The sequence below is a fragment of the Candidatus Marithrix sp. Canyon 246 genome (assembly GCF_001723685.1).
Classification (GTDB): Bacteria; Pseudomonadota; Gammaproteobacteria; order Beggiatoales; family Beggiatoaceae; genus Marithrix.
Genome location: NZ_MCBX01000005.1, coordinates 56,267 through 166,492 on the forward strand (window position 1 = coordinate 56,267; position 110,226 = coordinate 166,492).

96 protein-coding genes (1 of these 96 running past the window's edge) are annotated in these 110,226 nt (G+C 33.7%); 43 read left to right on the forward strand and 53 right to left on the reverse strand.

Annotated features, from left to right (window positions below; all coding sequences use genetic code 11):
- The 3 genes in view from rapZ to metK are tightly spaced (at most 42 nt apart) and all read right to left on the reverse strand, a layout consistent with a single transcriptional unit that may run on beyond the window.
- On the reverse strand, positions 1-659 hold the 5' portion of the coding sequence (gene rapZ, locus BHU68_RS04960; protein WP_069470152.1) for an RNase adapter RapZ. It extends 214 nt beyond the left edge of the window; the window shows 659 of its 873 coding nt (coding positions 1-659); its start codon is at positions 657-659; its stop codon lies off the left edge, out of view.
- A gap of 42 nt (positions 660-701) precedes the next feature.
- A complete protein-coding gene (ahcY, locus tag BHU68_RS04965) occupies positions 702-1,988 on the reverse strand; it encodes an adenosylhomocysteinase (RefSeq protein WP_069470151.1) in 1,287 nt (428 codons plus the stop codon).
- Between the two features lie 25 nt (positions 1,989-2,013).
- On the reverse strand, positions 2,014-3,174 hold the full coding sequence (metK, locus tag BHU68_RS04970) for a methionine adenosyltransferase (protein WP_069470150.1): 1,161 nt from the start codon (positions 3,172-3,174) through the stop codon (positions 2,014-2,016).
- A gap of 173 nt (positions 3,175-3,347) precedes the next feature.
- On the opposite strand from metK, the gene BHU68_RS04975 reads away from it, so the two are divergent.
- Genes BHU68_RS04975 through glf form a run of 3 tightly spaced genes read left to right on the forward strand, consistent with a single transcriptional unit; the run spans position 3,348 to position 6,753 of the window.
- Positions 3,348-4,421, forward strand: coding sequence for a DUF559 domain-containing protein (locus BHU68_RS04975; protein ID WP_069470149.1), 1,074 nt, complete (start codon positions 3,348-3,350; stop codon positions 4,419-4,421).
- A gap of 17 nt (positions 4,422-4,438) precedes the next feature.
- Entirely contained in the window at positions 4,439-5,596 is a 1,158-nt protein-coding gene (locus tag BHU68_RS04980) for an RNA-binding domain-containing protein (protein ID WP_069470148.1), read from the forward strand.
- A gap of 32 nt (positions 5,597-5,628) precedes the next feature.
- Positions 5,629-6,753 (forward strand): UDP-galactopyranose mutase, encoded by a 1,125-nt coding sequence (gene glf, locus BHU68_RS04985; RefSeq protein WP_069470147.1) that lies wholly within the window; start codon positions 5,629-5,631, stop codon positions 6,751-6,753.
- 26 nt (positions 6,754-6,779) lie between these two features.
- On the opposite strand, the gene BHU68_RS04990 is transcribed toward glf, so the two are convergent.
- Positions 6,780-12,257: a beta strand repeat-containing protein gene (locus BHU68_RS04990; RefSeq protein WP_069470146.1), complete on the reverse strand. Its 5,478-nt coding sequence runs from the start codon at positions 12,255-12,257 to the stop codon at positions 6,780-6,782.
- Positions 12,258-12,704: 447 nt separating this feature from the next.
- Between BHU68_RS04990 and BHU68_RS04995 the strand changes: the two genes are divergently transcribed.
- Together BHU68_RS04995 and BHU68_RS05000 are read left to right on the forward strand one after the other, a co-directional pair.
- Positions 12,705-13,931, forward strand: coding sequence for an RNA-guided endonuclease TnpB family protein (locus BHU68_RS04995; protein ID WP_069470145.1), 1,227 nt, complete (start codon positions 12,705-12,707; stop codon positions 13,929-13,931).
- A gap of 457 nt (positions 13,932-14,388) precedes the next feature.
- On the forward strand, positions 14,389-17,244 hold the full coding sequence (locus tag BHU68_RS05000) for a Calx-beta domain-containing protein (protein ID WP_069470144.1): 2,856 nt from the start codon (positions 14,389-14,391) through the stop codon (positions 17,242-17,244).
- Here the strand turns inward: BHU68_RS05000 and BHU68_RS05005 are convergent.
- From BHU68_RS05005 to tyrS, 9 genes are all read right to left on the reverse strand, one after another.
- Positions 17,228-17,653 carry a rhodanese-like domain-containing protein gene (locus BHU68_RS05005; RefSeq protein ID WP_069470143.1) on the reverse strand — a complete coding sequence of 142 codons (426 nt, stop codon included), beginning with the start codon at positions 17,651-17,653 and terminating at the stop codon, positions 17,228-17,230. The genes BHU68_RS05000 and BHU68_RS05005 overlap by 17 nt on opposite strands.
- Before the next feature lie 46 nt (positions 17,654-17,699).
- The gene (locus BHU68_RS05010) at positions 17,700-21,335 is read right to left on the reverse strand and encodes a glycosyltransferase (RefSeq protein ID WP_069470142.1); all 3,636 of its coding nucleotides are present in this window, start codon (positions 21,333-21,335) and stop codon (positions 17,700-17,702) included.
- Between the two features lie 23 nt (positions 21,336-21,358).
- Positions 21,359-23,014, reverse strand: a complete 1,656-nt coding sequence (locus BHU68_RS05015) for a hypothetical protein (RefSeq protein WP_069470141.1) — start codon at positions 23,012-23,014, stop codon at positions 21,359-21,361.
- A gap of 7 nt (positions 23,015-23,021) precedes the next feature.
- Positions 23,022-23,666: a hypothetical protein gene (locus BHU68_RS05020; protein ID WP_069470140.1), complete on the reverse strand. Its 645-nt coding sequence runs from the start codon at positions 23,664-23,666 to the stop codon at positions 23,022-23,024.
- Positions 23,660-25,141 (reverse strand): type IV pilus assembly protein FimV, encoded by a 1,482-nt coding sequence (locus BHU68_RS05025; protein WP_069470139.1) that lies wholly within the window; start codon positions 25,139-25,141, stop codon positions 23,660-23,662. The genes BHU68_RS05020 and BHU68_RS05025 overlap by 7 nt, the downstream gene beginning before the upstream one ends.
- A 45-nt stretch (positions 25,142-25,186) precedes the next feature.
- Entirely contained in the window at positions 25,187-26,197 is a 1,011-nt protein-coding gene (locus tag BHU68_RS05030; protein ID WP_069470138.1) for an aspartate-semialdehyde dehydrogenase, read from the reverse strand.
- The gene (gene leuB / locus BHU68_RS05035; protein ID WP_069470137.1) at positions 26,194-27,273 is read right to left on the reverse strand and encodes a 3-isopropylmalate dehydrogenase; all 1,080 of its coding nucleotides are present in this window, start codon (positions 27,271-27,273) and stop codon (positions 26,194-26,196) included. Before leuB ends, BHU68_RS05030 begins: the two co-directional genes overlap by 4 nt.
- On the reverse strand, positions 27,270-27,911 hold the full coding sequence (gene leuD, locus BHU68_RS05040) for a 3-isopropylmalate dehydratase small subunit (RefSeq protein ID WP_069470136.1): 642 nt from the start codon (positions 27,909-27,911) through the stop codon (positions 27,270-27,272). Before leuD ends, leuB begins: the two co-directional genes overlap by 4 nt.
- 160 nt (positions 27,912-28,071) lie before the next feature.
- A complete protein-coding gene (tyrS, locus tag BHU68_RS05045; protein ID WP_069470135.1) occupies positions 28,072-29,271 on the reverse strand; it encodes a tyrosine--tRNA ligase in 1,200 nt (399 codons plus the stop codon).
- A gap of 49 nt (positions 29,272-29,320) precedes the next feature.
- Here tyrS and BHU68_RS05050 point away from each other — a divergent pair, with 49 nt between their 5' ends.
- A complete protein-coding gene (locus tag BHU68_RS05050; RefSeq protein WP_069470134.1) occupies positions 29,321-29,605 on the forward strand; it encodes a hypothetical protein in 285 nt (94 codons plus the stop codon).
- 122 nt (positions 29,606-29,727) lie between these two features.
- On the opposite strand, the gene BHU68_RS05055 is transcribed toward BHU68_RS05050, so the two are convergent.
- Positions 29,728-29,961, reverse strand: a complete 234-nt coding sequence (locus BHU68_RS05055) for a hypothetical protein (RefSeq protein ID WP_069470133.1) — start codon at positions 29,959-29,961, stop codon at positions 29,728-29,730.
- 370 nt (positions 29,962-30,331) lie between these two features.
- Here BHU68_RS05055 and BHU68_RS05060 point away from each other — a divergent pair, with 370 nt between their 5' ends.
- From BHU68_RS05060 to BHU68_RS05070, 3 genes are read left to right on the forward strand one after another with little or no spacing between them, the layout of a single operon-like run.
- Entirely contained in the window at positions 30,332-30,547 is a 216-nt protein-coding gene (locus BHU68_RS05060) for a hypothetical protein (protein WP_069470132.1), read from the forward strand.
- A complete protein-coding gene (locus tag BHU68_RS05065; protein ID WP_069470131.1) occupies positions 30,534-30,803 on the forward strand; it encodes a type II toxin-antitoxin system RelE/ParE family toxin in 270 nt (89 codons plus the stop codon). The genes BHU68_RS05060 and BHU68_RS05065 overlap by 14 nt, the downstream gene beginning before the upstream one ends.
- Positions 30,787-31,080 carry a DUF2326 domain-containing protein gene (locus BHU68_RS05070; RefSeq protein ID WP_083234308.1) on the forward strand — a complete coding sequence of 98 codons (294 nt, stop codon included), beginning with the start codon at positions 30,787-30,789 and terminating at the stop codon, positions 31,078-31,080. The genes BHU68_RS05065 and BHU68_RS05070 overlap by 17 nt, the downstream gene beginning before the upstream one ends.
- A gap of 167 nt (positions 31,081-31,247) precedes the next feature.
- On the opposite strand, the gene BHU68_RS05075 is transcribed toward BHU68_RS05070, so the two are convergent.
- Both BHU68_RS05075 and BHU68_RS05080 read right to left on the reverse strand, forming a co-directional pair.
- Entirely contained in the window at positions 31,248-32,546 is a 1,299-nt protein-coding gene (locus BHU68_RS05075) for an NAD(P)/FAD-dependent oxidoreductase (RefSeq protein WP_069470129.1), read from the reverse strand.
- 10 nt (positions 32,547-32,556) lie between these two features.
- Positions 32,557-33,153: a c-type cytochrome gene (locus tag BHU68_RS05080; protein WP_216092661.1), complete on the reverse strand. Its 597-nt coding sequence runs from the start codon at positions 33,151-33,153 to the stop codon at positions 32,557-32,559.
- 391 nt (positions 33,154-33,544) lie between these two features.
- Between BHU68_RS05080 and BHU68_RS05085 the strand changes: the two genes are divergently transcribed.
- From BHU68_RS05085 to soxZ (BHU68_RS05100), 4 genes are read left to right on the forward strand one after another with little or no spacing between them, the layout of a single operon-like run.
- Positions 33,545-35,026 (forward strand): multiheme c-type cytochrome, encoded by a 1,482-nt coding sequence (locus BHU68_RS05085; RefSeq protein WP_069470128.1) that lies wholly within the window; start codon positions 33,545-33,547, stop codon positions 35,024-35,026.
- A 50-nt stretch (positions 35,027-35,076) separates the two neighbouring features.
- A complete protein-coding gene (locus BHU68_RS05090) occupies positions 35,077-35,502 on the forward strand; it encodes a tetratricopeptide repeat protein (RefSeq protein ID WP_069470127.1) in 426 nt (141 codons plus the stop codon).
- A gap of 12 nt (positions 35,503-35,514) precedes the next feature.
- Entirely contained in the window at positions 35,515-35,958 is a 444-nt protein-coding gene (gene soxY / locus BHU68_RS05095) for a thiosulfate oxidation carrier protein SoxY (RefSeq protein WP_069470126.1), read from the forward strand.
- A 9-nt stretch (positions 35,959-35,967) separates the two neighbouring features.
- Entirely contained in the window at positions 35,968-36,246 is a 279-nt protein-coding gene (gene soxZ / locus BHU68_RS05100) for a thiosulfate oxidation carrier complex protein SoxZ (RefSeq protein ID WP_069470125.1), read from the forward strand.
- A 294-nt stretch (positions 36,247-36,540) separates the two neighbouring features.
- On the opposite strand, the gene BHU68_RS05105 is transcribed toward soxZ (BHU68_RS05100), so the two are convergent.
- Positions 36,541-37,830, reverse strand: coding sequence for an NAD(P)/FAD-dependent oxidoreductase (locus tag BHU68_RS05105; protein ID WP_069470124.1), 1,290 nt, complete (start codon positions 37,828-37,830; stop codon positions 36,541-36,543).
- Positions 37,831-37,840: 10 nt separating this feature from the next.
- The gene (locus BHU68_RS05110) at positions 37,841-38,413 is read right to left on the reverse strand and encodes a c-type cytochrome (RefSeq protein WP_216092660.1); all 573 of its coding nucleotides are present in this window, start codon (positions 38,411-38,413) and stop codon (positions 37,841-37,843) included.
- A 28-nt stretch (positions 38,414-38,441) separates the two neighbouring features.
- On the opposite strand from BHU68_RS05110, the gene BHU68_RS05115 reads away from it, so the two are divergent.
- Together BHU68_RS05115 and soxZ (BHU68_RS05120) are read left to right on the forward strand one after the other, a co-directional pair.
- Positions 38,442-38,885, forward strand: a complete 444-nt coding sequence (locus tag BHU68_RS05115; protein ID WP_069470123.1) for a thiosulfate oxidation carrier protein SoxY — start codon at positions 38,442-38,444, stop codon at positions 38,883-38,885.
- Between the two features lie 12 nt (positions 38,886-38,897).
- Positions 38,898-39,176, forward strand: coding sequence for a thiosulfate oxidation carrier complex protein SoxZ (soxZ, locus tag BHU68_RS05120; RefSeq protein WP_069470122.1), 279 nt, complete (start codon positions 38,898-38,900; stop codon positions 39,174-39,176).
- A gap of 43 nt (positions 39,177-39,219) precedes the next feature.
- On the opposite strand, the gene BHU68_RS05125 is transcribed toward soxZ (BHU68_RS05120), so the two are convergent.
- From BHU68_RS05125 to BHU68_RS05155, 7 genes are read right to left on the reverse strand one after another with little or no spacing between them, the layout of a single operon-like run.
- Entirely contained in the window at positions 39,220-39,885 is a 666-nt protein-coding gene (locus tag BHU68_RS05125; RefSeq protein ID WP_069470121.1) for a hypothetical protein, read from the reverse strand.
- Positions 39,866-41,206: an ATP-binding protein gene (locus BHU68_RS05130; RefSeq protein WP_069470120.1), complete on the reverse strand. Its 1,341-nt coding sequence runs from the start codon at positions 41,204-41,206 to the stop codon at positions 39,866-39,868. Before BHU68_RS05130 ends, BHU68_RS05125 begins: the two co-directional genes overlap by 20 nt.
- Positions 41,207-41,235: 29 nt before the next feature.
- Positions 41,236-42,813: a sodium:solute symporter gene (locus BHU68_RS05135; protein WP_069470119.1), complete on the reverse strand. Its 1,578-nt coding sequence runs from the start codon at positions 42,811-42,813 to the stop codon at positions 41,236-41,238.
- A complete protein-coding gene (locus tag BHU68_RS05140) occupies positions 42,795-43,187 on the reverse strand; it encodes a VOC family protein (RefSeq protein WP_069470222.1) in 393 nt (130 codons plus the stop codon). Before BHU68_RS05140 ends, BHU68_RS05135 begins: the two co-directional genes overlap by 19 nt.
- An 8-nt stretch (positions 43,188-43,195) precedes the next feature.
- Entirely contained in the window at positions 43,196-44,311 is a 1,116-nt protein-coding gene (locus BHU68_RS05145) for an NAD(P)/FAD-dependent oxidoreductase (RefSeq protein WP_069470118.1), read from the reverse strand.
- The gene (locus BHU68_RS05150; RefSeq protein WP_069470117.1) at positions 44,304-45,674 is read right to left on the reverse strand and encodes an FAD-dependent oxidoreductase; all 1,371 of its coding nucleotides are present in this window, start codon (positions 45,672-45,674) and stop codon (positions 44,304-44,306) included. Before BHU68_RS05150 ends, BHU68_RS05145 begins: the two co-directional genes overlap by 8 nt.
- Positions 45,667-45,936 (reverse strand): (2Fe-2S)-binding protein, encoded by a 270-nt coding sequence (locus BHU68_RS05155; RefSeq protein WP_069470116.1) that lies wholly within the window; start codon positions 45,934-45,936, stop codon positions 45,667-45,669. The genes BHU68_RS05150 and BHU68_RS05155 overlap by 8 nt, the downstream gene beginning before the upstream one ends.
- Positions 45,937-46,073: 137 nt before the next feature.
- Here BHU68_RS05155 and BHU68_RS05160 point away from each other — a divergent pair, with 137 nt between their 5' ends.
- Entirely contained in the window at positions 46,074-47,129 is a 1,056-nt protein-coding gene (locus BHU68_RS05160; protein WP_069470115.1) for an ornithine cyclodeaminase family protein, read from the forward strand.
- 7 nt (positions 47,130-47,136) lie between these two features.
- Here the strand turns inward: BHU68_RS05160 and BHU68_RS18270 are convergent, their stop codons facing one another.
- The 7 genes from BHU68_RS18270 to BHU68_RS05190 all read right to left on the reverse strand — a co-directional run bounded on the left by BHU68_RS18270 (position 47,137) and on the right by BHU68_RS05190 (position 52,453).
- A complete protein-coding gene (locus tag BHU68_RS18270) occupies positions 47,137-47,259 on the reverse strand; it encodes a DUF4291 family protein (RefSeq protein ID WP_216092858.1) in 123 nt (40 codons plus the stop codon).
- Positions 47,260-47,329: 70 nt separating this feature from the next.
- Positions 47,330-47,722 carry a PIN domain-containing protein gene (locus BHU68_RS05165; protein WP_083234245.1) on the reverse strand — a complete coding sequence of 131 codons (393 nt, stop codon included), beginning with the start codon at positions 47,720-47,722 and terminating at the stop codon, positions 47,330-47,332.
- Between the two features lie 32 nt (positions 47,723-47,754).
- The gene (locus tag BHU68_RS05170) at positions 47,755-48,459 is read right to left on the reverse strand and encodes a DNA alkylation repair protein (RefSeq protein ID WP_083234244.1); all 705 of its coding nucleotides are present in this window, start codon (positions 48,457-48,459) and stop codon (positions 47,755-47,757) included.
- 12 nt (positions 48,460-48,471) lie between these two features.
- Positions 48,472-50,244 carry a succinate dehydrogenase flavoprotein subunit gene (gene sdhA / locus BHU68_RS05175; RefSeq protein WP_069470113.1) on the reverse strand — a complete coding sequence of 591 codons (1,773 nt, stop codon included), beginning with the start codon at positions 50,242-50,244 and terminating at the stop codon, positions 48,472-48,474.
- A 97-nt stretch (positions 50,245-50,341) separates the two neighbouring features.
- Complete coding sequence (locus BHU68_RS05180; RefSeq protein ID WP_320409034.1) at positions 50,342-50,656, reverse strand: RnfH family protein; 315 nt, start codon at positions 50,654-50,656, stop codon at positions 50,342-50,344.
- Positions 50,637-51,071 carry a type II toxin-antitoxin system RatA family toxin gene (locus BHU68_RS05185; RefSeq protein ID WP_083234243.1) on the reverse strand — a complete coding sequence of 145 codons (435 nt, stop codon included), beginning with the start codon at positions 51,069-51,071 and terminating at the stop codon, positions 50,637-50,639. The genes BHU68_RS05180 and BHU68_RS05185 overlap by 20 nt, the downstream gene beginning before the upstream one ends.
- The gene (locus BHU68_RS05190) at positions 51,071-52,453 is read right to left on the reverse strand and encodes a sodium-dependent transporter (RefSeq protein ID WP_069470111.1); all 1,383 of its coding nucleotides are present in this window, start codon (positions 52,451-52,453) and stop codon (positions 51,071-51,073) included. The genes BHU68_RS05185 and BHU68_RS05190 overlap by 1 nt, the downstream gene beginning before the upstream one ends.
- Positions 52,454-52,515: 62 nt before the next feature.
- On the opposite strand from BHU68_RS05190, the gene smpB reads away from it, so the two are divergent.
- A complete protein-coding gene (smpB, locus tag BHU68_RS05195) occupies positions 52,516-52,983 on the forward strand; it encodes an SsrA-binding protein SmpB (protein WP_069470110.1) in 468 nt (155 codons plus the stop codon).
- Here smpB and cysE read toward each other — a convergent pair.
- The gene (gene cysE, locus BHU68_RS05200) at positions 52,980-53,708 is read right to left on the reverse strand and encodes a serine O-acetyltransferase (RefSeq protein ID WP_069470109.1); all 729 of its coding nucleotides are present in this window, start codon (positions 53,706-53,708) and stop codon (positions 52,980-52,982) included. The genes smpB and cysE overlap by 4 nt on opposite strands.
- 148 nt (positions 53,709-53,856) lie before the next feature.
- Here cysE and BHU68_RS05205 point away from each other — a divergent pair, with 148 nt between their 5' ends.
- Positions 53,857-55,128 carry an NAD(P)/FAD-dependent oxidoreductase gene (locus tag BHU68_RS05205; RefSeq protein ID WP_069470108.1) on the forward strand — a complete coding sequence of 424 codons (1,272 nt, stop codon included), beginning with the start codon at positions 53,857-53,859 and terminating at the stop codon, positions 55,126-55,128.
- A 12-nt stretch (positions 55,129-55,140) separates the two neighbouring features.
- On the opposite strand, the gene BHU68_RS05210 is transcribed toward BHU68_RS05205, so the two are convergent.
- The 4 genes from BHU68_RS05210 to BHU68_RS16280 form a co-directional block, all read right to left on the reverse strand.
- On the reverse strand, positions 55,141-55,539 hold the full coding sequence (locus tag BHU68_RS05210) for a VanZ family protein (protein WP_069470107.1): 399 nt from the start codon (positions 55,537-55,539) through the stop codon (positions 55,141-55,143).
- A gap of 13 nt (positions 55,540-55,552) precedes the next feature.
- Positions 55,553-56,317, reverse strand: a complete 765-nt coding sequence (locus tag BHU68_RS05215; protein WP_069470106.1) for an undecaprenyl-diphosphate phosphatase — start codon at positions 56,315-56,317, stop codon at positions 55,553-55,555.
- 84 nt (positions 56,318-56,401) lie between these two features.
- Positions 56,402-56,626, reverse strand: coding sequence for a hypothetical protein (locus BHU68_RS05220; protein ID WP_069470105.1), 225 nt, complete (start codon positions 56,624-56,626; stop codon positions 56,402-56,404).
- A 180-nt stretch (positions 56,627-56,806) separates the two neighbouring features.
- On the reverse strand, positions 56,807-57,001 hold the full coding sequence (locus tag BHU68_RS16280) for an AAA family ATPase (protein WP_069473042.1): 195 nt from the start codon (positions 56,999-57,001) through the stop codon (positions 56,807-56,809).
- Positions 57,002-57,105: 104 nt separating this feature from the next.
- On the opposite strand from BHU68_RS16280, the gene BHU68_RS05225 reads away from it, so the two are divergent.
- Together BHU68_RS05225 and BHU68_RS05235 are read left to right on the forward strand one after the other, a co-directional pair.
- The gene (locus BHU68_RS05225; RefSeq protein ID WP_069470104.1) at positions 57,106-60,303 is read left to right on the forward strand and encodes a ligand-binding sensor domain-containing protein; all 3,198 of its coding nucleotides are present in this window, start codon (positions 57,106-57,108) and stop codon (positions 60,301-60,303) included.
- A 978-nt stretch (positions 60,304-61,281) separates the two neighbouring features.
- Positions 61,282-62,586, forward strand: coding sequence for an oligosaccharide flippase family protein (locus BHU68_RS05235; RefSeq protein ID WP_253180944.1), 1,305 nt, complete (start codon positions 61,282-61,284; stop codon positions 62,584-62,586).
- A 52-nt stretch (positions 62,587-62,638) separates the two neighbouring features.
- On the opposite strand, the gene ychF is transcribed toward BHU68_RS05235, so the two are convergent.
- Together ychF and BHU68_RS05245 are read right to left on the reverse strand one after the other, a co-directional pair.
- Positions 62,639-63,727, reverse strand: a complete 1,089-nt coding sequence (gene ychF, locus BHU68_RS05240; protein ID WP_069470101.1) for a redox-regulated ATPase YchF — start codon at positions 63,725-63,727, stop codon at positions 62,639-62,641.
- A 24-nt stretch (positions 63,728-63,751) separates the two neighbouring features.
- Positions 63,752-64,462 carry an SDR family oxidoreductase gene (locus BHU68_RS05245; RefSeq protein ID WP_069470100.1) on the reverse strand — a complete coding sequence of 237 codons (711 nt, stop codon included), beginning with the start codon at positions 64,460-64,462 and terminating at the stop codon, positions 63,752-63,754.
- A 125-nt stretch (positions 64,463-64,587) separates the two neighbouring features.
- Here BHU68_RS05245 and BHU68_RS05250 point away from each other — a divergent pair, with 125 nt between their 5' ends.
- Complete coding sequence (locus BHU68_RS05250; RefSeq protein ID WP_069470099.1) at positions 64,588-66,240, forward strand: tetrathionate reductase family octaheme c-type cytochrome; 1,653 nt, start codon at positions 64,588-64,590, stop codon at positions 66,238-66,240.
- Positions 66,240-66,899, forward strand: a complete 660-nt coding sequence (locus BHU68_RS05255) for a cytochrome b/b6 domain-containing protein (RefSeq protein ID WP_069470098.1) — start codon at positions 66,240-66,242, stop codon at positions 66,897-66,899. The genes BHU68_RS05250 and BHU68_RS05255 overlap by 1 nt, the downstream gene beginning before the upstream one ends.
- A 23-nt stretch (positions 66,900-66,922) precedes the next feature.
- On the opposite strand, the gene BHU68_RS05260 is transcribed toward BHU68_RS05255, so the two are convergent.
- Entirely contained in the window at positions 66,923-68,221 is a 1,299-nt protein-coding gene (locus tag BHU68_RS05260) for an FAD-binding oxidoreductase (protein ID WP_069470097.1), read from the reverse strand.
- A gap of 59 nt (positions 68,222-68,280) precedes the next feature.
- On the opposite strand from BHU68_RS05260, the gene rimO reads away from it, so the two are divergent.
- Positions 68,281-69,588 (forward strand): 30S ribosomal protein S12 methylthiotransferase RimO, encoded by a 1,308-nt coding sequence (gene rimO, locus BHU68_RS05265; protein ID WP_069470096.1) that lies wholly within the window; start codon positions 68,281-68,283, stop codon positions 69,586-69,588.
- A 79-nt stretch (positions 69,589-69,667) separates the two neighbouring features.
- The gene (locus BHU68_RS05270) at positions 69,668-69,925 is read left to right on the forward strand and encodes a hypothetical protein (RefSeq protein ID WP_069470095.1); all 258 of its coding nucleotides are present in this window, start codon (positions 69,668-69,670) and stop codon (positions 69,923-69,925) included.
- Between the two features lie 53 nt (positions 69,926-69,978).
- Here BHU68_RS05270 and BHU68_RS05275 read toward each other — a convergent pair whose 3' ends face one another.
- The gene (locus BHU68_RS05275; RefSeq protein WP_069470094.1) at positions 69,979-70,935 is read right to left on the reverse strand and encodes a lysylphosphatidylglycerol synthase transmembrane domain-containing protein; all 957 of its coding nucleotides are present in this window, start codon (positions 70,933-70,935) and stop codon (positions 69,979-69,981) included.
- 30 nt (positions 70,936-70,965) lie between these two features.
- Between BHU68_RS05275 and BHU68_RS05280 the strand changes: the two genes are divergently transcribed.
- Both BHU68_RS05280 and waaF read left to right on the forward strand, forming a co-directional pair.
- On the forward strand, positions 70,966-71,154 hold the full coding sequence (locus tag BHU68_RS05280) for a zinc-finger domain-containing protein (protein ID WP_069470093.1): 189 nt from the start codon (positions 70,966-70,968) through the stop codon (positions 71,152-71,154).
- 2 nt (positions 71,155-71,156) lie between these two features.
- Positions 71,157-72,122, forward strand: a complete 966-nt coding sequence (gene waaF / locus BHU68_RS05285) for a lipopolysaccharide heptosyltransferase II (RefSeq protein WP_069470092.1) — start codon at positions 71,157-71,159, stop codon at positions 72,120-72,122.
- A gap of 139 nt (positions 72,123-72,261) precedes the next feature.
- On the opposite strand, the gene BHU68_RS05290 is transcribed toward waaF, so the two are convergent.
- Positions 72,262-72,735 (reverse strand): FixH family protein, encoded by a 474-nt coding sequence (locus BHU68_RS05290; protein WP_069470091.1) that lies wholly within the window; start codon positions 72,733-72,735, stop codon positions 72,262-72,264.
- A gap of 68 nt (positions 72,736-72,803) precedes the next feature.
- On the opposite strand from BHU68_RS05290, the gene BHU68_RS05295 reads away from it, so the two are divergent.
- Positions 72,804-74,051: an HsdM family class I SAM-dependent methyltransferase gene (locus tag BHU68_RS05295; RefSeq protein ID WP_069470090.1), complete on the forward strand. Its 1,248-nt coding sequence runs from the start codon at positions 72,804-72,806 to the stop codon at positions 74,049-74,051.
- Here the strand turns inward: BHU68_RS05295 and BHU68_RS17135 are convergent.
- The 3 genes from BHU68_RS17135 to ppk1 form a co-directional block, all read right to left on the reverse strand.
- Positions 74,043-74,216, reverse strand: a complete 174-nt coding sequence (locus tag BHU68_RS17135) for a hypothetical protein (RefSeq protein WP_171899669.1) — start codon at positions 74,214-74,216, stop codon at positions 74,043-74,045. The genes BHU68_RS05295 and BHU68_RS17135 overlap by 9 nt on opposite strands.
- Positions 74,217-74,455: 239 nt before the next feature.
- Positions 74,456-79,981 (reverse strand): hybrid sensor histidine kinase/response regulator, encoded by a 5,526-nt coding sequence (locus BHU68_RS05300; RefSeq protein WP_083234926.1) that lies wholly within the window; start codon positions 79,979-79,981, stop codon positions 74,456-74,458.
- A gap of 58 nt (positions 79,982-80,039) precedes the next feature.
- Positions 80,040-82,106 carry a polyphosphate kinase 1 gene (gene ppk1, locus BHU68_RS05305; RefSeq protein ID WP_069470088.1) on the reverse strand — a complete coding sequence of 689 codons (2,067 nt, stop codon included), beginning with the start codon at positions 82,104-82,106 and terminating at the stop codon, positions 80,040-80,042.
- Between the two features lie 82 nt (positions 82,107-82,188).
- Here ppk1 and BHU68_RS05310 point away from each other — a divergent pair, with 82 nt between their 5' ends.
- The 6 genes from BHU68_RS05310 (at position 82,189) to BHU68_RS05335 (ending at position 89,934) form a co-directional block, all read left to right on the forward strand.
- Positions 82,189-83,361, forward strand: a complete 1,173-nt coding sequence (locus BHU68_RS05310) for an AAA family ATPase (protein ID WP_069470087.1) — start codon at positions 82,189-82,191, stop codon at positions 83,359-83,361.
- A complete protein-coding gene (locus BHU68_RS05315; RefSeq protein ID WP_069470086.1) occupies positions 83,361-83,888 on the forward strand; it encodes an RloB family protein in 528 nt (175 codons plus the stop codon). The genes BHU68_RS05310 and BHU68_RS05315 overlap by 1 nt, the downstream gene beginning before the upstream one ends.
- 12 nt (positions 83,889-83,900) lie before the next feature.
- Positions 83,901-85,115, forward strand: coding sequence for an AAA family ATPase (locus BHU68_RS05320; protein ID WP_069470085.1), 1,215 nt, complete (start codon positions 83,901-83,903; stop codon positions 85,113-85,115).
- Between the two features lie 67 nt (positions 85,116-85,182).
- Positions 85,183-88,131: a protein kinase domain-containing protein gene (locus BHU68_RS05325; protein ID WP_069470084.1), complete on the forward strand. Its 2,949-nt coding sequence runs from the start codon at positions 85,183-85,185 to the stop codon at positions 88,129-88,131.
- Between the two features lie 19 nt (positions 88,132-88,150).
- Positions 88,151-89,134, forward strand: a complete 984-nt coding sequence (locus BHU68_RS05330) for a DUF6976 family protein (RefSeq protein WP_069470083.1) — start codon at positions 88,151-88,153, stop codon at positions 89,132-89,134.
- On the forward strand, positions 89,131-89,934 hold the full coding sequence (locus BHU68_RS05335) for a sterol desaturase family protein (protein ID WP_069470082.1): 804 nt from the start codon (positions 89,131-89,133) through the stop codon (positions 89,932-89,934). Before BHU68_RS05330 ends, BHU68_RS05335 begins: the two co-directional genes overlap by 4 nt.
- A 1-nt stretch (position 89,935) precedes the next feature.
- Here BHU68_RS05335 and BHU68_RS05340 read toward each other — a convergent pair whose 3' ends face one another.
- Complete coding sequence (locus tag BHU68_RS05340; RefSeq protein ID WP_069470081.1) at positions 89,936-91,486, reverse strand: YeiH family protein; 1,551 nt, start codon at positions 91,484-91,486, stop codon at positions 89,936-89,938.
- Between the two features lie 75 nt (positions 91,487-91,561).
- Here BHU68_RS05340 and BHU68_RS05345 point away from each other — a divergent pair, with 75 nt between their 5' ends.
- Together BHU68_RS05345 and moaC are read left to right on the forward strand one after the other, a co-directional pair.
- Positions 91,562-92,623 carry a S1 family serine peptidase gene (locus BHU68_RS05345; RefSeq protein ID WP_069470080.1) on the forward strand — a complete coding sequence of 354 codons (1,062 nt, stop codon included), beginning with the start codon at positions 91,562-91,564 and terminating at the stop codon, positions 92,621-92,623.
- On the forward strand, positions 92,620-93,096 hold the full coding sequence (gene moaC, locus BHU68_RS05350; RefSeq protein ID WP_069470079.1) for a cyclic pyranopterin monophosphate synthase MoaC: 477 nt from the start codon (positions 92,620-92,622) through the stop codon (positions 93,094-93,096). The genes BHU68_RS05345 and moaC overlap by 4 nt, the downstream gene beginning before the upstream one ends.
- 34 nt (positions 93,097-93,130) lie before the next feature.
- Here the strand turns inward: moaC and BHU68_RS05355 are convergent, their stop codons facing one another.
- The 3 genes from BHU68_RS05355 to dapC all read right to left on the reverse strand — a co-directional run bounded on the left by BHU68_RS05355 (position 93,131) and on the right by dapC (position 96,523).
- Positions 93,131-94,405, reverse strand: coding sequence for a DEAD/DEAH box helicase (locus BHU68_RS05355; RefSeq protein WP_069470078.1), 1,275 nt, complete (start codon positions 94,403-94,405; stop codon positions 93,131-93,133).
- A gap of 134 nt (positions 94,406-94,539) precedes the next feature.
- Complete coding sequence (gene dapD, locus BHU68_RS05360; protein ID WP_069470077.1) at positions 94,540-95,346, reverse strand: 2,3,4,5-tetrahydropyridine-2,6-dicarboxylate N-succinyltransferase; 807 nt, start codon at positions 95,344-95,346, stop codon at positions 94,540-94,542.
- A gap of 1 nt (position 95,347) precedes the next feature.
- Positions 95,348-96,523: a succinyldiaminopimelate transaminase gene (gene dapC / locus BHU68_RS05365; protein ID WP_069470076.1), complete on the reverse strand. Its 1,176-nt coding sequence runs from the start codon at positions 96,521-96,523 to the stop codon at positions 95,348-95,350.
- A gap of 105 nt (positions 96,524-96,628) precedes the next feature.
- Here dapC and rimP point away from each other — a divergent pair, with 105 nt between their 5' ends.
- From rimP to pnp, 7 genes are all read left to right on the forward strand, one after another.
- On the forward strand, positions 96,629-97,081 hold the full coding sequence (gene rimP, locus BHU68_RS05370; RefSeq protein ID WP_069470075.1) for a ribosome maturation factor RimP: 453 nt from the start codon (positions 96,629-96,631) through the stop codon (positions 97,079-97,081).
- Positions 97,082-97,095: 14 nt separating this feature from the next.
- On the forward strand, positions 97,096-98,508 hold the full coding sequence (gene nusA, locus BHU68_RS05375; RefSeq protein WP_069470219.1) for a transcription termination factor NusA: 1,413 nt from the start codon (positions 97,096-97,098) through the stop codon (positions 98,506-98,508).
- 112 nt (positions 98,509-98,620) lie between these two features.
- Positions 98,621-101,332: a translation initiation factor IF-2 gene (gene infB, locus BHU68_RS05380; protein ID WP_069470074.1), complete on the forward strand. Its 2,712-nt coding sequence runs from the start codon at positions 98,621-98,623 to the stop codon at positions 101,330-101,332.
- The gene (gene rbfA / locus BHU68_RS05385) at positions 101,329-101,673 is read left to right on the forward strand and encodes a 30S ribosome-binding factor RbfA (protein WP_216092594.1); all 345 of its coding nucleotides are present in this window, start codon (positions 101,329-101,331) and stop codon (positions 101,671-101,673) included. Before infB ends, rbfA begins: the two co-directional genes overlap by 4 nt.
- 2 nt (positions 101,674-101,675) lie before the next feature.
- Complete coding sequence (gene truB, locus BHU68_RS05390; RefSeq protein ID WP_069470072.1) at positions 101,676-102,584, forward strand: tRNA pseudouridine(55) synthase TruB; 909 nt, start codon at positions 101,676-101,678, stop codon at positions 102,582-102,584.
- A gap of 21 nt (positions 102,585-102,605) precedes the next feature.
- Complete coding sequence (gene rpsO, locus BHU68_RS05395) at positions 102,606-102,875, forward strand: 30S ribosomal protein S15 (RefSeq protein ID WP_069470071.1); 270 nt, start codon at positions 102,606-102,608, stop codon at positions 102,873-102,875.
- Between the two features lie 16 nt (positions 102,876-102,891).
- Positions 102,892-104,964, forward strand: coding sequence for a polyribonucleotide nucleotidyltransferase (gene pnp, locus BHU68_RS05400; protein WP_069470070.1), 2,073 nt, complete (start codon positions 102,892-102,894; stop codon positions 104,962-104,964).
- Here pnp and BHU68_RS17140 read toward each other — a convergent pair.
- Together BHU68_RS17140 and BHU68_RS05405 are read right to left on the reverse strand one after the other, a co-directional pair.
- The gene (locus BHU68_RS17140; RefSeq protein WP_171899490.1) at positions 104,961-105,122 is read right to left on the reverse strand and encodes a hypothetical protein; all 162 of its coding nucleotides are present in this window, start codon (positions 105,120-105,122) and stop codon (positions 104,961-104,963) included. The two genes, pnp and BHU68_RS17140, sit on opposite strands and share 4 nt — an antisense overlap.
- Positions 105,123-105,252: 130 nt before the next feature.
- Positions 105,253-105,729: a hypothetical protein gene (locus BHU68_RS05405; protein ID WP_069470069.1), complete on the reverse strand. Its 477-nt coding sequence runs from the start codon at positions 105,727-105,729 to the stop codon at positions 105,253-105,255.
- 133 nt (positions 105,730-105,862) lie between these two features.
- Here BHU68_RS05405 and BHU68_RS05410 point away from each other — a divergent pair, with 133 nt between their 5' ends.
- Entirely contained in the window at positions 105,863-107,602 is a 1,740-nt protein-coding gene (locus BHU68_RS05410; RefSeq protein WP_069470068.1) for a SulP family inorganic anion transporter, read from the forward strand.
- Between the two features lie 84 nt (positions 107,603-107,686).
- Here BHU68_RS05410 and galU read toward each other — a convergent pair whose 3' ends face one another.
- Positions 107,687-108,589: a UTP--glucose-1-phosphate uridylyltransferase GalU gene (gene galU / locus BHU68_RS05415; RefSeq protein ID WP_253181236.1), complete on the reverse strand. Its 903-nt coding sequence runs from the start codon at positions 108,587-108,589 to the stop codon at positions 107,687-107,689.
- Positions 108,589-110,124 carry a bifunctional phosphoribosylaminoimidazolecarboxamide formyltransferase/IMP cyclohydrolase gene (gene purH, locus BHU68_RS05420; RefSeq protein ID WP_069470067.1) on the reverse strand — a complete coding sequence of 512 codons (1,536 nt, stop codon included), beginning with the start codon at positions 110,122-110,124 and terminating at the stop codon, positions 108,589-108,591. Before purH ends, galU begins: the two co-directional genes overlap by 1 nt.
- Positions 110,125-110,226: the final 102 nt, after the last annotated feature.

The window sequence follows — 110,226 nt, forward strand, 5'->3', positions numbered from 1 at the left end:
TTATCCACTTTTGGATATTGTTGTAAAAATTCAATTACATTATTGTCACGCCCAGTAAATTTCTTTAAATCTGCTTCCCAATGAGGGTTGGGTAAACAACGTACATCAAATACAAAATCGGTATCAAATGGTATTCCATGTTTAAAACCAAATGAGCGAAATAGTAAAGATAATCCTTGTTTGGGGCGCAATTCAATTGCTTTATGAACTAGATTGCGTAATTGATGGATATGAGTCTGACTAGTATTAATACGAAGATCAGCTATATCTGCTAAAGGTTGAATTAATTGACGTTCATATTTAACAGCTTCTTCTAAGGATAAATCTTTGCGAGTTAATGGATGTTTACGGCGTGTTTCACTAAAACGCTTTAACAATTCGCGATTATCAGCTTCAATAAATAATATTTGATAGGCAATGGTGGTGAGGCTGAGAGTTTTTAATAGTACTTTGACATCATATTCTTCTGTAATAGTACGTGCATCTACTCCTACAGCAAAACTGTTTGATTGGTTTTGTTGATTGTTAATATGTTCAATAAAAGCTGGTAATAAACCTACCGGTAAGTTGTCGACACAACTAATGCCCATGTCTTCCAGACTATTTAAAACTATTGTTTTGCCTGATCCTGACAAACCAGTTACAATTACAAATTTCATTTTAATATACTGCCTTAACTCCCCCAAACGGGGGAATTTTACTTAATAGCGATAATGCTCAGGTTTATAAGGTCCATCTATAGATATATTTAGATATTTTGCTTGTTCTGGAGTTAATGCAGTTAAATTTGCACTTAAACGTTCTAAGTGCATATGTGCTACTTTTTCATCCAGATGTTTAGGTAAAACATAAACCTTATTTTCATATTTATCAGCATTATTCCATAATTCAATTTGCGCAAGCACTTGATTAGTAAAAGAATTAGACATTACAAAACTAGGATGTCCAGTAGCGCATCCTAAGTTGACTAAACGCCCTTCTGCTAATAAAATTATGCGTTTGCCATCTGGGAAAATGATATGATCAACTTGTGGCTTAATGTTTTCCCATTCATATTGGCGTAAAGCTGCAACTTCAATTTCTGAATCAAAATGCCCAATATTACACACAATCGCTTGATCTCTCATTTGTTTCATGTGTTCATGGGTGATGACATTTACATTACCAGTTGTAGTAACAAAAATATCACCTAAAGCAGCCGCTTGTTCCATAGTTACAACGCGATAACCTTCCATAGCCGCTTGTAAAGCACAAATAGGATCAATTTCTGTAACCCATACAGTAGCACCTAAACCGCGAAATGCTTGAGCGCAACCTTTACCAACATCACCATAACCTAAAACTACGCCAGTTTTACCAGCAATCATGACATCTGTGGCGCGTTTAATACCATCCATTAAGGATTCACGACAACCATATAAATTATCAAATTTAGACTTAGTGACTGAATCATTGACATTAAATGCAGGTACTTTTAATGAACCATCCTTCATCATTTCATACAAACGATGTACACCAGTAGTAGTTTCTTCAGATAAGCCTTTAATATCTTTTAATAATTCAGGATATTTATCGTGCATGATTTGAGTTAAATCACCACCATCATCTAAAATCATATTTGGACGCCAATCATTTGTTCCAAAAATGGTTTGTTCTATGCACCACCAAAATTCTTCATCAGTTTCACCTTTCCAAGCAAATACTGGAATATCTTGATCTGCGATAGCTGCCGCTGCATGATCTTGAGTTGAAAAGATATTGCATGATGACCAACGTACTTCGGCTCCTAATGCTATTAAAGTTTCAATAAGTACTGCTGTTTGTACAGTCATATGTAAACAACCAGCAATGCGAGCATCTTTTAGTGGTTTTTCATCACCATATTCTGCTCTTAATTGCATTAAACCGGGCATTTCGGTTTCTGCAATTGCAATTTCTTGGTGCCCCCATTTAGCTAAATTAATATCAGCAATTTTATAATCAGTCATATATATATTCTCAGTAAATTAAAAATTAAGCTTTAGCAGCTTCGCGTAAAATGTCAGCTTTATCAGTACGTTCCCATGTAAATTGAGATTCTTCACGTCCAAAATGACCATAAGCGGCAGTATCAGTATAAATTGGATGTAATAAATCTAACATTGCGATTAAACCGCGTGGGCGTAAATCAAAATGCTCACGTACTAATTCAGTCATACGAATTTCATCAATGATACCAGTACCAAAAGTTTCAACCCGAATAGATGTAGGCTCAGCAACTCCAATCGCATAAGAAACTTGAACTTCACAACGTTCAGCTAAACCAGCGGCAACAATATTCTTTGCAACATAGCGAGATGCATAAGCGGCAGATCTATCAACTTTAGAAGGATCTTTACCAGAAAATGCACCACCACCATGTCGCGCCATACCACCATAAGTATCGACAATAATTTTACGCCCTGTTAGACCGCAATCGCCCACTGGTCCACCAATTACAAAACGTCCAGTTGGATTAATATAAATGCTTGTATCTTTATCAATCCATTGTTCTGGCAATACAGGTTTAATAATTTCATCCATCACTGCTTCACGCAGAACCTTATTATCAATTTCAGGATTATGTTGAGTAGATAACACTACTGCATCAATACCAACAGGTTTATTATCAATATAACGGAATGTCACCTGACTTTTAGCATCAGGGCGTAACCAAGGTAAAGTACCATTTTTACGTACCTCGGCTTGGCGTTTTACTAAACGGTGTGCATAAGTAATTGGAGCAGGCATTAAAACATCAGTTTCATTACTAGCATAACCAAACATTAAACCTTGATCACCGGCACCTTGTTCATGATCGTTAGTTTCATCTACACCGATAGCAATATCATCTGATTGCTTACCAAGAGCAGATAATACTGCGCAAGATGCGGCATCAAAACCAACATCTGAACTGTTATAACCGACTTTTTTCACAGTTTCACGAACAATTTCTTCTACTTCAATTTGAGCCTTAGTTCTAATTTCTCCGGCTACGACTACCATACCGGTTTTAACTAAAGTTTCGCAAGCAACGCGCGAATTAGGATCTTGTTTTAATAAAGCATCTAAGATAGCATCAGAAATTTGATCAGATAATTTATCTGGATGACCCTCTGACACTGATTCAGAGGTAAAAAGTAAGGTATTAGACATAATATTTCTTTTAATTTGGCGTAACTAATCAATTATAGCATAATTGTTTATGCGATTTTCATGCACAAAATATTTTGATTGGCTAATAATGTTATAATAAAGATTTTGACCTAAAGACCTGTCAGGTTTTTAAAACCTGACAGGTCTGAGACTTATTATGAGGAATATTATTTATGCAAGAAGCTATACATTATGGAAAAGTTGAATTAATACCGGGTATAATTTGTGATGGATATGTGTTAAATGATGGCACAGCAGTTATGAGTGAACGTGGTACTGCTGATTTGTTGGGAATGAACCAAATGGCATTAAACCGCATGAAGACTACTTGGCCTCCAAAAACGCTTCAGCCCTTTATTGATCAGGGTTTGGGCATGAAGACTACTTTAGTAAAAGTGGTATCCCAAAATAGCCCTTATGAAGGTAGGAAAATTGTTGTGTACAATACTAATTTTATAGAAGCAATCATTCGTGCTTATGTTATGGCATCTGCACATAGCGCACTTCAGAAAAATCAATTGCATATTGGAAAAAGATGTTCTATCTTAGTTTGTGCTTTGACTAGAACTGCATTAGAAGTTTCTATAAAACAAGCCGCTGGCTTATCTATTGATATTCAGAAAACTGCTCAGCAGCATTATCAAGATGCCGCTAAATTACTCAAAGACTTTGGTTTTAGTTGTTCAGTTAATGAAGATGTTGCCATAAAAAAAGACATTACAAAATTCCTTGATGTTCCTGAAAGTACCTTAAATAGTTTTCTTAGAAAACATCAAAATGAAATTCAACCGATTAAATTAGATTACTCAACCATCCGTTCAATGGGTTATAAAGCTCCACGCATGAACGGTTATCACTTAGAAGATGTTGGTAAAATAGCTGTTGGCATGGATACGGTAATTGGAATCGAATGGCGGAAAGTTTTGACTAAAGTTTTTGCTGGATTTGGTTTGCACTGTAATTATCCTATCGGTAACTACAAAGCTGATTTCTTTATTGAAAAGCTGATGCTAATTTTAGAATGTAACGGTTATGATAACCATCAATACTATGACAAAAAACTAGAAAAACAACGAGAACAGTTTATTAAACAACGCTATAGTATGGTGCGTTTCCATCATAAAATTCAGTTAGAAACTTTGTTTAATGGTATTTTGCAAGCTAAAATCGGAACAGTTATTAAGTTATATAATATCAAAGATATATATAATAATAATACTAGTAATTCCTTACATGATTATCTTTAATAATATCTATCACATTTATGGAAAATATAACAGCATCTGCCAATTTAGATAAATTAATCGCACAAGGTGAAAATAGTGGCTTAGAATTTAAATCAGTTAAAGTTAGTGTTGATAAAATTGCTAAAGAATTTGTTGCTTTTTCAAATAGTCAAGGTGGTATCTTATTGTTAGGTGTTGAAGATAATGGCGATATTACTGGAGTTGAAGAATCTAATAAAAATTATGAAGAATGGATTACTAATATTGCTAGAAATAATGTGAATCCTCCCATTGATATTGAGATAGAACAGATTCATTATCATAATAAGCTGATTTATAAAGTCGAAATAGCTAAAGGTAAAGATAAACCTTATCAAACTTATAAACATCAATTTTTAATTCGTATTGGTTCAACAAATCGTATAGCAACTCAAGCTGAATTAATGCGTTTATTTCAACAAAGTGGTGTTTTTCATTATGACCAAATAGCTGTTGATCGTACTTCAATTAAAGATTTGAATTTAAATAAAATTGATCAGTATTTTGACAATTATCAAATAGATTTTTTGCAAGAAGAAAATCATGAAAGTATATTAATTAATACTGATATATTAACTGAATCTGGTCAAGCAACTATAGCTGGATTATTAATTTTTGGAATTAATCCACAACGTTATTTACATAATGCTTCTATTTCTTTTGCCCACTTTGCAGGTTCAGATATTACAGAGGAACTGATTGATAAGCAAGTGGTTACTGGTAATCTTGATTTTCAAATTGATACTATGTTGGCTATTATTAAAAATAATATACTTAATCCTTCTATTATTAAAGGAGCTAAAACAGTAAATACTAATTTCATTTATCCAGATAAAGTTTTTCGCGAATTACTGGTAAATGCTTGTGTACATAGAAATTATGCAATCAGTGGTTCCAGAATTAGAATTTTTATGTATGATGATAGGATTGAATTTATTAGCCCCGGGCGTTTACCCAATAGCGTGTCTATTGAAAAAATTAAATTAGGTGTTTCTTACGCTCCTAATCCAATTATAGTAAAATTTATGGAAAATTTACGTTATATAGACAAATTGGGGCGAGGATTACCTATGGTATATAGAACCGCTAAACAGCAAAATAAAGAAGTTATATTTCAAGAAATAGGTGAAGAATTTTCTGTCACTCTACCATTTTAAATCAACACCTTATTAACATATTGGAGAAAAAAATGAAATTTGATTGGCTTATTGTTGGAGCTGGTTTTACTGGCAGTGTATTAGCTGAACGTATTGCTTCTCAATTAAACCAAAAAGTCTTAATTGTTGAACAACGTGATCATATTGCTGGTAATGCTTATGATTATTATGATGAACAAGGTATATTGGTACATAAATATGGACCACATATTTTTCATGCTAATGCACAGTATATTTGGGATTATTTAGCTCAATTTACTGAATGGCGCAGTTATTATCATCAGGTTTTAGGAGTTGTTGATGGTAAAGAAGTACCAATTCCTTTTAATTTAAATACTTTATCTGCTTTATTTCCAAGTCATTATGCTGAGAAATTATCACAGCAATTAATTGAGGAATATGGCTTTAATGTTAAAGTGCCGATTTTGAAAATTCGTGAAACTGCTAAAAATAATGATTTAAAATTTTTAGCTGATTATATTTATGATAATGTGTTTCATAAATATACCTTAAAACAATGGGAATTAAAACCAGAAGAGTTAGCACCATCAGTAACGGCGCGGGTGCCAATTTATATTAGTCGTGATAATCGCTATTTTCAGGATAGTTATCAGGGTTTACCTAAGCATGGTTATACGGCTTTGTTTAGAAGTATGTTAAATCATCCTAATATCAAAGTGTTATTGAATACTTCATATCAAGAAATAATGAATGATATTCAATATAAGCGTATGATTTTCACTGGACCAATTGATGAGTTTTTTGAACATACACATGGGGAATTGCCTTATCGTAGCTTAGATTTTAAGTTCCATTATACTGAACAAGATCAAATGCAAGCGGTTGGAACTGTGAATTATCCGAATGAGTATAATTATACTAGAATCACAGAGTTTAAACATTTAACTGGTCAACGTAGTTATGGCAGTAGCTATATAGAAGAATATCCACAAGCTTATAAACGTGGTGAAAATGTTCCTTATTATCCAATTCCAAAAGATGAATATAAAGAATTATATAAAAAGTATCAGCAAGAAGCGGAAAAACTGAAAGGTGAAGTGTTATTTGCGGGGCGTTTAGCTGAGTATCAATATTATAATATGGATCAAGCTGTTGCGCGAGCTTTGCATTTGTTTAAAAACCTGACAGGTTTTTAAAACCTGTCAGGTTTATATGCTAACTACTATTCAGTAGCTGCTTCTGCAGGTGGCAAAGCAAATAGTTTTTGCTTGTCACCTCGAGGATAAGTAATCAAAAAGTCTTTTAAGCCATCTCCATTGCTATCTTCAATGTCGGTAACTCCATAACTTTCTGTTGCTTCTCCTTTTTCTACAAAATAATCCAATTTGCCTGTATAAGCTTTTTCACCAAGTTTAAAGGATAAAATTCCTTTTTCGGTTAATGATGCTTCTTCAGCTTGTTGAATTAAGGCATTTGAGGCTGGTGCTGGATATAGCACTTGTTCACGTTTTTGCCCGTCTTTTTCAAAGACTAATACAACTAAATCGCCTTTAACTTTGAAGCCAACTTTCTCTTCAGCTTCAGCTGGTTCACTTGCTAATGCTGCTCTGCCACTAAACCAAACTGTGTTGTTGACAGGTACTTGAATATTACCTTCTTCAGTGATATTGATTTTTGATATTTCAATTGCAGCTAATAAAGCTTTTAGCGTTGCTAAGTCTTGCGGCGCTGGATGAGATTCAACTTCGATACCATAATCAGTTTTAAAGTACACTGTATTTCCAAATCCTAAGCGTAGTGATTGATCAGCAGCGGGGGTTTGAGAATCATCAACACGTTTTACTTTAATTGGAGTAACTGCAAAAGTTACATCGCCAACTTTAAGTTGTAGATTTCCACTCTTATCGTTTTGATCCATAATAAAGTTATTAGCTGCAAATACTTGTAGAGCATTAATAGTAATTAACAAACCTTTACCATCTACAACTAGATCAGCAGATAAATCTACTGCTAGAGAATCTATAAAGCCCGGTAGAGTTTGAGTTAAGTCAACATTGAAAGGTATATTATCTGCTTTGCTAAATTTAACGCCAGTACCTAATTTAGCATCAGCAAGAAAATCTACACCATCACCAATGATAATATCAGTGACTTCACTATTTGCTGCAATTGTTAAGAATTCTAACAATGCAGGAGCAGCACTATCACCTTTAATTATACCAGCTAATTTACCACCAATAACTTTAGCGTTAGCTTTTAATGTGGCATTTGTGATCACAGTTCCAGAACTAGAAGTTCTAATAGTACCTTCTAATATCACATCAAATATAGATGCACCTAAGAATACAACGTCTTTAAGAGTAACACCTTTACCAAAAGTAACATTTTTACCAAAAGTTACATAACTGACTTGGCTATTAGCGACAATTTCTAAATTATCTAATTTAGCAAATCCATCAGCTGATCCAGTAATAGTACCTTGTAGAATACCACCATCTATCACAGTATCTTTTGATAAAGCAATATCTTTCAAGATTCCAGTATTGTCAATACTACCGTTTACTTGCTCAAGATTACTAGTCTCTTCTTCATCAGTAGTTGTGCCTGAACCACCGTCTGTTTGTTGAACAGGGGGTGTTATAATAGGATCAGTTTCAGAACCCGGAACCTTAAATAGTTTTTGTTTAGTACCATCAGTATAGATAATTAAGTAGTGATCTGAATTATCAGCAACAGTGATTCCGGGTGCTCTTGTTGACGCTCCTTCTTCTACATAATAATCCCATGTACCTTCATAAGTTTTACCATTCAACTCAAACTTAATTTTACCATCTTCTGGATAAGAATCAGCCATTTCAGAATCTTTCTGAGTCAGAATAGTAACAGAATCATCAGTTATGTCATCAAGTGATGCTGGCGCAGGATATAGATCTTGTGCACGTCTTGTGGTTCCATCTTCTTCATCTACATCATCAAAGATAAATGTTGTTAGTACATCTTTTTCAAATAATTTATTATCTTTGAATCCAAGCGGTGTGTTTGGATCATCCACTTCATCACTTGTTATTGATGGTCTGGAGTTAATAGTCTTACCATCTTTTTCTACAGATATATTACCATTATCTTTGACAGTTAAATTTGAATATCCCATCTCTTTTAACTTAGCTGTTAAAGCTTCTAAGTTTTGTACTGATGGCTGATTTTTAATTTCTACACCATTAGCTGTAAGATATAATGCATTTCCAAATCCATATTCATTTCCAGTAGAAGCGCGAAGAGTTCTTCTTCTTTCACCACCTGAACCTGCACTAGATGGTCTAAATCCACACATAGCTGGTCTTTTATTGGGCTTTGCCTTAAGCTTAATTTTTAGTCTTCCTTTTTTTAAGCTGATTTTTGCCTCAGATCCAAAAACTGCAACTGTGCTTACCGGAGTTATCGCTAAGAATAAGGTTGGATCACCTACTACAATACTAGTAGTTAAACTTATTATTGGCGGTAAAGTCACGCCTACTATAACAGGAGGAACAAAGACTGGTAGAATTGAAGTTAAGTCAAAACCAATAGGTAGAATTGATAAGCTAGTAAATTGAACTCCTATACCTAAAATAATATTAAGAGGTAAAGTTGTTATATTAGCACCAAGAATGACATTACTTAATATGGCACCAGCAGAAATTGAAGTCACATTCAAAGTAGGAGGATTTAGCGCATTACCTATGATTGCACCACCTAATATGCCACCTGTTATAGTTGCACCAGCAGGAATACTCACATTATTTATAATAGTAGTACTTGTAATAATACTTGGAGGAGGATTCAATGTCTGTGTGATAACCTGCACTCCAGCACCTTGAATTACACCAGAACCAAGAGTTATACCTTGTAATACAATACTATTAGCGGCAATATTCAAATTTGTCAAAGTAATAACAATATTTGGTGTAAGAGGTTGGATTGTACCTGCTAGGCTAATACCAGTACCAGTTATTGTTACGCCAGTTCCAAATGTTACATTTGTAAGAGTAATTGTAGAAGTTGTTGTAAAAATACCTTGTAATGTAACATTAGTTACTGATATACCGACTATTGTAAAGCTTGTCACATTTAGCAGAGTTAAACCTGTCAATGAAGCAGAACCTGAGAAACCAGTTGCTGTTGCAATTGTACCAGATAAAGTACCACCACTGAATGATGTGAAATTAAGCCCAAATATTACATTTGTAAAAGTAACTGTAGAAGTAGCTATAAAACCGCCTTGGAATGTAGCATCAGATACAGATACACCAACTGCTTTAAAGTCTGTAACATCTTTCAGAGTTAAACTTGTCAATGATGCAGAACCTGAGAAACCGGGAGCTGTTGCAACTGTACCAGACAAAGTACCACCACTGAATGATGTGAAATTAAGCCCAAATATTACATTTGTAAAAGTAACTGTAGAAGTAGCTATAAAACCGCCTTGGAATGTAGCATCAGATACAGATACACCAACTGCTTTAAAGTCTGTAACATCTTTCAGAGTTAAACTTGTCAATGATGCAGAACCTGAGAAACCGGGAGCTGTTGCAACTGTACCAGACAAAGTACCACCACTGAATGCTGTGAAATTAAGTCCGAATATTACATTTGTAAACACAACCGTAGTAGAAGTAGTTGTAAAGCTTCCTTGGAATGTAGCATCAGATACAGATACACCAACTGCTTTAAACTCTGTAACATCTTTCAGAGTTAAGCTTGTCAATGATGCAGAACCTGAGAAACCTGTTTCTGATTTAATTATACCAGATAAGGTACCACCACTTAATGCTGTGAAATTAAGTCCAAATTGTACATTTGTAAACACAGTGACAGAAGTCTGAACTATTGTAATAGTTCCTTTTAATGTTACATCAGCTAAAGTTATATTTGCACCCTCAAATCTAACATCTATAAGAGTTACACCGGGTTCAAAAGTTACACCATCACCAATAATGACATTAGTTAATGTTGCATTAGCACCAATTGTTACATTTATCAACATAGCTGGATTGTTGACATCACCTGTGATTGTACCTTCTAGCCTACCACCAGTTATTGAAGCGTTAGCTGCTAATGTTAGATTATTTAGAGTTACATCTAAACTACTAAAATCAAAAGTACCATTTAATGTACCATTACTTATGGTTGTAGTTCCAGTAATTGTATCACTAGGAGTAATAGTATTACCTGCATTATCATAAGCGCCTGTAATATTATTACCATTAGATGCAAAAGTAGTAAATTCTATTGGAAATGTTCCAGCAGTTGCAATATTACCAGCGGCATCTTCTGCTACTACATAAATATCATAAGCAGTTCCTGCTGTTAAACTAGAAATAGTATCACTAGCTTCTGTATCTGCTTTTAATGTAAATTCTACTTTATTAGTATGTGTTTTAACAACTGTTGGAGCTGTTGTACCATCAGTTAAAAGTACATAATAAGCTTTACCAGCTTCATTAGTTTGAACTTTTAAGTTTGCTGTTGTTTGTGTAATTCCATCAACTTTAGGATAAGTTGCTGCAAAAGTTGGTGCAGTGGTATCTGCTAATGTTAATACATCCAATTTATAAGTAGTACTAACATTACCACTTGAATCTTCAGCCATGACAAATACATCATAGTTAGTTGTAGCAGTTAAACCTGTAATATTAGCAGTTCCATCAGTATTTGCTGTTAAGACTACATTACCTGTTTTACTAACAGCAGTGCCAATATTATCTTGTCCAGCTTTTACTTGTGCGGCAGAAGGATCAACTGCATTATCATCAAGAACAACATAATATGCCGTACTATCTTTATCAGTTTGTACTGTTAAATCGAAAGCGTCTTCTGTAATATTTGCAGCTTCTTTCTTATTAAAGATTGGAGCAGCAGCACTGGCTAATGTCAAGACATCAAGCTTACTTATAGTTGCGACATTACCTTCAGCATCTTCTGCTATAACGAAAATATCATAAGGAGTTGAAGCTGCTAAACCAGTGATAGAAGCAACAGCCCCGGTATTAGCAGTTAATGTTAATTCACCTATTTTAGTAGCATCTACATCAGTGTTAGCATCATCTTGTCCATTTTTAATTTGTGCCTTTGTTGGTTCTGTGGCACCATTGCCTAAAATGACATAATGAGCTTTACCAGTTTCATCAGTTTTCACTGTAAACTCAATTGTAGTTTCTCCAGCAGTAATAGGATTACCAAGATCATCAAACACTGGCGGAGTAGTATCAATCGGTGCTACCGCTGTAGTTACACTTCCTAGCATTGGAGTAGTATTTAGAGTAGCAGCAGAATCTTCAGCTACTACATAAATATCATAATCTGTATTTGCTGTTAAACCTATAATATAACTACTAGCTTCAGCATTAGCAGTTAAAGTTAAAACACCTTTTTTATCAGCGTTAACAGCACTACCAGAATTATCTTGCCCAGCTTTGACTTGAGCATCACTAGGTGCGGTTGCACCGCTTGCTAATACAACATAATAAGCTTTACCAGTTTCATTGGTTTGAACTTTTAGCTCTAAGGAACTATGTTTGGTATCAGCAGTATCTACTTGAGGATAACCAACTGTAAAGGTTGGTGCCGCTGCATAAGCTGGCACTTGTGACAGGAATATAAAAGCAAATAGCAACCACCTAAAAATCGGTGGTGCTGCTTTTTTAAATTGGTCAGGTTTCATATTAAAAATACTCTCAATATTAAAATGAATTAATCACAGTAAGATTACCGCAATTAGTAAGGAATCTGCATGTAATAACATTTTGCAACATTCCTAATACATAATACCATGATTATACATAAATTAACAATTAAATTTATGTATAATATATATATATATATATATATTATACACCGATATTATCTAAACTTTCTTGTCATTATCCAGCTATGATTGGAATATATCTGGATATGCTAATAGACTTTTAGAAATGGTGCTACAAAACAGCTACTTTAAATTTGGACATCATAACCCAATAATATATGAATTTACAAGGCTTTTCAACTTAAGTTAAATGAAAAAAGCTAAAAAAGTTACCAGAATTGCTTACAGCGAAGACCTCAATCAAGCTAAATATGACAAGTTAGTTAAAATAGCTAAACGCTGTGGTGCTGTTAGAACAGAGGTATGGCGCAGCTATGGCGGCGCTCAGTTGGCGGCTATTGTGCTAAGTTCCGTCCGGTGCGTGACAGGTGGATTGCTGATCAAAAAGTGTGCGACTTACCACAACGGATATGGCGAGTTACATTATCCGATGCCTTAAATGATATAAAAGCCAATAGAGAAGCAGCTAAAGAAAAAGTTATTCGTTATATTTTCAGGAATGTAGATGATAAGGACAAACCTAAAGAATTATTTAAAAAGCTAAAAAATGATTGGGTAAATGATTCGTATTTGCGCAGGTTAATGCGAAAATACTGGAAACATGGAAAAAACCACACTAAAGATCAAATAGTCTTAGAACCCGGCAGCTATAAATGTTTTTCGCATAACAATAAAAATTATCTTGAAGTTATAAGTTTAATAAGGCGTAAGCGCATTGCTATTCCTATAGGAACAAATTTTTCTATTACCGGACAAATAAGATTAATTCTACGTGATAAACGTGTGGAAATTCATTACACAATAGATAATACTGACGGTCATGTTTGTGGTGATAAGGAAATAGGTATTGATAAAGGCTATACTGAAGCTTTTGTTGATTCTGAAGGTGATTTTTATGGAAAGGGCTTAGGTGAAGTTTTATCAAAGGAACCTGATTATCTAAAGATAAAATATCAAAGGCGCAATAAGATCAAAGCAGTTTTGGGCAAGCTTGAGCAGAAAAATCCGAAAAAGGTTAAAAGAATTAGAAAAAATAATTTGGGTCGAAAAAAGCTTAACAGACGATCACAACTACATCAAGCCAAGGTAAAAACGATTGTTTTTACGGCAGTTAATGGTGTTGTTGATAAAGCTAAAATAATAGTTTGTGAGGACTTAACAAAAACTTTCAAATCAAAGAATTTAGGTAAAAATACCAATCGTCGTTTAAGCGGTTGGGTCAAAGGTTTAATGGCTAAAGCCATTAATATTGTGGCATCCCTAAGAGGTTCTAGGGTAGTTCAAGTCAATGCGGCATATACTTCTCAAACGTGTTCAAAGTGTGGTTGCCTAGGTAAACGCACTGGAGACACGTTTCATTGTGCCTCTGGGTGCGGGGCGGTTATGCAAGCGGACTTGAATGCAGCGATCAATGTGAAAGCAAGATCAGATGATAAGGAACTTCATCGTTGGCTTCCTTTTCAGAAGGTAAAGCAAATCTTGTTAGAACGTTGTCGCCAATCGGATGAGACAGCCCATCCAGTGGTCTAGTTGCAGCTTATGCTATCAACAGACTGTGATACGAAGTCAGCGAAGCTAATTATCAAGGATACTTTTACCTATCTCTGATAGGTGTCAAGGAATGTCCAAAAAAAAAGAAGCTGAATATTACTATGTCAGTACGTATAAATCTTTTAATTTAAATAATTTGTTTATCCACGTAATTCGTTGTACTTATTTTTGTTAATAAACTTTTGTGTACCTACTTATATAGTTTTTCAGATAAAGATTTTGGTCTAAAAACCTGTCAGGTCTGAGAGTTTTTCTTTTTCTTAAAAGCTATAGATAGTGATTTAGCATCATTTTTTCATATTAATAGTGATAAACTTGATACTGGTTATAAAAATGTAATTCCATTGTGGTTGTTTGGATTTTTGTATTAAGTTATTATTTAGAATGGTAAATAAATTGCTTAATAATATATATTTGATAATGAAGGATTTAAGTCATGAATATAAGAAAATTTTTACTTATTAGTAGTTTAATATTGATACCCAGTATATTACAAGCCAGCTTTATATCCTTTTCACAAACTAAATCTACTGTTAATGAAAATGCCAGTTCTATTAGAATAGCAGTGAATCGTTCTAATGGCAAGGAAGCAGCTTCAGTAAATTATACAACTAGTGATGGTAGCGCAAAAGCTGGTAATGATTACACTAAAAAATCTGGCACTTTGAAATGGAAAGATGGTGAAAGTGGTAATAAATTTATTTCAATTCCAATTCTTAATGATAATGAACTAGAAGCGAAGGAAGATTTCACTATTAATTTAAGTAAAATTTCTGGTGATGCAAGTTTTGGTATCCTTACCAGTATGACTATTATTGTTAATGATGATGATGATCCTTGTGAGAAGAAGTATCTTAATAATATTATACGTTCACAAAATAGCGGTTTATGGAATCAAGCAAAAACTTGGAATCAAGCTAGAATTCCTCGTGCAGGAGATATTGTGATTATAGAACATAATGTTATTGCTCCAGCAGAACCAATTAAATTAGATAAAGGTGAATTTTGTATTCAAAAGCAAGGGCAACTCATAAGTCAAGCTAGTTTAGAAATTCATGCCGCTGTAATTCATAATTATGGCACGATACGCGGTGCGGATGGTAAAAATGGTTTTGCTAAACCAATTGAAAAATGTAATTTTTTTCAACATGCTACTGCTGGAAGTCGCATCGAAATTCGGACTGATAAACTTATCAATAAAGATACTGGAAAAATTATCGCTGGTAAAGGTGGTGATGATTTGACTTATCAATATCTTAGTAATTCTATAGGTAAATGTCAAGGTACACCAACACAAGGTGGTTTAGGCGGTAGTGTCGAAATATATTCCACTAATATGGAAAATCGCGGAGTTATTAAAGCAGGTGATGGTGGTAAAGCAGAAGGAGAAGGTACTAGAAATGATGATAAAACTTATGTAGTTGATGGTCCAACCAATGGTGGTAATGGTGGTTTTATACATATTTGGACTAATTTGAAGCAACAAGCTATTTCTGCAAATTATGGAACTATTGAAAGCGGTATAGGTGGTGACGCGCTGATTTCTAAAGAATTTTTATCTGGAAATATCGCAGGGCAAGTGAATAATGATTTTTCTAAATCTGGTAAAGGTGGTAATATCAAGCTATTCTTGGATTTGCAAGATGGTATTGTTAAAGCACATCAGGGTAGTTTAATTTATTGGGGTAATCATCCAAATAAGCTTATTGCAGGTAAAAATGCCAGTTTTAGTGCAGAAAAAATTATCTTTGCTGGTGATAGTAGCGAATTTGATTTAAGCCAATTACAAAAAAATAGCGTTGTTGCTGATGAGATGACTATAGCAGTTTGGAAAACAGGTATTGTTAATTTTATAATTAATAAGCTGACTAAAGATAATCATTGTCAACACACTATTAATGATGCCTTTAATATTACTAGAAAATTTGAAATTTTTGCTGATCAGATAAATAAATGTAAAGGCAATACTGTAGCTGATATAGATGAAAGTCAAACAGTTAATTTGGCTCAATTGTCTGTGACTAATACTAGATCTTTTCCATTGACAGAAGTTGCCGGAACTAAGGTGCCAATTGAATTAAGGTTGTTTAATAATGGTACAAACACTGATAATTATATTTTAACAACTACTAGTGAAGCAGATGATTGGCAATTTTCAGCTTTAACTACTCCAATTGAAATTGAAGCTAAAGAACCTAAAAATTTTACTTTAAATGTCACTTTAGCTAATACTCAAGGCGTAGAAAATACCATTACTGTTAAGGCGACTTCAAAAACTGATCCTAATGCAGTGGCAAAAATAAAAATTAAGATGAAAGTAGCTCCAGCAAATACTGAACAGCCTATAGCTAAATTTCACTTTTCTGCAAAAACATTCGATGCACCCACATCGATAAAATTAGATGCAACAGCTTCATCTGATTCTGATGGAGAAATTGTTGATTATAAATGGTTTTCATCCAATGGATTAGAAGCATCAGGTAAAATAGCAAATATGCAATTTAATCATCCGGGTATATATAAAATAACTTTGAAAGTTAGAGATAATGATGGAGCTATAGCGAATTTTTGGCAACAAATTACTGCACAACCTTATGATCCTGAACCAGCGGCACCAAAACCAGCCAGTTCTTGCCAACTTTTCTATGTCAAACAGAATACACAACAGCAATCTCAGTTTTTTACTATTAGTGTACCTGAATTTAAATTAACAAAATTAAGCAAACTAAATAAAGATTTTGATATTCAGGATATAGCAATTGATCCTAAAACTCATTTTATATATGCCTCATCAGGTAAAAAAGGCAATCTCTATAAAGCAGATAGTTTAACTGGCAAACTGTTTTTGGTTGGAGACATTGGTTTTAAACAAGTTGATAGTTTAGCCTTTCATGCTAATGGCACTTTGTATGGATGGGCACAAGGGCATGGAATGATTACTATTGACCTTAAAAAAGGTAATGGTACTGTAGTTATACCTACGCCGCTATTTGTAGAAACTCTAACTTTAACAGATAAATCTATATTTTATGGTAGTATAGAGAACGATTTATGGAAATATGATCAAGATAACGCAATTTTCGATAAAATTTGCCCTAATTTAATAGGCGGCAAAAAACATTCAATTGAACTAATTCAGGATTGGATATTATTTAGCACCAATGAAAATGAAACTCTAAAATGGCGTTTAATAGAGATTAAAACTTGTAAAGAAATTTTTACTCTTGACAATCCTCGCCGTAAATCTGATAAAATCATTGGTGCAGCATTTCCTATTAATTTATGCCCATAGAACTGACAGGATAACCTTGTTTAATCCATCCCATAATACCATTTTGGACATTATAAACATTTTTATATCCCAATTTGCTAGTGATGAAGTCACTAGCAACACCACTACGCCCACCACTGCGACACATTACAATTAGATGATCATCCACTTTAACTAGCTGTTGTAATTGCGGCACAAAATCTGGATTGATCTTACCATTAGCTAAAAAGAAACTAAGAGTCTTACTACCAGCAATAACACCGGTGTGTTTCCATTCTTGAGCAGTGCGCACATCTACTAAAACCGCACCATTTGCCATCAATTTCTTTAAATCAGCATAATCAATATTAGTATAAGAAGAAGTCTGATTGTTACATGCGCTTAGGATTAATATAATTAATATTAATTGCAAAGATTTAAATATATTCATGATTGATTGAAATTAAAAATTTTATTATAACTGATGTTTGGAATCATTATCGTAAGATATCCTCATCCTCTTCACAATAGTAAATTGAATCTTGACTTATAGAATAGTCTGATTTAACTTGAGTTAGATGTTTGTTATAATAAGGATCAGCATCTATGAATTTTTTCCAACGTGTTTGTAAAATTTCAACTTCTTTAGCAAAACGTTGTTGTTTTAATGGAGTATCTTCTATTCCTCTACTTTTTGACTCATGATGATACATCAATACATCTGGTATAACTACATGTCTATAACCGCGATCTAATAATTTTAAGCAAAAATCTACATCATTAAAAGCTACTGCGATTTTTTCGTCAAATCCATTCACTTCTTCCCATAAACTGCGTTTAATCATCATACAAGCCGCAGTTGTAGCAGAATAATTTGCGACTATAGTTAAACGACCAACATAGCCAAAACTTTCTACTGGAAAATTAACATGACTGTGCCCAGCAACACCGCCTAACCCACTGACTACTCCTGCATGTTGTATTGTTTCATCATCATATAAAAGTTTACAACCCACACAAGCAATAGCTTCACGTTGTGCATAACCAAGCATTTTTTCTAACCAAGCAGAACTAATGACTTCAGTATCATTGTTCAACAACAAAATAATACTACCTTGTGCAGCTTTAACTCCTTGATTTACCAAATAAGAAAAATTAAATGGACCGGGTTCATGGCATATTTTAAAAATCTCAGTGCCTAGCTGTTTTTGATAATTTTTAAATAAACGGAAAGTTTGTTCTTCTTCACTACCATTATCTACTATAATGATTTCCCAATTGGAATAAGTAGTATTACTCAGAATAGAATCAATACAAGCTTTTAATAATTCACTCTTATCTTTAGTTGGAATAATAATAGATACTAAAGGTTTTGCTTTAACAGGATAATCTACTGAAATAAAATTATTACCTTTATTTAAAACAGCTTTTCCGCCTTCAGCTTCTCGAACTAGTGCGTCTTTAACGGCTCTTAAACCAGCTGTAGCTGCATATGTTTTATTATCAGAATTAACAGCAGTAGAATTACTGTGTTTACGCCAATGATATAAAATTTTTGGAATATGTCTGATTCCTTTAGCTTTTTCTGTGAATCTTAAGACTAAGTCCCAATCTTGACTACCTTCTAAGCCTTCCCTAAAACCGCCAATTTCATTTACCAAACTTCTACAATATACACCAAGATGACCAATATACATTTGCCCTTTAAGAATTTCTGGTGCCCAATCTGGTTTAAAGAAAGGTTCATCAAAACACTCTAATGTATCATCCCATTTATCTTCATCTGAATAAATAAGATCAATCTGCTCATCTTCTTGATTTAATAACTTAACCACTTCAAATAAAGCATCTTCTGTCAACAGATCATCATGATCTAACAATGCTATAAATTCACCTGTTGCTAATTCCAGCGCGGCATTGCTGGTTGCAGAAATATGCCGATTAGTTTCACAGTAAGTGATTTTAATTTTCTCAGGAAAACGTTGTTGATAAGAATCCAAGACTTTATGTACTTGAGGTTCTGTAGAAGCATCATCTGCTATGCAAAGTTCCCAATTAGGATAAATTTGATTTACAACAGAATCCAAACATTCTATTAAAAACCTCTCTGGAGTATTATAAGTTGGCATCACTATACTTATAATCGGCAAATAATCAAATTTATCTAAGCTATTAGTCAGAACTGCACGATTTGGTGATACATAGTTATAATTTTTTACTATAGCACCACCTTTCGCTTTATGATTTGTGGTTAGCCACACAGCTAATACATTATTAAGATTATCTGCATTAGGAGAACTTAACTGACAGATATAAGAACCCGTTTTTAAAGGTTGATCTAATGAAAAAGCTGCATAAACACTATCTTTAGCAAATTCGCCATTTAATTGAGCTGTTATAGGTTCATCAATTTGTTCATTAACAGGCGTAATAGATAAACACAAATGACAGCGATTAACTCGACAATAAGTACCAATTTTAAGCATCAAGGTATTGACTAATAAAGGACCCTGCCAAGTAAATGACCATTGTAGAGTTTTTCCTTGAAGTACGGGTATGGGAAAATCTAAACCTTCATAAGGTGGAACAATTTTTGGTATTTCACTAGATTCAGCAATTAAACCTCGCAATTCTATGGTTAAACCAAAAGCAGATAAATCTAACAGTTCCGCATTAGTATCAAATACAACAGGCATCAGAGTACGTCTCATTACCTCACGCATTCTATCTACCCAACGTTGATTATCTCTATTTATCTTATGAGTAAGTTGGTTGACTTGAATTTGTAGATTTTGAGTTTGTTGTTGACATTGTTGGAATGCTCCTACTTGTTCTGCACACCACTGTTTTTCTTGCAGTGTGGCGTTTAGTTGTGCTTGCGATTCAGCTAGTTGTGTTTGTATTTCAGTAAGTTGCGCCTTTGTTGTATTAAGTTTTTCAGTCAGTTGCGCATTTGTTGTATTCAGTTTTTCAGTAAGTTGCGCCTTTGTTGTATTAAATTCAGAGTCTAACTGTAATATGTTATCATGTTGTTTTTGATTAGCTTCTATTAAGGATTTATTATGTTGATTAGTGGCTTCAATTTCTTTTACTTTCTGCTCAAAAGCAGCTTGGATATGCCGCAGTTCTATATCCAACTGTAGCATTCTGTCATGCTGTTTCTGATTCGATTGAACGAGAGATTGATTAGCTTCTGCTAAGGATTTATTATGCTCATTAGCGGCTTCTATTTCTTCGGATTTGCGCTCAAAGGCTGTTTGCACATGAGCTAGTTTATTGGCATGTTCTGCTTCAGCTTGACTGATTAAGTTATGATAATGAGAGTGTACATCATCCCTTTTACGATTCATAATCTCAAAAAAATTGAGACTAGTGCGTTGCAGAATATCTGGCGAAAATGAAGATAAATGTTTTTCAAAAAACTTACGACGATAATGTACTTCTAATTCACTATTTTTACCTGTTATATGAGAATCACCCCAAATACAATAATTGGCTATTAATTCAGCTACATAATGTACTAATCCTTGCTGAGATAAGCGGTAAAAAAACTCCCAATCTTCAAGAAATTCAAATTTTTCATCAAATTCACCAACAGCAATTGCTAACTCACGTTTACAAATATAGGCACAAATAGGAATCGTATTATTCAGTAATAAGCTATCCATATCATGAGGATCGCCAAATATTCCTCCTTTACAAATTTTTTCTGGTTCAGCCGCCATGTGCAATACTTGCACCTGTCCATAAATAATATCTTTATCCCAATCAATAAACTTAGCTAAACGTGCCAAACCCTCAGGTTCTAAGGAATCATCATCGTCAAGAAATGAAACCCAAACACCACGCGCTGCTTGCAAACCACTATTAGCAGCCGCTGAACGTCCACGTATTTGTTCATGCTCAATTAATTGTACACCTTGGCTAATCAAGGATTTAAAACGTGACACTACATCTGCAACATCACTACCTCCATCATTAACCACAACCGTTTCAACCAATGGATAAGTCTGAGCGGCAATGCTTTGCAAAGCTTTAGCTAACAAATGAGGTCGATTTTGAGTACGAACAATTACAGAAATCAACGGACGATTTGACTGTTTTGATTTTTTTTGGTTTGTTGATTTTGACATAAATAGTTTATAGTAATATTTTATTAATTTTTATCAATTTTGATTGCATTCCAAAACGACCAGTCACTGTTGCCATTAGCACCGGGGTTAGTACGTAAGACCAATTCAGCATTATTTTTGGTTTCAAAGGAAACAATCATAAAATTCTGTAATCCCCTATCCTGCGCTACCAATCGTGGATTCAAAAACCTTTTAAATAAGATTGATTCTTGACCATTTTGATCCGTAATTATAGCACTAAATTCTACACCATCAGTAGGAAATTTAGTTTCTGCACTATATGCTCCCTTAAGAATACCAAATTGACCACTGAGTTTATGTTTACCAACAGAAAGTTTAAAACGCATTTCACCGGGAGCATGTACCATCAATACTAAGTGAGTATTTTCTATTGCTTCTTGATTAGGTGAACTTACTTTATAGGGTGTTGAATGAAGCATTGGGTATACATTTTTATTCTGACAATTATTGAAACATAATGACCAATTTGGATTAATTGGAACTTTTACTGCGTCTCCTTGTTCAATATGTTTATAGTATTTTTCCCAATGATAATTTGTTAAAGGAGTAGCTTGAAAGTGAGTAAATGTAGAAAGTAAGAATATCAATAATAATAAGGCAGAGATATATTTAATAATTCCATTTGAATTAAGTAACAAAATGAGAGACCAGATTGTAAAAAGATGTAAAATATAAAAGTAGCGTGTTCCATAATCAAATTGTATTAGAGGATCTAAATCATATCTGAACTTATAAAGAGTACTAACTATGACTATAATGCCACTAATCAGAAAAATTAAAATTGGTAATTGTCGATTATTAAGATTTAATATTCCTAATATCAATAATCCAAATAATATTATTATGCTTATGAATAATAATAGATTATAGTTCATAGCAAGCGAAATATCTTCTCCAAAAAAAAGTGTTCCTGAAAAACGCATTGCTAATATTTGTCCTAAAATTTCTAGACTATAACTTGAATTTGCTCCGCTATTTATATTTCCTGTTTGGAAGATAAAATATCCTTGAATAAAACAAAGTAGTAAAGCAATACAAAAAATATATATACTATAATAACTTCGACAAATATAAATAAAACGAAAAACAAATAAGGGAAGAAATAGAAGAATAAAAGGACCTGTTAAACCAATGATTGTTATTATTATGGTATCCAATAATAATTGTCGATTAGTATTTGCTTTTTCTTGAATAATAAATAAAATTATTATAATAGCTAGTAACCATTGTATATGGCTAATACTCATAAGTATTTCCCCATTATATGGAACAAGTACTATAGCAATAGTTAGTAATGGTTTAAAAGACAGATCTATTCTTGAACTTAATAAATAATTTATTACAAAAAGTGTTAGGATAACAAAACTTAAATTATATAGTGCTGGAATAAATAAAGTAGGAAAAAGACCACTTATATAAGCTATCAATCTAGGTACAAGATGTAAATAGCCTGCATAAGGTTGCCAAATAGCTTCCAAACCTAAAGTCAGATTTTGTTTAAAAAATATAGTTCCATCTTCAGCCCAAAACTGAGGATTAAAAAAAGCATCTGGTTCACGAGAAAATAAAATAATAAGACACAAAAAAAGGATAAATAAGTTATAGTGCTTATTAATACCACTATTATATAAAATGTTTATTTTTAATGATTTTAACATTGTTGTACTAAACTCCCATCCTCTGATTAATCTCATCAAATCGCTGTTCAACAATTTCACGCGCAGATTTCACCCAACGTGTTTCTATTTCCTTATATTTTGGCATTGTTTTTTCGTTTAATACCGAATTCGCGGCTAAGGTAATTAGTATTGCTTGTGCTTTTTGAGTTTGCAAGTATTTTTTTGGTAATGCCGCCCAATCAATTACTTCTTTTGATTTGTTGATTAGAGATATTAATATATATTGATCACTTTCAAGTGCTGTAAAGCTATATTCTTCATTTAGTAGTTTTTTGAGAAACTTATTGGTTTGTTTTATTCCTTTGTATTTAATACCGGTATTACCGCTTACTGGTGGTACTTCTTTGAATGTTTTGCCATATACTATTTGGTAAGTTTTATCCAAGCTGATTTCTGCTTGAACTTCAATTAAAGCTTTATTAATAGTTATAATAGGAATGTTTAATAGATAGGGAAGGGCGGCAATTCCCTCCAATAAGCCGCTAGCAATTTGTAGTTTGGTTGGTACAAAGTTTTCTAGTTTATCTATCGAACTTGTTTGTTTGACAGTATTAGTCGGTTTTACTGATTCTGTACAGGCAGAAATTAAACCTATAGATAATAATATTATTATTGATGTTTGTTTTAACATGCCAATTCCTTAGTATAAATTTCATCCAAGCTTAAAGATGTAGATTCATCAGCAAGCGATAATTCATCTAACATATCATCACCCACCTTTTTTAAAAATAATTCTTCATCTTCTATCAGCTTTCCTTCTAATACTAATAGCTTATCTAATGATATTTCATTCTTTTCTGGTGCTAATTCTACTGGGTAATTATTATCAAAATCTAAAAAATAGCATTCTTCACTTAAAGATAAGAGTTCTTCTTCATCATCTTCATCTTCATCTTTTTCTTCTTCAACAGATAAAGCATCTGATAATTCTTGTTCTAAAGATAAAGCTGATTCTCCCTTTAAATATTTTTCTAATTCATCTGTAATTCCTGTTGATAAATCATCGTCATAATCATTAAATTCTTCATTTTTTGCATCATTTGCCACTAATTTAGCCACATAATTAGGTTCATTATCACTAGAACGAAAAATTTTAATTATAAAAAATATTAGCAATAATAACAGTATCATAGCACCAATACTTAACCAAGCTAAGGGTGAATTCAACCATTCTTTTGTCGTATCCTTTTGTTGTGGTTGCAGTCTCTTATTTGTCTCTACTTGTTGATTTAACTGAGTTTGCAATTCTGATAATTGTTTATTTTGCAGCACAATCATCTTATTCATGTCATCCAACTGTTTTTTCATAGCCGCTAATAATTCATTATTTTTTGACAATTCTTGTTTCAAATAACCATTTTCAGATTCAATACTAGTATTTTTTTCTATCAGTTTATTAATTTGATTAATTAGTTTTTCATCATATTTAGGTGCAATTATATGTAATCGTGGTGATGAATCTACCGGCATTATTACTGGTTTTTGTTTAACTTCAGCTGTTTCTGGTGCAATCGGTATATTTTCAGTTAAACTAGCAATTTTTAATCTCGCACCCACCTTCAGCAAACTCATATCTTCTCTAGCAAAAGCCTGTTTATTAGTATTAAATATATTCAACATTTGTTGTCTTACAGTTTTTCCCTTGCGACGAGTTTTATCTGCTATTTTCCATAAACTATCATCCTTAGTCACAGTATAAAAATTATCCTTTTTTTTCTTATACAATGGAAGATCTAATAATAGTGCATATTCACGTAAAATTCGCCCACCTCTCCAATTTAATTGAATTAAAAAATTTAATACCCGTTCCTTAACAATTTCCTTACTAGTAATATTAATATTAGCTGAAGTCTCACTAGTATTTTCAATAGCAAATTCTAGTGTTTCTAAAAATGCAACTGGCTTAATACCAGCTCGATTAAAATTACTAGTTGATGCCAGTTGAGCTTTAAGATTAGAAATACTGTTTTTCGGAATAGATGAAACTTTTATTTGAGCTTTTAAAGGTTCATTAAATTTAGAATTTAATGTAATATGACTTAATTCTAAGGCATAACTATTTGTAATAAAAAAGCTGGTTATTATTACATAGACTATATGTCTCATCAATTTAGTTCCTTCTAAAACCTACGATATCGTAGGTTTATTTAATTAAGCTAGATAGTCTTTTACTAAAATTTCTGCAATTTGCACACTATTCAGTGCTGCACCTTTGCGAATATTATCAGAAACTACCCATAAATTTAATCCACGTGGATGAGAAATATCCTCACGAATACGCCCCACAAACACTGGATCTGTACCAGCTCCATCGGTAACTGCGGTAGGATATTCATCCATCAAAACGACACCGGGAGCATTTTTTAACACTTCACGCGCTTGTTCGACGCTGATTTTATCACGAGTTTCAATATGCACCGCTTCAGAATGCCCATAAAATACTGGAATACGAGCCGCTGTAGGATTTACTAAAATTTTATCATCCTCAAAAATCTTTTGCGTTTCCCACACCATTTTCATTTCTTCCTTGGTATAACCATTTTCCATGAAAACATCAATATGTGGTAAAACATTAAACGCTATTTGTTTTGGATAAACTTTAGCTGTAATCGGTTTAGCATTTAGCAAATCAGCAGTTTGTTTAGCCAGTTCTTCAAGCGCATTTTTACCAGTGCCTGACACTGATTGATAAGTTGCAACATTAATTCGTTCAATTCCTACCGCATCATAAATTGGCTTTAATGCTACCAACATTTGAATAGTAGAACAATTAGGATTGGCAATAATATTGCGGGGTTTATAATTAGCAATAGCATGAGGATTAACCTCTGGCACTACTAAAGGAATATCAGGATCACGGCGAAATTGTGAAGTATTATCTATAACTACACAACCAGCCTCACCAGCACGCGGTGCATGAATTGCTGAAACTGAAGCACCCGGTGAAAACAAAGCAATTTGCGCCTTAGAAAAATCAAATTTCTCTAAATTACCAACAACTACAGATTTACCTTTAAACTGAATACGCTTACCAGCAGAACGCTCACTAGCTAAAGGATATAAATTATCCACTGGAAAATCGCGCTCTTCCAAAATGGACATCATAGTTTCACCAACTGCACCAGTAGCACCTACTACTGCAACATTAAACTTTTTACTCATTTATTTTCCTTAATCGCTGCAACTACAGCGTCACCCATTTCACTAGTAGTTACTAATTTAGTATTTTCACTTGCAATATCTTGAGTGCGTAAACCAGCTTGTAAAACCTTACTGACAGCAGTTTCAATTCGTTCAGCAAATGTCTCTTGATTAAAACTATAACGTAATAACATAGCAACTGATAAAATTGTTGCCAAAGGATTAGCCAGATTTTTTCCAGCAATATCAGGAGCTGAACCATGTATTGGCTCATACATACCCTTATTATTAGCATCCAAAGATGCAGAAGGTAACATCCCAATCGAGCCAGTTAATTGAGAAGCCAGATCAGATAAAATATCACCAAACATATTAGTTGTGACTATCACATCAAACTGTTTAGGCTCACGCACCAACTGCATAGCGGCATTATCAACATACATATGACTAAGTTCCACATCTGGATAATCCTTACTCACAGTTGTTACTACTTCGCGCCATAACTCAGTAGATTCTAATACATTAGCTTTATCTACTGAACAAAGACGTTTATTACGTTTTTGGGCACTATCAAACGCCACTCGCGCAATTCGCTCAATCTCAGTTTCAGTATAAACTAAAGTATTAAAACCTTGTCTTTCACCACTATCGAAAGTACGAACACCGCGTGGTTCCCCAAAATAAATACCACCAGTTAATTCCCGTACTATTAGTAAATCTAAATTCTCTACCACCTCAGCCTTTAAAGTTGACGCTGAAGCTAATTCAGGAAATAACAAAGCTGGTCTTAAATTAGCGAATAGTTCAAGTTCTGAACGTAAACCTAATAAACCCTTTTCAGGGCGAATAGCAATATCTAACTGCTCCCATTTATATCCACCAACTGCCCCTAATAAAACTGCATCAGCTTGTTTTGCTAATGCCAAAGTTTCAGCAGGCAAAGGATGCCCAGTAGCATCAATAGCAGCACCACCAACTAAGGCTTGCTCTAACTGTACATCTAAACCATCTTGCTGTAAAACTTCTAATACCTTAATAGCCTCAGCAATGATTTCTGGACCAATGCCATCACCGGGTAATATCGCAATCGTTTTCATTTATTAAATATCCAAGGTTCTGTTTGCTTACGTCGCTGTTCATAAGCTACAATTTCATCCGTATATTGTAAAGTTATTTCTATATCATCTAAACCATTGATCAAACAATGTTTTCTAAAATCATCAACTGAAAAAGTAAAAACATCCTCAGTTGGAGTGGTTATAGTTTGGGCTTCTAAATCAATAGTAAGTTTATAATCAGGCGTAAATTCAACAGCCTTAAATAAACTATCAAGCTGATTTTCATCTAAAATAATTGGCAAAATACCATTTTTAAAACAATTATTATAAAAAATATCAGCAAAACTAGGAGCAATAATAGCCCGAAAACCATAATCTAACAAAGCCCAAGGTGCATGTTCACGACTTGAACCACAACCAAAATTACGACGCGCTAATAAAATTTCAGCACCTTGATAACGAGGCAGATTAAGTATAAAATCTGTATTTAAAGGGCGATTAAAACAATCCTGCCCCGGTTCACCATGATCTAAATACCGCCACTCATCAAATAAATTTGGACCAAAACCACTACGATGAATGGACTTTAAAAACTGTTTAGGAATAATAGCATCAGTATCGACATTTGATCGATCCAAAGGTGCTACTAAACCTGTTAAAATTGTAAATTTTTGCATTATTTTTACGAACGTTGATCGTTATTACTGATGTAGATGTAGTAGATGTAGGGTGGGTAGAGCGGTAGCGAAACCCACCAAAATAGCCGAAATGGTGGGTTTTGCTTCGCTCTACCCACCCTACAATATCTGTTAAAATTGTAAATTTTTGCATTATTTATTATTTTTCATTCACCGAAACTCGTGCAAAACGGCGTTTTCCAACCTGATAAACATGTTCTGAATTACTAGGAATTTTCAAACTACGATCACTAACGCGCTCACCATCAATTCTAACCGCACCTTGTTTAATCATACGCATTGCATCTGAAGTGCTAGGAGTTAAGCCAGCGTCTTTGAGTAAATTAGCAATCGGTATTTGTTGTGCCACTAAAGTAATTTCTGGCATATCTGATGGCATTTGCCCTTTTTTAAACCTAGCTACAAATTGTTCATAAGCATCTTTTGCCGCTGCACGACTATGAAAACGTTCCACAATTTCCTGAGCAAATTCTACCTTAATATCACGTGGATTTGCACCATCATCTACCGATTGTTTCCAATTTTTAATTTCTGCCGGCGTTTTAAAACTCAATAAATCGATATAACGCCACATTAATGTATCAGAAATTGACATTAATTTACCAAACATCTCATTTGCTGGCTCATCAATACCAATATAATTATTTAAAGATTTAGACATTTTTTGTACACCATCTAAGCCTTCTAAAATCGGCATCATTAAAACTACTTGTGGAGTTTGCCCTTCACTTTTTTGTAATTCACGCCCAACTAATAAATTAAATTTCTGATCAGTGCCGCCTAATTCAACATCAGCTTTTAACATCACTGAATCATAGCCTTGAATTAATGGATATAAAAACTCATGAATAGCAATAGGCTGCCCACTAGTATAACGCTTATGAAAATCATCGCGCTCTAACATCCGTGCCACCGTATGTTTAGCAGCTAACTTAATCAAATCACTAGCTGACATTTTATCCATCCACGATGAATTAAAACAAATCTCAGTTGTATCTGGATCAAGAATCTTATAAATTTGCTCTTGATAGCTGCGAGCATTTTCTATGACTTGTTCAGGCGACAAAGGTTTACGAGTGACATTTTTGCCAGTTGGATCACCAATCATGCCAGTAAAATCACCAATTAAAAATAAAATTTTATGACCTAACTGTTGAAAAGTACGTAATTTATTTAATAATACTGTATGTCCTAAATGTAGATCAGGAGCAGTAGGATCAAAACCTGCCTTAATACGCAAAGGCTTACCAGTTGCTAATTTTATACGTAATTCGTCTTCAAGTAAGATTTCAGAACAACCTAATTTGATTTGTTCTAAATTTTCTGTTATATTTAACATAATCAATTATTAATATATTTTAAGTACTTATTTTAACATAATTAAAATTATGAAAACTTTCAGATGTTCTGGCATTGAGCTGGATCCACTGACTGGTTTAAAAAAAAAACCCCTCAAGTGTATCTTTAGCTCAGAGCCTAAAAATGGAAAACGATTTAACATAGTAAGTGATGAGAATCGTTTTTTTGACTATACCGTTATTATACTATTTTATCGTCGTTTATTATTTAAGATAAAAGTAAATCCAAATTACTATCGTTACAAATTTATAATACAAGCTAAGAAATTAAAAATACAAACTATAATGGAAGATATAAAAGATTGGTGGGATTAGGATGAGGTATTTTACCAGATGAGTATCTGGTGGAAGCAGCTTATTCCCCCTTTTTACAAGGGGAATCAACTATTAATTAAACATCTCATAAGTAATATTATTAAACCAACTATGAGCATAAGCTACTTCATGCTTTCGAGTTGCTGTTGAACTATAACAAGTATTGTTGCTTGAGTATTAGCAGCATAAGCTGATTTAGGCATCGGACCAGCTATACAGGCATCACCAATAACATAAATATCTTTATGCAAACTTGATTCAAATGTCTTCTGATTATCACCAGCAATAACTGCATTTGCCTTAACATTGACTTCAACGACTTCACCTTCTTCATGAGAAGGAATCCATTCGATCATACTATTATCAACCTAAAGGGATAGCAACAGATCAGGAAGGCTCAAAATATGGATGATTGCATTGTTTTGAGTGCTTGCCCTAAAGAAACTTTTCGTTTATCATATAACCAATTATTAAATCACAATCAATAACAATATAAAAATGCAAGCAATTGAATTTAAGTATAACTATTGTAGTAGACGTTCTGATATTTCTAGGCGTGCTGAAGAACTTTTGTTCCAGAAGATAGAGAATAAAAAATGACAGTTATTACTGATACTGGAGCGTTGATTGGCTTGTAAATTATCTCAAGTAGTTGCAGATGTTAAATCAGCCAAAGCTGGTGATAAAATTGAAACCACTACTTAACCAATATTAAAAGGATAAATTATGCAAACTTTAAAAGTAGAAATTCAAGACAGTTTGGTAGAAAAAATATTGTTTTTGTTAAATCGTTTTGATGGAGTAAAAGTTGAAACTATTGATAAAAGAGAGGAATTTTTAGAAGAACTTAAAAATTCTGAAGATGATATCTTAAATGGTAGAGTTCATAAAATAGATGATGTTGATAAATATATTGAAGAGTTAAAAAATGCAATTGATTAAAACTTCTCAATATGAGAAAAATGAAAAGAAGTTTTTTAAGCAACACAAAGATTTGTTTGTGAAATATGCAAAAGTTTTAAAACAACTTCAAATTGACCCTTTTCACTCTTCACTCAGAACTCATAAATTAAAAGGGGATTTAAGTAAATATCATTCTTGTTCTTTGACTTATGAATATAGAATAGTTTTAACTCTTAAAATAGTTGATGAAGAGATAATTTTAGTCAATATAGGTTCGCATGATGAGGTTTATTGATAAGATCAATTTTTATGATGGAGAATCAAAAGGTCAAAATAGAGGTAGAACATTAGTTTATGATATTGCTATTTTATTACACACTATCAAAAACCAGATCAATTGCCCAAGATTTTTGATTCATGATGGACTATTTGATGGCATGGATAGAGCGCATTTTATTGAATTATATAATTTAATTGAAAATACCTTATCACAAGGAATCAAGTTTCAATATATAATGACCCTAAATGAAGAAGGTACTTTAAATCAAAACTTTGGTGATTTTGAAAAGTAAAAATGATTTTTCTGGTTAGCTGGCACTGACTAGAAAAAATGAAATGCACAGATTAGCAGTGTATGACACTACCGCGCGTGAGGAGTGCGTGCCATAAGGCACTCCTCACTAGATCCAACTTCACTGACTTTAGCTTTTTTCTAGTCAGCACAAGCTAACTAGAAACCCTAATTAAACATCTCATAAGTAATATTACTAAACCAACTATGAGCATAAGCTACTTCATATTTTCGAGTTTGTGCTGAAGCATCTATAGGTGAAATACCACCAGAATCTGGAACTGATATTATCTTACCATTGTCTAAACGATAAATAGCCGCTACTGAAATACCAAAATCATCTCCTACAACACTATAACAAGTATTGACATAAGATGGTGTTGCCATTTCTCGCCCTTGCAATTCAGATAAAATTGCTTCAGCACAGACTTTTGCTTGAGTATTCGCTGAATAAGCTGATTTAGGCATCGGACCAGCTATACAAGCATCACCAATAACATAAATATCTTTATGCAAGCTTGATTCAAATGTTTTCTGATTAACTGGGCACCAACCACTATCATCTGTTAAACCACTATCAAGAACAATTTTAGCGGCTGTTTGTGGAGGAATTATATTGAGAACATCTGCTGGATATTCATCTTCAAATTCACCAGCAATAACTGCATTTGCCTTAACATTGACTCCAACGACTTCACCTTCTTCATGAGAAGGAATCCATTCGATCATACTATTATCAGTGCCATATCCATACATCTTTTCCCATCCCTGAGTAAACAAACCTTGTTTAGAAAATGCTTGATTGGCATCAAACAGCAATACCTTTGACTTAGGCTTATGATGTTTAAAATAATTAGCTATCTGACTAGCACGTTCATAGGGTCCGGGAGGGCAACGAAATGGCTTAGGTGGTGCAGAAATAATTACAGTACCACCATCTTTCATCTCTTCTAACTGTTTTCTTAAAGTAACAGTTTGTGATCCTGCTTTCCAAGCATGAGGTATTTTTTCTGCAACCTCAGCATTATAACCATCAATCGCATCCCACTTAAATTCAACACCCGGTGACACTATTAATTTATCAAAAGCAACTTCTTCTCCACCAGCAAGACGAATTGTTTTAGCAACAGGATCAATATTCATAGCCCGGCTATAAATAAAATTTATAGCATATTTATTTAAGCCTTTATAACTAAACTTAATGGAATCTATTGTCCGTTCACCGCTTAAAACTTCATTACTCATAAAACAAGTGTGGTAATACTTATTTTGTTCAATCAGCGTCACATCAATAGTCGGATCTGCCATACGAATATATTTAGCGGCAATAGCACCACCTGAACCACCACCAATTACAACCACTTTTTGATTAGCACCTCGTGCTATAAATGGAAAACTGACCATACCAGCCGCTGCTACACTACCTGCCGCTATCGTTACAAATTGTCTTCTACTTAGATTTGACATATTTTATTCCTTATTGTTCTTTTTGACTAGCGTAAAAGTGAACCAATTCATCAATACTATCTTTGCCATAACTGTCAACGATGAATTCTAAACGTTTATTCATCTTAGTAGGAGCAGGGCGACCAGATAAAAATTCTAACAAGCTAATTTTCAGGTAAGGCATCCATTGCCCAGCAAGAATACCTGAATTATGCTCATCTTTTCGACCATTATCTCTATGACAACTTTCACAATAATATTTATGAAGTCTTGCACCTTTCTTAGCTTTTTCGGCATTTACTCGTTGTGGATAAACTACAGGTTTCTGTTTAGAAAAGAAATCTGCCATAGTTTCAATTTCTGTATCCGTATAACCGCGTGCTAAACGTCCCATAATAGTAGTTGGACGTTCATTAGTTTTTGCTTCTTGCATTGCTTGAATAAAAGCAAATTTAGACATTCCTGCAATAGATGGTGTTGCTGGACCAAGACTAGAACCATCAGGACCATGACAACCTACACAAGTATTAACTAACATCAATGTATTTATATCTACCGCCATAACAGGAAGACTGAAAATCAGCCAAGTTATAGCAAATAATATATACCTTAGTATTTTAGTAAACATATTGTTACCTTCTTTATTATATATAAATAGAACTTTATTAAGATAAATCTACCAGCTTGCTAGTTTAATCAAAATTTTCAAAAACTGCAATAAAAATTATAATCATATTTTTATCTCTATATATTAGAATATATTAATATTAACAAACCATGATAATAAGGTATTAAGCTGTATTTTCAGCATTATATATTAGAATTTAATAACATTAACAATAATAATAATTATCATTAACTAAGCAATTACTAATACACTAACTTAACATATGTAAAAAATATTAATCTATGATAAATAAATATTTTTTAAGTAAAAAAATAAAAAATTGCTAAAATATATTTTTATTGGTATTATAGGAGACTAATCCATATTTCATATTCATATAGGAGGACGATTTGTGATCATCCGAAAAAACATTATAAATTTAGGTGTAATATTAGTAGGTTTACTAATATTATTTTCAGGAATGGCAAATGCAGCTCGCCCAGCTGGTCAAATTGGAGTAGATTGGGGTAAGAAGGAAGGACAGTTTTGTACAAATTGTCACATGACAGAAACACCGGGTATTTATCACCAATGGAATAATAGTCAACATGGTCAAAGTGGTGTAAATTGTCTGGATTGCCATCAAGCAGAAAAGGCTGAGAAAGATGCTTTTTTACATGAAGGTCAATATATTGCTGTGATTGTCAGTCCAAAAGATTGTTCTAAATGTCATCAAGCTGAATCGAAGGAATTTCAACGTTCTCATCATTCCAGTGCTGCTGAAATTTTATCATCTTTAGATAACCTATTAGGCGAAGTTCTTGGTGGACCAGAAGCTGTAACAGTAGGCTGTAAGCAATGTCATGGTAATAAAATTGAGATTGATGAAAAAGGTAAACCCACACTTGAGACATGGCCAAATACTGGTATTGGTCGCATAAATACAGATGGTTCACGCGGAGCTTGTACAGCATGTCATGGTCGTCATAAGTTTTCTCGCGCTCAAGCCCGTACTCCTGATACTTGTGGTAAATGTCACTTAGGTCCAGATCATCCACAAAAAGAAATTTATGAAGAATCTAAGCATGGTATTATTTATAAAGCCAGTATTGCTGAAATGAATCTTGGTTCTGATAAATGGGTTGCTGGTATTGATTATAGTGCCGCTCCTACTTGTGCTACTTGCCATATGAGTGCAGCACCTTTATTACCAAAAACTCATGATGTTGGTGAACGTATATCTTGGAATTTACGTACTCCTATTTCTAATAAAATTAATTTGGTACGTTTAGATAATGATCATCAATATGATGTACCTGAAGGCAAACCTTTACCTAAAGTAGGTGATAAACCTGATCATCCTAAAGCCAAAGGTGGTACAGTTATAGAAATTATGACTTGGAAAGATCGACGTGAAAATATGGAAATGGTATGTAATGCTTGTCATACCAGCGGCGTAATCAAAGGGCATTATAAACAATTTGATGACTTAGTTAATTTATATAATAATAAATTTGCTAAACCAATTGCAGCGATTATGGCTGAACTGAAAAAGACTGGTAAAATCACTCCATCACCTTTTGATGAAACAATTGAATGGGTTTGGTGGGAAATTTGGCATCATGAAGGTCGTCGCGCTCGTCACGGTGCTGCTATGATGGGTCCAGATTACGCTTGGTGGCATGGTATGTATGAAGTAGCAAAACATACTTACTTTGAATTTATTCCTGAGCTAAAAGAATTAGTCGGTGACAAAGAAGCAGAGCATTTACTTGAAAAATACTTTAAACCAATTAAAGGTCATGCTTGGTTCTTTGATGGCTTAAATAAAGATGCAATTGATCAGGTTCGTAAAGGCTATGAAGCTCGTTACGGTAAAGGTTCAATGAAATAAAAATGACTTAATATTCAGGGTTTATTTAAACCTTGAATATTGGAAATATTATGCGAAAAATTATTATTTTAATTTTTATTGCTATACCAATATTTGCACAAGCAACTAATATAGATACACTTATTTTAGATGGTAATAAATATTGGAAAGCTGGTAAAATGAAACAGGCAGAACAAAGTTATCTGCAAGCACTTAAATTAAATGAAAAATCCTTAGCTATTAATTTAAAACTAGGTGCATTGTATTTAAATCAACATCGCTTAAAAGAAAGTATTTCCTATTTTCAACGCGCTTTGAGTTTAGATACTAATAATGCTAAACTATTTACTATTCTTGGTATAGCTTATTGGCATAATGGAGCTTATTCTTTAGCACAAGCTACTTTCCAACAAGCACTAAAGATAGATGCAAACCAACAAGAAGCTAAGAAATTACTAGAAAGAATTAATAAAAAGCTTAATCACCACAGTAAATAAGGAGATTAATAGATGAGTTTATCACGTAGAACGATTTTAAAAAGCGTTAGTGGAGTACTAGCCTTAGCATTACCATCAGCAGTACTGGCAAAATGGCCACAAACAGCCTTTGAATCTAAAAATGTTGAGGCTGTTTTAAAAAACTTATATTCTGAGTCAGAAGCAATAGAAAGTTCTGATATAACCATTAAAGTTCCAGCTATTGCTGAAAATGGTAGATTTGTTCCCGTTGAAATTGAAACAACTTTAGCTAAAGTAGAATCAATTAGCATTATATCAGAAATTAATCCAGTGCCATTACTAGGTGAATTTAAATTTGCTGATAATGTTCTACCTTGGATTAAAACTCGTGTAAAAATTAGTAAAACTGGTAATGTAATTGTAATGGTCAAAACAAATAATCAATTATATACTGCACGTAAACAAATAACAGTAAATCTTAGTGGTTGTGTATAGGGGCATAAGATGGCAAGAATTAGAACACGTATTTTATCTAGGATAAAAGGTGATGTTACTACAGTGAAAGCATTAGTGAAACATCCAATGACAGGAACACATTTTATTAAAGAAATAACTTTTGAACATCAGGGCAAAGTTATAATGTCAGCTAATTGGGGTATGGGTATATCATCTAACCCTTATTTTTCTTTCAAATTTAAAGGTGGCAATAAAGGCGAACCGGTAAAATTGAGTTGGAAAGATAATAAGGATCATACGGGTGAAATTGTGAAGAATATTAAATGAATAAAGACCTGTCAGGTTTTAAAAACCTGACAGGTCTGATAGCCTTCCCTACAGATACTTGCGGGAGAATCATATTTTATGTTGGACTATGTATTAATTACTGATGTTACGCACAGTTCTTCTATCTGTTTATAATATATTTTGTAGGTTGGGTTAGATTATCAAGCGTAGCGCGATAACGTAACCCAACATTTGATGGCACATTCTTGTTGGGTTACGTTTTTTTACTACGTAAAAAAATCTAACCCAACCTACAGGATATATCAATGTTAGAAGAGTTCTGCGTAACATCAGTTAATTAAACATATCATAAGTAATATTATTAAACCAACTATGAGCATAAGCTACTTCATACTTTCGAGTTGCTGCTGAAGCATTTAAAGCTGAAAGACCACCTGAACCTTTAATTGATACTATCTTACCGTTTTCTAAACGATAAATAGCCGCTACTGAAATAGCAAAATCATCTCCGACAACACTATAACAAGTATTAAGGTAAGATGGTGTTGCCATTTCTCGTTCTTGTAATTCAGATACAATTGCTTCAGCACAGACTTTTGCTTGAGTATTCGCAGCATAAGCCGATTTAGGCATCGGGCTAGCTATACAAGCATCACCAATTACATGAATATCTTTATGCAAGCTTGATTCAAATGTTTTCTGATTAACTGGGCACCAACCACTATCATTTGTTAAACCGCTATCAATAGCTATTTTACCTGCTGTTTGTGGAGGAATGATATTTAGCACATCTGCTGGATATTCATCTTCAAATTCACCTGCAATAACTGCATTTGCCTTAACATTAACTCCAGTAACTTTTCCTTCGGAATTAGAAGGAATCCATTCAATAATACTGTTATCAGTACCATATCCATACATCTGTTCCCATCCTTGAGTAAACAAAGCTTGTTTAGAAAAGGCTTGATTGGCATCAAACAGTAATACCTTTGACTTAGGCTTATGATATTTAAAATAATTGGCTATCTGACTAGCGCGTTCATATGGTCCGGGAGGACAACGAAATGGCTTAGCTGGTATAGAAATAATTACACTGCCACCATCTTTCATCTGTTCTAACTGTTTTCTTAAAGTAACAGTTTGTGAGCCAGCTTTCCAAGCATGAGGTATTTTTTCCGCAATTTCAGCATTATAACCCTCAATAGCATCCCAGTTAAACTCTATACCCGGTGACACAATTAATTTATCAAAAGCAACTTCTTCTCCACCAGCAAGACGAACTTTTTTAGCAACAGGATCAATATTTATTGCCCGACTATGAATGATATTGATACCATATTTGTTTAAGCCATCATAACTAAACTTAATAGAATCTATTGTGCGTTTACCACTTAATACTTCATTACTCATAAAACAAGTATGGTAATACTTATTTTGTTCAATCAGCGTCACATCAATATTCTGATCCGCCATACGAATATATTTAGCGGCAATAGCACCACCTGAGCCACCACCAATTACAAGCACTTTTTTACTAACACCTCGTACTATAAATGGAATACTGACTATACTAGCAGCAGCAGCGGCTATAGTTATAAATTGTCTTCTGGTAAAATTTGACATTTTCTATTCCTTATTTTTGACTAGCATAATAATGAACCAGTTCATCAATACCATCTTCACCATACTTATCAAACATTAATTGTAACTTTTTCATCATCTTAGTAGGAGCAGAACGAGTTTTATTTAAAAATTCTAATAAACTAATTTTCAGATAAGGCATCCTTTGCCCTGCAAGAATACCAGAACGACTATTATTTCTATGACATCTTGCACAATAATATTTATGAAGTCTTACACCTTTCTTAGCTTTTTCGGCATCGAATTGTTGTGGATAAATTACAAGTTTTTGTTTAGAAAAGAAATCCGCCATAATTTCAATTTCTGCATCTGTATAAGCAGGTGCTATACGTCCCATAATAGTAGTTGGACGTTCATTATTTTTTGCTTTCTGCATTGCTTGAGTAAAAGCAAATTTAGACATTCCAGCAATAGAAGGCGTTGCTGGACCAAGACTAGAGCCATTAGGACCATGACAATTAACACAAGTATTAACTAACATCAATGTGTCTATTGCCATAACTGGAATGCTGAAAATCAGCGAAATTATAGAAAATAATATATACTTTACTAATTGAGTTGACATATTTTTTACCTTTAGAGATGATTAAGATATGAGTTTATCACGTAGAACGCTTTTAAAAAGCCTTAGCGGAATACTAGCTTTAGCATTACCATCAGCAGTAATGGCAAAATGGCCACAAATAGCCTTTGAGTCTAAAAATATTAATGCTGTTTTAAAAAAACTATACCCTGATGCAGAAGCGATAGAAAGTTCTGACATCATCATTAAAATTCCAAATAATGTAGAAAATGGTAGATTTGTTCCGGTTGAAATTCAAACAAATTTAGCTAATGTAGAATCAATTAGCATTATATCAGAAACGAATCCAGCACCATTACTTGGTGAATTTAAATTTGCTGATAATGTTCTACCTTGGATTAAAACTCGCGTAAAAATAAGTAAAACTGGTAATGTAATTGTAATGGTAAAAACCAAGAATCAATTATATACTGCACGTAAACAAGTAACAGTAAACCTTAGTGGTTGTATATAGGAGTATAATAAGATGGCAAGAATTAGAACACGTATTCTATCAAGGGTAAAAGGTGATGTTACGACAGTGAAAGCACTAGTGAAACATCCAATGACAAGAACACATTTTATTACAGAAGTAACTTTTGAACATCAGGGCAAAGTTATAATGTCAGCTAACTGGGGAATGGGTATATCATCTAACCCTTATTTTTCCTTTAAATTTAAAGGTGGCAATAAAGGTGAACCGGTAAAATTGACTTGGAAAGATAGTCAAGGTGATGCTGGTGAAGTTGAGAAAAATATTAAATGAATAAAGACCTGTCAGGTTTTCAAAACCTGACAGGTCTGAAAGACTATAGTAGGTTTTGTTTCAACATTTCAAATGCTGTGAAAAATTGATAAACTGGTTCTATTTCTTTACCTAATAACAGGCTCTTTTTTTTAGGTTCCAAGTATGCTCTTCGATTATCTTTGATAGTACCTTGGTTTAAACCTAATACTAAAATCATATTTTCAATTCTTTCAACTATATTTTCATCTTTAATATCAGGATGGGCATGAAATAGATGCCTTTTTTCATTATAGTCTAATAGTTTGTAAGGATTATATTTAGGAAAATCAGGTTTCAGAATTTCATCTACTGGTTGAGCACCTTTTTCAATGTTTATTTTATCGGAAATGGCAAAAAAATTTTCCCAACGCCAACCATATTTTTCTTTGAGGCTGCTATCAAAATGATCTAATTGAGCCGAAAAACTGGATTCTTGTTTTGTCTTTTCGATATATCTTCCAGCTTGATCAAAGTTATTTGGACTACATCTTTCTGTTTCAGCAATCATAATTTCTGTATAGGCACATAAACCTTGCTGACAAAAAAGTAAGCTAACTAACACATCTTTATAGTATTTATGTGATGAATAATATTTAGAATGTATTTGATTGTTCTTTTCTAATTGTCTGATCCACGATTTATATGCTGTCGCTAGAATTTGAGTTTTATCAATCTTCCTCATATTCATCTAATCTCCAAGCGAGTTTCGTCGCTAGTTTTTTATAATCCGCCCATATTTTTTGACCTTCTTCAGTATCTATCTTGTTTTCAGCCTTGAGTTTTGAAAGAATAGTTTCTAATCTAGCCGCTTGGGTAAGTGCTTTATTCCTGAATTTTTCGTTACCTTCAACGGCTAAATCAAAAACACGCATTAATATAACATCCCACCGCAAATAACGCGGATCTATAAAATAATTATCAACATGTCTTTCACCTTCATAATATTTTTCTTGATAAACCGTACCTTGGTTATTAAATTTCAATTCTACAATTTCCCAAGGTTCAAATGCCGAGGCGATAATTGGTGAGTGTGTGGCAAAGAGTAATTGTGCTTTAGGTGCTAATCCTGTGTAATAGTTGATAATTTCATATTGAATATCAGGGTATAATGATCTTTCTGGTTCATCAAGCAAAATAATGCTATCCTCAGTATTCAATTTAAACAATGGTGTCATGGTTAATATTATTTGTTTAGTACCAGTACTCCAGCCACTATAGGGAATATCCTTACCATCAATAGATTGTATTTCAATGAATTTTAAATCATCCGCCGATTTAAAATCAAATGAAGTTTTGACAGCTAAAGAAAATTTATTCAAGATGAGATTCAATTGTTGGGCTAATTCTTCAAGCGGATTAGGATTTTCCTTTTTCCACCGCTTATAATTTTCAAAAGCACGCCCACCTTCGTCAGCACTTATGCCAAGGGCTTTGGTAATCTGCTGACTGTATTTTAACTCTTTTATTTTATAAGCATTGATGTCGGTTAAAATATCATTCCAGATTGCTAATACATTATCATTTTCAAAATCAAAGATTTGTTTATCTTTATACTGCTCTTGTTCAAATTTTTCTATTTTAAAATGGGATTCGAAAGATAGCGGTTTTTCTTGTAAAATTTGATTAATATTGGTGATTATTTCGGCTGGAAACGATATTAATTTATTTTTACCTAGATAAAATTTTTCAAGAAAATTTTGAGGTGGAAGCGTTTTCCAATCCCATAAAATATCATCCTCATTGCTGATTTTGATAATACTTTTGAATTCTTTAAAATAAGCGGTTATCAGTATGCCTTGCAAATCGTAATTATGTTCTATAGTCAGATTTCCTGTCAAAGTTGCCCTGATAACATTCAGCAAACTTGTCTTTCCCGTACCACTTTGCCCAAGAAAACAAATCTTATCCAAAGGCTTACCTTCTTTTTTATGTCCTTTAGGATAAGTTAAGTCAAGTGTAAGGTTTTTAAATTGGTTATAATCTTTAATGTCTATTTGACTTATTTTCATGATTTTATTAACTTTATGGTTTTCTTATTTCACCAATATGAAACCACCACCCAAGCAGTCAAACCCAAAAGCAATACTGACAACACCCGATAATTTTGATACCAAGCTAAATTTTGTAAGTCGCGTGTTTCAGCATCATAAAACTCTTTTGTCCAAATTAGATCTGTCTCTATAGTCGGTGTTTTGCTCATTAAACTGACAATTATAGCAGTTATTAAGCTTATAATAAACAAAATTGGTGCAACATACAGAAAATGAATTGTTGTCCATTCAAATACTACATTTATCAGAAAAAATATTAATCCAATAATACCACCACTTACAAGTGCTATAAATGCTCCATTAGCATTAGCTCTTCGCCAAAAAAGCCCTAAAATAAAAATCGCAACTACAGGTGATACTGCATAAGCTAAAATTTGTTGTAAGTAATTAAATAGTGAATTAAAGTTTGCTATTTGTGGTGCCCAGATTACTGCAAGTAACATAAATATAAATGTCACTAATTTCCCTATCGACATCAGTTGCTTATTATTCATTTCTGGGCGCAGTTTATGAACAAAATCCATAGTTACTAAGCTTGATGCTGAATTTAGAGTAGAATCAATAGTTGACATTATAGCTGCTATTAAGCCAGCTAATACTAAACCTAAAACACCAATTGGTAACAAGTTAAAGACTAGAGTGGGATAAGCTAAATCTTGATTTGGCAAATCTGGGTATAATATACGGGCTATTAAACCGGGAAAAACCATGATAAATAATATAGATAATTTTAAAAAACCGGCAAATAAAACTCCCCATCTGCCATGATTAAGATTTTTAGCACTTAAAACGCGCTGAGTAATAGCTTGATTGGTTGCCCAATAGTAGAAACCTAATAAAAAAACACCTGTAACTAAACCTAACCAAGGCATATTAGGATCATCTAAGGGGCGAATTAAGCTGAGATGTTCAGCTGGTGTAACAGCTAATACTGCATCCCATCCACCTACTTGTGATAAAGCTAATATAGTTAAAATTACTGATCCTATTAATAATAATACTGCTTGAGCAGCATCAGTATAAATAACAGCGGCTAAACCTCCAGCAATAGTATAAATACCAGCTATAAGTGCTAATAAACCAATACTTATCCACAGCGGTATCTCAGGAAATATTAGCGTCATGATTAAACCACCAGCATATAAACTACCAGCGGTATCTACAAGAATATTAAGAAATAAAGTCAGAATAGAAAAATAATAACGCGATCTAACATCAAAGCGTTTTTCTAAAAACTCAGGAACAGTATAAATTTTAGCACGCAAATAAAATGGTAATAGAAAAATGGCAAAAACCACCAATACTACTGCTGCCATCCATTCATAATTATAAACAGCAATGCCGCTAGAATAAGCATTACCAGCCAATCCGACTAAAGTCGTACTAGAAATATTAGAAGCAAATAGAGAAATTCCGATAAAAAACCATGTCATGGAACGTCCAGCTAAAAAATAATCAGCGGCGTTTTGATGCTTCTTAGAAAGTTTTAATCCTAATCCTATTATAAATAGGATATAAATTGCGATGATGCTTAAATCAATTAGTGTTATGTTATAGGTTGACATATATTTGCCACTTCAATAAGGTTTTGATCTGGATCTCTGAAATAAAATGAAATAATTGAACCAGTTGCACCAGTTCTTGCTACTGGACCCTCGATTATTTCTACGCCTGTACTCTTAACATGTTCCATAGCTTCTTCCAATTTGGTATCAGTAATAAAGCATAAATCTTCTGAACCGGGAGTTGGTTGATTTGCTTTTGGTTCAAATTCTTTACCTTGTTCATGAAGATTTATCTTTTGATTAGCAAATTTTAGTGCAATTCTACCTTCAGCAAAAGTTTCGGCTACCATACCAAGAACTGATTCATAAAACTTAATTGTTACATTAATATCCTTAACCGTTAGAACTATGTGATCAATATTGGTTATGTTCATGTTTTTCTTTAGACAAATCTATTAATTCTAAATTCATCAACATTATTAATACTAAGCTTTTGATCTAACAACATTTGAGACACAATTTTACCTGAGCCAAATGCTGGTTGGAAACCATGCGCACTATATCCAAAGTTGTGTATCACAGTTTCATATTTGCTACTTTTAGAGATGATAGGAATTTTATCTTCACATATCGCTTCAATTCCACCCCAGCTTCTAACAATTTTAGCATTTTTTAGTTTTGGAAAAAGTTCAGTAGCATTGCTAACATTGCGTGCTATTTGAGTAAAATCTACTATTGTTTCATTGGTTTCTAAATTTAATGATCCTTTAAATGCCCCGCCTATCATTAGCGAGCCGTTGGAAAATTGCTTTAATGACAGAGCCCGCCTTTGAAAACCAATAACTGGTTTTAAAAATAGGTCTATTTTGGATGTGATGCTAAGTAAAAGGCAGACTGCTTCAAAAGGGACATCTTCACCAAACATTTTGGCGATCTTATCACCCCAAGCTCCAGCACAATTGATTATATACTTGGCATTAAATACATCTTTATCTGTTGTAACTTTCCAAGAAGTTTTATCATCTCCTTTTATATCTAAAACTTTCTCGCCTTCTCTTATAGATACACCATATTTAATCGCTTTGTGTTTTATAGCGACAGTAGTTTTAAAGGGATTTGCATGACCATCGTCTTCTACTAAAATCGCACCCAGTGCTTTATCTGATACATCAGGAACGAAGTTTTTTAGAGTACTAGTATCTATTAATTGTTCATGTTCAAAGCCCATAGCTTTTACTTGTTCGACTCTATTTTTAGAAAACTCTAAAGCCTCTTCATCCATTGCAATTTTAATTTGTGGTACTTTTTCATATTCGCAATCTTCATCTAAAAAGCTATCTAACTTATGCCAATACTCTTTCATAGAAAAATCAGACAATTCAAGTTCTCGAAGATCTCTACCTAATCGTCTAACTCCACCAGCATTAACTCCAGAAGCATGGCGACCACAATAATCTTTTTCTAAAACAAGAACTTTTAAACCATTGTCTGCAAGATTGTAAGCAACACTACAGCCTTGAATGCCCCCACCAATTACTATTGCATCATAACTATTCATATTCTACTAAGCTTCCCATCTCTTCTATTCCAATTGGTTTAATTGGTGATCTAATTTTCAAATATTTTAATTCTTCTATAGGTGTATTTGTATGTTTTGAGATAACTTCCAGTAAAGTTAATCCACAGAATCTTGATTGGCAACTTCCCATACCACATCTAGTAAAGCTTTTTATGCTATTGGTTTCTTTACAGTTCCGTTCTAAACCATTCTTTATCTGTTTTAATGTTACTTCTTCACATCTACAAATAATTACATCATCATCACTTGGAGATAAAAAATTTTTATGAGGTAAATATAAGGTGTTTAAAAAATCTCTGATTTGCATATGAGATTTTAATTGTTTTTGATATGTAGTAACTTTTTGAATTTTATTAAAATCATTTAATATTTTATTCGCCGCAATTTTTGCTTCTACTATAGCAACATCAACACCCCTAATACTCTTGCCATCTCCTACAACAAATATATTATCAACTGAACTTTGCATAAATTCATCAGTTTTGATATTTACAGTTCTTGTTGCTTTAGAATATTCATAATCACATCCAACTTGCAGTTGTAAGTTGATATTTGGAGCTAATCCATTATGTATAAAAGCTATATCAGTATCAATTTTGACTTGCTTTGAACCTTTTTTAAATACTACAGTTTTTAGTTCATCATCACCTTCAAACATAAGTTCATCTACAAAATGATAGACTTTTAACTTATGTTTTCTAAATTTGGCAAAGAATCCTAGTGCCTTGATAAAAAACCCAAATTTCAATAATGCTTTTGGCAGATGCTTAGCGGCTTTAAAATAATTATTTAAAGGAGTTGTATCTATAACTGCTTTAATCTTGGCTCCAGAATCTAAATATTGAGAAATAACATAGTAAAATAGTGCGCCACTACCTATAAAAACTGCATCATCTTTTACAATCAAAGATTCTTTTAAAAGAATTTGTGCAGCAGTTGTTCCAATAACTCCCGGAAGTGTCCAACCTTTTACAGGAAATGGTCTCTCTAAGGAGCCAGTTGCTATCAGTATTTTTTTAGCTTTTATTTTATAAGATGTGCCTTGTTGTGAATAGTAAATCTCTAGTTTTGGATTAATGTTCCAAACATAAGAATTATTTATGTAGCTAATTTTATTTAAATTTATCTGTTTGATTAAGTCGAATCCTTTTAGATAATCCTGTTCAAAAAAATCGGTTTTTGTACTATTTTTTTGAACTTCTTTATATATATGTCCACCTAGAGTTGAACTGTCATCTAAAAGGGCAATCTTTAAGCCATAACCTTGTAAATTAATAGTAGCTTGAATTCCAGCGGGTCCAGAACCAACAATAACAACATCATATATCTCTGTATCAGGCATCTTCTTCAATCTCCATTCCTTCACGAAGTTTAGTTCTACAGCCTTGAATTGCTCTAACTCCATCTATTTTGACTAAGCACTCAAAACATACCCCCATAAAACAAAAACTTCCTCTTGGGGTATTTTTGCCAAATGTTTTTCTATTGGTTCTAATGCCATTAGCAAATAGTGCTGCTGCAATACTATCTCCTTCTTTGGCTTTGTATTTTTTATTGTTAAAGCTAAAAGATATATCTTTACCTTTATCAATTAATCTGGTCATTAATTTTCCTTTTTGCCTATTAAAGACAATACAATATACCCATTAAATAATATAGTCAAGCATCAACAATGTTCAACACTGTGGCATAAAAACTGCTAGGCTCGTATTTTGATCCATCAATTTTAAGGAATGCAAATATGACAAACAAAATACAAAGCCTTTATCTTTCACAAGAAGATCTTCTTAAAGCAGGATGTTTTGATATGCGTCTGGCTATATCTACAGCAGAAGCTGCAATACTTGCTTTTCAAGAAAAAAAGATCCTTTTTCCTGATAAAATTGTCCAAATATTTTACAAAAATAGTCAAGATAGGATTAACTGCTTACCTGCCACCCTTTTGTCAGAAAAAATATGTGGTGTTAAATGGGTATCAGTTTTCCCCGGCAACCCTCAAAAATACGGAGTTCAAAACCTTTCTGCTGTAATGATTCTTTCCGAGATTGAGAAAGGCTTCCCACTCGCATTTATGGACGGAACACTATGTTCAAATATGCGCGTTGGTGCCATGGGCGCAATTGCAGCCAAGCATTTTGCACGGCAGGATTCTAAGAGTATCGGTTTTATTGGAGCAGGGGAGCAAGCCAAAATGCAGTTTATAGCCATGAAGACAGCAGTGCCTTCGATTGAAGAATGCCGAGTATCAGCCAAATATGACTACGAAGAACAGCAGTTCATTAAAGAAATGAGTGCTATTTTTCCAAATATACATTTCATCGCAGCAAACACAAAGGCACAGGTTGCCATAGAAGATGCTGACATCATTGTTACTGCCACAAGTACACAGGCGCCTCTACTTAAAGCAGCATGGATGAAGCCCGGAGCTTTCTACAGCCATGTAGGCGGTTGGGAAGATGAATATAATGTTGCAAAACAATGTGACAAGATAGTTTGTGATGATTGGGAAAATGTTAAGCACAGAACACAAACTCTCAGCCTCATGTATAAAGATGGAGAACTAGCGGACAGTGACATTCATGCAAACTTAGTTGATGTTTTGACTGGAGAAAAAAGCGGGCGTGAGACAGATGAAGAACGAATCTACTTCAATGCTGTTGGCCTTGCTTATGTCGATGTTGCTATTGCTCATGCGATGTATAAGCGTGCCAAAGAAGCAGAAGCAGGACAGAATCTCAACATTCAAGAATCTATGATATTCCAACATGAAGAGCTAAAAGATTGGATACGGGTGTAGCAATAATTTAGCTATAATTCAAATTTGGGGACACTTCATGAGGAGGCACATATACTGTTTCCTGTCCTTGCTTGGTTCCCCATTCGGAACGATACATCATCCAAAGAAAGTTAGTTTTTATCCACGTCATTCTGTCAAAACTAAACTGCCCTCCAAAATATCCATTCTCTCCTTCGGCGGAATTACTTCTACATCATCAGTCAAAGTAAACATATGAACAGGGCGATAATCAATCTTAACTTTGCCTTCAGCATTTTTCCATTTAAACTTAAACGTGCGCGTTCTTGAGCGTGCCATTCTGCTGCTTCTTGAATGTACAAAATCGGCATTTGAGTTACAGTTTCATATAAATATTGTTCAAGTATCTTACGTTTACGTGAAACTGGTAAGCGTTGGCAACCAAATAGCAATTCATGCCAAACTAAGGTAGCTGTTGCAAGTTCATCTTGATGTTGTTCAAGTTTGTTTAATATTTGTTGATTTGGTTTAGGACGTATTGGTTCTGAAAGAACATTAGTATCAAGTAGATACTTTACATAAAAATACCTCACGCCCTGTACTGCGATTACGTACATTATAAAAAATGTATTCATCTAATTCAAAGTTTGTTATATAATAGTATTGATTATATCAAACCTTTGAGATATTTTTGCCGTTCTTCTTTGTTAAATTTTTCAATAGCATATCTTAACATAGTTCTTGGCATTGTTTTATAATACAATTTCAAGAATTCAGTTTCTTTCAATAAATTTCTCTTGCCAATTTCTCTTAACATCCATCCTACCGCTTTATGAATTAAATCTTCTTGATCATTTAGTAACAGCTCTGAAATTTGTAATGTTTCTTCAAAATCATGATTTCTAATGAAAGTAAATGTGGACATAATTGCTATTCGTCGTTTCCATAGACAACTTGACTTAGATAGTTCATGCAATATGGATTTATCCTTATTATCTAGGTACTTTCCAACAATATGTGGAGCAGTTGTATCAACTAAATCCCAGTTATTTATATACTGTGTGTTAGCCAAATAGATTTTATAAATTTGATTCTGCTGATCAGCATTAGCTTTAGAAAATTGCTCAACTAAAACAAGTAATGCAAATAGACGAATTTCATGATAGTTGGATTGTAAAAGTTTTTGTGTAACTTCTAATGAAGTATTTTTATACTTCTTGACAGTTTGACGAATCATTGGAACTCGAATACCCAGAAATTTATCACCATATCCATATTCTCCCTTTGCAGTTTTAAAAAAATGCTGAGAATGCTTGGCTATTTCTGGATTGGATAAACTGTGTAGGTGATCAAGTATGGTTTGATATATCATAAAATGGATAAACTAATAAACCCTCTCTTTAGGCGGAATTACTTCAACATCATCAGTCAAAGTAAACATATGAACTGGGCGATAATCAAGTTGAACTTTGCCTTCAACATTTAGCCATGCTAAACTGTGTTTTAGCCAGTTTTCATCATCGCGTTTTGGATAGTCTTCACGGGCATGGCTGCCTCTACTTTCGGTGCGATTTAGAGCTGAATTCATGGCTACTACTGCTTGCCCGCGTAGGTTGTCTAGTTCCAAAGTTTCAATTAAGTCAGAATTCCAAATTAGTGATCTATCTGTAACTTTTACATCACTAAAGCTATTATAAACTTGTTCAATTTTATCTACGCCTTGTTCCAGACTTTCTTGAGTTCTAAATACTGAGGCATGGTGTTGCATTACAGTTTGCATATTCTGGCGAATTGCTGCGGTATTTTGATTGCCATTGGCATAGCGTAATTTATCTAAGCGTTCTAAAGCTTCTTCACCAGCATTTTTAGCTAATGGTTTGTGTGGAGCTTTGCGTGCCATAATTTGGGCACAACGTATTGCTGCCGCTCTTCCAAATACTATGATGTCGAGTAAAGAATTAGAACCTAAACGATTGGCTCCATGAACTGAGACACATGCGCATTCTCCAATTGCCATTAATCCGGGTATTACTCGATCTTTCAGTGTCACTACTTCGCCATAGTGATTAGTAGGAATGCCGCCCATATTATAATGAACTGTCGGTAAAACTGGAATTGGCTGTTTAGTAACATCAACCCCTGCGAAAATTTTGGCTAATTCAGCAATTCCGGGTAATCGTTCACTAATTATTTCTGAACTTAGATGTTCTAGGTGTAAATGAATATAATCTTTATGTTCTCCAAAGCCACGCCCTGCACGTAATTCCATAGTAATAGCGCGACTTACAACATCACGTGAAGCCAAATCTTTAGCATGAGGAGCATAGCGTTCCATAAATCGCTCACCCTCAGAATTCATTAAAAATCCACCTTCTCCGCGCACACCTTCACTAATTAAACATCCAGAACCATAAATACCTGTTGGATGAAATTGTATAAATTCCATATCTTGTAATGGCAAACCAGCACGGAGTGCCATTCCATTGCCATCACCAGTACAAGTATGAGCAGAAGTACAAGATAAATAAGTACGCCCATAACCACCAGTTGCCAACACCACCATATGGGCACTAAAACGATGAATAGTTCCATCAGCCATATTTAAAGCCATGACTCCGCGACAACTACCATCATCATCCATAATTAAATCAAGTACAAAATACTCAATAAAAAATTCGGCGTGATGTTTCAGTGATTGCTGATAAAGAGTATGTAAAATAGCATGACCAGTTCTATCAGCGGCAGCGCAAGTGCGTTGAGCAGTGCCTTCGCCATAATTAGTAGTCATACCACCAAATGGACGCTGATAAATTTTACCATCCTCAGTACGTGAAAATGGAACACCATAATGTTCCAATTCAATAACTGCTGGCACTGCCTCACGACACATATATTCAATAGCATCCTGATCACCCAACCAATCAGAACCCTTAACAGTGTCATACATATGCCAACGCCAATCATCCTCACCCATATTACCCAATGAAGCACTAATACCGCCTTGAGCGGCAACAGTATGACTACGAGTAGGAAAAACTTTGGTAATACAAGCAGTTATCAAGCCCTTTTCTGCCATACCCAAAGTAGCACGTAAGCCGGCACCACCAGCACCGACAATAATTACATCATAACGATGATCTATAATTTTATAAGACATTAGGAATTATTAAATGTATTCTCCGCAAATAACTCTAACGGAGTTAAACCTGACAGGTTTTTAAAACCTGTCAGGTTTGTTTAAAAAGTTGACAGGGTTATTTATTACCACCTTTTTTCATGACTTTCCCTTGTGCAGCGCGTTGTTTACGCAATTCTTTTGGATCTGCAATCAATGGGCGGTAAATTTCTACACGATCTGATTCTCGTAGTTGCGTTTTTAGGCTACAAGGTTTACTAAAAATACCTATCTTCTTTAGTTCAATTTCTGGAAATTTGCTTAAAATATCCGACTTTTCAATTGCTTCTTCTGCTGTGCAGCCACTTGCAACTTTTAAAGATATAATCATTTGTTCTTCAGGTTTTGCATAAGCTACTTCTATATCAATGGTGTTATTTTCCATGTATTTCATTAGCTCGGTTTATAAAACCATCAAGTAAACTGCTACAAATTTTAGTAAAAACTGGTCCCAAGCTCATATTTAACAGTCGATTTTTAATTTCAAAGTCCAGATTTAAAGATATTTTACAGCCTTCATTACCTAGTTGATCAAATTTCCAAGCACCAGATAAATGATCAAATGGTCCATTTACTAGCGACATTTGAATTGTTTTATTGGGTGTAAGGATATTTTTGGTGGTAAAACTTTGCTGTAAACCAGCCCCCCCCATTTGAATGCTTGCAACTATTTCTGAATCTGTTTGAGATATTAATGTAACTGATTTGCACCAAGGTAAAAATTTTGGATAATCCTTAACATTATTAACTAAATCAAACATTTCAGAACAGTTGTACGGCACTAAAGCCGTTTTATTAATATGCTTCACTAAAAGATTCCGATTGCATTTAAAAATACTAAAGTTACTGCCAATGGAATGATATAACGTAATAGGAAGTTCCAGATTTGATAGCCGAAATTTTGCGCTGATACTTTTAATTCGCTGGTAACATCTTCGGATTTCATCAACCAAGCAACAAATATAGCCATTAATATTCCGCCTAATGGCAACATGATATTACTGGTAACATAATCTATGAGTTCAAACATATTCATTGAGAATAGTTTGAATTCGCTCCATTCATTAAATGAAAATATAGTTACAAATCCAAGCAACCAAGTCGCTATACCAATTACAATTGTAGCACTTACACGAGCGCATTTACCAGTTTCAACTAGCCATGCAATTGCGGGTTCAATTAATGATATTGCTGAACTTAATGCCGCTAATGTTAATAACAGAAAAAACAAACTGCCAAATATATTGCCAAATGGCATTTGTCCAAATGCTATTGGTAAAGTTTGAAATACTAATCCAACTCCAGCATTGGGTTCTAAACCATTACTAAATACGATTGGGAATATAATCAAGCCTGCTAAAATTGCAACTAAAGTATCAGCGAAAGCAACTATTGCGGTTGTTTTAGCAATCGAGGCGTCTTTTGGTAAATATGCACCATAAACCATAATGGCACCCATACCCAAACTCAAGCTAAAAAAGGCTTGCCCCATTGCCACTAATATGCCTTTGCCACTGAAATTTTCACCATCTGGATAAAAAAACTTGTTGAAATTTATATCAAACATAAAATGCACACCATCCATAAATTTTGGTGTGCTGATAGCATATGCTAATAACATTATTAATACAACAAATAAAGCAGGAATCATGAATTTAACAGCGCGTTCTAAACCGCCTTGTACTCCACGGGCTAATATTATGATGGTAACAAGCATGAATATGCTATGTAGAATTAAGAGATAGGTGGGATTACTGGTTAAATCAGTAAATATTGATTTTATAGCTGCGGGGGTATTATTTGTGGCAAATGTACCTGATGCTGAATTCCAAACATAATCTAAAGTCCAACCTGCGATGACACTATAATATGATAAAACTAGAAAACCAGCTATCACACCTAACCAACCTAATAATTGCCATAATCGAGATTGCCCAGCTTCTTTAGCAAGATTGCGCATACTAGCAACTGGGCTACCAGCACCACGTTTTCCTAATAGAACTTCTGCCATCATAATGGGTAAACCCATTAAAACTACACATATTAAATAAATAATAACAAAGGCACCGCCTCCATATTCTCCTGTTAAATAAGGAAATTTCCAAATATTACCTAAACCAACCGCTGAACCAATCGCGGCAAGTATAAAGCCCATTTGAGATGACCATTGATTCTGTATATTCGTTGTCATATTATTTGCTCTATTAAAATTAATGATATAATCATAGTAAGTTTAGCAAAAATACAACCATTATGAAAAAAAAATCTAAAATACCCAGCAGTACAATTGGTCTAAATAAAAAATCGCGCTTTGATTATTTCTTAGGTGATCGCTTTGAAGCTGGTATCGCTTTACAAGGTTGGGAAGTAAAAAGTTTACGTGCTGGGAAATTGCAATTGAATGATACCTATGTGCTTATGAAAGATAATGAAGCATGGTTACTAGGTGCAATAATTACCCCTTTACCTACTGCTTCTACGCATATTCATCCTGAATCACAACGTACTCGTAAATTACTTTTACATCGTTCTGAATTAACTAAACTGTTTGAGATTGTAGAACGTAAAGGTAATTCATTAGTACCAACTGCGATGTATTGGAAAAAGGGATATATCAAATTAGAATTTGCTGCCGCTACAGGTAAAAAAGACTATGATAAACGTGACACTGAAAAGAAACGCGATTGGGATCGTGAGAAAGAACGTTTATTTAAGCATTAATTGTCAGGTTTAATTTGACGAATTTGGCAAGATTCTAAGTCTAGCGGTAATTTATCTCCAGAAGTTTCTTTTAAGATTTGACAGATTTTTTGCATTTTATCATCAATATTATGAATATCATCCAGCATATTATTAATAGCATATTGCATTGGGTCAATATCTGAAGTATCTTGAGGCATTCCATAAGCGTCAAAAATTTTATGATTTTTATCAACTTTAACAATACGCCCGGGAATACCAACAACTGTTGCGCCTTTGTCACATACAGATTTTACTACTACTGCATTTGAACCAATACGTGTGTCATCGGCAATATTAATGGGTCCTAATACTTTTGCGCCTGCGCCCACAACTACATTATTACCTAATGTAGGATGACGCTTACCTTGTTGCCATGAAGTACCGCCTAAAGTTACACCATGATAAAGTGTGCAATCATCACCAACTGTTGCAGTTTCACCAATCACAATACCCATACCATGATCAATAAAAAAGCGTCGTCCAATAGTGGCACCGGGGTGAATTTCTATTCCTGTCAACCACCGACTAAAGGTAGAAAATATGCGTGCTAACCACAGAAAGCCAGCATTCCATAAGCGATGATTAAAACGGTGCATTAAAATCGCATGTACTCCCGGATAAGTTGTAAGGATTTCAAATTTATTGCGAGCAGCAGGATCGCGATCAAATACACAATTTATATCTTCTTTTAAATTTTTTAACATATTGATTATAATACTTTACTATTTTAGTATATTATGAAATAATTATACTACTTTCAATTTATTATAAAATTATATAGACTAAGAGTCTAGGTTATTTTAACCTAGATCACACAGAATTAGTAATTTTATATATAAGGAAGGAGTTGGTATGGCTCATGTTGTCGTATTAGGTGCAGGTACAGGCGGAATGCCCGCAGCTTATGAAGCAAAAGCGGAATTAGGTAGAAAACATGAAGTAACTGTTATTAATGCCGCTGAATATTTTCAGTTTGTGCCTTCTAATCCATGGGTTGGAGTAGGTTGGCGTAAACGTAAGGATATTACTTTTAATATTGAACCAGCTTTAAAAAAGAAAAAAATCAATTTCATTGCTCAAATGGTGACTCAGATTGAGCCAGATAAAAACCGTTTGACTTTAGAAAATGGTGAAAGTGTTGATTATGATTATTTAATCGTAGCAACTGGACCTAAATTAGCGTTTCATGAAATAGAAGGTACTGGACCAATTGATGGTCATACTCATTCTATTTGTACTATAGATCATGCTGAAAAAGCCCATACTGGATTTAAGGAATTATTAGATAATCCCGGTCATACCATCATAGGTGCAGCTCAAGGTGCAAGTTGTTTTGGTCCAGCTTATGAATATGCTTTGACTATAGATACTGCTTTACGTAAGAAGAAACGTCGTGATAAAGTTCCTATGACTTTTGTTACATCTGAACCTTATATTGGTCATTTAGGCTTAGGTGGTGTAGGTGATTCAAAAGGCATGTTAGAAGCTGAGATGCGTCAGCGTCATATAAGTTGGATTACTAATGCTAAAGTTCTAAAAGTTGAAGCTGGCAAGATGTTTGTTGATGAACATGATAGACATGGTAATGTAATTCAAAATCATGAATTACCTTTTAATTATTCAATGATGTTGCCTGCATTTAAGGGCGTGGATGCAGTTGCTGCAATGGAAAATCTGTGTAATCCACGTGGTTTTATCAAAGTTGATCAATATCAACGTAATCCTACTTATAAAAATATTTATGCAGTAGGTGTATGTATTGCGATTCCTCCAGTTGAAGTAACACCTGTAGCAACAGGTACACCAAAAACCGGTTATATGATTGAGTCTATGGTGACTGCTGCGGTGCATAATATTGAGCATGATCTCAAAGGTGAAGAAGCTGAAAAATTAGGTACTTGGAGTACTATCTGTCTAGCTGACTTTGGTGATACTGGTGCTGCATTTGTGGCGATTCCACAAATTCCACCACGTAATGTTACTTGGGCTAAGAAAGGTAAATGGGTACATTTAGCTAAAATAGCATTTGAGAAATATTTCATACGTAAGATGAAGAAAGGTAGTTCAGAGCCTATATATGAAAAATATGTTCTCAAAATGATGGGTATTAAACGTTTAAAATAAGAATTAGACCTGTCAGGTTTTCAAAACCTGACAGGTCTGATTTTCAATATATAGTAAAATATAAGCCAATTTAGTTTTAGTTAATACAAAAGCTGATACAACTCCAGCACTATTGGCAAGCATATCAACCCAATCTCCATGTCTTACTCCACCTAATCCTTGTAGTATTTCTAATAACAATCCTAATATTAAAAATGCTATCAGATACAACCAACGCTGTTTATTGGTATGATAAATCTGTGCAAACCAGCCCATTAATGCAAAGTAGGCAATAAAATGTCCAAATTTATCATTAGGTAGGGCATCCATAATATCTGTTGGTGGTGCCATTAAAGAAAGTGCTATGACTGTAATGATTAGGCTCATGCCTATGCTAAGCCATAAGGTTTTATAACGTAAAGTTTGTTTCATGATTATTTAAAACTTATATAATTATCAATAGAAAAATTCCAAACAATATTCTGTAGATACCGAATGCAACAAATGTAAATCGTTGTAAAAACACTATAAATAGTTTGATGGTCAAATATGCCACTACAAAAGCTACGATAAAACCGATTATAAATGCAGTTAAATCAGCACCGAGAAACTCATCATAGTGCTTTAACAAATCATAGCCACTAACTGCCATCATTACAGGAATTGCCAATAAAAAAGAGAACTCTGTTGATGCTTTACGGTTGACTCCTGAAAGCATTCCGGTGATAATTGTGGCACCAGCTCTACTGGTTCCGGGAACTAGTGACAGAACTTGTCCAAATCCAATCAATAATGATTGACGCCATGTTACATCATCAATATCTTTAGCTTTAGAATTTTCTTCTTTATGAAAATATTCAACAATCAAGAATATTATACCGCCAATAATAAACATCCATGCTACAGTTGAGATAATAAAGATTTCTTTGATCCAATCTTTCAATAAAAATCCAATAATGGCAAGAGGTAAAAATGCGACGATTATTTTTGTCCAAAGATTAATTTCTTTGATATTTATCTTATCTCTATACAATAACATTACAGCTAATATAGCGGCAAATTGTATGATAACCTCATATGCTTTGAATACAGCAGTCTGTTCTATGCCTAAAAACTGACTTGCAACAATCATATGACCAGTTGAAGAAATAGGCAGAAACTCTGTAAAACCTTCAATAATACCTATTATTATGGCTTGTAAAATATCCATTCATTTATATCCAATGTTAAGTTAATTAAATCCAAATTTAGTTGTAGCAAAAGCCAAGCCACATCTTTATTATATATAAATATATCATTTTTGTTTTACAATTTCCCACACTACTCGTTCAAAGCTAACTGCTACCACACTAATTAGTTGTAATCGCAAGCCTTTATATTTTGATTTTAGGCGCGTTTGATAATCTAGTAGTTGTTGTTCAGATTCGGCAAGTTTCTCCTTTACGGTTTTTAATTGCTTTAATTCTTCTATACTTCGTTGTTTTACTTGTTCGCGTTCTGATGTTTGAGGTAAAACCATCTCAAAAATTCGCTCTACATAAAGTTTCTAACATTTCATCAACACTAAGGTAGGATTATAAATCAATTCCTGAACTCTTTCTAAACCTCGCCCACTAGCAGCTGACTTTACTGTTTTGAAAAATGTTTTGGCGTGGGATTTTTGCCAATGGCTAAATTTCCAAATAATGTTTCAAAGTCATCAGCTTTGGCGACATCGTAGTAATTTTCTAGCATTGATAAGAGCAAAACTTTTACCAAAGCGGCGGGGGCGCAGGAATAGTATTTGATGCCCTGCTTGTTCAATTAATCGAATATGTGAACTGCGATCTACAAAAAAATAGTTTTCAGTTCTGATTAGATGAAAGTCGCTAAATCCGTAGGGAAATTTTAACATGGATTCTCTCTTGTGATTTTTTTTAGACCAGACAGGTCTTTCAAATATATATGGAATAGCATTTGCTTCAATACAACAATTAAACTTCCTTTAAGGTATATCCTATGAAAAGTGTAATCTTATTATTCTGTATTTTTACTGTTTCGGTTGTTTCAGCGGCTGATTTAGTCTTCACTCCTGCCAATCCTAAAGTTGAAATTAATCAGAAAATTAATTTATCTGTTTCTGGCACTAGTAGTGAAATTAAATGGACTCCAATTAATGGCAAAATTCAGGGTTCTGGTTCTCAAGTAACTTATATCGCGCCTTCTGATGTAGGTATTGATGTAGTTACTGTATTAGATGCTGCCGCTAATGTTGGTACTGTAAAAATTACTATTATTCCTACAGTGTCTTTAGAAAATCCTAAATGGCAAGTTTTTACTAATCGAAATGAAGTTCAAGATATAGTTTTATCTAAGGATAACACAACTTTATGGATAGCTACTGAAGGTGGGCTTGAGCAACGCGATGCTAAGACTGGAACATTAAACAAATTCTTTACTAATTTAGATGGTCTGCCAAGTAATCAAATTACCGCGCTTGTCATTGCTGATGATGGTAATTTATGGTTGGCTAGTGGTACAGAATTAGTTCGTCTAAACAACAATAAGTTTGAATCAGTTAATAAATTTAAAGCTAAAATTGCTGCTTTGATTAGCGATGGAAATGGCGGATTATGGATAGCAACTTTTGGTGCTGGGCTGGTTCATAAAAATACTAGCTTGACAACTTATAATAATTTACCTAGTCAGAACATTACATCCTTATTAAAAAATCAAGATGGTTTATGGGTAGGCACTGATAAAGGTTTAGCCCATTTGAATAATGAGAATTATTTGCCAAATAATAAGATTAATGCTCTATTGTATAACAAGGATGGTTTATGGGTAGGAACTGATGACGGTTTAGTTCATTTTAAGTCTAAAAAGCGGTTTATGCCAAATAAGAAAATTATTAGTTTGGCTAGTGATGATAATGATGAATTATGGTTAGGAACTTTAAATCAAGGCTTAATTCATATGAAAAGCACTAGTCAATTTTTAACCCTCAATCAAGACAATTCCAAATTACCAAATAATATTATTAACGCTTTGATTAGTATTGATAATAAATTATGGATTGGTACTTGGGGTGCTGGTTTAGTTCAACTGTTTGATGATAAATGGTTAATTTTAAAAAATAAATTAGGATTGCCATATACTCAAATATCAGCATTAGCTAGCGATAATAACGGTGGAGTCTGGGCTGGCAATATTAATAGTCAGAATATTACTCATATTGATAATCAGGGAAAATTAAAGGTAATTACTCATGATAATTCTAAACTATCAGTTAATGCTAAAGTTTTTGCTCTTTTAAATCAACAAGCTGATAATGGTGTTTGGTTAGCTACCAGTGAAGGTTTAGCTTTTATTACAGCTAATGATCAATGGTTTTTAACCAAAACTAATAATATTTTTAGTCTTGATGATGATGGGCGTGATGGATTATGGCTTGGTAGCTTAGGATTAACTCATGTAAGTGGTCATACTTCTTTGTTTACGCCTATTAATATGAAACAGTTTGCTAATAAAAACATTAGCACTATTGCCAGAGATGATAGCGGCAAATTATGGCTAGGAACAGTAAATAGTGGCATAGCTGAATACAATACTAATGATGAAACATGGCGATTTTTCAATACAGATAATTCTAATTTACCATCCAACGCAATTACAGACTTAGTCACTGTTCCCAATGGTGGCTTATGGGTAGCAACTGAAGCTCATGGTTTAGCTTATCTAAATAGCCAAGCGAAATGGCAAATTTTTAATAGCAACAATTCCGATTTACCAAATGATAATGTTACCAGTTTGCTTAGTGATGGTAGTAATGGTTTATGGATAGGAACTTTAAATGGCTTGGCTCATCTCAATGCGAATTTTAAATTCACGATTTTTGATCAACAAGTTTTGGCTTTAGCCAGTGATGGCAATAATGGTTTATGGATAGGGGGCATGGGCTTAGCTCATCTGAGTTTTTCTCAAACAACTAAAGTTAATAATACAGCTATTATAATAGCTGGTAATGATAAAACCAGTCAAACTATAAGTAATAAAATTTATCAAGTTCTACAACAAGCAGGTTTTTCTAATGAAACTATTGATTATTTATCTCCCAATTTATGGACAGATATAAATGCAGACGGCTTAAATGATCATATTGTTGATGCCCCAGTTAATCTGAATAATCTACGTAATGTTTTATCTAAACAGCCGCTTTATTTATTTATAATTGGGCAACAAAATTTAAAAGCATCTGAATTGAAACCATTATTAGATGATAAAGTAGTAATAGTGGTTGATGGTGCAAATTTGAATTCTATTGCAAGCATTAGCAGTACATCAGATAATGAATTAGCCTATTTTGATCGACAACATCAACAAGGCTTTAGTAGCTTTTTTGCTAATGCACTATTAAAAGGTAAAAATTTTGCTGAAGCTTTTGAAGAAGCTAAACAAGCACAACAACAAATGCTAGGACATTTATCACAAAATCCACAAATATTTAATGAGGAATCACTAAGCAAGATTTCTCTAAAAAATAATACAGCAGTCAGCGACTTAAAAATTGAAGCAATTGACAAATTAACTGCTAAAGTCAGCCTTAGTAAGGGGCGTATTAATCGTGTTTGGGCAGTATTAATACCTCCAAAAGTAAAAGCAATCATAGATAACAAAGGCAATACTATTTTACCAATTCCACATTTAAACCTGACTCCTAGCAACACAAATGAATGGCAAACTAATTGGAATCAAGCAATTTACAATGGCGACTATCATATTACATTCTATGCTGAAGACAATGCAGGCAATTTAGCTATCAGTAAATCAATAATAATGAACATAAGCAATGGTATAGAAGCACCAGAACAAGCTGAAATAAAACTAATTTTAGACAAACAGAAAGATCAATTAAAAGCTGAAATCGTTGAACAATTAGGCTGGGGTTATGACTTATATGCCGCTGTAATATTACCAGACGGACAATTTATAACATTTAAAAACAGCAATGATCTAATGCCAGCAAATAAAGTGCAACACTGGCAAGGCGATAGAACACCAAATAAGCGACAAATCTTATTATATTTACAATTACCTAAAGATTTAGCCGCTGGTGAATATTGCTTATATGGAATATTATCTCCAGAAAAAGCAGCAGTTTTAGAAAATATCAAATTATGGGTGCAGGATAAATTGTGTATAAATCTTGGTAAATAAAGTAGGGAATTCTTTTTAATGGAATTAAGACTTTAGGCCCATACTCTCACAAACAGGCCATTTCAAATATTCTTTTAAATGTTTTTCAATACTAACATCAATAAAAATTATGACTAAATTTAAGTTAATAAATACTATGCTTTTATTTGCTGTATTAAGCTGATAACAAAGGAATCTTTGATGCTCAATTGCAAGAAAAAACTAAACTTAAAAACCAACTTTAACATCACTTGGTTGCATTATATGATGGAACAAATGAAAAAATTTTTATCAATGGTATAATTGATGATCTTAGAATCTACAACCGTGCCTTATCAGAATATGAAATTAAGCAACTCTATAAAATGGAACAACAGTAGCTCATAGGGTGTATCCCGCAATAGGTTTGGAGTGCCTTATTGCACTCCAATATCAAGCAATTTACCACCTAAGTAGAAAATTTTACACACATATTTTCTATCTGTTATATATTCTGTAGCTTGGGCTTAGTGTCGGGTTTTAGACCTGTCAGGTTTTTAAAACCTGACAGGTCTGATATGATATAGTATAAAAAATTCCTATTTCACCTCAAGGAAAAAAAATGCAATATCCCTTAGCAGAAAAAATCGGCAATCCTGATTTACTGGTAGGTCGTGAATCAGAATTTAAAGTAATTATATATTGGTGGGATAGGTTCATACCTCTTAAATTAAGTATCCTTTCTGTTAAGAAACTTTTGCGTACCTACTTATCAAGTACAATCTTTATGGATTCGATAATGCTCATTAGTCCATTTTACATGAACCTATCCCACTATTGAATTTCGGGGCTTACAAGATGGTACACTCAAGTATTTAATTTCTGAATTTAAAGCGCAAATTGAAAACTTGAAGACTGAGAATAATAAATTGCGCGGCTTGCTAAATAATATCAATAATAGGTATAATTTTTGCCAAGACTATCAAGATAAATATTTTATAAGGAAAAGTTATCTTGAATGTGCAGTCTGATCTGAAAAAATTAGCGTTTAGTAGTTCTATCTGGGTGATGATTGATACTGTGATTGGACAAGGTTTACGCTTTGTTAGTAATGTTATTCTAACACGATTATTAGCCCCTGAAGTATTTGGTTTAATGGGGATTATTAGTGCTGTGCTAACAGGTTTAACCATGTTTTCTGATGTTGGATTAAAACCAAGTGTCATTCAAAACCCCCGTGGTGAAGAACCAGCGTTTTTACGCACTGCATGGACTATTCAAGTTATTCGTGGGGTTTTACTGAGTTTAGCAGCCGCACTATTAGCATGGCCAATAGCATTATATTATAATGAACCTAGTTTAGTTTTATTAATTGCAGTCGCTGGAGTTACCGCCATAGTAGCAGGCTTTGAGTCAACATGGTTGTTAGTGTTATCGCGTCGTATGAATATTGGTAAAATGACAGTTTTAGAGTTATCTGCTTATATTGTCAGTCTAGTTGTGATGGTTAGCTGTGCTTGGTATTTTAATTCAATTTGGGCATTGATTGTCGGTGAATTTACTAGTGCCATTTTAATATTAATTTTTAGTCATACTCTCTTAGCTGGATTAACTATGAGCTTTCAATGGGAAAGTACAGCAGTTAAAGAGTTAATCCATTTTGGTCGTTGGATATTTATAAGTACAGCTTTGACTTTTTTAGTTTCTAGTCTTGATATATTTATTTTAGGAAGTTTTGGTGGTTTGGCGGTATTAGGAATTTATATTTTAGCTAAAAATCTATCGCGTGTAGCAATTACTGCTTTACTAGAATTATCTTCAACAGTATTATTCCCGGTATATTCTCGTCTTGCTGAACAAGGATTTGACACTTTGCGTGATCAAACATTTAAAACACGAGCTTTATTATTATTAGTATTTTTACCTCCACTGTGGTTAATGGTTTTTCTAGGAGATGATTTTATTCACTGGGTTTATGATGATCGTTATGCAGATGCTGGTTGGATGTTACAAATTTTAGTAGCTGGTAGTATAGCAAGCGCGATAATAGCGACGATTAGCCCAGTATTATTAGCGGTTGGTAATTCATTTAAAAATCTGATTTTTACTGCCAGCCAATTAGGTTTTCAAATTATAGGAATGGCTGTAGGAGCTTATTTAGCAGGAATTGAAGGCTTTATAATTGGTATTGCAATAGCGGAAATATTCTGTTATCCAGTATTGGTGTATCTGATACTTCCTTATAAGGTATGGCTACCCATGCTGGATATGATAGCTTTTGCTAGCTCATTTATTGTTGTTGGATTGGCTTTTTATAAATTTTGAAGATTAAACCAAACCTGACAGGTTTTTAAAACCTGTCAGGTTTTATCAATAGCTAAACATTAAACCTAAAGTGCATTACATCTCCATCTTGCACTATATATTCTTTGCCTTCTAGTCGCCATTTGCCTGCTTCTTTGGCTCCTTGTTCGCCTTTATTCGCTACAAAATCATCATAGGCAATTACTTCTGCTCTGATAAAGCCTTTTTCAAAGTCAGTATGAATCGCGCTGGCGGCTTTTGGGGCTGTTGCTCCGTTGAAAGTTGTCCATGCACGCACTTCTTGTACTCCGGCTGTGAAAAAAGTTTGTAGCCCTAATAAATTATAACCAGCTTCAATTACACGATTTAATCCCGGCTCGGTTAAGCCCATATCTTTTAAAAATTCTTGTCTTTCTTCGGCATCTAACGAAATTAATTCTGCTTCGGTTGCAGCGCATACTGCTACTAGTTGAGCATTTTCTTTAGCCGCTAGTTCGCGCACTTTATCTAAATGTGGATTATTTTCAAAACCGTCTTCGGCTACATTGGCAATATATAACGTCGGTTTTGCGGTTAATAAATGTAAATCATATAATAAACTTTGTTCTTCTTCATCTAATGATCTAATTGGTAAAGCTTGATTTAGCAGTTTATTAGCTTTTTCATATAGCTCTTTTAAAGCTACAACTTCTTTTTTATTACCACTTTTTAGGGTTTTATTTACTTTTTGCATTGCGCGATCAACGGTATCTAAATCTGCTAACGCTAATTCAGTATTAATCACCTCAATGTCATCCAAAGGATTAATTTTACCTGCTACATGAATTATATCGTCATCTTCAAAGCAACGTACTACATGCGCAATTGCTTGAGTTTCACGGATATTAGCTAAAAATTTATTACCTAAACCTTCACCTTTAGATGCTCCTGCAACTAAACCAGCAATATCAACAAATTCCATGGTGGTAGGAATAGTTTTTTTAGGTTTCACAATCTCAGTCAATAGATCTAAGCGTTTATCAGGTTTCTGTACAATACCAATATTAGGATCAATGGTACAAAAAGGGTAATTTTCGGCTTGTATATCCGCATTTGTTAAAGCATTAAATAATGTAGATTTTCCTACATTAGGTAAGCCTACAATACCACATTTAAATCCCATTATATTTTTATGCCTTTCATTAAATTATAAATTCATTTTCTTAAATTGAAACTCTGGAATAGTCTTAATAATCAACATTATCCATTTCCATATCCATTTGGTATAAAGCACATTTTTTCCATTTTGTTGGGCTTTATAAATATCTGTTGCTACATCTTCAGGCTTAGCAGTCAACTTCTTAGGTAAATCCATGCCTTCGGTCATTTTGGTTGCTACAAAACCCGGTTTAACTGTAAGTACATGCACATTGGCAGCATAAAGTCTATTTCTAAGCCCAGATAGATAAGTAGTTAATGCCGCTTTGGCTGAACCATATATATAATTACTTTTTCTGCCTCTATCACCAGCCACTGAACTTATAGCTACTATAAATCCACTTTTGCGCTGTTCAAAATCATTAGCTATGATGTTAATAAAATGCACCACGCCAGTATAATTAGTATCAATGATCTTCTGGGTTTCAGACAATTCACCAAGATAACCAACCGCTGAAATTATGCCTAATGGTTTCTCTTCCAAACCATCATAAATAGATTTATGAGATATATAATCTAATATATCCAATTCAATACATTTAACCTTTCTATCAAATCGTATTGTTATATCATTAGCAAATGTTTCTAATTCACTTACATTTCTAGCCGCTAAATAAAGATCATATCCATGCTTAGCATATTCTCTAGCAGTAGCTTTTGCTATGTCGCTTTTGGCACCGATTATCAGTACATAACTCATGTTATATCACCATTTTATAATATATTTACATATTATTTTATAATATATAAATAAATATATCAGAATACCAAATTTTTGTACATTTGTTATAATATAATTTTATTATTAATAGGAATAAAAATTATATGAAAACACTCATGTTTGTTAGTGTATTTATTGCTTTATTGCTGACAGGTGGTAAGGTAATCGCTGAAGATGAGCCAAAAGTAGAAATGGGAATTTCTGAATATAGTCATACAGATCAAGATCATATTCAGAAAACTCCAAAGGAAAGTAAATCTACAACTGATCATTCCAAGCTCAAAGAATTACAAGGTCCATTTTCAAGCGGACCAGAAGTCACCAAAGCCTGTCTTAAATGTCATAATAAGGCTGGGCACCAGTTTATGAAAAATAAACACTGGACTTGGAAACATACACATCCTAAAACAGGTCAAAAGTTAGGAAAAGGTGTGCTGATTAATAATTTCTGTACTAACGCTAAAGGCAATGAGGGCATGTGTGCCCAGTGTCATGCTGGTTACAATATGACAGATTCAAACTTTGACTTTAGCAATCAGGAAAATATGGACTGTCTGGTTTGTCATGAATCAACTGGAACTTATTATAAGACCCCAACAACAAAAGGGAATAAATCCTGTTCTGTCATGTTTGAAGGTAAGCCACCTATTGAATGGGCGAAGGTAGCGCAAAGTGTCGCAATGCCTAGTCGCAATAATTGTGGTAAATGTCATTTTTATGGTGGCGGTGGCGATAATGTCAAACATGGTGATTTATCCTCTGTATTGTTGAATCCACCCAAAGATGTTGATGTTCATATGAGTGCCGATGGTGAAGATTTTACCTGTGTTACATGTCATGTTGGTGAAGGACATGAATGGGCTGGTAGTCGTTATGAAATGTTAGTTAATGATAAAGTAGGTACTGGTAAACCGGGTATGCCGCGTGAAGTGGCTTCCTGTGAAAGTTGTCACAGTGCTTCACCACATTCCACCAATACAATAGCAGGGATTAAACTTAATAATCATACCAAAGTGGTAGCTTGTGAAACTTGCCATATTCCAGAAATAGCCAGAGGTGGAGTTGCCACTCAAATTGATTGGGATTGGCGTACTATGGGCAAGCTTAAAAATGGCGAAGGTTTTAAGCTTAAAGAATATACACAAGGTGATGGTCATCATCGTGCTACCTATAAATCAATTAAAGGAACATTCACTTATGCGGAAAATCTCGAACCCATGTATGCTTGGTTCGATGGCACTATGCGCTATATAACCATTGATACTAAATTTGATCCCTCTAAAGGTCCAATAGATATCAATAGTTTTTCTGGTTCTCATGATGATCCAAATTCACGTATCTATCCTTTCAAACGTATGCACACAACCATGCCCTATGACAAAGGTAATAATACCTTGGTTTATATGAACTTATGGGGCAATGATGGCAATGCTTTGTGGGGAACTTATGATTTTAGTAAAGCGATTGAAACTGGAATGAAAAAAAATGGTATCCCTTATAGTGGAGAATGGGGTTTTATTAAAACTTATTCTTATTGGCCTATCAATCACATGGTTGCACCTAAAAAAGATGCCTTGGAATGTGCAGAATGTCATTCAAAAGCAGGACGACTTAGCCATCTTAAAGGCTTTTATATGCCCGGAACTGGCAACAAATTACTTGATATAATTGCTTTATTAGCTATTTTGGGAACACTCGGTGGTGTTTTGGGTCACGCAACTTTACGCAAAATAACCAGCAGCAGGAGAAAAAAATAATGTCTCATACAGTAAAACTACGAGTTTTTAAACGCTTTGAAAGATTATGGCACTGGAGTCAGATGGCACTTATTTTTACTCTGATATTCACGGGTTTTGGCGTTTATGGCGTTCATGATTTAATTAGTTTTAGCGATGCTGTCACTATACACACAGGATCTGCACTTATCCTGTTAGTAATTTGGGCTTTTGCAACCTTCTGGTTATTTACAACCGGAGAATGGCGGCATTATATCCCGACTAGGAAACATTTTATAAAAGTTGCGCGTTATTATGCCTTTGGAATTTTCAAAGGTGAACACCACCCTTATATAAAAACCTACCGCCGCAAGCATAATCCACTGCAAGCATTAACTTATCTAATGGTTAAGACTGTGATCTTTCCTGCGATCTGGATATCAGGTATAGCCTATCTGCTGATAAGCTTTGGCTTAGGCGATTTCTTAAGTGGTATTGGGATAGGATGGATAGCACTGATTCATACCCTATCAGCTATTGCGATTGTGATGTTTGTCATTGCCCATGTCTATCTACTCACGACTGGGCATTCTTTTGTAGAACACGTCAAACCAATGATTACTGGTTATGATGACGTGGATTTAACGGATGAAGAACTAGCTTATTTACGGGCTAATGAGCCAAATACAATCAAAGAATAGCTATGATTTATAAGAGTGGGGATTTAAATCCCCACTCTTTTTGATTGTAATGAATGAAATTTTTGATCCATTTTATACTGTTTTCTGAGCTGTCTAAATTTATCTATATCCTTATAACCAGCTTCAAATGTCTGTTTACTAACTCGTACATCTTTACTTAAATAAAATCGCCCTTCATATTTCAAGACTATTTTATCCAATTCATTCAATAGCTCAAATAAGCCCGGTTCGATTTTGAAATCCAAAGCTAGAGTATAACCTTGAATCGGGAAAGAGAGCCAATTGGCATTAGCCTTACCAAACAGTTTCAGAACCGCCAAAAATGAACCTTTACCTGATGCCGCTATTTTACTAAGGATTTGTTCTAAACCTTCATAACTTTTTTCTAATGGCAATACAAATTGATACTGAGTAAAGCCATTTTTGCCATATATGCGATTCCAATTACCAATAGCATCAAGAGGATAGAAAAAACTATCAATTCCTATTTTCTGTTGAGATACCGCTTGTCTAACTTTAGCATAATAGAGACTATTAAAGGATTTAACCGTCAGATTGTTTAGTACAAAGGAAGGAAATTGAAACGGAATCGAAATTTTATTAGTATTGACATAATCAAGATTACCATCATCAGCATGTTCACCTACCATCAGCAAACACCTGCCTAAACTATCTCCTTTAGCCATACAATCAATCCATGCAACTGAATAAGTATAATCTTTATACTGTTCAAATGCTTCAAAAGTATCTTGAAGATTTTTTGTCTTGATAGTAAGCTGATCAATCATGGATGAATTAATAGGCAGAAACTTAATTTTAGCATCAATAATAATACCCGTCAAACCCATACCACCACAAGTAGCTTGAAAAATATCAGGGTTTATAGAATGGGAACAAATAATGATTTCCCCATTTTCCAACATCATAGTAAATTCAACAATAGAATCACTAAAAGAACCTTTTACATGATGATTTTTTCCATGCACATCACTAGCAATAGCACCACCAACAGTAATCAACTTAGTTCCGGGAGTAACAGAGACAAACCATCCTTTGGGAATAAAAGTTTCCAATATTTCCGAAAGCAACACACCTGCTTGACAATGCAAAATACCAGTATTTTGATCAAAATCTAAAAAATAATTATATGATTTAACATCAATCTGATGTTTATTTAACGCGCTATCACCATAACTTCTACCATTTCCACTAGCAATAATATTATTATGTTGATTTATAATATTTTTTAATGCTTGCCTATTCTCAAACTTATAAGCAATTACATCTATATTTGGATAATTTCCCCAACTTAGTAAAGCCATCTTGTATTCAGCTCCTTATAGACTATAATAACCAAATTTGCTAATTTAACATTTTTTTTATGAACATTGGTTTTATATCTCTAGGTTGCCCCAAAGCAACCGTAGATTCTGAACGTATTCTTACACAATTACGCGCTGAAGGTTATGCCATTAGCCCTAATTATAATGATGCTGAACTTGTAGTTGTTAATACTTGTGGTTTTATTAATGAGGCAGTTGAAGAATCCTTAGAAGTTATTGGTGAAGCCTTAGCAGAAAATGGTAAAGTCATAGTTACCGGTTGTTTAGGTGCGCGTGGTGATTTGGTTAAGAAAACTTTTCCAGAATTATTAGCTGTAACTGGTCCAAATTCTGTAGATGAAGTCATGACAGCAATTCATACAGAATTACCTCCAGAGCATGATCCTTACATTGATTTAGTTCCTCCCGGGGGAATTAAACTTACTCCGCGTCATTATGCCTACCTTAAAATTGCAGAAGGTTGTAATCAAAAATGTAGTTTCTGTATTATCCCTAGCTTACGTGGGCGTTTAGTCAGTCGTCCAATTGGCGATATTTTAGACGAAGCAGAAAAGCTAGTTAGCGCAGGAGTGCGGGAATTATTAATAGTATCTCAAGATACAGCGGCTTATGGAGTAGATACTAAATATCGCCTAGACTTTTGGCAAGGTAAACCATTAAAAACTCGTATTACCGAATTAGTACGTAATTTAGCTACTCTAGGAGCATGGTTACGTTTACATTATATTTACCCTTATCCTCATGTAGATCAATTAGTTGAACTAATGGCAGACGGTTTAGTTTTACCATATTTAGATGTGCCATTACAACATGGAAGCCCTAAAATTCTAAAGGCAATGCGTCGCCCAGCTAATAGTGAAAATATGCTAGCTCGAATAGCCAATTGGCGTGAAATTTGTCCAGATATTACACTTCGTAGTACGTTTATTGTAGGTTTTCCCGGCGAAACCGAACAAGAATTTGAAACTTTATTGGATTTTATCCAACAAGCACGTTTAGATCGTGTCGGTGCCTTCGCCTACTCAGCAGTAGAAGGAGCCACAGCCAATCAATTAGCCGGTGCAATACCAGAAGAACTAAAACAAGAACGCCTAAATCGCTTCATGGAAATGCAAAGTCAAATTAGCGCGGAAAAGCTACAACAAAAAATTGGACAAAAAATCACAGTAATAGTAGATGAAATTACCGACACTGAAATTTATGCACGTAGTGCCGCCGAAGCCCCTGAAATAGACGGATTAATAATCATAGAAAAAACAAAGGATTTATTACCGGGCGCATTAGTAGATGTAAGAATTACAGACGCTGATGAACATGACTTATATTCTAAAATTGAAAATTCATGAAATAGATAATATAATAACTGAACGATTCAAATTAGTTAAATTAACCAATTTACTAATTTCATTATAAAAGGGGCTTCTAATGAGTTTATCAGAAAGGTTACATATAAAATATCCAGCAAGTATTGGCAAACGTTTGGGTAAAAAAGCAAATAATGGCAAGAAAATTATTATCAATATTGCTTTATATTTAATGATATTTTCTATAGGTATATTAATCGGTTCACAGTATTCAACAACTGGATCACAAACTGCAATAATTCAAATACCTGACTTTACATTAACTAAAGACAAAGAAGATGAAAAAGATAAAGATAGTACAATGGTAGCTAATAAGTAATTATTAATTTTAAACCTGACAGGTTTTAAAAACCTGTCAGGTTTGTCTAAAAATTAATCTTTCTGCGATAAATTAAACCCACAATAAGCAGTAACCAGCATTCCTTGTATTCCCATAATTGTAAATGTAATGAGTTGTAATACAATTGAATAAGCGACAGCTAAGGTTTGATCAATACCATATAAACCTAACGCTAAGACACAAGCCATCTGATAAACCCCTATAAAACCCGGAGCTGATGGTATAGAAATACTTAAAAGTAAAAATACTCCAACAGTTAAACCAGCTTCAAACGGTAAATCCCAACCAAAAGCCCCCATAATTTTCCACATCCAAAAATAATCAAATAAAAATACACTAAGAGTTAATATTAATACGATTAATATATTCTTACTTTGACGGAAAATCTGAATACCTTCTAAGCCATGCATAAATAATTCATGTAATTTCTGTTGCCATTTAGCTTTAAATTGCCAAATTTCAACGCGCTTTTTTATAGCGTCAACAAAAATAACTGATAAACTCAATACCAGCGTCGCTAAAATAAAAACCGCAATTACAGTTTTACCAATATTAGGATCAATGCGATTACCATGTATCCAAATAACTATCAAGGTAAATATACCAACAACAATCATATCTAACATACGATCAATGATAGCACTACTAACAGCGCGTCCAAATACTAAAGGTGCAAATTTATTAATTGCAATTACCTTTAACACCTCACCAGTGCGAGCAGGATAAATAATATTAGCTAAATAACCAATATTAGCCGCTTGCCAAAAAGACTTAAATTTATCCAATCCTAACTTAGCAACTAAATTCCAACGTAATGAACGTATAGCGATATTAATTATAATTATCATTCCTCCCAAGAAAACTTCTGGTAAACTAATGGTTTTGATAGCTTGAAAAAAAGCTTGCCAATCCAGACCATTTAATATATAAATTAATAAGATAAGACTTAATAAGCTGCCAAATATGATAAAAAAAATTTTCTTTGTCATTATAAAATATGTTAAAAAGTGAGATATAAAATGAATAAAAACACAGCTAATGATAAAACACACTATGAAATCACTGCAAAAGATTTACCCCTGCATTGCCCTATGCCTAATATGACATTATGGGATTCTCACCCAAAAGTGTTTTTACCAATTGAAGACGCTACAGATCATCATATTATATGCCCTTATTGTAGTGCAGAATATCAATTAAAACAGTAACAGTGTCTTCTATTTTAATAGTTGGTCCATCATGGGTGGGTGATATGATGATGGCGCAGAGCTTGTTTAAAGTCTTAAAGATCAAGCAAGCAGATGTTAATATTGATGTGTTAGCACCTACATGGAGTGAAGGTTTATTACAACGAATGGATGAAGTGCGTCATATCATCCCTCATACCATAGCACATGGCACATTAGGATGGCGAGAACGTCGTCAAATTGGTCAACAATTACGTTCTCGCGCCTATCAGCAAGCTATTGTGTTACCAAATTCATGGAAATCAGCATTAATTCCATTTTGGGCTAAAATTCCACAACGCACTGGTTTTAAAGGAGAAATGCGTTATGGATTATTAAATGATATTCGATCTAAAAAAGCTTTAACCAGAACAGTTGATCAATTTGCTGCTTTAGGTTTATCTAAGCTTACACCTAATCCTAGTTTAAACCCCAAACCTTTAAAAGTTGAAACTCAATCGATATTAGCCTTATGCCCCGGCGCAGAATATGGACCAGCCAAATGTTGGCCTTTGGAATACTATGCAACAGTTGCTAAACAAAAACGCGACCAAGGTTGGCAAATATGGATATTTGGTTCTAATAAAGATTATGCTGCTGGTGCTAAAATTCAAAGCTTAGTTGGAGAAGGTGTCAAAAATTTATGTGGACAAACTTCGCTATCAGAAGCAGTTGATTTATTAGCATTAACTAATATGGTTATTACTAACGATTCAGGATTAATGCACATAGCGGCAGCATTAGACAAACCAATGATTGCCATATATGGATCATCAAGCCCCAAGATGACACCACCACTAAGTGATAAAGCTCATATCATATTATTAGGTTTAGATTGCAGCCCTTGCTATCAGCGTATTTGCCCTAAAAAACACCTGAAATGTTTACGTGATATAACACCAGATCAGGTACTTAACTTAGTAAACGACTATGACCTAAATTTGATATAAAATCATATTTGTAGGGTGGGTAGAGCGGAAGCGATACGAAGTCAGCGAAGCTAAACCCACCAAAGTAGCTAAAATGGTGGGTTTCGCTCCCGCTCTACCCACCCTACATTAATACATTATAGATTGTAACATCAATTAGTTAAAAATCTAATGTAGTCATAGGCACATCTGCTGACTTTAATAATCTCCAATTATCCGCCGCTAGTTGTACAGTAAAAGTACCTGCAATTAACTTGGGTAATACAGATTCATAAATTCCAGTATCAATCTTTTCTAATAACACTTTTTGATCAAAACCAGAACGGGTGTGATGACTAAATGAAAGGTTTATGGTATTAGGTAGTTGATAATCTGAATTTGCTTTTAGATATAACCTAATCAATTTTGCATCTGCATTAAATTGCAGATTTGCATCTAAACCGTAATTAACCGCTGCTGTATCACGTTCTAAAGTACGATTAATTTCTAATCCTTGTTTATAATAATCATCCACAACTAAGCCATCATCTGATTCTATGGCTAGATAAAGTGTAAACATACCAGCAATGATTGCAGTAGTTGGAAATAAAATGACTAACCAAACATAAGGTTCTAAATACCAAGCTCTATTCATAATTATTTTAAAATATCCAAAATCAGATATTATAAAGTAAACCAATTTAAAAATTAGTAAAAAATACTATGGATGAGATTACACAACAATTATTTGCACCAGCCAAAGAGTTAGCTCAAGATGGAATTAATTGTTCTGCTTATATAACAGAATTAACTTGGTTACTATTTCTAAAAATAGCTCCAGATTTAGATGAAATTAATTATTTATTTGAAGAATTTAATTGGGAAAATTTACTTCAAAAAGATGGTATTGAGCAATATGATTATTATAAACAAATTTTAACCGCCTTAGCTAAAGTCATTGATCCTCATGTAGCTGGAATATACACACATGCTAACACTGTATTACAAAATCCTGAACAATTACAAATTATTATAACTGCCTTAAACAAGTTGGATGATAGTTCCATTGATGAATTAGGGGAATTGTATGAAGATTTATTAGCTTTATGTGATTATGAAAAAGATGGTCATTTATATATTGCTCCTCGTGCTTTGATTGATATGATGGTTAGATTAACCCAGCCTGAAGTAGGTGAATTTATTCAAGACCCTTATGCAGGTGTTGGAAATTTTATCGTTGCCGCTGATCAATATATTCAAGTTATAGCTGATGAAGAAATTGTTAAAACCACAGATTTTATTGCCATAGAACCTGATTTAATACGTCAACGCTTAGGCTTGATGAATTGTTTATTACATAAAATTGAACATCCTCAACATGTTCCAATACGTTGGGGTGATAGTTTATTATCAAATCGACAAATTTGGCCACCTGCTGACATAATTTTAAGTACATTAATATCTAACAATGACACGGCTTTAGCCTTATTGAAACACATATACCAAACTTTAAAACCCAATGGACGAGCCGCTATAATAGTGCCTGATACTATTTTAGCAACCGATGGACCAGCGCAAGAAGTTCGTAAAAATTTACTTGAAAATACGGTTTTACATACAGTATTACGTTTACCACATGGTATTCTGTATCCAGATGAAATAGATACTCATGTACTATTTTTTTATAAAAGCACTGAAGCCGTCACAGAAAATGTTTGGTTTTATGATGCTCGTAATGATTTACGAGAACATTTGATAAATTTTGAAACGGTGTATGGTGATGATCCTTATGGTTTAGCAGCGCGTCAAGATCAAGGTGAAAATGGGCGTTTGCGTTGCTTTAGTCGTGAATATTTGGCTCAACATGATGATAGATTAAATATTGAAATTAAAAGGAATCAAGATCTAGTGGATGATGCTATTTTAAAAGAAACACTGCAAGATTTACAATCTTTAAAGGATTTATTGTAAATATGCTGGCAAAAATTCCACATTTGACTTTTGTAAATATACAGATTGATTTATGACTTGTTTATTTGCAATTGTTAATTGCAAAGTATATTTTTTTTCAAATTCCATTATTGCACGTGGAATTTTAGGCAGTTCAATAGAATCTAATTTTAGTAGTTGAATCAAAACTTGCTAAAATTTCCTTGGTTAATTCTCTGGGTAACATTTTTACTCTGGAATTTATAAAGTCTATATTATAAATAACTCTGGAAATTTTAACATAAGTTTTTTGCATAGACCTGACAGGTTTAGTTAGATTATTATTACCATTGTCTTTGTATCTGAGGTTGTGGTATATATTTATATATAATATTAATTCCTGATTATTTATAAGTGAGTTGCTATTCTATAATAAAAATTTTGTGTCAATTAATATACCCCTCAACCAAACTCAAAATAAGCTCATCTTCAAACCCACCAGCCAATTCAATAATTTTCTTCGCAAAAGCAGCATATTCATCATCCAATTGATTAGCAAAATCCTTAATTTCTCGCATATCGCCCATCATTGTTAATTCATATAATTTTTCTAATTCTTCAGCAGGTGGCGGTATCAAAGTTTCATCTTCAACTTCGATGATTTGTTGTTCCTCATAAACCCAATCTAAATCTAAATGTTCACTTAGGCTATTAAATAATTGTTGTTCTTCGATTGGTTTTGCTAGAAAAGCATTACAGCCAACTTGCAAACTTTTTTGTTTGTCGGTTTCAAAGACGCTGGCTGATATTGCAATAATTGGAAGTTCCTTAAAGTCTTTTCTTATAATTTGAGTTGCTTCTGCACCAGTCATTACTGGCATAATCAAATCCATAAATATTATGTTTGATTTATTTGCTAGTTTTACACCCTGTTTACCATTAACAGCTTCAATCACTTCAAAGCCAATATTTTCTAGCATTTGTCTGAGTATTAAGCGATTTTCTGGATAATCATCTACAATTAATGCGGTTTGTGCTTCACCTTTATAAGCAGTAATACGCCGCTGTTCTGTTTTCTCTTCAACTTCTACTACTTTTAATGCTAAATCAAACCAAAAAGTACTACCTTTACCAAGTTCACTTTTTAGCTTAATTTCACTACTCATCAATTCTACCAATTGACGACTAATTGCTAAACCTAAGCCTGTACCTTCTGCGCGTCGTTGAGTATCACCAACTTGTTCAAATGGTTTAAAGATTTTTTGCAATTCTTCATCAGTCATACCAACGCCAGTATCTGCTACTTCAAATCTGAAAACGCCATTTTGTATGGCTGATATTCGCAATGTTACTTGCCCTTTATCAGTGAATTTAATCGCATTACCTAATAAATTTAACAAAACTTGGCGCAAACGCTTTTCATCTATTTCAATTCCTAATGGTAAATCTCCAACAGCTTCATAAACAAAACAAACATCTTTTTGTTCAGCACGCATACGCATAATGCCAGTAATACTATCTATAAAACTCTGGCATGTAATGTTTTCAGGATAAATTTCTAATTTACCCGCTTCGATTTTCGATAAATCTAAAATGTCATTTATCAAAGTTAATAAATGATTACCGCTATTATAAATAGTATTTAAACCAGAAACTTGAGTCTCTTCCAAATTTTTAGCCCGCTTCAAAATTTGAGCATAGCCTAAAATACCATTTAGCGGTGTGCGCAATTCATGGCTCATATTAGAAAGAAATTCGCTTTTCGCTTGATTGGCTTTTTCAAGTTTAACGGTTCTATCGGCAACTTTTTGTTCTAAATTTTCATATAGCAATGAATTTTCAATAGAAATCGCCAACTGAGACGATAACATTTTTAAAACCTCTAATCGTTCAGCAGTAAAAGCACCTTTAATAAGATTATTTTCTAAGTATAAAATGCCAGTTAATTTATTTTGATTTAATAGCGGCAAACATAAAATAGATTTAGGTTTTTGCTTAACAATATGTTCCTGTGTGCGTATAACATAGTTAATCAAATCTAATGGCAGCTCAGAATCTTCAATCAGTATTGATTGTTCCGAAGATTGAATAAACCATTGATCTTGCTTAGGTAATAACAAAAATCCAGTTTCAGCACCAGCATTTTCAACCACAATTTGCATCATTTTTTTCAGCAAACGGCTAAATACAATTTCTTCTGATAAAGTATTAGATGCTTTGATCACACTATTTAAATCCAAAGCATTTGATGAAGTAGTGTTGGTAAATGAAGTTGATAAAGCTTGTTTGCTTGAACCAGAATATTGTACTAATAATTGTGGATATTGTTGTTCTAACTGGCTTAGTTTAGCAGTTGCACCCCATTGCTTATAATGATAATGTGCTTCAATGATATAAGTTTGAACCAGTTTTTGCATCCCATGTGCAGCATAAAATTCAGCCAATAATTCATAAGCCAAAGCTTCTTCATGTAAATATTCATTTGCTCTTGCACCAGCAATCGCTTTTTCATATAACTGAACTGCTTTCCAATCTTCACCTAATACACGCGCTTTTTCTGCTTCAACTAAATCATATTTATGTTGACAATTTTCAGGGGCATAATCTGCCCAAGGTTTTAATATTTTTTGATTTTTATCAACTATTTTCAAACAATTAGAAACATCAGCATTTGATAATAAACTAAGAGAATAAAAGAAATTATGCACTGGTAAAAAGAACATTCCAGCAACACCATCTATATATTTTTCTGTTAAAATCGCGTTTTCATAAGCCGCCTTGTTATCTCGCAAAATAAAAGCAGTAATCGTTTTGCCTTGATAACCACAAAAACATAAGGAAAATTGTTCCTCTTTAATAAACCTTGCTATTAACTCATCATAATCAAATACACACTCATTTTTGCCTTGCAAATCCAATACAGATTGATAATAAGGTGCAAGATAATAATAATGAAAATTTTGTTTATACTTCTCAATTGTAATCAGACTTTGAACATATTTTTCATTCAATTTCTGAATATTAGAACCGCTTAAAAATTGATAAATATCAGGTTCAATAATTCCATAGCAACCATATTCAAGATCACCCGTATCTAAGCCTTGTTGAAAAACCTTATAAAAATCAACAAGAGTTTCACGCACAGGTTTGCGCCAGTGCATTACGGTAGCATAAAATAAAGTATAAACTCGTGCTTTGAATGGTTTTAAATTCAATTTATCAATAAGCTCAACGCCCATTTTGCCAAGTCTATAACCTCTATCAATATCCCCTTGCCCAGATAAAAAGCCACCATAAAATACATAAGCCACTGCTGAGTAATCACAATTACCATATTGATAAGATAATTTAGTCATGCTAATACAAATTTGCTCAAAAGCGGTTGGATTATTTGCCCATGCTGGAGTCAAAACTGTATTTAAAACTTGCATTACTGCTAATTTCACAGGATCTTTCATCAAAGGCAAATCAATCAAAGTTTCAATATCTATATAATCTAAATTTTCAATATGTAGATTTTCACCTAACGACTCTACAATTTGCAAGCCTAATTGCAAAGCCTCACCTTGTTGACTCAAAGCAATCAAATATTGCATTTTGACATCATAAGCCGCTAGCTTATCAAGAGTATTATTGGCATTTTCTAGTACAATATTAATGTACTTATCCATATCCTGAAAAGCACCAATTAAAAAAGTCACCTGTGATAAAGTAGAAAATATATTAAGCGTCAACTCATACTGTTGATTCCAAGCATTTTCACCTAACAGCTCAGTTGCATTTTGTAAAAACTCATATGCAGGATTATAAGCATTTGATTCTTTAGCTTTTTCACTAGCAGTGAAATTTAATTTGGCGATTTTAACTTTTTCTTCTTCATCAGTAATAAGCGTCAAACCCTTGTTAAACTGATAAACCAAATCAAATATTTTTTCCTGTTGTGGAGTCAACAATAAACGCCCAATTTTTAAATGCACACTTTTTTTATGATTTTCATCAATTAAAGCATAAGCCGCTTGTTGCACTCTATCATGTAAAAAACTAAAATTATGAATAGCAAAAGAAGAACTTCTAATATCATCTCCATTAACTTCTAACTCAGAAGTTGGCACCACAAAGCCATCAATTAAGATTGGCATTAAATCTTGAAAAGTCTCATCAATTGACTTTTCATAGATTATAGAAAGGGTGTTTAAATCAAAATGGTTGCCCACACAAGCCGCTAAACGTAATACATGTTGTGCTGATTCAGGCAATTTTTTCAATTTGCTGATCATCAAATCCACCACATTATCAGTGATGTTCATAGACTTAATTTGCTCAATATTCCATTTCCATCCATGATCAAAATGAAGCAAATTTTCTTGATACAAAGTACTAAGAAATTGATTAACAAAAAATGGATTACCACCAGTTTTTTGCATAACCAACTCAGTCAAAGATGTAACTTCAGTAGTATCTAAACTTTCAGCAATTAATTGATTTACATGTTCAAATTCTAAAGGCTTTAAAGTAATTTTACTAAATTTTAATTTCTCAACAGTCATCATCAAAGGATGAGTAGCACTAACCTCATTATCTCGATAAGCACCAATTAAAAACAAGCCATTACTTTCACTATCAGTCATTATGACTTCTAATAAAGTTAAAGTAGCAGAATCAACCCATTGCAAATCATCCAAAAATATAACCAAAGGCGAAAACACTCGAATAAAATTCTGAAACACCAAATTAAAGCGATTTAAAGATTGCCCACCATCCAATGCTGGCACCGGTGGTTGTTTTCCAATAATAGCTTCAATATCAGGAATAACCTCAATAATAACCTGCCCATTTGGTCCAAGAGCAGTTAATAATTTTTGCTTCCACTGTTCTAATTGGGCATCGGTTTCCATCAACAACTGCTTAACCAAATCACTAAAAGTGTTGACTAAGGCACTATAAGGAATATTGCGCTGAAATTGATCAAACTTACCCGAAATAAAATAACCCTGCTTATTTAATTTATAAAGTTTCTTAACTAAAACCGATTTACCAATACCAGAATAACCAGCAATTAACATCATTTGTTTATCGCCTTGACTGACTTTGTCAAAGCTATCAACTAATATGTTAATTTCATTTTCACGACCATATAATTTTTGTGATATTTGAAAACGTTCAGAAATATCAAACTGCCCCAATTCAAAAAATTCCTGTGGATTATTAAGAACTTGCTCCAAATCAGCCTTAATACCCAAAGCACTTTGATAACGTTCCTCAGCAGTTTTAGCCATCAATTTCATGATAATTTTAGATAACATTGGTGGCAAATCATCAGGCATTGGCGGTTGCTTAGCCAAATGACAATGAACTAATTCCATTGCATCATCAGATTCAAAAGGCAATTTTCCAGTAAAAAGCTGATAAAAAGTAACGCCCAAAGAATAAAAATCGGAACGATAATCCAAAGCGCGATTCATGCGCCCAGTTTGCTCAGGTGACATATAAGCCAAAGTACCTTCTAAAATTTCCGGTTTTTTTAAGCTGAAATGTTGACGAGGCAATTGAGTAGAAATACCAAAATCTATAATTTTCAGTACATTGCTTGATGGATTATAAACAATATTAGAAGGGTTAATATCTTTATGGATAATATTTTGCTGATGAATTTGGGCTAAAATTTCAGTGATTTTAATAGCGATTGGAATATCAATGGCATGGAGTGATTCACCATTAAAATCTTCTAAACACATCATCAAACTATTTTGATATTTATCAATTTCATAGGCATTGATAACGCCATGCAAATGAGACAAGCGACGAGTAATGTCATATTCTTGACGATAACGTGTTAATTCTTCAGGAGTTGGATAATCCTCTTTAAGGATTTTAAGGATAACTGGTTGATCATCCTCAATCCTTTTGCCACGATAAACTATAGAATTGACACTTTCATAAATTTTGATTAATGAATGGTATTTGGAATACATAATAATATTCAGATTGTTATGGATAATATATTATTGCATATTGTATTCCTTAAAAACTTTAAACATCCAATAAATATTGTTGCGCCGATATTGGAGTTTCATCATCTTTAGGCTGCAAACGAGAATAGTTACCTGCACTATGTAACACCCATGCCTGAATATTATCTTGTAAATATATATTCAAATTGTCTATAATACGTTTTTTTAATTTGCTATTTTCTACTGGATAACACTCTTCAACCCTCTTGAATAAATTACGTGCCATAAGATCAGCACTAGCACAAAATACCTCTTCTTTACCTTCATTTAAAAAATAATAACAACGAGTATGCTCCAGAAAACGTCCAACTATAGAACGTACATGAATATTTTCTGACAAACCCTTAACCCCCGGTTTTAAACAACACATTCCACGTATAATTAAATCAATCTTCACTCCCGCCATCGAAGCCTTATATAAAGCCTCAATTATCTTAGTTTCTGTTAAAGCATTAGATTTAGCAATGATATGAGATTTTTTACCTTGTTTCGCCGATTCTGCTTCACGTTCAATACGTTCAATTAAGCCACTATGTAAAGTAAAAGGAGATTGCAGCATTTTTTTCAAAGTTTCGCCACGCCCAAGACTGGTAAGCTGCATAAACATATTATGTACATCTTCCCCCATTTCCTTATCACAAGTTAAAAGACCATAATCAGTATAAATACGCGCAGTGCGATGATGATAATTTCCAGTACCTAAATGTACATAACGTCTTAATTTTTTAGCTTCTCGACGTACTACCATTATCATTTTAGCATGAGTTTTATAACCTACTACCCCATAAACAATATGAACCCCAGCTTCTTGTAAACGGTTAGCTAAACGAATATTGGCTTCTTCATCAAAACGCGCACGTAATTCTATTACCACCGTAACCTCTTTATTAGAACGCGCAGCCTCTACTAAAGCATCAACTAATACAGAATCAGGTCCAGTACGATAAAGAGTTTGTTTAATAGCTAAAACATGTGGATCAGCAGCTGCTTGACGTACAAAATCAATTACCGGAGTGAAAGACTCAAACGGATGATGCAATAATATATCATGTTCACTGATAGCTGCAAATAAATTACTTTTTGAACTAATTGTAACTTTAGGCGTAAAACTAGGAAATTTTAACTCAGGGCGATCAACTAAATCAGGTAAAGGTAATAAACGATTAAGATTAACTGGTCCATTTACTTGATATACATCAGCTTTATCTAATTTAAAATGCTTTAACAGAAACTGAATCATTTTATCAGGACAATTATTAGGAACTTCTAAACGTACACTATCACCATAACGACGACCATGTAATTCTCCCTCTAAAGCCCTTAATAAATCATCAATTTCCTCTTCATCAACAAATAGTTCACTATTCCTAGTGACTCGAAATTGATAACAACCTGTTACCTTCATACCCGGAAACAAATCCTCAATATGAGCATGAATTATAGAAGATAAAAAAGTAAAATTATTAGTATTATTAGCAAACAATTCAGCTGGAAATTGAATTAAACGTGGTAATGAACGCGGAGCTTGTACCACAGCCATACGACTATCACGCCCAAAGGCATCCTTACCTTTTAAAGAAATAATAAAGTTTAAACTTTTATTCAAAATAGGCGGAAAAGGATGAGCAGGATCCAAACCTATCGGAGTTAATATTGGTTGCAACTCATTTTTAAAATAATTGGCTACCCATTTTAATTGCGCCTCATTCCATTGATCACGTTTAAAAAAACAAATACCTTCTTGTTCTAAAGCAGGAAAAATATTATCATTAAGTAAATTATATTGCTCATCAATAAACTCATGAGCGGCTAAACTAATACGATTAAGAGATTCTTGAGGAGACAAATTATCGGCACCAGTTTGTACCGAGCCATAAGCAACTTGCTGCTTTAAACCAGCAACTCGCACCTCAAAAAATTCATCTAAATTAGTGCTAGCAATACATAAAAAGCGTAAACGTTCAAGTAAAGGTATATTTTCATCCTTAGCTTGTGCTAAAACTCGATGATGAAAACTTAGCAGGCTTAATTCGCGATTAATATACCATTTAGGGTTAGTAATATCTATGGGTTGATCTTCTGTCATAATTTTTATGTTTCAATTACATATCTATGTTAAAATTTAATTTAATTTATAATTATAAAAAAATAATTTACAAGAGGTTAGTTTGATTAAATATTTTACAGTTGAAAATTTTCGTTCTATAAAGAATGAAAGTGTCTTGGAATTTGATACCAATATAAGGCAAGAAATAGCTTGCACAGCTCATCCTTTAATTGGATTAGCCGGAGCTAATGCTTCTGGTAAAACCGCTTTATTACAAGCTCTTTCTTTTGTATTTTGGTTTTTGAAAGATTCATTTTTGACTCAAGCACCTGATGAAGAAATCCCTCTTGATCCTTTTTGTACACAAAAAGAGCAAGCAACACATTTTCATCTTATTTTTTCAATTAATAAAAATAATTATGAATATAAACTCAGAATCAATAAAGAAAAAGTTATCTATGAATCACTCTATTTTTATGAAAATAATGAAAAACAATGCGCATATATTCGAGAAGATAAAACCATTACATTTGGTGATAAAATATCCAAGATAAATACTTCTGGTTTAAGACAAAACAGTTCTATAATTTCTTATGCTGCCCAAGATGATACCCAAGTAATTGCTAAATCATGTAAAGAATATATTGTTCATAGCAATGTAACTCATGGCGGCTTCAGAGAGGAACAATTCACACATAATATAGAAAAAATGATTGAAGATGAATATTTTCAATCACGTTTGTCGAATTTTTTGTCTATTGCCGATGTTGGTATTGATACAGTCACACTTAATAAATTACAGCTTAGTGTACAGAATTTAGATGATAACCTAAAAAAATTCTTGAATATGCTAGAAACCAAAACTGAATTGATTTTCACACATCAGATCGAAGGCAATTTAATTGATTTTTCAAATTCTGAGCGAGAAAGTGCCGGCACCTTACAATTTTTAACTTTATTATATAGAATTTTATCCACATTAGAAAACGGTAAATTATTGATATTGGATGAGATCGAATTAAAACTGCATCAGAATTTAGTCGCTTTTTTGATTGGGTTATTTCAAAATCCTGATGAAAATCGTAACTGCGCTCAACTCATTTTTTCTTTTCATAATGCAGCGTTTATGAAATTACTGAAGCCAGAACAATTATGGTTTGCTGAAAAAAATGATGATGGTCAAACTGAATTATTTTCAGCCGCTGATTTTTATGACATCAAAGATTTACATCAAAAAAACCTTGAAAAATTATATCGCCTTGGTAGATTTGGTGCTACACCTAGAGGCTTGTAATGGCAAGGAAAACTAGAAAACCAAGGAAAAGTAAGATTGTCTATTACTTTATTGTAGAAGGTTGTACAGAAGAAAATTATATTAAACTGTTGAAAAAAATTTATCGTAAGCCCGGCAAAATTAAAAATTGTGACGGAGGAAGTGCGAAAAATGTTTTAGAAGAAGCTAAAAAGATTATTCAAAGCAATGATGATGATTGTTCTGGCTATGTAATTTGGTTTGATGGAGACACCTATTTACCAAACGACAAGAACTTAAAGAATAAACTTTCAACTCCTAATGACACTTCAGTTTATATTACACAACCCTGTGTGGAAAGCTGGCTGCTTGCCCATTTTCAGAAAATAAATTTGAAAAGCGATAAAAAATGTAAAGAATATGAAAAGGCACTTGATCATGTTGATCGTATTCCAAATTATAAAAAAGCTGATTGTAGGCTGCTAGAAAGATATATTACAAAAGAACAAATTGAAACGGCAATTCAGAATTATCCAGATATTGGAAACATACCTAAACAATTTTTATAAAAGTCATAAATTATGTTAATAAGGTTTACTGTAGAAAATTATTTATCGTTTAATGAACTGATTGATTTTAACATGATCGCTTCTGCTGAGGAGCGTCATAATCATCATATTTTACAAGGGCAATCTGCTGAAAATATAGACTTATTAAAAACATCTATTATTTATGGTGCTAATGCTTCCGGTAAGTCTAATCTTATGAAAGCAATGTCTTTTGCTCAAAATTTCATTGTTAATGGTGTAGCCAAAAATCTAACTATTGATGTAAAACCTTTTAAACTTGATAGTTCCTGTGAGAACAAACCATCTCGATTTGAATTTGAATTTTCTTATCAAGACAGACAATATGCTTACGGATTTGCTGTGGATAAAAATCAAGTTCATGAAGAATGGTTATTTGAAATTGGGCATGATATTGAACAGCCTATTTTTGAAAGAGTAAAACACAACATATCCTTTCATTTTGAACATGAATTATTTATTCATTTAACTGAAGAAGAACAACAAAGAATCAGTTATGAGGCTAGAAGCACCAGAGCAAATTTATTATTTTTAACTAATTGCCAAGAGCTTAATATTCAATCTTTACAATTTATTTATAAATGGTTTGCAGAAATTCTGATTATTGTGTTTACCAACTCTAAACATCAAGCCTTAACTTCTTTAGCTAAATTAAATATAGATTTTTTTAATAAAGTAATTAAACTTTTCCATTTTGGAATTGAAAAAATTCAAATAGAAGAATTTAAAGACAAGAAATCTGGAAATTTAGTATCAAAACTAATCACCATCAGAAAAAATAAAGCTGGCAATGAAGTTAAATTTGAAATCAAGGATGAATCTGAAGGTACACAGCGATTTATGGATTTTATCCCAATGTTAATCGGTTTATCTAAAGACAAAGTCTTTGTGATTGATGAAATTGAAAGAAGTCTTCACACTCTACTAATCAGAAGATTATTTGAGTTACTGTTACAACATCAATTATTTAATTCAGCAGCAAGTCAATTAATTGTTTCAACTCATGAAGTTAATTTATTAGATATAAAAAACCTGTTTAGAAAAGATGAAATCTGGTTTATGGAAAAAAACCAAAATGGAGAATCGGTATTGTATTCACTAGCTAATGCAGATGTAGATCATTTAAATCTCACAAAAGGTTATTTAAATGGTAGATTTGGTGCGATCCCCTTTATAAAAGATGTTAAAGATTTAGGTTGGAGTTTATAACTATTGATTTAAAGCACCAAAATTGTTAAGCTAAGGCATAATCATATTTATCTATAGGATAAACTATATGCTCTATGTCAATCGTTCAACAGAACAACAACTATTTACAGAAGCACTACGGCAAGGAACTTATTTAGATATAAATGGAATATATGGTCAAGGAAAAACAACATTTTTAAAATGGATACATGAAAATCAAAGCAATTACTATTGTATTTATATTGATTTATCGGATCCTGATACTGAAATACATAATGTACTTGCTAATTATCCTTATGATCAAACATTGCAGAAAATAGTACTTTGTATTGATAATACAGATGCTATTACTGCCAAGGATTGGCAAAATTTTGAAGAAAATATTGCAGAATACCCTGATTTAATACTGGTTACTGCTAGTCAAACACATACTCCATTTCACAACAAACTGAAACAGCGTCTAAAATTAATTACTCTTTCTAATTTTAGCAAAACTCAAATAATTGAAGGTTTTGAAGTTAAAGAAAATGTTGCTGATGAACTATTAAAAACCACAAATGGGCATCCGTTCAGTATTAATTTTCTTTTACAACAACAAAATTCTAATATAAGTGACTTAATAAAAGTACTTCTTGAAGAAAATATATTAAATCAATTAGAACTTGAAGTGAATCCTCATGAAGCGAAATTATTTCTGCAAACCATAGCACCGCTACGTTATATATTACCCAGAACCCAACATCACTTACTACTTCATTTTCTATCTCATTATGAAGCACAACAACCATTTTTAGCTGTTAGATTATCTAGTGAATTCCAAAAAATAAACCTATTAACTTGGGAAAGTGGAATCGGATATAAACTAAATGCCACTATACGGCATCTATTATTAACAGAAATATTCCGAATTAATAAACAAAAATTTTTAGTTATTCACAATAGTTTAGTAGAGTTATATGGCAATATGACTCATGAAAGCCTAGGTGAAAGTAAGATAACTAGATTTATTGAAAAACTTTATCATTATGCTGTGTTTTTAACAGCAAAAGAATCTGAAGAAGTTAATCAGCTTGTAGCTAAAGAAATACAAAGCTTTTTAAATCAAAATTTTGAATCAGATAGCAGCCTATTAATTAAGTTAAAACAAGACCTTAGTGATGATACAGGATTAGCAGAATTCATTGAAGTTGAATTTTTAATCAAGATTATTGATAATTTTATTCAAGGAGAAGAAGAAACAGAACCAACTCTGCAACCAAAAGCTTTAGTAGAAAACAATGTTTTATCACGCCCAGCAACTGCTGATACTGTTTGGATTAACCTGCTAACTAACCGCTTATTATCTATTGATCATGAATATGATCAAACAGAATTTATACTAGAACAAGGCGCAGGTATTAAAGGTAATTATCGCCTTAATACACCTTTAGAAGAACTAGGTGAAAATGATAGTGTGGTTTGGAAAGCAACTGATATTCTTCAAGAAGCAGCTGGTTCACGTGATAAATTAGTAGTAATTAAATTTTTAAGTCAAGCCTTTTTTAAAAAACATCCAGAAACATTAAAAAAATTAGCTGTTGAATTTAATTGCTATAAAAAATTGCATCATCCCAATTTAGCGGCAGCAGATGAAATTAATAATATCGGTAATTATATTTTTATTGTCATGGGATTTCTACAAGGAATACCATTAACACAATTTATTAAAAATAATCCTCAAGGCATATCCTTTAATGATGCGAAACCAATCATACAAGGTATTGGTAACGCTTTATCTTATATGCACAACAAAGGATTTTTCCATCTAGATTTAAAACCTAGCAATATTGATTATGATCCTGTGAGGAAATTTGCTAAATTAATTGCTATTGCACGCAACTTATCAGATACAGACTCTTCTCCTGCTGATGATGTTTATGCCTTTGCTTGTATCACTTATGAATTATTATCAGGTAAACATCCTTTTGATAGCAAAACAGCTTTAAAAGCTCAGCCCATAGACAAATTAACTCTAGAACAAAATCAAACCTTATTAAAAGCACTTGAAGCACTTGAACTTGAGAAAGAACAAAGAATTGCAACAATAGATCAATTTTTAGCTGGCTTATTTCCACCACCACCAAAACCACCAATGTGGGTTAATTTATTCACCTCTGCTTTACTATCTGAAGATGAACAAGAAACTATAATTGAAGAAGGTACAATTATTAGAGATAATTATCGTTTACTTCAAATTATTAATGAAGAAGGTTTTGGCACAGTATGGCAAGCAATTGATTTAACCATTGATAATAAAGATGAATGTTATGTTGCAATTAAATTTGTCGATCAAACACTGTTCAAACAAAATGTTGACATACTTAAAAACTTAGTATATCAATATTCTAAAACTAATAGATCTAAAAAAATTTCTAATGCAAATATAGTAATGGCTGATGAATTAGATCGTTTTGGTAATAAAATATTTACAGTGATGGAATTTTTAGCTGCTATTTCATTAAAAGATTTGTTGAAAGAATATCCTCAAGGATTACCCTTTAAAAAAGTCAAAGCTATTATTACAAGCTTAGCTCAAACAATTAAAGCGGCACATGAAAAAGGTTTAACTTGTTTAAATATCGCGCCAACAAATATTTTTTATGATCCTGATAGAAAAATAACTCAAACAATTCAATTTGATATTACTAGCCCTTTTAAAGAAGAACAAATACAAGCTTATCAAAGCATTGAAATATTATCCAATTTAGATCCATCACCAGAGGATGATATTTATTCCTTAGCTTGTATAACTTATGAATTACTAACAGGTGAACATCCCTTTGCTGGTAAAACTGCATTAACTGCCAATGAAGAAAACTTATCTCCTAACTCAATTCCACAACTTAAAGATACAAAATCTGAAATTCTATTACGTAGTTTATCATTTAAAAAAGAAGATAGAATTATAAAAATTGATGATTTTATCAATAAAATTTTCACCAAATACCACAAACATTTTATGATGCTTAACTTCTTTAGTAATAGAACGAGAACCTAATAATATTGGAAAAAATAAAATGTTAATTACTGTTGAACAAGCTGCTGAAAAAATTCAAGCAGGAAAAATTTTATTGATAGCAGGAGATGAACAGCTATTATCACAATTACCAAAAGGTAAATGGATAGCTGGCACCATTCCATATTTTATGACTAAAGAAGCTGGTGGCTTAGCATCTCACACACACGTATTTGTTAATGAAATGAAAGATTTCGTTGAAAATATCAAAATTATCAGTTACAAGGAAAAACAATTAGCACGCATTACTAGTGACGCTCCTGATAATGGCTTTTCATTTATTATCATACCAGCAAATAGTTCCGCTCATTTTACTTATGCTCAAAATGCTCCAAACTTCAAGAATATTTTCTTTAAACCTATTTTGGGTTGGATAGCCGGCATCCACCTAAGTCAATTAGGAGATGTTATTCCAAAAGTATTTAATGGTGAAACCGGAGAAGATTTTGATCAAGATGCGATTGTGATGCACATCTCATTGCGTCAAGATAAAATGGCAATGATATATATTCTAAACCTATTTGAACAAGGCAATGGTGATGACATCACTTTTGATAAAGAAGGTTTTCAAGTTGAAGATTGCTATATCAATGGAAAACAACAAAATTTTGTTGAATATCTATTAAAAAATTCAATAGATACTAAATTACCTTTAGTAGCGGATTACTATGGCACTGAGATTAATGTTGCTATTCAACAGATTGATGAACAAAAACCAATTGTGAATTTATATGCACCTGTATTTAAAAACATTACTTATAAAATCGCGGCACCAATATCAGACTATGTAAGCGAATTTTATCAACAATTTCCTAAATATTCAGTTAATCCAATTTTATCATGTAATTGTATTTTAAACTATCTTTATGGCGAATTGGAAAACCAACACACTGATCCAATTGTTGGACCAATGACTTTTGGTGAAATAGCTTATCAATTATTAAATCAAACTTTAGTTTATTTAGAAATAGAAACTTTATCATGAACAACTTTATAGTAACCAACGAAGCAATAATTAGACTGATCGCATTTTTAGCCATTATTACCATAATGGCTATATGGGAAACTAGGAAACCGATAATGACATTAAGCATATCTAAAAAGCAACGCTGGATGAACAATTTCGGTTTAGTAGCATTAAACGTCATAATATTACGCATATTATTTCCTACCGCAGCAGTTGGCGCAGCGATTTTTGCAACAAAACATAGCTGGGGCTTATTTAATAATATTACATTATCATCTTGGATAACTGTGATTATATCATTGATAATAATGGATATGCTTATTTACTTTCAGCATAGAATATTTCATAAAATTCCAATATTATGGCGACTACACTTAGTACATCATGCCGATTTAGATTATGATCTAAGCACCGGTTTACGCTTTCACCCCATAGAAATCATTTTATCTATGCTAATTAAGTTTGCTATAATTTTATTATTAGGAGTACCAATTATTGCAGTAATACTATTTGAAATTATACTAAGTAGTTTAGCCATATTTAATCATAGCAATATCAGCTTTCCTAAAAAACTAGATCGTATTCTACGCTGGTTTGTAGTAACTCCAGATATGCACCGAGTACATCATTCTGTAGAAATCGATGAAACTAACAGCAATTATGGTTTTAACCTACCTTGGTGGGATCGTTTATTTAACAGCTATCGCGAACAAACTCGTGCAACAAATATAACAATTGGGCTTCCAGAATATAGAAAACCTCAACAGGTATATGGAATCATTCAAATGTTACGTTTACCATTTAATAGAGTTTCATAAATTAAATAGTATCTTCAACAAACAACAATACCACAATTAAAGACAACACAGCTTTAAGTGTTCCAACTATTCCGCCAATTATTAATGGTTCGCCTCCTGCCTGCTTAATTGAAGCAAAGGTAATTTGCATTCCTAAACCTACTAATCCAAAAGCAAATAACCATGTTATAAATTGACGGAACTTATTGATTTTGTTCGCTGTATGGCGAACTGCTTTGTGTGCTGATTTTAAAATTTTATTCGCTGCTTCTGATAAAATTTTCGCATTGACTAATCCTCGTAAGCTATTGTCATCATCTATTGACATCACTTTTTTATTTTCAATTAATCGCGTCAATGCCGCTTTATAATCTTCTCTTACTACTTTCGTTTGTTCAACTTTTAATATTGAAAGATTCGCCGCTGTTAATAAACTTGCATTTTCATTATCAAAATATTTACCCTTATAATGATTTGCTGGAGCAAAAATACCTGTAGAAGACAGAGCAAACATTACTATAAAGCCTAATACAAAAATTGGAAATTTCTTCAGTGCTACCTGAGCAACATTGACATTTGGTGCATTTTCTTCACGTTTTACATACCAGATTGCTAACCATATAACAATAATTGGTAAAATTAGCACCCGAGTAATATTAAAAATTTCTGCAACTTTTAAAGTTTCGATACCATCAGGCTGATAAGCTAAAGCGGCTCCGGCAACTTGTGCTGAATTCAAAATTCCAGTACCTGCCCATGCTCCAAATTGTACATATCCTAAATCGAGTAAATGACCAATTACAGGAAATAGAAACATACATCCTACGCCCCAAAGTAGAATTGTACCGATAGTATAAGCAATTTCTACTGATTTAGCTTGTACTACTGGAGCTGAAGCTACTGTAGCTGAGACTCCACAAACTCCCATACCTGCTGATAACACACCACCCATTGAATTAGGAATATTTAGTCGTGTTCCCATCCATAACACAATACCAACTGAACCTAATACAAATACTCCTACCATCAACACAGATAAAAACCCTAGTTGTTGTAGTTCTGCTAAACTATATAAAGTTCCTAATAATACTACACCAGTTTTTAAACCTAAACGTGATAAGCGTATGCCATTTTTTGCCCAATCTGGAATTTTAAAAAAGTTGACAATAATAATACCAGTTAATATTCCTAATACAATATAATTTAAACCTAAGACTTGGTGTAAATATTTAGCCCCCATTATTGGACCCATTTCCTTACTTAGTACAGCTACAAATGGTGCGACAAACCAACGAATGATCATTGCAATAAATAAAATAAACATCGCTCCAGCAACAGTAGATAAATAATAGTCTAAATGACCCTCCTTATGTGTACCAAGATAATTCCATAATCCAACAACCAAGGCAATAGTTCCAAATAAATAAGATAAATAAGTCATTTCACTCAGATGTTTTTTTATCTGAAGATAGTTAATGACTCCGTCAATCAAACTAAAATCTACCAACAGCGCGATTGTTAGCATCATGACACCCATAATTAATAAAGCGGGATGTTTTTTTGTATAAACCATGTATTTGTCTCCAAAAAAATATATAATTCTACTACTATATATCAATAATTTCTCATTCATTAATTTGGAGTTCATATGCGTTATATAATCGCAATTTGTTTAATGCTAATACAAAATCAAAGCTTAGCAGGCACTAGAATCATTAATGGCAGCACAGCTAATTCAACAGATTGGCCTTGGATCGCTTCAATTACGATTTCAGATTCATCAACATTACAAGGGGCATTTTGTGCTGGCAGTTTAATTCATCCATCTTGGGTTGTAACAGCGGCGCATTGTGCTAAAAACAATATTGATAATTTACAAGTAGCATTAGGCAGACATACATTAAGTGATGAAAACACAGGAGAAATAATTAAAATAAAAAAAATCATTAAGCACCCAAATTATGATAATGACCCTGAAAACCCATTATCCGATATAGCATTAATACAGCTTGAGAAACCATCTTCTCAACCAATTTTAAGAATAGCTGAAACTTATAACAAGTTAGATAGCAAAGATGCTTTAGCAACTGTTATAGGCTGGGGATTGACTAATGTCAATGATAAATCTTCAATTTCAGATAAATTACAACAAACTTCTATACCTATTGTTTCTAATGCAGTTTGTAATGCTCCAGAATCATATAAGGGTGATGTAAAAGATTCTATGCTATGTGCTGGTTTAGCTGAAGGTGGTACTGATGCTTGTATTGGTGATAGTGGTGCGCCGTTAATGGTAAATACAGATATTGGTTGGCAACAAGTAGGTATTGTCAGTTGGGGCGAAAGTTGCGCTCAACCAAATTTTTATGGTGTTTATACCAGAATGTCATCATTTAATCATTTTGTGACAACAAATATTTGTACACCAAAAGATATTCCTGCAACACCAAATTTAAGCTTGAAAATCAAGGAACAAAATGTCATTGTAAATTGGGATAAAATCGAACCAGCTGATGGTTATCAATTTTATTATGCACCCTATTCTGAACCTATGACAGAAGTAACTTTTAATAATATTAATAGTTTTTCTATTAAAAATACCAATAGTTTGACTAAAACTTTAGATGGTAAAACTAATTTTTATATTGCAGTTCGCGCTTATAAAGGCAATTGTTATAGCAATTTTTCTAATCTTGGAACTATTTTATGAGCAAACTAACACATTTTAACAATGCTGGTGAAGCAGAAATGGTAGATGTCAGTGATAAAGCTAGTACAGATCGTATTGCTATTGCTGAAGGCATTATTACAATGCAAACTGAAACTTTAGAATTAATTATGCAAGGTGGGCATAAAAAAGGCGATGTATTAGGAATTGCGCGAATTGCAGGCATTATGGCTGCAAAAAAAACCAGTGAATTAATTCCATTATGTCACCCATTAATGATCAGTAAAATAAGTGTTGATTTAACACCTTTAGCATCAGAAAATGCAGTATCCTGCCAAGCAACTGTAAAAACAACTGGACAAACTGGGGTAGAAATGGAAGCCCTAACAGCAGTGCAAATATCACTATTAACTATCTATGATATGTGCAAAGCAGTAGATCGAGCTATGACGATAGAAAATGTTGGTCTAAAGAAAAAATCAGGGGGTAAATCAGGTGAATGGATCAAAACCTGACAGGTTTTAAAAACCTGTCAGGTTTAAAAACTATCTAACGTCGTCGAGAATGCGATTGGTTGCTTGGTTTACGTGAAGCATTAGAATAATTTTTCTTACGCGCAACTCCTGAATTATTACCATTACCGCGAAACTTACGTTTTTTATTACGAGTTTTTTGTTGTAATTTACGTGTTGGCTCCAGCCCTTCGATGATATAACGAGGTACTGATTGCCCAGTATAACGTTCAATACGTTCTAAATGTCGCATATCATCTGGTAAAGCAAAAGAAATCGCCGTTCCTTCAGCACCAGCACGCCCTGTACGACCAATACGATGTACATAATCTTCAGCAAAACGCGGTAAATCAAAGTTGATAACATGGCTAATACCAGTAATATCAATACCACGCGCTGCTACATCTGTAGCTACCAACACACGTACTTTACCACGACGCATATTGGTCAAAGCGCGATTACGTGCCCCTTGTTTCATATCACCATGTAAAGCCGCAGCTGCATATCCCTCAGTTCTTAATGAATGAGCTAAATCATCTGCGCCTCTCTTAGTTGAAGAAAAGATAATTGCTTGTTTTAAATTTTCATCATCAAGAATATGATGCAATAAACGAGTTTTATGTCCTGGATCATCTGCAATATGCAAACGTTGTTCAATATTTTCTTGCGTAATTTCAGTTTCAACTTGAATACGCTCAGGATTATTTAATAAACGCTGTGCTAATTGCGCCATTCTTTTATCCCAAGTAGCTGTAAATAATAGAGTTTGTCTATCTTTAGCAGTAGCATCAGCAATTTTATTTACTTCAGTCACAAACCCCATATCTAACATACGATCAGCTTCATCTAACACCAACATTTGGACATTAGATAAATTTATACGACCTCTTTCTATATGATCGATTAAACGACCCGGGGTTGCGACTACAATATCTACTGGGCGTGACAAATTTTTCAATTGTGGACCATAAGGCATACCACCTAGTAAACTAATACTAGTAAAGCGTAATTTCTTGCCATACTTATTGATAGCTTGACTCACTTGAGTAGCTAATTCTCGTGTTGGAGTAAGTATTAAATTTGACGGCTGACCAGCTTGCCTTCTCTTTGAGCTATTGTTAGCAATACTGTTTAATATTGGTAATACAAATGCCGCTGTTTTACCAGTTCCAGTATTGGCAGAAGCAATTAAATCAGCACCTTCCAATGCTTTAGGAATAGCCTCAGCTTGAATTGGTGTAGCTGTGGTATAACCACAATGTTCGATAGATTTTAGAATCGAAGGATGTAATGCAAAATTTTTAAAAGACACAAATATTTCTCTTTCAGACAAAAGCTAAATGCAAGCCGTAAGCCTGAAGTTTGAAATAATTGCTATCAGTCACGGCTAGTGCAACAAAACCCAATATAATTGGGATGATTATTATACAATTCAACTATTAATTATTAAAGATCTCTTAATAATTCATTTAAACCCACTTTACCACGTGTTTTTTCGTCAACTTGTTTCACAATCACTGCACAATACAAGGAATATTTACCATCTGCAGATGGCAAATTACCAGAAACAACTACTGAACCCGGGGGAATATAACCATAGCTGATTTCACCAGTCATACGATTATAAATTTTAGTACTTTGTCCAATATATACCCCCATAGAAATGACTGAACCTTCTCCAACAATTACCCCTTCAACAACTTCTGAACGAGCACCAATAAAACAATTATCTTCAATAATAGTTGGAGCAGCTTGAACTGGTTCTAAAACTCCACCAATTCCAACACCACCTGATAAATGTACATTTTTACCAATTTGAGCGCATGAACCAACAGTAGCCCAAGTATCAACCATAGTGCCACTATCAACATAAGCTCCAATATTGACATAAGATGGCATTAACACTACACCGGGGGCAATATAAGCACCTTTACGCACTGATGCCGGAGGTACAACTCGCACACCAAATTTAGCAAAATCGCGTGAACTGACATCAGCATATTTGGAATCTACTTTATCGTAATAATTAGTAAATCCGCCCTTCATAAAACGATTGTCTTGAATACGAAATGACAATAAAACTGCTTTCTTCACCCATTGATTAACAATCCATTTGCCATCCTGCTTTTCGGCTACACGTAATTTACCCTCATCTAATAAGCTTAATGTTTTTGTGATTGCATCCTTAATCTCAGCAGTGATTTCAGATTTAAGATCAAAAGCTTGATCAATAATGTTTTGTAATTGATTCATATTAATTATTTTTTATAAAAGTATAGATTCGGTTAGCGGCTTCAATACATTCATCTAAAGATGCGACTAAAGCCATGCGAACATAATTTTCACCCGGATTGACATCATTTGCAACACGCGATAAAAAACTACCGGGTAAAACTGTTACATTTTGTTGGCTCAATAATTCCAGAGCAAATGTCTGATCATTAATTGGTGTTTTTGCCCACAGATAAAACCCACCGGGCGGATGTTGTAAAAAAGGCAAAACTGGTTTCAGAATATCTATTACTGCTGCAAATTTTTGCCTATATAGAATACGATTTTCTATAACATGTGTCTCATCTTGCCAAGCGGCAATACTTGCATTTTGTGTGGCTAATGACATAGCGCAACCATGATAAGTACGATATTTTAAATACTTACTAATTATATTGGCATCGCCTGCAATAAATCCAGAACGTAAGCCGGGGGCATTAGAACGTTTAGAAAGACTATGAAATACTACACAATTTTTATAATCTGGTCTATTTAATAAATGACAGGCTTCTAATAAACCAATTGGAGGTTTGGCTTCATCAGCATATATTTCAGAATAACATTCATCAGCGGCGATAATAAAATTATATTTATCAGAATATTCAATTAATTTTTTTAATATAGATATATCTAATATATTACCACTGGGATTACTAGGTGAACAAATATATAATAACTGACATTGTTGCCAAATATTGCTAGCTATAGAATCATCAAAACTATTAATAAACCACGGCGTAGCACCAGCTAATTTAGCTGCTCCCTCATAAATTTGATAAAAAGGATTTGGCATTAATACTAAGGGATTTGAAGTTTGACTATTTACCACCGTTTGAGCAAAGGCAAATAGGGCTTCACGAGTACCATTTACTGGTAAAATATGAGAATTAGGATCAATATTCTCTAAATTAAAGCGACGCGAAAGCCAATATGCTATACTTTCACGCAAAGTCAAACTACCCTTAGTAGTTGGATATTTAGCTAAATTCTTATTTAAATCCTTAGCCATTGCCTGAATAATAATATCAGGGGTTGCATGTTGCGGCTCACCAATAGATAATTTAATTGAACTTAAATTTGTAGGTGGAACAACATTGTTAAAAAGATTATTTAATTTTTCAAAAGGATAAGCTTCTAGTAAATTTAAATTTGGATTCATATATATTTATGTATAGTGGTTGCTATTAAAGCATAACATCTCTATACTATAAAGAATAAATTTTTTAACGAATGGGCCTTGCGCCCATTTTTTATTGCTTAATTAATGATGTTAGATCAAAAATTACAAAAATTACTAACTCCTGTTATAACAGCATTAGGCTATGAGTTATGGGGTATAGAACTCCTCAAACAAGGAGGCAGTAATCTTATCCTGCGTATATATATAGATCATTTGGATGGAATTAATTTAGATGATTGTCAAAAAGTGAGTTATCAAGTAAGTGGTGTATTAGAAGTCGAAGACCCGATACCGGGTAATTACACTTTAGAAGTATCATCCCCCGGATGGGATAGACCCTTATTTACACTTGATCATTTTATAAGTTCAATTGGTCAGATAGTTAAAGTGCGTCTGAATCGTCCACTAAATGCTCGACGCAATTTTAGTGGTTTAATACAAGGTGTAAATGATTCTAATATCATTTTACTTGTAGATGATACAGAATATAGTTTACCCTATGATCAAATAAATAAAGCACATATTGTGCCTAAATGAATATAGGTAGCACAATGAATAAAGAAATTCTTGTAGTTGTAGATATGGTTTCTAATGAAAAAGGCGTAAATAAAGATGTTATTTTTAATGCCTTGGAATGTGCTATAGCTAGTGCTACTAAAAAAAATTATGAACATGAAGTTGATATATCTGTTCATATTGATAGAAGAACTGGAGATTATAAGGCTTTTCTACTTACACAAAACCCTGATATTAATCAAGGTGAAGTGCTTGAAACTGAGATTGAGTCTGTAGGATTAGATAGAATTGGAGCGCAAACTGCTAAACAAGTGATTGTGCAAAAAATTCGTGAAGCCGAACGGCAACAAATCGTTGAAGCTTATCAAGACAAACAAGGAAATTTAATTAGTGGTTCTGTAAAACGTATTGTTCGCGGTAACGTAATTATTGATTTAGGTGGACATGCTGAGGCTTTAATTGCTCGTGAAGATATGATTAATCGTGAATCTGTACGAATTGGTGATCATTTACGTGGTTATTTACACACTGTACGTTCAGAACCACGTGGTCCGCAATTATTTTTAAGTCGCACCGCCCCAGAATTTTTAATCAAACTATTTGCTTTAGAAGTTCCTGAAATCGGCGAAAATATTATTGAAATAATGTCTGCTTCTCGTGATCCCGGTTTGCGTGCGAAAATTGCGGTTCGTACTAATGATAGTCGTGTAGATCCAGTAAGTGCTTGTATTGGTATGCGTGGTTCCAGAGTGGCTGCAATTTCTAATGAGTTAGCAGGTGAGAGAGTTGATATAATTATATGGGATGAAAATCCTGCACAATTTGTAATCAATGCCATGTCTCCTGCCGAAGTAGTGTCTATTATTGTAGATGAAGACAATAATACAATTGATGTTGCAGTACAGGAAGATCAATTATCTCTAGCTATTGGGCGTAGTGGACAAAATGTGCGACTTGCAAGTCAATTAACAGGTTGGAATTTAAATGTTATGACTGAAGCACAGGCAGAAGAAAAACATGAGAAAGAAGCTATTGCGGTATTAAAAATGTTAATGTCTAATTTAGACATTGAAGAAGACATCGCAAGTGTTCTAGTGCAAGAGGGTTTTTCTAGTCTGGAAGAAATTGCATATGTACCTTTACAAGAGATGCTGGAAATTCAAGAATTTGATGAAGATATAGTTAAAGAGTTACGTCAACGAGCGAAAAACCTTTTACAAGCGGCTGCTCTGAAAGAGGAAGAAGAAAATAAAATACAAGTGACTGAGGAATTGCGTACAATGGCGGGCATGAATGATGAATTAGCGAAACAAATGGCGCGTCATGGATTTTTAACGATGAATGATCTTGCTGAACAATCAGTAGATGATTTATTGATACTGGATGGAATGGATGAAAAACAGGCTGGTGAATTAATTATGACTGCCCGAGCTTCTTGGTTTCAATAAACAGTTATCAGTTATCAGTTATGATATAAAATAGTTATTCATTTACTACATTATAACTGACTGATAATTGGTAACTGAATAACTAACAACTGTAAGGAATTATAACTGACGTATGAATGAGGTAACTGTACAAAAATTTGCTGATAATGTTCTAAAAACACCTGTTAAAGGTTTATTGGCAAAATTAAATGATGCTGGTTTAGCGGCAAAAAAACCAGATGATAAAATCAATAGTAAAGATCAATTACAATTAGTAAATTATTTACTAAATAGTAATGTGAAAGATAGCAATAGCAAAACTCCAGAGAAAGTCCATATAATACGTAAAGAGCAGAGTAAAATTAAATCTCCTCAAGGACGTAGAGGTCAAGCAAAAACAGTGTCTGTCGAAACCAGAAAAAGCCACACTTACGTTAAAGTGAATAAAGAAAAAGCTCTTAATCAACAACGTTTAGCAACTATAAAACAAAATATAGAAACAGAACTTAATAAAGGAAGTACTGCTGTCAATACTAGTAAAAAACCCTCACAGAAAGCTGTGAAAAAAAATCGTTCTGCTGCCAGAAATACCAATACAACTACAACTATACAGCTTAAAACTAAAAAGACCAAATCGTTCACTGACCCTAATAGTTTTACTAATACTGATACTAAAACTACAATACAAGTTAAAACTAAAAAAAAGGTCACAGCAGAAAAACCTGAAGCTTCAGCTACTGATAAGAAGAAAACTACTCCAGCTAATAAAAGACGGAGACCAAATCGCAACAAGCCTAATTATCAGAAACCAGCTACTCAGAAGCCGGCTACCACAACAACAGAGCAGAAAAAAGCTCCTACACCAGCAGCAGCACCAGCACCAGCACCAGCACCAGCACCAACTGTAGATAATAATTCTAATACGAAAAATCCTGCAAATAAACGTAATAGAAGAGGAGTTAAGCAGCAACAAGGCAATCAAAATAATAATTTCAGAAAACGCAATGATAACCATCGTGGTGGTGCAAGGCGAAATAGAAAACCGATAATTAACAAAGAACCACAACATGGTGATTTTCAAAAGCCAACTGCGCCAGTTGTACATATAGTTCAGTTACCAGAAACTCTAACAATTTCTGAATTGGCACAGAAGATGTCATTAAAAGCGGCTGAAGTAATCAAAACCTTTATGAAAATGGGTACAATGGTTACTATCAATCAGGTAATTGATCAAGACACTGCTTCTATTATTGTCGAAGAAATGGGTCATACTGCTAAGTTATTAAAGGACAATGAACTAGAAGAAAGCTTGCAAGTTGAACAAACAGGAGATGCAATTCATCGCGCTCCAGTAGTGACAATTATGGGTCATGTTGATCATGGTAAAACCTCTTTGCTTGATTATATTCGCCGAACTAAAGTCGCTTCTGGTGAAGCTGGTGGTATTACTCAACATATTGGTGCATATCATGTTGATACGCCAAAAGGTACCGTTTGCTTTTTAGATACTCCGGGTCATTCAGCCTTTACAGCTATGCGGGCACGAGGTGCTAAAGTAACTGATGTTGTGATTTTGGTAGTTGCCGCTGATGATGGTGTTATGCCGCAGACACTAGAGGCAATACAACATTCTAAAGCAGCTAAAGTACCCATAATAGTAGCAGTCAATAAAATTGATAAGCCAGACGCTGATCCAGAACGAGTTCAGCAGGAATTAGCTGCTAAAGAAGTTGTACCTGAAGATTGGGGCGGTGATACTATGTTTGTTAATGTATCTGCTAAATCTGGTGAAGGTATTGATGATTTATTAGATGCAATTTTATTACAAGCAGAAGTTTTAGAATTAACAGCCATTTCAGAAGGTAATGCTAAAGGTATTATCATTGAATCACGTTTAGATACCGGCAGGGGTCCTGTTGCAAGCTTATTGATTCAAAGTGGTAGCTTAAAGAAAGGTGATATAGTATTAGCTGGTAAAGAGTTTGGTCGTGTGCGAGCCATGTTAGATGAAAATGGTAAGCAAATAGATAAAGCCGGACCCTCAATTCCAGTTGAAATATTAGGTTTATCAAGTACTCCAAATGCTGGCGATGAGGCTGTTGTAGTTGCTGATGAGCGTAAAGCTAGAGAAATAGCATTGTTTAGGCAAGGCAAGTATCGTGAAATAAAACTAGCTCGTCAACAAGCCGCTAAACTAGAAAATATGTTTTCTCAGATGAAAGCCGGCGAAGTTAGTAAGCTCAACATAGTGTTAAAAGCTGATGTAAATGGTTCAGTAGAAGCTTTACAAGATTCCTTGATGAAATTATCTAATGATGAAGTTCAAGTTAAGATAGTTGCTAATGGTGTTGGTGGTATTAATGAATCAGATGTGAATTTAGCAGTAGCTTCTAATGCAATTATAATTGGCTTTAATGTACGGGCTGATCCTAGTGCTAAACGTTTAATTAAAGAAGAAAGTGTCGATTTACATTATTATAGTGTTATATATGAGGCTATTGATGAAGTTAAACATGCTCTAAGTGGTATGTTGGCACCAGAAATAGTAGAAACTATAGTCGGTTTGGCAGAAGTACGTGATGTCTTTAGATCACCAAAACTTGGTGCTATTGCAGGTTGTTTAGTCATTGAAGGTACTGTGACACGCAATAAACCAATTCGGGTATTACGCGATAATGTGGTGATTTATGAAGGTGAATTAGAATCATTACGTCGCTTTAAAGATGATGTTACTGAAGTCAAATCTGGTATCGAGTGTGGTATTGGGGTTAAAAACTATAATGATGTTAAAGCTGGTGATCAAATCGAAATTTATGAGAAAACTTCTGTAGCTAGAACATTATGAAAGAATTCAGCCGTAATAGGCGTGTAGGTGAACAAATTCAACGTGAATTAGCCAGCATTATTAGTAGAGAAATTCGTCATCCTGATTTAGGTATGATAACAATCTCTGCGGCTGATGTATCGCCAGATTTGAAATTTGCACGAATTTATGTAACTGTTTTAGGTGGTAAATTTGATGCTGAGCAGACAGTAGAATATTTAAACGCTGAAGTAAAGCGGATACGTCATGCTTTATCAAAATGTTTGACTATTCGTGTAACACCACGCTTGGTATTTGTATATGATAGTTCTACAGAATATGGTAATCGCTTATCGGCATTAATTGATTCTGTAAAAAAATAATAATGGCAAGAAGACGACGTAATGGACGCAATGTACATGGAATTTTACTGTTAAATAAGCCGGTTGGTATTAGTTCTAATGCTGCATTGCAAGTTGTAAAAAGATTATTTAACGCAAATAAAGCTGGACATACTGGTAGTTTAGATCAATTGGCTAGTGGCTTATTACCTATTTGTTTAGGTGAAGCCACTAAGTTTTCCGGGTTTTTACTAGATGCTGATAAATATTATCAAGCAGAATGTGCTTTAGGGGTTACTACAACTACGGCTGATGCTGAAGGTGAAGTTTTACAAACACGAGATGTTGAAGCTATTAATAAACATGATATTGATAATATCATTAAAAAGTTTATTGGTACAACTGAACAAGTGCCTCCAATGTACTCCGCTCTGAAACATAAAGGTCAAGCACTGTATAAGTTAGCACGTCAAGGTAAAACGATAGAACGTAAAGCGCGTTCTATCACAATTTATGACTTGCAACTCAAAAATTGGACTAAAGATCGTTTAGATATAGAAGTGCATTGTTCAAAAGGTACTTATATTCGTACTTTAGCTGAAGATATTGGAGAAGCTTTAGGATGTGGCGCACATATCAGTGCTTTGCATCGTTTTGGAGTCGGAAAGTATCGTGATATGTTTGATATTGCTACATTAGAAGATTATGCTAACCAAGGCGGCTTAGAAGCTTTAGATAATTTATTGTTGCCTATGGATACAATATTACATTATCCTAAAGTAATTTTAAGTTCTGACATAGCTTATTATTTTAAGCAGGGTCAAGCGGTACAAGTGGCTAAAGCACCAACTGATGGCTTTGTCAAATTATTTACTGATGAAGCAATTTTTTTAGGTTTAGGTAAAATATTAGAAGATGGTCGTATTGCACCTAAGCGACTTATTAATTTATAATTTTTTAGAGAGAAGTTAAGCATGGCATTAACTGTTGAAGAAACAGCACAAATAGTTCAAGAACATCAACATTCAGAGAAAGATGTAGGTTCTACAGAAGTACAAGTAAGTTTATTAACAGCAAATATTTTAAAATTGTCTGCACATTTTAAAATTCATAAAAAAGATAATCATTCTCGTCGTGGTTTAATTCACATGGTAAATAAACGACGTAAGTTGCTTAAATTTTTAAAAAGACAAGATGTTACTCGCTATCAAGATTTAATAGCTAAATTAGGTTTACGCCGCTAATTACGAACAAATTAATATGACCTTTCATAAAAAACATTTTCAATATGGTCAGCACAGCATTACCTTAGAAACTGGTGAAATTGCTCGTCAAGCAGATGGAGCTGTGGTTGTGAGCATGGGTGAAACGGTAGTATTAGTTACCGTTGTAGGTATGAAAGATGGAGATTCTAATAAGGATTTTTTTCCATTAACAGTTGATTACCAAGAACGTGTTTATGCAGCGGGTCGTATTCCCGCTAGTTATTTTAAACGCGAAGGTCGTCCGACTGAAAAAGAAACTTTAACTTCACGATTGATTGATCGTCCACTTCGCCCTTTATTTCCTAAAGGTTTTAATAAAGAAGTGCAAGTAGTTGCGACTGTGATGTCTTTAGATCCAAATATTGATCCTGATATTTCTGCACTTATAGGTAGTTCTGCTGCATTAGCTATTTCAGGCTTGCCTTTTAATGGTCCTTTTGCTGCGGCACGAGTTGGTTATATTGATGGTGAATATATTCTTAATCCTAGTTTTGGTCAATTAGATAATTCTGATTTAGATTTAGTAGTTGCAGGTGCAGAACAGGCTATTTTAATGGTCGAGTCTGAAGCTAAGCAACTTAGTGAAGAGGTCATGTTAGGCGCAGTTTTGTTCGGACATGAGCAAATGCAAGTTGTAATTAATCAGATTGTTGAATTTGCAGCTGAGGTTAATAAGCCAATGTGGGATTGGCAGGCTAAAGCTGCTGATGAAACGCTAGCAGAAAAGCTTAGATCAATTGGAGAAACTCTTTTAACTGAGGCTTATACAGTTAAAGATAAATTGTTGCGTCGTGATACTTTATCTACAGTTCGGAAGCAATTGCTTGAACAAGTCATTGAAGAACAGTGGTCTGAAGCTCAAGTTATGAGCGCGATTGAACATTTAGAAAAGGATTTAGTACGTTCTAGTATTCTTGCTGGTAATCCTCGTATTGATGGACGTGATAATAAGTCAGTACGTCCAATTACTATCCGTACAGGTGTTTTGCCACGCACACATGGTTCTGCATTGTTTACTCGTGGTGAAACTCAAGCTTTAGTTGTTACTACTTTAGGTAGTGATCGTGATGTACAAATGATTGATGCTTTAGAAGGTGAACGTAAAGATGCGTTTATGTTGCATTATAATTTCCCTCCTTACTGCGTGGGAGAAATTGGACGTGTAGGTTCACCTAAAAGACGTGAAATTGGTCATGGACGTTTAGCTAGACGCGGTGTAGAAGCTGTTTTGCCTGCAAAACAGGATTTTCCTTATGTGCTGCGTGTAGTCTCAGAGATTACTGAATCTAATGGTTCTAGTTCAATGGCAAGTGTCTGTGGTACCAGCTTATCTTTAATGGATGCTGGTGTGCCTTTGAAAGCACCTGTTTCTGGAATTGCTATGGGTTTGATCAAGGAAGGTGATCAATTCGTGGTTTTATCGGATATTATGGGTGATGAAGATCATCTTGGTGATATGGATTTTAAAGTTGCTGGCACCACTGGCGGTGTTACTGCTTTACAAATGGATATTAAGATAGATGGTATTACTCGTGAAATTCTGGAAAGTGCCTTAACGCAAGCTAAAGATGGTCGTTTGCATATTTTAAATATCATGATTGAGGCACTGCCAGAACCACGGCAAGAAATGTCAAAATATGCACCGCGCATTTTAACATTTAAAATCAAGCCCAACAAGATTCGTGAAGTAATAGGTAAGGGTGGTGCAACTATTCGATCTATTACGGAGAAAACTGGTGCTATTGTTGATATTACAGATGATGGTGTGGTCAAAATTTCTTCAATTGATTTAAGTGCTGGCGAAGAAACTCGTAAACAGATTGAAATGATTACCGCCGAAGTTGAGGTTGGTAAAGTTTATGAAGGCAAAATAGTTAAAATAATGGATTTCGGTGCATTTGTAAGTGTATTGCCGGGTAAAGATGGTTTAGTTCATATTTCACAAATTAGTGAAGAGCGAGTAGAAAAAGTCAGTGACAAGCTAAGTGAAGGTGAAACTGTCAAAGTTAAAGTACTTGAAATAGATAAACAGGGAAGAATCCGTTTAAGTATGAAAGGTATTGATTAATTATTAATAGGGCAACCATAAAGGATTGCCCCTGCTATACCATAACATATATTGGCATCTAACAAAGAAGATGCCACCATTTCCGCCATTGCTTGCGCCCATCCTTTCTCAAAATCATCAGGTTTAGCTTCTATAACGCAAAGTGATGGCTTTGCCATGCTTCCATACTTGGTTCTAGGAGCAATTTAAGATCGGGCTGATGATTCTTTCACATATCAAATTTTCTTGCTACTTCTTCAATTGTATTAAATTTACCATAAGACATATATAATCCATGTAATTTACAATCTATTGACAAATCTTCTTAACATTCCGCAAATGTTTTTTAAAGCCTTCACTTAAATTCGGATGTTGTAGTGCATAATCAACTGTTGCTATTAAGTAGCCTAGTTTACTGCCACAATCATAACGAGTGCCTTTAAATTGACATGCTAGTACTTGTTCTTCAACTAATAATTTCGCAATTGCATCTGTTAGTTGAATTTCTCCACCAGCTCCTTTTCCTAAGTTTTCCAGATAGGGTTTTTCAATTATATGATTGATTTTTAAGACACCTTCATACAGTTCTTCTGGTTCAATAATACCGTATTTTTCAGTGTCTTTTTGTGATAAGCATGGTAATTCTTCACCATTGATTAAATCATCTGCTAGCAAGTCATATTTGCCGCGTTGTTCTAATTCGTCTTCTAATTCTTGATTTTTATCAAAGTGATTTTCTATAGCGGTTTTGCTGCCACTGGTAACAAAGATTAATTGTGAGGACATGTAATTACAGAATCTAATGTCATAATAAGTAAATTGTTAAAAACAATAATTTAACTTTATATTGAAATTATAATATAATGATTTTGAAATTATAATATAATGATTTTAATTTTGAGGTAAATATTAAAAATATATGATTAAGTTAGAAACAATTTTTCCTTTTTTAATTTGGTTTAGATTAACTACAAAAGAAACTTTTAAAGCCGATTTTATGGCTGGTTTAACTGGGGCTGTGATTGTCCTACCTCAAGGTGTGGCTTTTGCAATGATCGCTGGTCTTCCACCGGAATATGGATTATATACGGCGATGGTCACACCCATTATAGCTGCCCTCTTTGGCTCCTCATTACATCTTATATCCGGTCCAACAACGGCTATTTCTATTGTAGTCTTTTCGACTATCAGTCATCACGCTGAGCCGGGCACAGCAGAATTTCTCAATCTAGTTTTAACACTCACCTTTTTAGCCGGTGTTTACCAACTCGCATTTGGCTTGGCGCGTTTGGGAACTTTAGTCAATTTTGTGTCTCATTCCGTTGTTGTAGCTTTCACAGCTGGAGCTGCCATTCTTATTATGACCACCCAATTGAAACATGTTTTGGGTGTGTATATTCCTAAAGGTGAATCTTTTTTACATACATGGATAGATGTTTTTAATCAGATAGGCGATATTAATTATTATATATTAACGGTGGCATTATCAACTTTTATATCAGCTCTGCTGTTCAAACGTTTTTTGCCCCGCCTGCCTTACATGTTGCTGGCGATGATTTTTGGAAGCTTAGTTAGTTTGTTGCTCAATGGTCAAGCGCATGGTGTTCATTTAGTTGGGGAAATGCCATCTAATTTACCTCCTTTATCAATGCCAGATTTTTCCATAGATACGATACGTCAATTAGCTCCTGAAGCTTTTGCAGTGGCACTATTAGGTTTAATTGAAGCTGTCTCAATTGCCCGCTCGGTTGCCACCAAATCTCATCAACATATTAATGGCAATCAAGAATTTATTGGTCAAGGCTTATCCAATATGGTTGGCAGTTTCTTTTCTAGTTATGCTGGTTCTGGCTCATTTACTCGTTCAGGCATTAATTATCAAGCAGGAGCTAAAACTCCTTTATCGGCAATTTTTGCAGCGGTATTCCTAGCCTTGACTATATTATTAATTGCTCCATTAACAGCTTATTTGCCTATTGCCGCTATGGGTGGCATCATCCTAATAGTTGGTTATAACTTAATTGACTTTCATCATATTAAAGGAATTATCAAAGCCAGCCGCTCAGAAACCAGCGTGTTAGTTGTGACTTTTTTGGCAACTTTATTTTTAGAATTGGAATTTGCCATTTATGCTGGTATTTTATTATCTTTGGTATTTTATTTAAATCGAACTGCACGTCCTAAAATTGTCACTTTAGCCCCTGATCCAGAAGAAAGACGACGCCATTTTACTAATCTTGAACGTAAAACACTAGCAGAATGTCCACAATTAAAAGTGATTCGTATTGATGGTTCCCTGTTCTTTGGTGCTGTGAGTTATACTTCAAGCACATTACGCCAAATGAAGGAAAAAGAACCAACATTAACTCATATATTAATAGTGGCTAAGCCAATTAATTTTATTGATGTTGCTGGAGCAGAAATGTTAGTTCAACAAGCTAAATATTGGAAAGCACAAGGCGGTGGCTTATATTTATGCGGGCTAAAAATGAAAACTGAGAAATTTCTGCGACGTGGCGGTTATTTAAATGAAATTGGTGAAGATAATCTATTTACTACCAAAAAAGATGCTGTAGCTGAGATTTTTAAAGACTTAGATCATCAGTACTGCCAAACTTGTGAACAGCGTATTTTTCGTGAATGTAAGCAGTTCCATTAACTGGAACTATATTGTTCTAGGAAAGTTGTTTCTGTCTAATTAAACCTGACAGCTTAAACTCTGTCAGGTTTGATCTTAATCTATCTATTGACAAATCTTCTTAACATTCCGCAAATGTTTTTTAAAGCCTTCACTTAAATTCGGATGTTGTAGTGCATAATCAACTGTTGCTATTAAGTAGCCTAGTTTACTGCCACAATCATAACGGGTGCCTTTAAATTGACATGCTAATACTTGTTCTTCAACTAATAATTTCGCAATTGCATCTGTTAGTTGAATTTCTCCACCAGCTCCTTTTCCTAAGTTTTCCAGATAGTTAAATATCTTTGGTGTAAATAGATAACGTCCAACTACGCCTAAATTTGATGGTGCTTGTTCTGGGCTGGGTTTTTCAATTATATGATTGATTTTTAAGACACCTTCATACAGTTCTTCTGGTTCAATAATACCGTATTTTTCAGTGTCTTTTTGTGATATTTCTTCAACCGCAATTACGCTAGTTTGTTGTTTTTCATATATTTGTACCATTTGTGATAAGCATGGTAATTCTTCACCATTGATTAAATCATCTGCTAGCATTACGGCAAATGGTTCGTCGCCTACCACCGGTTTAGCACATAAAACAGCATGACCCAAGCCCAAGGCTTCTGGTTGGCGTATATAAATACATGAAACACCTTCTGGCACTACATTTTTTGCCATTGCTAGCAAGTCATATTTACCCCGTTGTTCTAATTCATCTTCTAATTCTTGATTTTTATCAAAGTGATTTTCAATAGCTCCTTTGCTACTACTGGTAACAAAGATTAATTGTTCAATACCAGCAGCAACGGCTTCTTCAGCGGCATATTGAATTAATGGTTTATCTACAATTGGTAACATTTCTTTAGGGCTAGCCTTGGTGGCTGGTAAGAAGCGTGTACCTAAACCTGCTACTGGGAAAACTGCTTTGCGAATAGTTTTTTTAGTTGCCATATATTTTTTCATTAGTGTCTAAAATGTCGCATTCCGGTAAACACCATTGCCATATCATATTCATCAGCGGCTGCAATGACTTCATCATCACGAATGGAGCCACCGGGTTGTATTACTGCTGTAATACCTACTTCTTTAGCAGAATCAATGCCATCTCTAAATGGGAAGAAAGCATCTGATGCCATAACTGAACCTTGCACTTCTAATTTTTCATCTGCCGCTTTAATCGCAGCAATTTTGGCACTATAAACCCGACTCATTTGCCCAGCTCCAATGCCTATAGTCATATTGTCTTTACAATATACTATCGCGTTGGATTTGACAAATTTAGCTACTTTCCATGCAAATAGTAAGTCTTGTAGTTCCTTATCTGTCGGTTGTCGCTTGCTAACTATTTTTAGATCATCCGCTGTGATGATTCCTAAATCACGATCTTGCACTAAAAGTCCGCCATTTACTCGTTTAAAGTCTAAACCATTAGGGCGTTGTGCTTGCCACATTCCAGTTGCTAATACACGCACATTCTTTTTAGTTGCTAAAATTGGTTTAGCATCTTCAGCGATTTCTGGAGCAATAATAACTTCAACAAATTGTCGATCCACAATCGCTTTAGCAGTTTCAGCGTCTAATGAGCGATTAAAGGCGATAATTCCCCCAAAAGCTGAGGTAGGATCAGTTTTAAAAGCCCTATCATAAGCAGCTAAAATATTATCACCTGTTGCTACGCCACACGGATTGGCATGTTTAACAATAACACAAGCAGCTACTTCAAAAGATTTGACACATTCTAAAGCTGCATCAGTGTCTGCCACATTATTGTAAGACAGTTCTTTGCCTTGTATTTGTACTGCGGTTGCAATACAAGGTTCTTGAATTTTGGTTTCTGTATAAAATGCCGCTTTTTGATGTGGATTTTCTCCATAGCGCATTTCTTGAACTTTTTGATATTGCAAGGATAAAAACTTACTATCACTTAAATAGTTAGCAATAGCACCATCATAGCTAGCAGTGTGTGCAAATACTTTTTGGGCTAAAAAAAAGCGAGTTTCTGTTGTAACTGCGCCATTATTAGCAACCATTTCTTGCAATACAGTTTCATAATCACTAGCATTAACAACAACTGTAACAGCGGCATGATTTTTAGCGGCGGAGCGTAACATAGCTGGACCACCTATATCAATATTTTCTATAGCCATATTTAAATCACAATCAGGTTTAGCAATAGTATCCTCAAACGGATATAAATTAACTACTACTAAATCAATTGGATTAATTTGATGTTGATTCATCACTTCATCATCAACACCGCGCCGCCCAAGTAAACCACCATGAATTTTAGGATGTAGAGTCTTAACTCTACCAGCCATCATTTCAGGAAAACCAGTATAATCAGATACTTCTATAACTGAAACTCCATTATCTGCTAGCAATTTGGCAGTGCCACCAGTTGATAAAATTTCAACACCTTGCTCAGACAAAGCCTTAGCAAAATCTACAATTCCTGATTTATCAGAGACGCTAATAAGCGCACGTTTAATACTTAACATATAATCCTACTAATTATTATTAATTTTTCTGTAGGGTGGGTAGAGTGACAACGAAACCCACCAAAACCATCGAAAATGGTGGGTTTCGTTGTCACTCTATTG

Excerpts from the sequence above, each read along its gene's own strand:
- ahcY (WP_069470151.1), bottom strand. The coding sequence starts at position 1,988 with ATGACTGATTATAAAATTGCTGATATTAATTTAGCTAAATGGGGGCAC.
- metK (WP_069470150.1), bottom strand. The coding sequence starts at position 3,174 with ATGTCTAATACCTTACTTTTTACCTCTGAATCAGTGTCAGAGGGTCAT.
- BHU68_RS04975 (WP_069470149.1), top strand. The coding sequence starts at position 3,348 with ATGCAAGAAGCTATACATTATGGAAAAGTTGAATTAATACCGGGTATA.
- BHU68_RS04980 (WP_069470148.1), top strand. The coding sequence starts at position 4,439 with ATGGAAAATATAACAGCATCTGCCAATTTAGATAAATTAATCGCACAA.
- glf (WP_069470147.1), top strand. The coding sequence starts at position 5,629 with ATGAAATTTGATTGGCTTATTGTTGGAGCTGGTTTTACTGGCAGTGTA.
- BHU68_RS04990 (WP_069470146.1), bottom strand. The coding sequence starts at position 12,257 with ATGAAACCTGACCAATTTAAAAAAGCAGCACCACCGATTTTTAGGTGG.
- BHU68_RS04995 (WP_069470145.1), top strand. The coding sequence starts at position 12,705 with ATGGCGCAGCTATGGCGGCGCTCAGTTGGCGGCTATTGTGCTAAGTTC.
- BHU68_RS05000 (WP_069470144.1), top strand. The coding sequence starts at position 14,389 with ATGAATATAAGAAAATTTTTACTTATTAGTAGTTTAATATTGATACCC.
- BHU68_RS05005 (WP_069470143.1), bottom strand. The coding sequence starts at position 17,653 with ATGAATATATTTAAATCTTTGCAATTAATATTAATTATATTAATCCTA.
- BHU68_RS05010 (WP_069470142.1), bottom strand. The coding sequence starts at position 21,335 with ATGTCAAAATCAACAAACCAAAAAAAATCAAAACAGTCAAATCGTCCG.
- BHU68_RS05015 (WP_069470141.1), bottom strand. The coding sequence starts at position 23,014 with ATGTTAAAATCATTAAAAATAAACATTTTATATAATAGTGGTATTAAT.
- BHU68_RS05020 (WP_069470140.1), bottom strand. The coding sequence starts at position 23,666 with ATGTTAAAACAAACATCAATAATAATATTATTATCTATAGGTTTAATT.
- BHU68_RS05025 (WP_069470139.1), bottom strand. The coding sequence starts at position 25,141 with ATGAGACATATAGTCTATGTAATAATAACCAGCTTTTTTATTACAAAT.
- BHU68_RS05030 (WP_069470138.1), bottom strand. The coding sequence starts at position 26,197 with ATGAGTAAAAAGTTTAATGTTGCAGTAGTAGGTGCTACTGGTGCAGTT.
- leuB (WP_069470137.1), bottom strand. The coding sequence starts at position 27,273 with ATGAAAACGATTGCGATATTACCCGGTGATGGCATTGGTCCAGAAATC.
- leuD (WP_069470136.1), bottom strand. The coding sequence starts at position 27,911 with ATGCAAAAATTTACAATTTTAACAGGTTTAGTAGCACCTTTGGATCGA.
- tyrS (WP_069470135.1), bottom strand. The coding sequence starts at position 29,271 with ATGTTAAATATAACAGAAAATTTAGAACAAATCAAATTAGGTTGTTCT.
- BHU68_RS05050 (WP_069470134.1), top strand. The coding sequence starts at position 29,321 with ATGAAAACTTTCAGATGTTCTGGCATTGAGCTGGATCCACTGACTGGT.
- BHU68_RS05055 (WP_069470133.1), bottom strand. The coding sequence starts at position 29,961 with ATGATCGAATGGATTCCTTCTCATGAAGAAGGTGAAGTCGTTGAAGTC.
- BHU68_RS05060 (WP_069470132.1), top strand. The coding sequence starts at position 30,332 with ATGCAAACTTTAAAAGTAGAAATTCAAGACAGTTTGGTAGAAAAAATA.
- BHU68_RS05065 (WP_069470131.1), top strand. The coding sequence starts at position 30,534 with ATGCAATTGATTAAAACTTCTCAATATGAGAAAAATGAAAAGAAGTTT.
- BHU68_RS05070 (WP_083234308.1), top strand. The coding sequence starts at position 30,787 with ATGATGAGGTTTATTGATAAGATCAATTTTTATGATGGAGAATCAAAA.
- BHU68_RS05075 (WP_069470129.1), bottom strand. The coding sequence starts at position 32,546 with ATGTCAAATCTAAGTAGAAGACAATTTGTAACGATAGCGGCAGGTAGT.
- BHU68_RS05080 (WP_216092661.1), bottom strand. The coding sequence starts at position 33,153 with ATGTTTACTAAAATACTAAGGTATATATTATTTGCTATAACTTGGCTG.
- BHU68_RS05090 (WP_069470127.1), top strand. The coding sequence starts at position 35,077 with ATGCGAAAAATTATTATTTTAATTTTTATTGCTATACCAATATTTGCA.
- soxY (WP_069470126.1), top strand. The coding sequence starts at position 35,515 with ATGAGTTTATCACGTAGAACGATTTTAAAAAGCGTTAGTGGAGTACTA.
- soxZ (WP_069470125.1), top strand. The coding sequence starts at position 35,968 with ATGGCAAGAATTAGAACACGTATTTTATCTAGGATAAAAGGTGATGTT.
- BHU68_RS05105 (WP_069470124.1), bottom strand. The coding sequence starts at position 37,830 with ATGTCAAATTTTACCAGAAGACAATTTATAACTATAGCCGCTGCTGCT.
- BHU68_RS05110 (WP_216092660.1), bottom strand. The coding sequence starts at position 38,413 with ATGTCAACTCAATTAGTAAAGTATATATTATTTTCTATAATTTCGCTG.
- BHU68_RS05115 (WP_069470123.1), top strand. The coding sequence starts at position 38,442 with ATGAGTTTATCACGTAGAACGCTTTTAAAAAGCCTTAGCGGAATACTA.
- soxZ (WP_069470122.1), top strand. The coding sequence starts at position 38,898 with ATGGCAAGAATTAGAACACGTATTCTATCAAGGGTAAAAGGTGATGTT.
- BHU68_RS05125 (WP_069470121.1), bottom strand. The coding sequence starts at position 39,885 with ATGAATATGAGGAAGATTGATAAAACTCAAATTCTAGCGACAGCATAT.
- BHU68_RS05130 (WP_069470120.1), bottom strand. The coding sequence starts at position 41,206 with ATGAAAATAAGTCAAATAGACATTAAAGATTATAACCAATTTAAAAAC.
- BHU68_RS05135 (WP_069470119.1), bottom strand. The coding sequence starts at position 42,813 with ATGTCAACCTATAACATAACACTAATTGATTTAAGCATCATCGCAATT.
- BHU68_RS05140 (WP_069470222.1), bottom strand. The coding sequence starts at position 43,187 with ATGAACATAACCAATATTGATCACATAGTTCTAACGGTTAAGGATATT.
- BHU68_RS05145 (WP_069470118.1), bottom strand. The coding sequence starts at position 44,311 with ATGAATAGTTATGATGCAATAGTAATTGGTGGGGGCATTCAAGGCTGT.
- BHU68_RS05150 (WP_069470117.1), bottom strand. The coding sequence starts at position 45,674 with ATGCCTGATACAGAGATATATGATGTTGTTATTGTTGGTTCTGGACCC.
- BHU68_RS05155 (WP_069470116.1), bottom strand. The coding sequence starts at position 45,936 with ATGACCAGATTAATTGATAAAGGTAAAGATATATCTTTTAGCTTTAAC.
- BHU68_RS05160 (WP_069470115.1), top strand. The coding sequence starts at position 46,074 with ATGACAAACAAAATACAAAGCCTTTATCTTTCACAAGAAGATCTTCTT.
- BHU68_RS18270 (WP_216092858.1), bottom strand. The coding sequence starts at position 47,259 with ATGACGTGGATAAAAACTAACTTTCTTTGGATGATGTATCGTTCCGAA.
- BHU68_RS05165 (WP_083234245.1), bottom strand. The coding sequence starts at position 47,722 with ATGAATACATTTTTTATAATGTACGTAATCGCAGTACAGGGCGTGAGG.
- BHU68_RS05170 (WP_083234244.1), bottom strand. The coding sequence starts at position 48,459 with ATGATATATCAAACCATACTTGATCACCTACACAGTTTATCCAATCCA.
- sdhA (WP_069470113.1), bottom strand. The coding sequence starts at position 50,244 with ATGTCTTATAAAATTATAGATCATCGTTATGATGTAATTATTGTCGGT.
- BHU68_RS05180 (WP_320409034.1), bottom strand. The coding sequence starts at position 50,656 with ATGAAATACATGGAAAATAACACCATTGATATAGAAGTAGCTTATGCA.
- BHU68_RS05190 (WP_069470111.1), bottom strand. The coding sequence starts at position 52,453 with ATGACAACGAATATACAGAATCAATGGTCATCTCAAATGGGCTTTATA.
- smpB (WP_069470110.1), top strand. The coding sequence starts at position 52,516 with ATGAAAAAAAAATCTAAAATACCCAGCAGTACAATTGGTCTAAATAAA.
- cysE (WP_069470109.1), bottom strand. The coding sequence starts at position 53,708 with ATGTTAAAAAATTTAAAAGAAGATATAAATTGTGTATTTGATCGCGAT.
- BHU68_RS05205 (WP_069470108.1), top strand. The coding sequence starts at position 53,857 with ATGGCTCATGTTGTCGTATTAGGTGCAGGTACAGGCGGAATGCCCGCA.
- BHU68_RS05210 (WP_069470107.1), bottom strand. The coding sequence starts at position 55,539 with ATGAAACAAACTTTACGTTATAAAACCTTATGGCTTAGCATAGGCATG.
- BHU68_RS05215 (WP_069470106.1), bottom strand. The coding sequence starts at position 56,317 with ATGGATATTTTACAAGCCATAATAATAGGTATTATTGAAGGTTTTACA.
- BHU68_RS05220 (WP_069470105.1), bottom strand. The coding sequence starts at position 56,626 with ATGGTTTTACCTCAAACATCAGAACGCGAACAAGTAAAACAACGAAGT.
- BHU68_RS16280 (WP_069473042.1), bottom strand. The coding sequence starts at position 57,001 with ATGTTAAAATTTCCCTACGGATTTAGCGACTTTCATCTAATCAGAACT.
- BHU68_RS05225 (WP_069470104.1), top strand. The coding sequence starts at position 57,106 with ATGAAAAGTGTAATCTTATTATTCTGTATTTTTACTGTTTCGGTTGTT.
- ychF (WP_069470101.1), bottom strand. The coding sequence starts at position 63,727 with ATGGGATTTAAATGTGGTATTGTAGGCTTACCTAATGTAGGAAAATCT.
- BHU68_RS05245 (WP_069470100.1), bottom strand. The coding sequence starts at position 64,462 with ATGAGTTATGTACTGATAATCGGTGCCAAAAGCGACATAGCAAAAGCT.
- BHU68_RS05250 (WP_069470099.1), top strand. The coding sequence starts at position 64,588 with ATGAAAACACTCATGTTTGTTAGTGTATTTATTGCTTTATTGCTGACA.
- BHU68_RS05255 (WP_069470098.1), top strand. The coding sequence starts at position 66,240 with ATGTCTCATACAGTAAAACTACGAGTTTTTAAACGCTTTGAAAGATTA.
- BHU68_RS05260 (WP_069470097.1), bottom strand. The coding sequence starts at position 68,221 with ATGGCTTTACTAAGTTGGGGAAATTATCCAAATATAGATGTAATTGCT.
- rimO (WP_069470096.1), top strand. The coding sequence starts at position 68,281 with ATGAACATTGGTTTTATATCTCTAGGTTGCCCCAAAGCAACCGTAGAT.
- BHU68_RS05270 (WP_069470095.1), top strand. The coding sequence starts at position 69,668 with ATGAGTTTATCAGAAAGGTTACATATAAAATATCCAGCAAGTATTGGC.
- BHU68_RS05275 (WP_069470094.1), bottom strand. The coding sequence starts at position 70,935 with ATGACAAAGAAAATTTTTTTTATCATATTTGGCAGCTTATTAAGTCTT.
- BHU68_RS05280 (WP_069470093.1), top strand. The coding sequence starts at position 70,966 with ATGAATAAAAACACAGCTAATGATAAAACACACTATGAAATCACTGCA.
- BHU68_RS05290 (WP_069470091.1), bottom strand. The coding sequence starts at position 72,735 with ATGAATAGAGCTTGGTATTTAGAACCTTATGTTTGGTTAGTCATTTTA.
- BHU68_RS05295 (WP_069470090.1), top strand. The coding sequence starts at position 72,804 with ATGGATGAGATTACACAACAATTATTTGCACCAGCCAAAGAGTTAGCT.
- BHU68_RS05300 (WP_083234926.1), bottom strand. The coding sequence starts at position 79,981 with ATGTATTCCAAATACCATTCATTAATCAAAATTTATGAAAGTGTCAAT.
- ppk1 (WP_069470088.1), bottom strand. The coding sequence starts at position 82,106 with ATGACAGAAGATCAACCCATAGATATTACTAACCCTAAATGGTATATT.
- BHU68_RS05315 (WP_069470086.1), top strand. The coding sequence starts at position 83,361 with ATGGCAAGGAAAACTAGAAAACCAAGGAAAAGTAAGATTGTCTATTAC.
- BHU68_RS05320 (WP_069470085.1), top strand. The coding sequence starts at position 83,901 with ATGTTAATAAGGTTTACTGTAGAAAATTATTTATCGTTTAATGAACTG.
- BHU68_RS05325 (WP_069470084.1), top strand. The coding sequence starts at position 85,183 with ATGCTCTATGTCAATCGTTCAACAGAACAACAACTATTTACAGAAGCA.
- BHU68_RS05330 (WP_069470083.1), top strand. The coding sequence starts at position 88,151 with ATGTTAATTACTGTTGAACAAGCTGCTGAAAAAATTCAAGCAGGAAAA.
- BHU68_RS05335 (WP_069470082.1), top strand. The coding sequence starts at position 89,131 with ATGAACAACTTTATAGTAACCAACGAAGCAATAATTAGACTGATCGCA.
- BHU68_RS05340 (WP_069470081.1), bottom strand. The coding sequence starts at position 91,486 with ATGGTTTATACAAAAAAACATCCCGCTTTATTAATTATGGGTGTCATG.
- BHU68_RS05345 (WP_069470080.1), top strand. The coding sequence starts at position 91,562 with ATGCGTTATATAATCGCAATTTGTTTAATGCTAATACAAAATCAAAGC.
- moaC (WP_069470079.1), top strand. The coding sequence starts at position 92,620 with ATGAGCAAACTAACACATTTTAACAATGCTGGTGAAGCAGAAATGGTA.
- dapD (WP_069470077.1), bottom strand. The coding sequence starts at position 95,346 with ATGAATCAATTACAAAACATTATTGATCAAGCTTTTGATCTTAAATCT.
- dapC (WP_069470076.1), bottom strand. The coding sequence starts at position 96,523 with ATGAATCCAAATTTAAATTTACTAGAAGCTTATCCTTTTGAAAAATTA.
- rimP (WP_069470075.1), top strand. The coding sequence starts at position 96,629 with ATGATGTTAGATCAAAAATTACAAAAATTACTAACTCCTGTTATAACA.
- nusA (WP_069470219.1), top strand. The coding sequence starts at position 97,096 with ATGAATAAAGAAATTCTTGTAGTTGTAGATATGGTTTCTAATGAAAAA.
- infB (WP_069470074.1), top strand. The coding sequence starts at position 98,621 with ATGAATGAGGTAACTGTACAAAAATTTGCTGATAATGTTCTAAAAACA.
- rbfA (WP_216092594.1), top strand. The coding sequence starts at position 101,329 with ATGAAAGAATTCAGCCGTAATAGGCGTGTAGGTGAACAAATTCAACGT.
- truB (WP_069470072.1), top strand. The coding sequence starts at position 101,676 with ATGGCAAGAAGACGACGTAATGGACGCAATGTACATGGAATTTTACTG.
- rpsO (WP_069470071.1), top strand. The coding sequence starts at position 102,606 with ATGGCATTAACTGTTGAAGAAACAGCACAAATAGTTCAAGAACATCAA.
- pnp (WP_069470070.1), top strand. The coding sequence starts at position 102,892 with ATGACCTTTCATAAAAAACATTTTCAATATGGTCAGCACAGCATTACC.
- BHU68_RS17140 (WP_171899490.1), bottom strand. The coding sequence starts at position 105,122 with ATGGCAAAGCCATCACTTTGCGTTATAGAAGCTAAACCTGATGATTTT.
- BHU68_RS05405 (WP_069470069.1), bottom strand. The coding sequence starts at position 105,729 with ATGTCCTCACAATTAATCTTTGTTACCAGTGGCAGCAAAACCGCTATA.
- BHU68_RS05410 (WP_069470068.1), top strand. The coding sequence starts at position 105,863 with ATGATTAAGTTAGAAACAATTTTTCCTTTTTTAATTTGGTTTAGATTA.
- galU (WP_253181236.1), bottom strand. The coding sequence starts at position 108,589 with ATGAAAAAATATATGGCAACTAAAAAAACTATTCGCAAAGCAGTTTTC.
- purH (WP_069470067.1), bottom strand. The coding sequence starts at position 110,124 with ATGTTAAGTATTAAACGTGCGCTTATTAGCGTCTCTGATAAATCAGGA.